The organism is Nitratireductor arenosus, assembly GCF_009742725.1.
Classification (GTDB): Bacteria; Pseudomonadota; Alphaproteobacteria; order Rhizobiales; family Rhizobiaceae; genus Mangrovimarina; species Mangrovimarina arenosa.
Window position 1 is genome coordinate 508,439 of the sequence record NZ_WPHG01000003.1, and the last position, 112,161, is coordinate 620,599.

Sequence of the window (112,161 nt, forward strand, 5' to 3'; positions counted from 1 at the left end):
TGTTCGACGGTCCCGAGGACTACCACGCCCGCATCGAGGACCCGGCGCTCGGCGTCGACGAGCGCTCGATCCTGTTCATGCGCGGCACCGGCCCGGTCGGCTATCCGGGCGCGGCCGAAGTGGTCAACATGCAGCCGCCGGCCGCGCTTTTGAAAAGGGGCATTCACGCCCTACCCTGCGTCGGCGACGGCCGCCAGTCGGGAACGTCGGGCAGCCCCTCGATCCTCAACGCCTCGCCGGAGGCGGCGGCAGGCGGCGGACTGGCCCTTTTGCGCGACGGCGATCGCGTGCGCATCGATCTCGGCAAAGCGACCGCCGACATCTTGATTTCCGATGACGAGTTGCAGCGCCGGCGCACCGAACTGGTCGAGCAGGGCGGTTATGCGTTTCCCGATCACCAGACGCCGTGGCAGGAAATCCAGCGCGCGATGGTCGATCAGCTTTCCGAAGGCATGGTGCTGAAACCGGCGGTGCGCTATCGCCGGATCGCCCAAGAGATGGGCGTTCCGCGCGACAATCACTGAGCGAAGCGCCAGGCGCCGACCCGCGAAACCGGCGCCGGGCCTGCGGGCCGATCGTGCCGGGGCGGAGATCAGGCGGCGGCGCGTCGTCCGGCCGCAACGGCCAGTTCGCGGATGCCCGGCTCGATATTTTGCAGCGCGATCGAGGAAATCCCCAGCCGGATGAAGCGGGTCGGCGCATTGATGCCGTCGAAGAAGCGGGCGCCGGGCTCGATCAGGACGCTGCGCGCGGCGGCGATCTCGGCGAGCTTGTCGGAATCGATGTCCGCAGGCCCCTGCAGCCAGATCGATGTGCCGCCGGCCGAATCCGTCACCCGCCAGTCGGGCAGGTGACAGGCGATCGCCTGCGTGAGCCGTTCGCGGCGCTCGGCGAAGGCGCTCGACAGGCGCCGCACCAGCGCGTCGTGATGGCCGAGCGACAAAAACAGCGCCACGGCGCGCTGGTTGTTCGCCGGCGGGTGGCGCAGCATGAAGCGCCGCAATGCGCGCAGTTCGGCGATCAGTTCGGCCGAGGCGACGATGTAGCCGAGCCGCAGCCCGGGCGCGAGCGTCTTCGACATCGAGCCGACATGGACGACGCGTCCGGTCCGGTCGAGGCTTTTCAGCGCCTGCTGCGGCGCCTCGTCGATCAACTGGCTGTCATAGCCGTCCTCGATGATGATTTGGTCGTATTTGACCGCGCGCGCCAGAAGCTCCTCGCGCCGTCCGGCGCTGAGCGGCACCATGGTCGGACAATGGTGGCTCGGCGTGACGAACACGTAGCCGCAATCGGCGGGGATGCGCTCGGTGACGATGCCGTTGCCGTCGACGGGCACAGGCACGGTTTCGGCACCCGAAAGCCGGAAGATCGAGCGCGCGTCGGGATAGCCCGGCTCCTCCATCGCCACGCGCGTGCCCTTGCCCATCAGAAGCTGGGCCAACATGTAAAGCGCGTTTTGCGCGCCCAGCGTCACGATGATCTCGTCGGGATTGGCGAAGATGCCGCGGCGCGGCAAAAGGCGCGCCTGGATCTGCTCGATCAGCAGTGGGTCGTCCTGATCGACCATGTCGGCCGCCCAGTCGCGGATTTCCAGCACGGCCAGCGCCATGCGGTTGCACTCGCGCCATTCGGCGGTCGGAAACAGCGCCGGATCGAACTGGCCGTAGACGAACGGATAGGACGACTTGATCCAGTTCTCCATCTTCATCGGCGCCGGCATTTCGCTCGCCGGAATCTTGCGGCGTTTTTTCCAGTCGATGCCGCTGCCCGACGGCGTGCTCTTGGGCACCTGCCGCGAGGGCGTGGTCAGCACTTCCGGGTTGACGAAATGGCCGCGCCGCTCGCGCGCGATCAAAAAACCCTGGTCGACGAGCTGTTGGAAGGCGAGCACGACCGTTCCGCGCGCGACGCCGAGCTTTTCGGCCAGGATGCGGCACGACGGCAGCGGCATCGATGGCGAGATCTGCCGGTCGAGGATCGCGGCCACGATCGCCTGGCGGATTTGAGCCTGCAGCGTCTGCCCGGAATCGGGCGAGATGGTGAACAGTCCGGACCAGATCGCGGAATCGTTTCTCGTAGCCATGGCGCAACACCCTCCACCTAGACCATTAAACGGGTGTTTAGTGCGCTTCAAGACTGGTCCAACCACCTGTGCCAGGCTTTTTTGTCACCGATGCAATTCCGCAACGAAAGGTTTGGCGGCAAACGGCCTTGCAACGGACGCGGGTGAAATCGGCCTGGCCGCTTCTTTTCGCCGATGAAATACTCTAAGTGCGGACTGGAAAGGACGAAACCGTGGATCGCAACGCCTTCGACCGCGCGCTTGCCGCGCTGCGTGCCTCGCGCGAGGGGCCCGTTCCCTTCGACATAGCCGCCGCGTTTCGCTCCGATCCGGCCCGCTTCGAGGCGTTTTCGCTGCGCCTCGACGATCTCCTCATCGATTGGTCCAAGACCGCCGTCGACCACGCTGTCATGGGCCGGCTCGCCGAACTCGCCCGCGCGGCCGGGGTCGAAGAGCGGCGCGCGGCGATGTTTGCCGGCGAGGCGATCAACACCACCGAGGGCCGGGCCGTACTGCATGTCGCCCTGCGCGCGCCGGCGGGGGCCGGCTTTCACGCCGAGGGCGAGGCCGTAATGGCCGGGGTGCACGATGTCCTCGACCGCATGGCCGCGTTTTGCGATTCGGTCAGGCAGGGCACGCTGGTCGGCGCCACAGGCCGGCCATTCACCGACATCGTCAATATCGGCATTGGCGGCTCCGATCTCGGGCCGGCCATGGCCACGCAGGCGCTGGCGCCGTTTCACGACGGTCCGCGTTGCCATTTCGTCTCCAATGTCGACGGCGCCCATATCGCCGACACGCTGAACGGGCTGGAGCCCGCGACCACGCTGGTCATCGTCGCCTCGAAGACCTTCACCACCGTCGAGACGATGACCAACGCCGCGACGGCGCGGACCTGGATCGAACGCGCGCTCGGCCGCGAGGCTGTCGGCGCGCATTTCGCCGCCGTCTCCACGGCGCTCGACAAGGTGGCTGCGTTCGGTATCGGCGGTGAGCGGGTGTTCGGCTTCTGGGACTGGGTCGGCGGCCGCTACTCGTTATGGTCGGCCATCGGCCTGCCGATCATGCTGGCGATCGGCCCGGCCCGCTTCCGCGAGTTTCTGGCCGGCGCGCATACTATGGACGAGCATTTTCGGGCCGCGCCGCTTTTGGAGAACCTGCCGGTCGTGCTCGGCCTGATCGGCTTCTGGCACCGGGTCGTGTGCCGCTATCCGGCACGCGCGATCATCCCCTACGACCAGCGCCTGGCGCGCCTGCCCGCCTATCTGCAACAGCTCGACATGGAATCGAACGGCAAGTCCGTTCTGGTCGACGGCGCGCCGGCCGCCACCGCCACCGGGCCGCTGGTGTGGGGGGAGCCCGGCACCAACGGCCAGCATGCCTTCTTCCAGCTTCTGCACCAGGGCACCGATGTGATCCCGGTCGAGTTCATCGCCGCCGCGCGCGGCCACGAGCCGGAGCTGGAAACCCACCACGCCCTGCTGCTGGCAAACTGCCTAGCCCAGTCCGAGGCGCTGATGAAGGGGCGCACGCTTGAAGAGGCGCGCGCCCAGCTGCGGGCCCGCGACCTAGCTGACGCCGCCGTCGAGGCGCTGGCGCCGCACCGCGTCTTCGCCGGCAACCGCCCCTCGATCACCATCCTCCACAAATCGCTCGATCCCTATGCGCTTGGCCGGCTGATCGCGCTCTACGAGCATCGGGTTTTCGTCGAAGCACAGCTTTTCGGCATCAACGCCTTCGACCAGTGGGGTGTCGAGCTCGGCAAGGAACTGGCGACCGCGCTGCTGCCCGTCGTCCAGGGAAAACGCGGCGCCGACGACAAGGACGCATCCACCGCCGGACTGGTGCGCTATCTGCGCACAAGCGCGCGGACCTGACGGGATGGCGATCCGGGGCATCCTGTTCGACAAGGACGGCACCCTGGTCGACTTCCACGCGACCTGGTCGGCAGTCGCCGAGGCGCTGGCCCACGAGGCCGCCGGGGGGGATCGCGTCCGCGCCGCGACACTGCTTGCTGCGGTCGGCTATGATGCTGAGGCTGGGGTTTTTCAGGCCGATTCGGTACTGGCCGCTGGCACCAATGCCGACGTGGTGGCGCTCTGGTATCCGGCGCTCGCGGCGCAGGCACGCCAGCAGATGATCGTCCGTTTCGACCGGCTGACAGCGAGCCAGGGCGCGGCCGCCGCCGTCGCAGTGCCGGGCTGCGCCCAGGCGATCGAGGCCTTGCACGCGGCCGGATTCCGGCTCGGCGTGGCGACCAACGATTCCACCGGCGGGGCGGAACGGACCCTGGTGAGCCTCGGTATCGCCCAAATGTTCGACGCCGCTTACGGTTACGACGCCGTCGCAGCGCCGAAGCCGGCGCCGGACACGGTCTACGCGTTCTGCGACCTGACCGGGCTGAAACCGTCCGAGATCGCGATGGTCGGTGACAACCGCCACGATCTCGACATGGCGCGCGCGGCCGGCGCGGGCCTCGCCATCGGGGTCTTGTCGGGGACCGGCACGCGCCAATCCCTGGCCGGCGCCGACGTCATCCTGGACTCCATCGCCGCTCTGCCGGACTGGCTGGCGCGGCGCTGAGAGCCCCGCCACCAGATGAAGACGTGCACCGGTTCCGTGCGTTCGCTTGCGCGGCGCGTCAGTTCCGCAACTCTCGTCGCAGGATCTTGCCGACATTGGTTTTCGGCAATTCGTCGCGGAACTCGATCTGCTTCGGCCGCTTGTATCCGGTAAGCTTGTCCTTACAGTAATCGTAGATGTCCTGCTCGCTCAGCGCGGGGTCCTTCTTGACGATGAAGAGCTTCGGCACCTCGCCGGATTTCTCGTCCGGTACGCCGACCGCGGCGACTTCCAGAACGCCGGGATGGCCCGCCACCACCTCTTCGATCTCGTTGGGATAGACGTTGAAGCCGGATACAAGGATCATGTCCTTCTTGCGGTCGACGATCTTGACGAAACCGTTCTCGTCCATGAAGCCCATGTCGCCGGACTTGAAGAAGCCGTCGGCGGTGAAGACATTGGCGGTCTCGTCGGGACGGTTCCAGTAGCCGGCCATCACCTGAGGACCGCGAATGCAGATCTCGCCGACTTCGCCGAGCGAAAGATCCTTGCCATCCTCGTCGCGGATGGCGATTTCGGTCGACGGGATCGGCAGGCCGATCGTGCCGGTGAACGTGTCGCTGTCGAAGCGGTTCGCGGTCGCCACCGGCGCGGTCTCCGACAGGCCGTAACCTTCGGCAATCACGATGCCGGTTAGCTTCTGCCAACGCTCGGCGACGCCGCGCTGCACGGCCATGCCGCCGCCGAACGTCAAAAGCAGCGGCTTGAAGTCGATCTTATGGAACTCCTCATTGTTCAACAGCGCGTTGAACAGCGTGTTGAGGCCGGGAAAGACGTTGATGGAGTATTTGGCGAATTCCTTGACCAGCGCGGGGATGTCGCGCGGATTGGGAATCAGGATGTTTTCGGCACCTTGCTGCATGCCCATAACCGCGTTCACCGTCAGCGCGTAGATGTGATAGAGCGGCAGCGCGCACAGATAGACCGCGCGGTCCGGGCGCGGCTTTTTCGCATAGGCGCTTTCGATCCAGATCGCGTTCTGCGCCACATTGGCGAGGATGTTGCTGTGCAGTAGCGTCGCGCCCTTGGACACGCCGGTCGTGCCACCGGTATATTGCAGGAAGGCGACGTCGTCGGGGGCCAGTTCGACCGGCTTCAGCCCGGCCGTCGCGCCGGCGGCGAGTGCGTCGTTGAAGGGAATGTGGCCGGGCAGAGACCAGGCCGGAACCATCTTCTTCACGTGCCGCACAACCAGGTTGACGATCAGCCCCTTGAACCCGAGCAGGTCGCCCATCGTCGCCACCACCACATGCTTGACCTTGGTGCGCGCGATCACCGCCTGAAGCGTGGCGGCGAAATTTTCCAGGATCACGATCGCCTCGGCGCCGGAATCGTTGAGCTGATGTTCCAGTTCGCGCGGCGTATAGAGCGGGTTGACGTTGACCACCGTGAAGCCGGCGCGCAGCGTGCCCATCATGGCGAGCGGATATTGCAGCACGTTCGGCATCATGATGGCGACGCGCGCGCCTTTGGCGAGCCCCTTCGACTGGAGGAACGCGCCGAACTCGTCCGACTTCTTTCCGACCTCGGCATAGGTCAGCGATTTGCCCATGCAGGTGAAGGCCGGCCTGTCGGCATATGTCTTGCAGGCGTCGGAAAGCAGCGCGCCGATCGAGGTGGCGGGCAGGGGGCCGATTTCGGCCGGCATGCCTTCCGGATAGGTCTTCAGCCACGGGCGCTCGGCGGTAGCGGGCTTGTTTGCGTTGGTCTTGTTCACTGTCACCTCCCTTGCGCCGTTGAGCGCATTTCGACACCGGCGCGTCTGCGTCGCGTAGTGTCGGCCACGCGCGCCTTCGATGCAATCGCCGGCTTGTCTTCCTGTTCGTATCTAGGCCTAACTCGCCAATCCGCACAATATTTACGTAAACGTAAAAGTAATCAAGCGGTCGCGCCGGTCCGCCGCCTTTGCCGCGCGCCTACTGGCCGTAGCCGTCATGGCCTTTCAGGAAGTCGATCTCGTCGTTCGTACTGGTCCGGCCGAGCGCGCGGTTGCGGTGCGGGAAGCGCCCGAAGCGGGCCACGATGTCGCGATGCTCGATAGCGAATTTGAGACTGTTTTCGTTGCCCAGGTCGCGGAACATCTTCACCGAAAGCTCTTGGTCGGCGAGTACTTCCGAATGCATCAGCGGCATGTAGAGAAACTGCTTTTCGGCCGGTGTCATGGCATTGTCGTAGCCGCGCTCGATCGCGCCGTGCGCGATCAAAAGGGCGACGGGATCGCCGGCGAACGCGTTCGGGGTACGGCGATGGATGTTGCGCGTGAACTGGTCGAGCACGATGGTTGCGGCCAGTGCCGTGCGTGCATCGCCGAGAAAATTCTCCGGCGGCGATGCCAGGGCGGCCTCGCAGGTCTCGGCGAATCGCGTCTTGATCCGTTCGTCGACCTGCGGGTCGCCGGAATACCACTCCTTGGGGTCGAGTTCCTCGAACCAGAACCGAAGGACGGCGTCGGCGTCGAAACTATGCGGTGTGGCGTTCATGGACCCTCCGATCCTCCAGTTAGGCGACACGCGATAAAATTGCAAAGCGATGAGTGCACGAACGTCAGCCGCGAGGAAAAATCTTTCCCGCGTTTTACGAGGTCGGGGATGAAACTTCTCCTAGCGTGACGTTGGGAGGTGTTTCCATGCTGAAAAATCGGTGCTTATATGCCGGCTTCACGGACCGGACAAAACGGTCCCGTATAGGGAATGGGAGTAGATTCACATGAAACGGTATAGCTTCGCGGCCGCCCTTCTGGCTGCGACGATGTTCGGTGGCGTGGCCAACGCCAAGACGCTGGTCTATTGCTCCGAGGGATCGCCCGAAGGGTTCGATCCCGCGCCGTACACGGCGGGCACGACCTTTGATGCCTCGGCCAAGCCGATCTACAGCCAGTTGGTCGAATTCGACCGTGGCACGACGAAAGTCATTCCGGGGCTCGCCGAAAGCTGGGACGTTTCCGACGATGGCCTTGAATACACCTTCAAACTACGCCCCGGCGTGAAATTTCACACGACCGATTTTTTCACGCCGACACGCGACTTCAACGCCGACGACGTGCTTTTTACCTTCGAGCGCCAGCTTAAGAAGGATCATCCCTGGAACGAGTACACCGCCGGTATTTCCTGGGAATATTTCAATGCCATGTCGATGCCCGATCTCATCAAGGAGATGGTCAAGGTCGACGACATGACGGTGAAATTCGTCCTGACGCGGCCCGAGGCACCGATGGTGGCGAACCTGGCCATGGATTTCGCCTCGATCATGTCGAAGGAATATGCCGACAAGCTCGAAGCCGACGGCAAGAAGGACATGCTGAACCAACAGCCGGTCGGCACCGGCCCGTTCCAGTTCGTCGCCTACCAGAAGGATGCCGTGATCCGCTACAAGGCCCATCCCGACTATTGGGACGGCAAGCAGGCGATCGACGATCTGGTGTTCGCCATCACCACCGACGCCTCGGTGCGCCAGCAGAAGCTGATGGCCGGCGAGTGCCATGTCGCGGCTTATCCCAATCCGGCCGATCTGGACGCCCTGAAGGCCGCGCCCGGCCTTGAGGTCATGGAGCAGGAAGGCCTGAATGTCGGCTATCTGGCCTACAACACCCAGATGGCGCCCTTCGACAATCCCAAGGTGCGCAAGGCGCTCAACATGGCCATCAACAAGCAGGCCATTCTCGACGCCGTCTTCCAGGGCGCCGGCCAGGCCGCCAAGAACCCGATCCCGCCGACGATGTGGTCGTATAACGACGCGGTCGAGGACGATCCCTACGATCCCGAAGCCGCCAAGAAGATGCTCGAGGAAGCCGGCGTTGCCGATCTGTCGATGAAGGTATGGGCGATGCCGGTGCAGCGTCCTTACAACCCGAACGCCCGGCGCATGGCCGAGCTGATCCAGGAGGACTTCTCCAAGGTCGGCGTGACGGTGGAAATCGTCTCCTACGAGTGGGGCGAATATCTGGAGCGTTCCAAGGCCACCGACCGCGACGGCGCCGTGCTGCTCGGCTGGACCGGCGACAACGGCGACCCGGACAACTTCCTCGCCGTTCTGCTCGGCTGTGACGGCGTCGGCGGGGCGAACCGCGCGCAATGGTGCCACAAGCCGTTCGACGACATGATCCAGAAGGCCAAAATCGTCAGCGACCAGGCCGAGCGCACCAAGCTCTATGAAGACGCGCAGATGGTGTTCAAGGAGCAGGCCCCGTGGGCGACGATCGCCCATTCGGTCGTCTTCATGCCGATGTCGACCAAGGTCACCGGCTACAAGATGGACCCGCTCGGCTCGCATCGCTTCGACGGCGTCGATCTGGCCGAATAAGCGCTTCTGGCGCATATAAGGCGCCGCAATCGTCTCCCTCCCGCGCCTCTCGGGCGCGGGAGGGAATTTGCAAAGTCTGAGAGAAATGCTCCGTTTTCTCCTGTATCGGATCGGCCTGCTTGTTCCGACCTTTATCGGCGTGACCATCGCTGCCTTCGGGTTCATTCGCATCCTGCCGGGCGATCCGGTTCTGCTGATGGCCGGCGAGCGCGGCGTCAGTCCGGAACGGTATGAACAACTGATGCACCAGTTCGGCTACGACCGGCCTTTGTGGGAACAATATTTCGACTTCCTCGGCGGCATCGCGTCCGGCGATCTCGGCAATTCGCTGGTGACCAAGAAGCCGATTTTCGACGAGTTTTTCACGCTTTTTCCCGCGACCCTGGAACTGTCGATCTGCGCCATCATCTTCGCCACGCTGCTGGGCATTCCGGCCGGCGTGCTGGCGGCCACGCGGCGCGGTTCATGGCTCGACCAGACGGTGATGGGCACCGCGCTGGTCGGCTATTCGATGCCGATCTTCTGGTGGGGGCTTCTGCTGATCATTCTTTTTTCCGGCATCCTGCAGTGGACGCCGGTATCCGGCCGCATCTCGCTGCTTTATTTTTTCCCGCCCGTCACCGGCTTCATGCTGATCGACAGCCTGCTTTCGGGTCAGAAGGGCGCGTTCACCTCCGCCCTGTCGCACCTGATCTTGCCCACCATCGTGCTCGGTACGATTCCGCTCGCTGTCATCGCCCGCCAGACCCGTTCGGCCATGCTCGATGTTCTGGGCGAGGATTATGTCCGCACCGCGCACGCCAAGGGCCTGGCGCCGGCGCGCGTCATCGGCCTGCACGCGCTGCGCAACGCGCTGATCCCGGTGATCACCACGATCGGCCTGCAGGTCGGCGTCCTGCTGGGCGGCGCGATCCTCACCGAGACCATCTTTTCCTGGCCGGGCATCGGTAAGTGGATGTTGGATTCGATTTTCAGGCGCGACTATCCGGCCGTCCAGGGCGGGCTGTTGATGATCGCGGTCGTCGTCATGATCGTGAACCTCGTCGTCGATCTGCTCTACGGGCTGATCAACCCCAAGATCAGGCATTAACGTCATGGCCGACACATCCACGACCGCAGCCGCCGCCAAGCCGGTCGATCCGCGCCTCGCCGTCCTGCGCGAGTTCTGGTTCTATTTCAGCGAAAATCGCGGCGCGGTAATCGGGCTGTGGGTGTTCCTGTTCGTCGTCGCCATCGCGGTCTTCGCCGACCTGATCGCGCCCTACGGCGCGATCGACCAGTATCGCGACGCGCTTTTGAAGCCGCCTTTCTGGCAGGAGGGAGCTGACCCGCGCTTTCTTCTGGGCACCGACGCGGTCGGCCGCGATATGCTGTCGCGGCTGATTTATGGCAGCCGCTTCTCGCTGTTCGTCGGCTGCATCGTCGTTTCCGGCGCGCTTGTCGTCGGCGTCGTCGTCGGGCTGATCGCGGGTTATGCCGGCGGTCGCATTGACACGCTGATCATGCGGTTGATGGACATCATCCTGGCCTTTCCGAGCCTGCTTCTGGCGCTCGCCCTCGTGGCCGTGCTCGGCCCGAGCCTGGTCAACGCAATGATTGCCATCGCCATCGTCCAGCAGCCGCATTACGTGCGTCTTACCCGCGCGGCGGTGCTGTCGGAAAAGACCAAGGATTACGTCGTGGCCGCCCGGGTCGCCGGCGCCCGCCCGCTCAGGCTGATGTTCGTCACCATCCTGCCCAACTGCCTGTCGCCGCTGATTGTCCAGGCCGCGCTATCCTTTTCGACCGCGATCCTGGATGCCGCGGCGCTCGGCTTCCTCGGCATGGGCGCCCAGCCGCCGACGCCCGAATGGGGCACGATGCTGGCCGAGGCGCGCGAATTCATCCTGCGCGCCTGGTGGGTCGTGACCTTTCCGGGGCTGGCGATCCTGATCACCGTGCTGGCGATCAACCTGATGGGTGACGGCCTGCGCGACGCGCTCGACCCGAAGCTGAAGAGGTCGTGAGCATGCATCTTCTGGAGATCGAGAACCTGGTCGTCGAGTTCGAGACCGCCGCGGGCCCATTCCGGGCCGTCGACGGGGTGTCGCTGCATGTCGACGAGGGCGAGGTGCTGGCTATCGTCGGCGAATCCGGCTCGGGCAAATCCGTGTCGATGCTGGCGGTGATGGGGCTTCTGCCGTGGACGGCGAAGGTGACCGCCGACACGATGCGCTTTGCCGGCCGCGATCTTCTGTCCCTGTCCGCCGGCCAGCGGCGCAAGATCATCGGCAAGGACATTGCCATGATCTTCCAGGAGCCGGTCGCCAGCCTCAATCCGTGCTTTACAGTCGGATTTCAGATCGAGGAGGTTCTGCGCGTCCATATGGGCCTCGACGGCAAGGCCCGCCGCGCCCGCGCGATCGAGCTGCTGAACGATGTCGGCATTCCCGATCCCGAACAGCGTCTCGGCGCGTTTCCCCATCAAATGTCCGGCGGGCAGTGCCAGCGCGTGATGATCGCGATCGCCATCGCCTGCAATCCCAAGCTGCTGATCGCCGACGAGCCGACCACCGCCCTCGACGTGACCATCCAGAAACAGATCCTCGACCTGTTGATGAACCTGCAGGCCGAAACCGGCATGGGCATGATCATGATCACCCACAATATGGGCGTGGTCGCCGAAACCGCCGACCGCGTCGTTGTGCAGTACAAGGGGCGCAAGATGGAAGAGGCCGACGTGCTGTCGCTGTTCGAGGCGCCCAGGCACAATTACACCAAGGCGCTGCTTGCCGCCCTGCCGGACAGGGCCACCGGCGACAGGCTGCCGACGATCTCCAGCATCTTCAACGAAGACATCGACGGCGGAGCGCCGGCATGAGCGAGATCGTCCTGGAAGGCCGCAACCTGGTGCGCGATTATCATATCGGCGGCGGGCTGTTCTCGTCCGGCCGCGTCATTCACGCGGTCAAAGACGTGTCGTTCAAGGTCGAGAAGGGCAAGACGCTGGCGATCGTCGGCGAGTCCGGTTGCGGCAAGTCCACGCTGGCGCGCATCATCACCATGATCGACGCGCCCACCGCCGGCGAACTCCTGATCGACGGCGACAAGGTCGACCTCGTCAAGGACGGACTGACGCCGGAGATGCGCCGCAAGGTGCAGATCGTGTTCCAGAACCCCTACGGTTCGCTCAATCCGCGCCAGAAGATCGGCGACGTGCTCGGCGAGCCGCTGCTCGTCAACACGGCGATGCCGACGGCCGAGCGCCGCGACCGCGCCATGCAGATGCTGCTCAAGGTCGGCCTCGGCCCGGAGCACTTCAGTCGCTATCCGCACATGTTTTCCGGCGGCCAGCGCCAGCGTATCGCGATCGCGCGCGCGCTGATGCTCAACCCGCGTCTGCTGGTGCTCGACGAGCCGGTGTCGGCCCTCGACCTGTCGGTGCAGGCCCAGGTGCTGAACCTGCTTGCCGATCTGCAGGACGAGTTCGACCTGACCTATGTCTTCATCAGCCACGACCTGTCGGTGGTGCGCTATATTGCCGACGACGTGATGGTGATGTATTTCGGCGAGGCGGTCGAATATGGCGGCCGCGACCGGGTGTTTTCCGACCCGCAGCACGACTACACCAAGACGCTGTTTGCCGCGACGCCGCGCGCCGATGTGGAAAGTATCAGGGCGCGTCTCGCCCGCCGCGCGGCGTAGTCAGTCGTCAGCCGGCCTCGGCGGGCGTCCGCCGACCGCATCGGTGATGCGCGCGGCGGCATCGCGCACCAGCGCGCCGTGCCAGGCGTCCTTGTCGGGCGCCACCCGCACCGACGGTCCCGAGATCGAAATGCCGGCCACCGCCTCGCCGTAGGCGTTGAAGACGGGGGCGGCGATGCAGCGCATGCCGGCCGTGCGTTCCTCGTCGTCGACGGCCCAGCCGCGCGCGCGGATCGCGGCAATCTCGTGTCCGAGCCGGGCCGGCTCGGCGATGGTCTTGTCGGTGAAGGCGGTCAGGCCGTTGTCGCGGATAATGCGCTCGACCCTCGCGCGCGGCAGGAAGGCAAGCAGCGCCTTGCCGATGCCGGAGGCGTGCACCGGTCCGCGCGTGCCCGGCCGGAAAAAGGCGCGGATCGGCTCGTGGGTCTCGACCTGGCTGACGAAGATCACCTCGCCGCCGTCGATGATGGCGAGATTGGCGGTTTCGCCGGTCGCCGCCATCAGCTCCTGCATTACCGGCCGGCTCTGCTCGACCATGCTGGTGCGGCCCAGAAAGGTGCTGCCGATGCGAAACGCCTCCAGCCCGACGAACCAGAGCTGGGTGTCCTGCTCGAACTCCACGATGCCGTGTTTTTGCAGCGTGATCAGCACCCGGTAGACCGTCGAGGGAGCCTGTCCCATCGCCGAGGCGATTTCCGACAGCGAAAGCCCGTCGGCGTCGGCGACACGCTTGAGGATCGCAACCGCCCTGTCGAGCGACTGCACCGAGCCGCCTTGCTGCGCGCGGTTGAACGCCCGCGGCCGGCCACGCGAGCGTTTGACGCGATTGTCGTTTTCCATCGCTGTCACTCCAGTCCACTGAAAGAGCAAAAAAGTTTTCTGCTTATTGAAAAAAATAAAAGCATAGAGAAAACAGTAGGTAAAGCGGAATTTTCGTGAAAACGAAAAAGTTTTTCAGAAAAATTGCGCCCTGCCGCCCCGCAGCCTATCGTGAGGGGAGTTTGAAACAGTCATCGCCGGCGTGCCGACGCCGCGCGACAAGGCCGCGCGATGGAGGATGATTCATGTCGACCCAGAACCCGGTTTTCATACCCGGTCCCACCAATATTCCCGACCGCCTGCGGCGTGCCATCGACGTGCCGACGATCGATCATCGCTCGAGCCTGTTCGCCGAGGCGTTCAGGCCGGCCGTGGACGGCGTCAAGCGTATTTTGAAGACCCGTACCGGCGAGGTGATCATCTTTCCGGCCACCGGAACCGGCGGCTGGGAGGCCGCAATCACCAACACGCTGTCGCCGGGCGACAAGGTCCTGGCCGCGCGTCACGGCATGTTTTCCCATCGCTGGATCGATTTGTGCACGCGCCACGGGCTCGACGTCGAGGTGATCGAGGCCGACTGGGGCGAGGGCCTGCCGGCGGACCGTTTCGAGGCGGCGCTGACCGCCGACACCGGCCATCGCATCAAGGCGGTGCTGGCCACCCACAACGAGACAGCGACCGGTGTGCGCTCCGATATCGCGGCCGTGCGCAAGGCGCTCGACGCGGCGCGCCATCCCGCGCTGCTTTATGTCGACGGCGTCAGCTCGATCGCCTCGATGGATTTCCGCATGGACGAGTGGGGCGTCGACCTGGCCGTCACCGGTTCGCAGAAGGGTTTCATGCTCCCGGCCGGTCTCGCCATTATCGGGATCAGCCCCAAGGCGCAGGCGGCGATGGAAAAGGCGCGCTGCGCGCGCTGCTTCTTCGATTTCCGCGACATGCTGTCGTCCTATCAGCGTGGCGGTTATCCCTACACCCCGCCGATCAACCTGATCTTCGGCCTGGTCGAATCGGTCAAGATGTTGGAGCAGGAGGGGCTGCCGAACGTCTTCGCGCGCCACTTCCGCATCGCCGAGGGCATCCGAAAGGCGGTCGAGGCCTGGGGGCTGACCCTGTGCGCGCGTGATCCGCGGCTTTACTCCAACACCGTCAGCGCCATCGTGGTTCCGTCGGGCCTGGACGGCACAAAGGTCGTGACCCACGCCGCCGAAAAATTCGGCGTCGCCTTCGGCGTCGGCCTCGGCGAGGTCGCCGGCAAGGTCTTCCGCATCGGCCATCTCGGCTCGATGACCGATGTCATGGCGTTGTCGGGCATCGCGACCGCGGAGATGGTCATGGCCGATCTCGACTTTCCCGTCCCGCTCGGCTCCGGCGTGCGCGCCGCCCAGGACTATTACCGAGCCACCAACGGCGTCGCGCATCGCGTCACCAGCAAGGCGGCCTGACAATGGATACGGCGACGAGCATGTATATCCCCACCTACAATGACGTCTGCGCCGCGCATGAGCGTATTGCGCCTTATATCCACCGCACGCCGGTGCTCACCAGCTCCTATCTGAACGGGCTGTCTGGCGCCGAGCTGTTCTTCAAGTGCGAGAACTTCCAGAAAGCCGGCGCCTTCAAGGTGCGCGGCGCCTGCAACGCGGTCTTCGGCCTGTCCGAGGCAGACGCCAGGCGCGGCGTGGCCACCCATTCCTCCGGCAACCACGCTTTGTCGCTCACCTACGCGGCCGGTCGACGCGGCATCAAGGCGACCGTCGTCATGCCGGAGACCGCCCCGAAAGCGAAGATGGACGCCGTGTGCGGTTATGGCGGCGAAGTGATCACCTGCGCGCCGAGCACGGAAGCGCGCGAGCGCACGCTGGAGGCGCTGGTCGAACGCACCGGGGCGGAATTCGTCCACCCCTATAACGACCACCGCGTTATCGCCGGGCAGGGCACCTGCGCGCGCGAACTGCTCGACGAGGCGGGCGAGCTCGATGCCGTGGTCGCGCCGATCGGCGGCGGCGGCATGATCTCCGGCACCTGTCTGACGCTCGCCAGCCTCGCGCCGACGACCAAAATTTTCGCCGCCGAACCCAAGAACGCCGACGATGCGTTCCGCTCCTTCAAGGCCGGCCGCATCATCGAGGACGACGCTCCGCAGACCGTCGCCGACGGGCTCAAAGTGTCACTGCGAGAGCGCACCTTCCACTTCGTGTCGACCTATGTCTCCGACATCCTGCTGGTCAGCGAGGAGGAGATCGTCGCCGCCATGCGCCTGGTCTGGCAGCGCATGAAGATCGTCATCGAGCCGTCGAGTGCGGTTGCGGTGGCGGCCGTCCTGAAAAATCCCGGCCTGTTCGCCGGCCGGCGCGTCGGCGTCATCCTGACCGGCGGCAATGTCGATCTCGACAAGCTGCCCTGGATCGCGCGCGCCTGACCCTGCTTTTTTGTTTTCGAGGAGACTTTGATGACCATTAATATTCCCGCGTCGGTCGGCATGCCGGTCGAGGAGGTCGACACGCCGTGCCTGCTGGTCGATCTCGACGCCTTCGACCGCAACATCGACACCATGGCCGGTTTCATGAAGAAGCACGGTCTGCGCCACCGCGCCCACGCCAAGACGCATAAATCCTCCGACATCGCCATCATCCAGGTCGAGCGCGGCGGAGCCGTCGGCGTGTGCTGCCAGAAGGTGAGCGAGGCCGAGGCGCTGGTCTCGGCCGGCGTGCGCGACGTGCTGGTGTCGAACCAGGTCGTGACGCCGAAGAAGATCGAGCGGCTGGCCGCCCTGGCGACCAGGGCGCGGGTGCTGGTCTGCGTCGACGATCTCGGCAATGTCGACGATCTGTCGGCGGCGGCGCAAAAATACGGCGTCACCATCGAATGCCTGGTCGAGATGGATGTCGGCGCCGGCCGCTGCGGTGTTCGCCCGGGCGCCGATGCCGTCGCGCTTGCCAGGAAGATCGACGCCGCGCCGGGGCTCAAATTCGCCGGCCTGCAGGCTTATCAGGGCAAGGCCCAGCATGTGCACGATTTCGAGGATCGCAGGGGGCTGATCGACAAGGCGGTCGGCATGGTGCGCGACACGGTCGAACTGCTCAAGGCCGAGGGGCTCACCTGCGATATCATCGCGGGTGCGGGCACCGGCAGCTATTATTTCGAGGGTGACAGCGGCGTCTACAACGAGCTGCAATGCGGCTCCTACATCTTCATGGACGCCGATTACCAGCGCGTGAAGGACGACAAGGGCGGCTTCATCGGCGAGTTCGACAACGCTTTGTTCATCTACACGACCGTGATGTCGAAGACCAAGACCGACCGCGCCATCTGCGACGCCGGCCTGAAGGCGCAGAGCGTCGACAGCGGCCTGCCGGTGATCTTCGGCCGCGACGACGTCACCTATATCGGCGCCTCCGATGAACACGGGGTGATCTCCGATCCCGACAACAAGCTCCGCCTTGGCGACAAGCTGAAGCTCGTTCCCGGACATTGCGATCCCACCGTCAATGTCCACGACTGGTATGTCGGCATTCGCAACGGCCGCGTGGAAGCGCTTTGGCCGGTCACGGCGCGCGGCATGTGCCTGTAGCCGCCGCGATGAGCATCGCGAATGCCTTCGCCCGGCGCGCGCAAGGGGACGCGCGCCGGGCGGATTTTTCCCTGGACAGGAGAGTGGACCCGCCCATGATCGTCATTCCCGAGCACCTGGTCGAAAAACTGTTCACGGCCGAGGCCGCGTTCGAGGCGGTGGAAGCCGTGTTCGCCGCCATGAGCCGGCGCGAGGCGGTCAATTTTCCCGTCGTGCGCGACATGATCGGCCATGCCGACGCCGTCTACGGCATCAAGTCGGGCTTCGACCGGGCCGGTCTCGCGCTCGGCCTCAAGGCGGGCGGCTATTGGCCCGGCAATGCGCAAAAGGGCCTCACCAACCACCAGTCGGCGGTGTTGTTGTTCGATGCCGACACCGGCCGGCCGACAGCGATCGTGTCGGGCAATCACCTGACGGCGATGCGCACCGCCGCCGCCAGCGCGATCTCGATCCGCCATCTGGCGCGCCCCGACGCGCGGGTGCTCGGCATGGTCGGCGCCGGCCACCAGGCCGGTTTCCAGATGCGCGCCGCGCTCGCCCAGCGCGATTTCGAAAGAATCGTCGCCTGGAACCTGCATCCCGAAATGCTCGATCGGCTCGCCGGGGTGGCCGCGGAAGAAGGCGTGCCGTTCGAGGCCGTCGAACTCGACCGCCTCGGGGCGGAGGCCGACGTCATCGTTACCATTACGTCCAGCTTTGCGCCGATCCTGAAGCGCTGCCATGTGCGGCCGGGCACGCATATCGCGGCAATGGGTACCGACACCAAGGGCAAGCAGGAGCTCGATCCGGCGCTGGTCGCCGCCGCGCGCGTGTTCACCGACGAGGTCGCGCAGTCGGCCTCGATCGGCGAATGCCAGCATGCGGTCGCCGCCGGCCTGATCTCGCGCGAGGATATCGGCGAGATCGGCGCGGTCGTTACCGGCACGCGCCCGGGCCGCCAGTCCGCTGACGACATCACGCTGTTCGACGGCACCGGCGTCGCGCTGCAGGATCTCGCCGGCGCGGCCAGGGTGGTCGAGCTTGCCCGTGGTGCAGGGCCGTTGGTGACGGTCGATCTCTAGCCGGGAGTCTTTCCTGTCATGAGGGGCGGCTACCGGCCTTCCTTCAGGAATTGCTCGACCTTTGCGGAATCGAGTTCGGCGCAGGCGGCGATCCGCCGCGCCAGTTCGGCCGCTGCCGGACGCGGCTCGCCAACCGGGCGGTCCATCCAGTAGGAAACCGGGTTCAACACGGTGCGCGCATCGATCTGGGCGATGCGCCCGCTCGTGATCACGGGTCCGGCGAGCGGTGGCCGGGCGAGCGCGATGCCGAGCCCGTAGGCGGCGGCGGCGAGTACCAGATTGTAGTCCTCGAAGCGGCGGTCGTGGGCGCGCGGCCGGTAGTCGATACCGTGCATCGCCAGCCAGGCGCGCCAGCCGGATGCATCGGAATCGTGGATCAACGGATATTGCAGCAGCCGTTCCGGGTCGCCCGACCCGAGTTCAGCGGCGATGTCGGGCCGAGCGATCGGAAAGATACGCTCCTCGAACAGCTTGACTGACACGCGACCGGGAATGCCGCCGCGGCCACAGCGCACCGACAGGTCGATGCCTTCGTCCTCCAGATCGGTCTGGCGGATGTCGACCTCGAGCAGGATGCGCAGCGGCGGCGGCCCGCTCTCCAGTTCTTTCAACCGCGGGATCAGCCACAGGCTAGAAAGCGACGGGATCGAGGCAAGCCGCACCACCATCGCGCCGCGCGGTTCCGTCCAGCGGTCGGTGTTGTCGGCGATCAGCGCGAAGGCTTCCGACGTACGCAGGAAAAGCCGCTGGCCCTCCAGCGTCAGTTCGACGCCGCGCGCGCCACGTTCGAACACCTTCAGCCCAAGCCAGTCCTCCAGCTTGGCGATCTGGCGGCTGATCGCGCCATGGGTGATGTTGAGCGCTTCCGCTGCTCCGGAGAAGCTGCCAGTGCGCGCCGCAGCCTCGAAGGCGCGCAGGGTATCGAGCGGTGGGAGGTCTCGCGAGCTGTGACCCATGCTCACAGCTGACCCTCGATCCTTTCGTTTGTCAACGAGCTCGTTCAATCCTTTATTGGCTCCAACGCCTCGACGCGACGGAGACAAAGCCATGACAACCGCAATCGACTTTTCACAGGATCGGACTCGACTGGATATGGGCGCGCTGATCGCCGTCGGCGTGACCATCATCGGCTGGGCCTCGGCCTTTCCGGCGATCCGCGCCGGCCTGCAGGGCTTCGGGCCGGCCGAACTCGGTGCGCTCCGCTTCGCCATCGCCGCGGTTCCGGCCGCGCTCTATCTGCTGATCATGCGCCCGCCCGCGCCGGCGCGCGGCGAGGGCTGGCGTTTCGCCTATGGCGGCATCGTGTTTGTCGGCCTCTATACGCTGTTTTTGAACGTCGGCGAAATGACCGTGTCGGCCGGCGCGGCGAGTTTCATCATCAATGTCAGCCCGATCATCACCGCCGCCTTCGCCGTCTTCGTGCTCGGCGAGCGGTTTCCGATCGTGGCCTGGATTGGCACAGCCGTCTCCTTTGCCGGCATCGGCTTGATCGCATTCGGTGAGGGCGAGGGCCTGCGGCTTGATACCGGCGCGCTGCTGATCCTCGGCGCGGCCTTTGCCGCGGCCACGACCACGATCGTGCAGAAGCCGCTTTTTTCGACCCATCGCCCGCTCACTGTCGCCGCCTGGAACATGGTGATCGGCGCCCTGGTGCTCGCGCCCTTCCTGCCAAACGCCATCGGCCAAGCCGGCGACGCCACGACGCAAAGCCTGGCCGCGGCGGTCTATCTCGGGCTGGTGCCGAGCCTGGTCGCCTATGCGAGTTGGGCGGTCGCATTGTCGCGCCTGCCGGCCGCGCGCGCCTCGAACTATCTCTACACGGTGCCGGCGGTGGCCACCGTCATGGGGTATGTATGGCTGGGAGAACTGCCGTCCGCGGCCGGTATGGCCGGTGGATTGCTGGCGCTGGGCGGCGTCGTCCTGGTCAATCTGAGCCGGCGCTGATCGGCCTTGGCGCCGTCCCGCGGGTTTCGGTCCCAAGCCTGCAGCCCGGCATAGTTGCCGGGCGAGCCGCCGCAACGACCCTTAAAGGACCGGTTGAAACTGGAAATGTCGTCGAAGCCGGAGCGCAGCGCCACGTCGGTGACGGTCATCGGCCGGGCGGCGGTGCGGGAATGACAGGGCGTGCGGCCGCCATCGCCAGCCGCTTTTCGCGCAGAAGCTGAATGAAACCGGTGCCGCGGCCGAGAAAATTGCGCTGCGATTGCCGTTCGGAAATGCCGATCGCGCGCGTCAGTCAGGACAACGACAGGTCGGGCCACGCCAGGTTGCGCACCATCGCCGACACCGCGAGCTCGAAGCAGTTTTCCCGCGATGACAGGCGGCGACATCCATCTTGATGGCATCCGCAAGAACCTCGCGCTCTTTCGGATTTCGTGATTCACTTTGCCTGTCGTGATGTGGAGGCAGGGCGGTGGAGCAGCGGTCTCGTTTTGGTCTGTCCGAGCACCTGGAGCGTTTGAGCAAGACCGGCGATCCGCTGGAGACGTTTGAAGCGACGGTGGATTTCGAGTATTTCCGTAGCTGGCTGGTTGAGGGGCTCGGCTATGGCCACGGTTCCAAAGGCGGTCGGCCGCCGTTCGACCCGGTGTCGATGTTCAAGGCGCTGATTCTGCAGACGCAGCACAATCTCAGTGACGCGCACATGGAGTTCATGATCAGCGACCAGCTCTCCTGGATGCGGTTCCTCGGTTTCGATCTCGGCGCGCCGACGCCCGACGAGAACACGATCCGGCACTTTCGCAACAGGCCTCAAGCACAAAATATCCGACAGTCTCGCGAACCCCAAAATACGAGTGCGTCTACCTCAACGCCTGGGAGACAGGATCGGAGACGAAGGCGGCCATCCGGAAATGGATGACCTTTTACAACGACGAGCGCCCTCACGCAGCCCTGGGCGGCAAGCCACCGGCGTTGGTCTATTGGCAGAGAAATGATTTCAACCAACCCGATCAGCAGGTGCAACGAGTAGCTTAAATATCGCCAGATCCTGTCCAACGATCGGGGAATAGCTCAGTTTCCCATCAGCGCCTGTGTCACCCGATGATCTGTGGCGGCGCGACACGCGTTTCCTGACCGTGCAAATGCTTCAGGAAGGCGACGGTGTAGTCGAGCATGCGCGAGAACAGCTCGGCGCCGCGCTCCTTCGAGGCGCCGGTAGAATTGCCCCATCCCGAGGTCGGCGAAACCTCCTCGAGCTGCAGGAACATATCCACCTCGCTCCCGCCGAAAACACCGCTGTTGGGCGTGCTAACCGGCAGGCCGAGCACGGTCCCCTTGGCCGGATCGCTCGGGCCGCCATCCGAGACGGAGCCTGGGTGCAGGTGCATCATCAGCGACGCGCTGGGCTCCGAGCCGTGTCCGAACTCTTCCGGGCGGAACAGATCGCCGCCGAGGTCGCGGGCGATCCGGGCGGGGTTGATCGAGGTAATGAGCCGCCCGGTCCGGCGACGAAAGTTGCGCCCGGCGATCTCTGCCGGTGCCTGGTTCGGTCCATGATAAGTAATCAGCAGGATCTTGCCGAAGCCGGACCGCTCTAACCCATCGAGAATGCCCTCGATCTGCTGCGCCAGGAATGCCGGCGAAACGCTGATCGTACCGGGGAAAGCGTCGATAGCTTCCGACACGCCGTAGAAGACGGGCGGCAGCCAGACGTCGTTGGTCCGTTCCGCCGCCTCCCTGGCCAGCGCCTCCGAGACCAGCGCGTCGTAGCCGAGCGGCAATTGTGGGCCATTCGCCTCGACCGTGCCGATCGGCACGATGGCCACGGCGTCGTTGGCGGCGAAGTCCCTGGCTTGGCGCCAGTTCATGAGCGGCAGGTAGTTGCCCATATTCTATCCTCCGGATGTGGGAAAAAGTCGCGCGAAAAACCAAGGTCGGGCGATTGCGGTTTGATCGGCGACGTCAAAAGCACGTAGTTCTACCGGCTTGTACGGCTTTTCTGCCCCGGCCCATGTTGAAGCCCTTGCCCGATAGTCACATCGCGCCGCGGGCTTCTCCTTGCCGGAACGAAAATTCCATTCCATCAAATCGCTTCCATTTAAAGATGAACGGCTCTAGCCGGGGCGGCCGCGCGAACGCGGGTCGTGGATGTCGCGCAGCCAGTTGCCGATCGCGTTGATCGAGATGATCGTCAGCGACACGATGACGCCCGGCATGACCACCAGCCACCATTTGCCAAGCTGCAGGTAGCGCTGGCCTTCCGATATCATCGCGCCCAGCGTCGGCGCTGGCGGTGGCACGCCAAGGCCGAGATAACCGAGCGCGGCCTCGGCGATCATCACATGCGCGAATTCGAGCGTGGTGATGACCCAGATCGAGCCGGCTATGTTGGGCAGCACATGGTAGAGCAGGATACGGGCATTTGAGCAGCCGGTCGCGCGCGCAGCCATGACTAGATCGGTCTCGCGCAGCGACAGCACCTGCGCACGCGCCACGCGCGCGTAGATGACCCAGACGATGAGCGAGAGCACGCAGATCGTGGTGCCGACTCCCGGCCGCAGCACCGCCGCCAGCGTCAGCACGAGCAGCACGCCCGGCACGGCGAGCTGGATGTCGACTATACGCATCAGGAGATTGTCGACCCGCCCGCCGAGATAACCGCTGGCCAGCCCGATCGCCGTCCCCACGAGCCCGCCGACCAAGACGGCGGAAAAGGTGATGACGAAGGAGGTACGCATGCCGCTGACCAGTCGCGCGAGCAGGTCGCGGCCGAGCTGGTCGGTGCCAAGCAAGTAAGTTCCGGCGCTGCCGGTAGCAAATGGGGGTCGTAAAACCGCCAGCAGGTCCTGCGCCGTCGGATCGCGCGTCAACAGCGGTCCGAGCGCGGCGACCAGCACGACGAGGGCTACCGCCGCGAATGCTGCGCGGACCGAAGGCGGGGATTTCGCGAGCGCGCGGCGCAGCCTAGCCGATTGCTCGGTCGCGGGTGCTTCTGCGCGGGGGTCGGACACGCTTATCATCGTTGTCCTCACTTCAGCCGGATGCGCGGATCGACCAGCGCGTAGACGATGTCGACAACAAGGTTGATCGTTACCACCGCTGCCGCTACGAAAATGATGATTGTCTGGGCAAGCGGGAAGTCGCTGGCCAATAGCGTGTCGCGCGCGAAGCTCCCGAGTCCCGGCCAGCTGAAGATCGATTCCACCACGATCGTGCCGCCGATCATGGCAATTATCTGCAGCGCGATCACGGTCAGCACAGGCAGCAGCGCGTTGCGCGCCATGTGGCGCAGGACGATCACCGGTTTCGACAAGCCCTTAGACTCGGCGGTCAGCACGTAGTCCTGTTCGATCGTCTCCAGCATGCTCGCCCGCAATACGCGGGATACCAGCGCCAGCGGGTAGAGCGCCAGCGTCAGCGCCGGCAGGATGATCGACGACGATGACGCGCCGCCGGAGACGGGCAGCCATCCCAGCAGCACAGCAAAGAACAGGATGAGCAGAGGGCCGACGACGAAGTGCGGCACCGATTGGGCGAGGCCCGTCGCGGCGGAGAAGACCCGGTCGAACCAGCCGCCCCTGAACAAGGCCGCCAAAATGCCGATCGGCAAGCCGAGGACGACCACGATGGCGATCGCCGTGCCACCCAGAATCAGCGTATATGGCAACCTCTCCATCACCATGTCGATTGACGGCTGGCCGTAGCGGATCGATACCCCGAAATCGCCATGCGCAACGGACCAGATGAACTCGCCGTAGCGCACGATGATTGGTCGGTCGTAGCCGAGTTCCACCTTCAGAGCGGCGATTTCCTCCTGCGAGGCGCCGGTGCCCTGCAGCACGGCCGTGACGGGATCACCCGTAAGGTTGAGGACAAAGAAGGTCGCGGATGCGACGACGAACAGGACGACGAAGGCAGCGGCAATGCGGAGGGCAATGAAGCGGATCATGCGGCCGTTCCCTGCGCAAGCGAACGCCAGCGGTGACAGGCAACGGAGTGACTTGCCTCGACCTCATCGAGCGTCGGCGTTACGGAGCGGCACCGCGCCTCGGCGTGGGCGCATCGCATTTGGTAGTAACATCCGTCGGGCTGCAGCAGCGGAAGCTCCAAGGCCTCGGCCGGGGCGATATCGAGCGTTCGCGCCCGGCGTTGGATCGCGCTGGCCGGGTCACGCACTGCCGAAAGCAGCGTTCGCGTGTAGGGATGCCGGGCGGCCGGAGCGATGTCTTCACTCGGCAGGATTTCAGCTACGCGACCGAAATACATGATCATGACGCGGTGGGCGAGGTGACGTACGATTGCCAAATCATGCGAGATGAAGATGTAGGTCAGGCCGAACCGCTCCTGTAACTCCGAAAGCAGGTTGACGACCTGCGCCTGCACGGACACGTCGAGACTGGCGGTCGGCTCGTCGCAAACGACGAGTTCCGGCTTGACCACCAAGGCGCGGGCGATCGCGATGCGCTGGAGCTGACCGCCCGAGAACTCGTGTGGATAGCGTGTTCCGGCCGAGCTTGGCAGAGCTACCGCTTCCAGCATCTCGTCGACGAGCCGGTCTGCCTCCCGGCCCGAAGCAATGCCGTGCACGGCGAGCGGCTCGCGCAGAGTCTTGCCTACCGACCAGCGCGGGTCGAGGCTGGAGCGCGGATCCTGGAAGATCATCTGCATCTGGTGGCGCATCCGGCGCAACTCGCGTCCGCCAAGGCGCGTCAACTCGCGCCCTTTGAAGAGCACCGACCCACCGGCCGGCCGTAGTAGCTGCAGCACCGCGCGAACCAGGGTGCTCTTGCCGCAGCCTGACTCCCCGATGACGCCGAGCGTCTCACCGCGCATCAGCTCGAACGAGACCCCGTCCACCGCGCGGAAGGCTCGCCGTCCGCCACCGAACTCGACGCTGAGATCGCTGACGCTGACCAGCGGGGATGCATCCGTCATTGACCGACCGGCCTGGGACCGCGATTGGTAGCGCGTAATACCGCCCGATATCATGTCGCCAGGCCCCGCGCAGCGGCGTCAGGCCTCCAGTCTTCGGTCGCCAGCCAGCAGCGCGACGCCCGGCCGTCGCCGATGTCGGCCAGCGGCGGCGCCTCTGCATCGCAGCCCGTCACCGCGAAGCGGCAGCGGGGATGGAACGAGCAACCCGCAGCTTCCGCCGATCCGGCGGAGACGTTGCCGGGGATCGCCTGCAGCCGCGCGAGTTTTGCCCCGTCAACACTTGGCACCGAATTGAGCAGACCGGATGTGTAAGGATGGGCGGGATCGAGCAGCAGCGCCGTCGCTTGGCCCTGCTCGACGATGCGGCCCGCATACATCACCGCAACGCGGTCGGCCACGCTTGCCACAGCCGCCATATCGTGGCTGATGAACAATATCGCCATCGACAGTTTTTCCTGCAGCGCCGCCAGCAGGTCGAGGATTTGCGTCTGCACCGTTACGTCTAGCGCGGTGGTGGGTTCGTCGGCGATCAGTAGCTTCGGGTCGCAGCTGACGGCCATCGCGATCATTGCCCGCTGCCGCATACCGCCGGAGAGCTGGTGGGGATAATCGTGGACGCGGTCGACTGGTCGGCCAATTCCGACGAGATGAAGAAGCTCGACGGCGCGCGCCGTCGCCGCGCGGCCGCGCAGGCCGGTGTGAGTCTCTAGGGCCTCGGTGATCTGCCGACCAATGGTAAGCACCGGGTTTAGCGCCGACATCGGGTTCTGGAAGATCATGGCGACGGAGCCACCGCGCAAACGCCGGATCTCTCGATCGTCCATAGCGCGCACGTCGCGGCCGAGCAGCCGGATTTCCCCATCGACAGCCGCGTTCGATGGCAAAAGCCGCATCACGGCGCGGCCGAGCGTGGACTTGCCACAGCCCGATTCGCCCACCAGACCGAGCGTCTCGCCCCGGCGAATCGACAGCGACACGTGGGCGAGCACAGTACTGGTCCCGCCGTGGACGAACCCGACGGAGAGATCCTCCAGCGCGAGCACTTCGTCCCGGTCGATGCCGTACGGCTGTTTCACGGATACTTCGCCTTGCCTACGTCCGCGACCGTCTCGATGAAGGACTGTCCCGCCTGGCCGATCAGGCTCTGCACCGAGCCCATCAACATGCGCGAGCCGAGCCGGACAGCGCGCTCGATCGACGCCCGGTCCCCGACCGCCTCGTTGAGAACCTTGCCGTGCCGCTGTGCCACGTCGGCCGCCTTGTGAAGGCGTGACTGCACGGCTTCGTGGCCGAGGTCGCCCGGCACGCCGGCGGAGATCGACAGGTCCATCTTGCCGAGGCAGAACACGTCCAGGCCCTCGACCTGGCCGGTCGCCTCAAGGTCGCCGTCGTAGGCCTCGATATCTTCCAACAGCGCCATTGCCACAGGATGCGTCTCGACCGCGCCGAAATAATCGCGCGGGCTTTGGGTGATGCCGAAATTGGCGGCGCGCGAGCCGGCTGAGGCCCCGCGGACGCCGAGCGGCGCGAAGCGGAGCGCGGCGACGAGGGCCCGCGCATCGGCCGCGTCGCGCACGTGCGGTCCGATCACACCGTCCACTCCGCTATCGGCATAGGCCAGGATCGTCTCCGCGCTGATGTCGGGCACGCGCACGATCGAGGCGATGCCGGCGGCGTCGGCCGCGCGCACGAGGTTGTAGCATGTCTCGACGCTGATCCCGACATGTTCAGCGTCGATGAGAATCCAATCGAAACCGACCCATGCCGTGAACTCCACCAGATCGGCGGACGGGAAGTCCATGAAGGCTCCCACCGTGATATGCTTCTCGGCCAGCACTTTGCGCAACTTGTTCTCGCGCATCGGAAATTTACTTCTTAGGTTCACGATATTGCCATCCATGCATTCTGCATTGACCCGCGTCGGAACTTGTCGAAAGCCTTCGGCGCGGCGCGTTGTGTCGTGTCCGCGCACGGTACAGGCGACGGTTCATCCTGTGCAGGATAGCGGCGATCGCCAACGTTCCGTCATATATAAACGGTATAGCTCCCATTGCTGGACGCGTTGGCCCTGCGAACCTTAGTACCGCAGGAAGCCGCTGCCTGCGGCGATCGAGCGGGCGATTTCGTCCTTGAAAGCGTTAATTACGATATTGCGGACGGCGCTCTCTGCCTTTGAGAAGGTGCGCCGCTCCCGGTAGATCAGCCGGAGCTCGGTCGACACCACCGGGTTGACGATCCGCCGGGCAACGAACCGGCCCTCCTGCATTTTCAGCCGCGCCGCCATATAGGGTAGGATCGTGTAGCCGAAGGAGCGCTCCACGAGCTCGTTGACGAGCGGCTGCGATCGCACCTGCAGCGGTACATGGAGTGAGACGGCGTTGCGCAATGCCGCGTCGTGCAGCAGCCTGCGCAAGCTGTTCTCCTTGCCTGGCAGGATAAGCGGGTACTTCACCATTTCGTCGAATGAGATGTCGCTCGTATTGTTTCCCATCATGCCGGGCGCGCCGACGAACAGGAAGTCCTCGCGAAGCAGGCGCTCGCCGCCCATGTCGCGCGGAATCGAATCGACGTAGGCGCAGGCCATGTCGAGCCGTCCGTCCTCAATCCATTCGACGAGAAAGGAAGAGAACTCCTCCACGATCGTTAGTGATATTTCCGGATATTGCGCCGTGCAACGCTCGATCAACTCTATCGGAACGGAATGCACGATGGGTGGCAGGCCGAGTGAAACGTGGCCGCGTGGCGGGCCCTTATAGTCGTTGATCTTGTTCTTGATCGCGTCCGCATTGGCTAACAGCGTCTTGGCTTGCTCAAACAGCAGTGCGCCAACGTCGGTGGGCTCGACTCCGCGCGAATGGCGTGTAAGCAGCGGCGCGCCGAACTCCACTTCCAGCTTCTTGATCTGGACGCCGAGCGCGGGTTGCGCAACACGCAGGACCGTCGCTGCGCGCGTTAGGCTGCCTAGTTCCACGACCCTCACGAAATATCCAAGCTGCCTGAGATCCATCCTACCTGCCCCGCGCCGAACCAAACGATGCTCGCCACGGCAACTGGCAGCCGGGGCGCATCTCGAAGATAGCAGCGAAATGGCGTAGAGACGCAACGCCGAAACGGGGCGCATTGATTCGCTGTCCGCTCCTTCCGCCTTCATAGAGGACAGTTGTGCAGGAACTCGCCGCGCTTTCCCTGTTTGAGCTCGCCTTTCGCGTCGTCGCCACGGCGGCGGTCGTGATTGCCGTCACCTGGGCGGTCAATCGCTTCGGCCCGCTCGTCGGCGGATCGCTGTCCGGCCTGCCGGTGGTAATCGGTCCTGGCTTCTATTTCCTCTCGCTGCACGCAACGCCCGCCTTCGTCGGCAATGCGGCGGCCCATTCGCTCTGGTCACTCTGCGGCACGCAGGTCTTCATCCTCACATACATGATCAGTGCTCGAAGATTCGGTGTAATGCCGTCATTGACTTGCGCCAGCATCGCGTGGACGACCGTAGCGGTCTCAGTCAGCCGTTTGCCGCCGGCGCCGGTGGCCGGCTTTCTGGTGTTCTGCCTCGTGACTGCGGTCGCTATCCACATCGGCTCGCGCCTTACCATTGGTACCGCGCCGGCCAGGCCGTCGCTCGGCTGGTCCGCCTTGCTGCTGCGCGGTGGGGTCGCGGGCCTGCTGGTCGCGGTGGTCACGACAGCGTCGAGCCGAATCGGGCCGGAATTCTCGGGAATTTTCCTCGCCTTTCCGATCGGCTTTGGCGTGCTTGCCGTCACGCTTCACGAGAAACTCGGCGCCGCCAACGCCATTGGCACGCTCAATGCGGCGCTCAAGGGAGCATCGGGTTTGGCGGTGTTCTCGGCTGGTTTCGCGCTTTTGCTGCCTGCCTTTAGCTATGGCTGGAGCCTGGCGCTCGCCACAGCGATTTCATGCTCGCTGACAACTGCGCTCGTGATGGTCTCGCGCCTGCAACGCGGCCGCTAATGTTACCCAGCACCGGATGCAGACTGTTTTTGATATAACTGCCAGCTTGAATTCATATGAAGGAAATCGGATCGACCTCCGTATCATCACCTCGGACAAGCGAATTTCAGACAAAAGCCGTCTGAGCTGAGACCCACAGACAGCTACGCTCGTAACTTCGCCGGGGAGGTTGAATCTATGCGCAGAAAATCATTTCTCTTAGCTCTAGCCGTAACGGTATCCGCTTCTTTCTTGTCGGTAGCAATCTCGACCGACGATGTACTTGCCCAAGATGATCGAACACTGAACGTCGTTCAAGCGGCGGTCGTCAATATGCTCGAGCCTGACTTCGAGTCAGTGCGTCCGTCGCTGCGCATCAGCTCGGAGATCGTCGAGTCGATCACTAAATATGTGTGGGACGGTAAGGACTACAAGTTGCAGCCGAGCCTCGCCGAAAAGTGGGAGCAGGTCGACGAGCACACTTGGCGCTTCCACCTGCGTGCGGGCGTGAAGTTCACCAATGGCGAGCCACTGACGGCGGAAGCCGTGCGGTTCACCAAAGACGTTTACATGGAGAACAAACGTTCCGGCCCGCCGCTCGTCGGCGACTTGGAGATCAAGGTCGTGGACGACCTTACCTTCGATGTCGTCACCAAGGTGCCCAATCTGCCGACCGTGCCGGCGCAGCTCTCCTTCCTCTACGTCTACCCGCCTGCATATTTCACGCAGGTCAAGACGCAGGGTTTCGGCAACGCGCCGATCGGTACCGGCCCCTACGTGCTGGATAGCTGGCAGAAGGGGGTCGCGATCACCCTGAAAGCCAATCCGGACTACTGGGGCGACAAGCCGAAAGTTCAAAAAATCGTCTACCGCAGCATCCCCGACGACGTGACGCGCGTGGCCGAACTGCAGGCCGGCAGCGCCGACGTCGTGGCCGACCTGTCGCCTTCGCTCACCCCGCTCGTCGAGGCGCTGCCCGACGCGGAGGTGAAGCGTATCCCCAGCCAGCGGCGCGTCTTCTTCTTCGTCAGCGCGAAGCACAAGCCGACCGACGACGTCAGGGTACGGCAGGCCATCGCGCATGCAATCGACCGAGGCGCCATCGTGGACTCACTGCTCGGTCAAGACGCTGTGCCGCTAAAGGGCATCTACCTGCCTGGCGAGATCGGCTACGAAGCTTCCTTCGAAGGCATTCCCCACGATCCCGAGAAGGCTAAGGCGCTGCTCGCCGAGGCCGGCTTCGCCGACGGCATTACTATAGACCTGCACTTCACGCAGGACGGCACCGTGATGGAGCCCTATGTTGCGCAGGCGGTGCAGGCCCAACTTGCCGCCGTCGGCATCACCGCCAATCTGGACGGCGCGGCCCAGAGCATCATGGCGCAGAAATATGGCGCCGGCGACTCGGCCGGCATGAATCTGCAGAATTATGCGCCGATGTATGCAGATTCCAGCTTCCTGGTGTCGCGCGCCTACTTCTCGTCGATGGCACGCTACGGCGGGTACCTGAGTATCGGCGACACGCAGCTCGACGAACTCGGCGTCGCCGCGAACCTGACCACCGACGAGGCTTTCCGGCAGAAAACCTATGCCGAGATCGAGAAGCACGTTATCGTCGACAAGGCCTATTGGGTACCTCTCTACCAGCTTGTCGACAGCTACGGCGTGTCCAGGAAGATCGACTGGAACCCACGCCCCGACCAAAATTTCGATTTCGGCACAGCGAAGGTTCGGTGAACGGCATGAGTATCGGTTTCAGGGTCTACGAGAACATCGAGCGAGCGCCTGCCGCTCTGGTGAACAGGCTCGGCGAATGCGACACCGCCGACATCGCCGACGTCACCCGCCAGGCGGCGACGATGCGGGGTCTCCACCGCATCGGCAATATGCCGGGCCGCGTCGCCGGTACGGCCGTCACCGTCTCGCTGCCGCTCGGGGGTGTGAACATGCTGAAGATGGCAATGGCGCAGCTTCGCGAGGGCGACGTGCTTGTCGTCTCGACCCGCGGCAGTTCTGACTTCGCCATGTTCGGCGGGCTGCTCGCCCAAGGCATGAACAAGCGCGGCGTCGTGGCGATGGTGGTCGACGGCTACGTTCGCGACGCCGATGAGATCGCCCAGTCGGGTTTCCCCATATTCGCACGTGGGGTGGTGCCGAACGCCTGCCTGGCGGATGCGCCGGGTGAGGTGAACGTACCGATCGCCTGCGGTGGAGTGGTGGTGTTCCCCGGCAGCATCGTCGTTGCCGACACCAATGGCGTCGCCTGCGTGCAGGCGGCCGATGCGGCCTGCGTTGCCGGCAGGGTGACCGAGTTGCACGGCAAACATGTCGAATGGGGTCCTCTCCTGACCAAGGGCGAGTTCCCCGGCATGGACAGCGCGAGGAAGGCGGTCACCGACCAGGGCTGCGCCTTTATCGGTTAGCCTGCGAATTGGGACGGGTCGCAAGAGGGCTTCCACAGCTTTGACCCGTCCGAGCCGGCCCGTCCTCCCGGGCCGGCTCCCGCGACCCGCGCGGGTTCGACTGCCGGCATGCACCGGCGTCGCCAACTCATCGACATGGAGTTCTCGACATGGACATCGAGCAGATCCTTGCCAGCGGATCCGTGGGCGAGCTGACACGAGCCTACCGTCAGAAGCACTTGTCGGCACGCGAGGCGGTTGAATGGTATCTTGCGCGCATCGCGACGAGAAACGGTGGCGAAGATGGCCTCAATGCGGTTCGCGAGCTCGCACCGCGTGCGCTCGAAGAGGCAGACGCGGTTGACCGGCGTATTGCGTCGGGCAACACGGATGGTCTGCTTCTACTCGGCGTGCCGGTTCTGCTGAAGGATAACGTGACGACCGCCGACGGCATGGCTGCCACCATAGGCGCCAGGGCGCTGGCGGACTTCGTGCCGCGCCGCGAGGCCACGGTCGTCGCCCGGCTGAAGCATGCCGGTGCTGTCGTGCTCGGCAAGACCAACATGACCGAGTTCGCCGACTATACGTCCGAGGTCATGCCGTCCGAGTTCAGCGGCGCCGGCGGCGTCGTGCGCAACCCGCGCGGCCCCCGTTTTGGCCGCGGCCAAGGGTCGAGCATCGGCTCAGCCGCGTCGGTGGCAGCCGCTTTCGCGCCCGTCGCCATTGGCGGCGAATCGCAGAATTCCATCCAGACGCCGGCCTCCGTCGCTGGAATCGTCGGCTACAAGCCGACCGTCGGGCTCGTCAGCCGCGCCGGCGTCGCGCCACTGGTGCCGAGCCAGGACACAATTGGTCCGTTCGCCCGTACGGTGGAGGACGCCATCCTCGTCGCCGCCATGATGTCGGGACCGGACGCGCGCGACAGCGTCACCTTTATACGCGGCCTGCCCGCGCTGGAGATGCCCGACGCGGCCGACCTGCGCCATGTCACGATCGGCGTTCCGCGCGTCGCCATGGCCGACACGATCGGGGACGCCCCGATGCAGCGCCTGTTCGAAGAAGTGCTGCGTACTCTGGCGAAGACGGGCGCCCGCATCGTCGATCCCTGCGACATTCCAAGCGCGCGCGAGCTGGCCTCCATGCGCTCGTCGGTCTTTCGCACCGAATTCAAGCTGGCGATCGGCGAATTCCTGCGCGAACATGGCGATCCCTGCGGCATGGCCTCGCTCGCCGACATCATCGCCTGGAATGAGGCGCATCCGGACGCGATCCCTTATGGGCAGTCGCTGCTGCTCGCCGCCGAGGCAACCGCCGGCCTCGAGGATCCCGTCTACCGCGCCGACAGGCTGACTGACATTCGGCTGACGACGACTGAAGGGATCGACGCCGCGCTTGCCGCGGCAGGCGCCGACGTGCTGGTCGCGCCGATGGGCGTGGCGGCCAAACTGACGGGCAAGGCCGGCGCCCCAGCCCTGTCCCTGCAGGTTGCTGCGCTCGCCGATGGCTCCCGCTTCGGCATTACGCTTTACACGAGTGTCGGACAGGATAAGCGGCTGCTTTCAATCGGGCGCTCGGTCGAACGCGTTTTCGATGTAAGCTTCGAAGCATCCGGACACCCACAATTACCCCTTGATCTAGGCCGTATGAGAACGTGAACGCCGCGATCGAACACATCATTCGCTATGATTTTTCGTGGAACAAGGACCTCGTTTGAGGGGTAATTTTCATCCAAAAGGGTCCCCTGAGACACCGGGCTGATCCTCCCACATCCCGACGATATCGTGCTCGACGACGACTACGGTTTCCACTTCATTGGCCCGTTGTGTCCGGCGTCAGCACTGATGGAACCAAAGCGGCTTAACTGCGAACGCAGGAACTTCCGGTCGCATCGATGCCAGCCGCGCGACAACGGCAAGTCCCGCTGCAGACACACGCCGCGCAAAGCGTGAACGAGTTCATGGAGATACTGCGCCGAACCGGCAAGATGCTCATCGGTTGGCTGGAGCGGCTGGGCTGCTTGGCCCATCGACCGTCATCGGGCAGGCCGTCTTCCTGGACCACCGTTTATGGCTGCATTGGTCGTCCATGGATGATCTTACCAGGCTCGAGCACAGCAAGGCCCCGTAGCGCATTGCCCGACGGCTTTTTTCCCGGCGCGGCATTACCTTGCAGAATACCGGGAGAGTGGCGTCAACGTTACGTTCGGAACGGACATATTTCCGCACAGTTTCCTGGAAGAGATGCGTACCGCGTCAATCCTGGCGCGAGGTAGCGGCCAGGGGTGCGAGCGCGGCGCCCGCGCGCAATTTGTTCGACGCCGCGACCACCAGCGGCGCGCGAGCCCTCGGGTGGGATGACATTAAGGCCGACTTTGCCCCGGTGGACCTGGCTGAACCATTGATGCAGCCGTTGAGTGATCACTGGCGCTCGCTGCTCTTCTCGGCGGCCGACCGGGCGATTAGAGACGTGTTCATCGACGGCCGGCAGGTCGTCAAGGATCGCCGAGTGCTGACGCTGGACCATCTGGGCGCGCTCGATCGCATCTTCGCGGGGCAGGCCAGAAGGGAAGACAGCGTCTCCGCCAAGGATCGCGCATCTCGAACGTCTCTCCAGATCTCCCCATTGTCGTTGCCAATTCGGTGAGCCATCCGCTGGAACCGAGCGGCAGGCCCTGGAACGTCAGCTTGTGAGGACACCCATTATGGACATGCTGTGCGGTTCCCCCGAATTCATGGACTGAATAGCCTCACCGCCTCAAGCTTGTACTTGCGGCTGAATTACCGCCTCAGCCCTCACAAATTCCGGATTCGTCAACAACACCTTATCTCTGTGTCCACGAAACCGGCAGCAAGCCAGAAGGCGTGATTAACTTGCAACGTGGGGTCGATCCCCGCGGTGCGAGGGAGCCTCTGACAGTTAACTATCTGACTTTATTCAATTGTCAAAGAGCCGGATCGTCGTCATCCGCAGTTTTTCCAGTCGCGGACAGGGCGCGCCGAACCAGAAGCACGCCTTCATGCTCGACCACCGTCTTCGGCGGCTCGCCGAGGGTCCGCAGCCCCATCGCTCCGGCTGCTGCCGTATCGGCAAAGCACATGACCAGCGAGCCTCGCGCGAGTTGGCTATGCCAGTCTTGAAGCACGGACCATAACCGGTCCCGGACGCCCGCGCTCATCCGCGGGTGGGCGTATACACCGGAGGCCAGTTCCAGCATCGCGGAACCAAGAAATCCGCGATAACGCGCTTCCACGTTCCTGGTGACGACGACGCACAGCGGCACTTCAAGGTTCTCCTGCGTCCGATTTCTCACCGGCTGTCTCACTCGCGTTAGGGATGTCAGCGCCGCCGCACGCGCGGAGCGGACTGATCGCGGATCGCCCTTCTGAAGCCGGGTCGTGCGGCCTACCCGCCTGAACAGGGTTTGGATGGGTTTGCCGGGTTTGCGGCCACCGCGCGTGCCCGGCAAACCCGCATAACCCGTCAAAACCAATAAGCCCGGCGGGCACGGCACCCGCCGGGCTTTTGCAGGCCCTCAGAACCGTCTCAGACGTCCGAGGAGCGTGGTTTGGCAATGGCGGCGGCTTTTGGGGAGGGGCAGGGGCAAAACGGCCATGTCCGACCGCGCAGTGGCCAGCGCTTCCGCGCCGTCGTGGGTGTAGATTCGCAGTCCTCCGTTCTCATCGGCGAAGACGGTATAGGCAAGGTTCCCGGTCTCTGTGTCGGCGGCTCGTTTGCCGGCTAGACGATAGCGCATGGCCAGTGCCACGAACCCGAGCAGAAAGGCGGGTGGCACGACCAACCATGCGAATTTCAACCAGTCCGAGAGCGACTGGTATGTGTCGAAGAAATCCTGCCAGAAGTTGTAGTGGTCCACGGTTGATCATCCCCGCTAACTCAGCAGAACTCTAATAACCCATAATGGGATAATCCGAAACTAGGATTACCAGTCACGCTCCCAAAGGCGGGAGCCATGACCCGAAGTCTTCACACGCCCGAGTACGCTGCATTCGTTCGCATCCTCGTCGAGGCGCGAAAGAATTGCGGACTCACACAGCAGGACTTGGCGGAGAGGCTCGGCAAGCCGCAGTCATATGTCGCGAAAGTCGAAGGCGGTGAGCGGCGGCTGGATGTAGTGGAGTTTGCAGCACTTGCGCGTGCACTCGATGTCGATCCGTCGGCCTTATTTGGTCGAGCCATGGAAGCCATCGCAGACGCCCAATAGGGCCGACTCCACATTAGCAGCGAATCGTACGATGTTCATGATACGTTCCGAGTTGTGGAGACGAGCCAATGACCAAAGACAGAGATCGCATGGTGTATCGCCGCAATGACGGAAACTGGGCGAACAAGCGGAATGACGCGGACCGAGCGTCCAGCGTCCACCGAACGCAACGTGAGGCGGAAGACGCCGCGCGTGACATGCTCAAGAATCAAGGTGGCGGTGAACTGACGACCAAAGGCGTCGATGGAAGAATTCGTAGCAAAGACACCATCGCGCCGGGTAACGACCCTAATCCACCGCGCGATACGGAGCACTGACAAATATGACAGTGACTCGTAGCGATTTGATGCCGTGGATTTTGAGCGCGCTGAACGACCTCGGAGGTGACGCGAAGATTGTCCAGATCGCCAGCCATATATGAGATTATCACGAGAAAGACCTGCGGTCATCCGGTGATCTGTTCTTCACATGGCAGTACGACATGCGCTGGGCGGCGATGAAACTCAGGCAGGTAGGCAAACTGGCCGCCCCAGAGGCTACCGAACGGGGCCGCTGGGCTCTCAAGGAATAGAGGAAGGGAACTTTCTCAGAACGTGGGGTGGTGCCGCTTGCGTGACTCGAACACGCGACCCCATCATTACGAATGATGTGCTCTACCAACTGAGCTAAAGCGGCCCGTGCCGGCACCTGGTGGAGCCGACGGTTCAGTGTGCGGGTGATATCGGCAATGAAGGCCGATTTCAAGCGTTCTGTGGCGACAAATCCGATCTGGGCCATGGTGCGCGCGCCATGGGGTGTTGCCGGTGGCGGGCCGACGTCGCGCGCCGTTGCCGCCCGTGGACCCATGCGACCAAATTCCGATGGCGCGCACCGGAAAAACAAGGCTGTGCCAATGGACTCTCGATGCCGCTGCGTTAATCTCCGCATCAGCCTGTCTGCATTTCAGATCGCGCGGATTTCAAAACGAAGCGCATTGGAGGAGGATCGATGTCTGACGTTTCGATGAGTGTGAACGGTCGCGAGGTGTCCGCGACGGTCGAGGGCCGAACGCTGCTGGTCCATTTCCTGCGCGAGCATCTCGGCCTGACGGGCACGCATGTCGGCTGCGATACCTCGCAGTGCGGCGCCTGCGTGGTCCATGTCGACGGCAAGGCCGTCAAGAGCTGCTCGATGCTGGCCGCCCAGGCGGCCGGCAGCCGGATCACCACGATCGAGGGGCTGGCCGAAGGCAACGATCTGCACCCGGTACAGGCGGCTTTCCGCGAGCATCACGGGCTCCAGTGCGGGTTCTGCACGCCCGGCATGATCATGGCCGCGACCGACATGATCGCCCGCCACGGCCCCGGCAATCTCGACGAGGCCACGGTGCGCGCCGAACTCGAGGGCAATATCTGCCGGTGCACCGGCTACCACAATATCGTCAAGGCGATCCTGGCCGCGTCGAAGACGATGGCCAAGGGCAAGGGCAAGGCGAAGAAGGCGGCATGAGCCGTGGCCGCTTGGCTGGTACGTGGCGGCCACGCCGTAGGCGGGTCGCAGTCTCGGGCGGATGCGCCCCGGCCGTGCCGGCAAGCGGGATCAACGCGGTGTGAGCCCCAGATTTCCGGGAGGATGTGAAGATGGGTGTTGAAGGTATCGGCGCGCGGGTGGCGCGCAAGGAAGACAAGAGATTCATCACCGGCGGCGGCCGTTATGTCGACGACATGGTGGTGCCGGGCATGAAGCATGCCGCGTTCGTGCGCTCGCCGCACGCGCATGCCGACATCAAGAAGATCGACGTCAAGGCCGCCAAGAAGATGCCGGGCGTGATCGACGTGCTGGTCGGCAAGGAACTCAAGACCGACGGCATCGGCAATCTGATCTGCGGCTGGATGGTCCATTCCAAGGACGGCTCGCCGATGAACATGGGCGCCTGGTCGCCGCTTGCCGTCGACCGCGTGCGTTACGTCGGCGACGCGGTGGCGATCGTCGTTGCCGAAACCAAGGGCCAGGCGCGCGACGCCGCCGAGGCCGTCGAGGTCACCTACAAGGAAAAGAAGGCGGTCACCGACGCCGTTTCGGCGCTGAAAAAGGGCGCGCCGCAGCTGCACCCCGAGGCGCCCGGCAATCTGATCTACGACTGGGAGATCGGCGAGGCCGAGGCGACCGACAAGGCGATCGCCACCGCCGCCCATGTCACCACCATGCAGATCGTCAACAACCGGCTGGTGCCGAACGCGATGGAGCCGCGCGCCGCGCTCGGCCATTACGACAAGGCGGAGGATCATTACACCTGCTGGACGACGTCTCAGAACCCGCATGTCGCCCGGCTGGTGATGAGCGCCTTCTACAATGTCGCGCCGGAAAACAAGCTCCGGGTGATCGCGCCCGACGTCGGCGGCGGTTTCGGCTCCAAGATCTTCATCTATCCCGAGGAGATCGTGTGCCTGTGGGCATCCAAGCGCACCGGCGTGCCGGTCAAATGGGTGGCCGACCGCACGGAGAGCTTCCTGACCGACGCGCATGGCCGCGACCATGTCACCGAGGTCAAGCTCGCCTTCGACGCCAACAACAAGATGACGGCGATGAAGGTCGACACGATCGCCAATTTCGGCGCCTATATGTCGTTGTTTTCGTCCTCGGTGCCGACCTATCTCTACGCCACCTTGCTGTCGGGCCAGTACAATATCCCGGCTATCCACTGCAACGTGCGGGCCGTCTACACCAACACCGCGCCGGTCGACGCCTATCGCGGCGCCGGCCGTCCCGAGGCGACCTACGTGGTGGAGCGCGTCGTCGAAACGGCGGCGCGCGAACTGGGTATCAGCCCGCCCGAATTGCGGCGCAAGAATTTCATCACCGAGTTCCCCCACCAGACCCCGGTGATCATGAATTACGACGCCGGCGACTACGCCACCTCGCTCGACGCGGCGATGAAGGCGGCCGACTATGCCGGCTTCGAAAAGCGCCGTGACAAGGCGAAGAAGGCGGGCAAGCTGCGTGGCATCGGCATGAGCTGCTACATCGAGGCCTGCGGCATCGCGCCGTCGGCCGCGGTCGGTTCGCTCGGCGCTGGCGTTGGATTGTGGGAATCGGCCGAGGTGCGCGTCAACGGCGTCGGCACCATCGAGGTGCTGACCGGTTCGCACTCGCACGGCCAGGGCCACGAGACGACGTTCTCCCAGCTTGTTTCCGATCGTTTCGGCGTGCCGCTCGATTCCGTCTCGATCGTGCATGGCGACACCGACAAGGTGCAGATGGGCATGGGCACCTACGGCTCGCGCTCCGGCGCGGTCGGCATGTCGGCGATCGTCAAGGCGCTCGACAAGGTCGAGGCCAAAGCCAAGAAGATCGCCGCCCATCTGATGGAGGCCGACGAGGGTGACATCGTCATCGAAAACGGCGAACTGAAAGTGGCCGGAACCGACAAGACGGTACCCTGGTTCCAGATGGCGCTCGCCGCCTATACGGCCCACAACCTGCCCGAGGGCATGGAGCCGGGCCTCAAGGAGGGCGCTTTCTACGATCCGGCCAACTTCACCTTCCCGGCCGGCTGCTACATCTGCGAGGTCGAGGTCGATCCGGAGACCGGTGACACCGATATCGTGCAGTTCGTGGCGGCCGACGATTTCGGCAACATCATCAACCCGATGATCGTCGAAGGCCAGGTCCATGGCGGGATTGCGCAAGGCGTCGGCCAGGCGTTGCTGGAAGGATGTCACTACGACGATACCGGCCAGCTCATCACCGCCAGCTACATGGACTATTGCATGCCGCGGGCCGACGATCTGCCCTCGTTCCAGATCTCGACCTCGAACACGCCGTGCCCGTCCAACCCGCTCGGCATCAAGGGCTGCGGCGAAGCCGGTGCGATCGGATCGCCGCCGGCCGTCATCAACGCCATCACCGACGCGATCGGCAACAACGATCTGACCATGCCGGCGACGGCGCAGAAAGTGTGGTCGATGCTGAACGCGGCCAAACATTGAGGACGAAACCCGTGCGGAGATGCCTGCAAGCCAGGCCAAGCCAGGGAGCGGCAAAGACCCGTCGGGCGCTGCCCGCGTCTCCGCAAAGGGCCGGCGCGCAGGCGCGCACAAGGTCCGCAAGCGAAAGGAATTCCAGATGTATTCGGTAAACTATCACCGTGCCTCGTCCGTGGCCGATGCGGTCAAGCTTCTGAAAAAGGCCGAGGACGGACAGGTCGTCTCGGGCGGCATGACGCTGATCCCGGCGATGAAGACCAGGCTTGCCGCCCCGTCCGATCTCGTTGATCTGCGCCATGTCGACGAGCTCAGGGGCATCAAGGTTTCCGGCAAGACCGTCACCATCGGGGCGGCGACCACCCATGCCGACGTTGCCGCCAGCGACAAGCTCGCCAAGGTCTGCCCGGCGATCTGTCATCTCGCCGCCCATATCGGCGATCCGCATGTGCGCCACATGGGCACGATCGGCGGGTCGCTCGCCAACAACGATCCCGCCGCCGACTACCCGGCGGCGATGCTGGCGCTCGACGCCACCATCGTCACCAACAAGCGCGAGATCGCGGCCGCGAAATTCTTCAAGGGCCTGTTCGAGACCACGCTCAAGGATGGCGAGATCGTCACCGCGGTTGTTTTCACCGCGCCCCCCAAATGCGGCTACGCCAAATTTCCCAACCCGGCCTCGCGCTACGCCATGACCGGCGTGTTCGTCGCCAAGGGCAAGGACGGCGTGCGCGCCGCGGTCACCGGCGCCGGCGATGACGGCGTGTTCCGCTCCAAGGAAATCGAGGCGGCGCTGGCCAAGAAGTTCGATGCCGCGGCGCTCGAGGGGGTCGCTGTGCCGTCGCGCGACCTGATGAGCGACATTCACGCCTCGGCCGAATACCGCGCCAATCTCGTCGTGGTGATGGCCAAGCGCGCGGTCGCCGCCGCCAACGCCTGAACGGGCATCGCGACGGGGGGATCACCCATATCGATACCCCCGCCGCGTGCGGGGGTATTTTTTGCCCGTTCGCCGCGGGGTAACGGATTGGCAGGCATGAATAGCGGCCGCCGGTGGACAGGGTTCCGCAAAACTGCGTAATTCGGCCGATCGCCCGATTTCCGATCAGCAAACCGGAGCAAACCCATGTTTCGCCTCTGCCGGCAGCTTGCCGTTACCCTTATTGCCGTCTCGGCTGCCGGACTTGCTGCCACTCCGGCCACGGCCGATCCGCTTCTCGAGGAGACGGTTTCGTTCGCCGCCGAGATATTCTTTCTCGACGTCGACGTGCCCGGCGTGGTCGTCGCTGCCGTCAAGGATGGCGAGACGACGGTGGTCGGGCTGGGCGAAACCCGCAAGGGCAACGGTGTTGCGCCGACCGGCGACACGGTCTTGCGCATCGGCTCCATCACCAAGACCTTCACAGGCGCGATGCTTGCCCATGCGGTCGCCGCGGGCGAAGCCGGCTTCACCGATCCGGTCGCGCCGCTTCTGCCCGGTGCGCTCGGCGCGGCGGCGGCCAAGCGCGCACCGATCGGACTGATCGACCTCGCCACCCATGCCGGCGGCCTGCCGCGCGAGGTGCCGCGCAAGCCCGGCCCGGACAGCGATCCGTTTTCCACGATCACCGACGACGCCTTCGCGACCTGGCTCGACGGCAACGAATTGCTGTTCCGGCCGGGCAGTGCGGTGCTCTACTCCAATTTCGGCTTCGACCTTTTGTCGGCGGCGCTGGCCACGGCAGGCAAAAAACCCTATCCGCAACTGCTCGCCGAGCGCGTCACCGACCCGCTCGACATGGCCGACACGCGCTTCGAGCTCGCAGGCGACATGGCCGACCGGCTGATGAGCGGTCATGGCTTCGACGGCGCACCGCTGCCCGATGTGCCTTCGGGCGACGTGATCACCGGCTCGGGCGGCCTGCGCAGCACGGCCAACGACATGCTGCGCTGGCTGCAATGGCATCTCGACGACGCCGCCGACGGGCCGGCCCGCGAGGTGCGGTTCCTCGACCACGGCGTCTATGTTCAACGCGACGGCCTGGAAACCGTTGTCGGAATGGACGAATCCGGTCGCATGGACGGCATGGGGCTGGCCTGGGTGGCGATGAACGCGACCACAGATCGCCCGTTTGTGCTGCAAAAGGCCGGCGCGCTGCAGGGGCAGATGTCCTACCTCGCCTTTGCGCCGGACAAGGGTGTCGGTATCTTCATGAGTATGAACAAGTTCGATTTTTCCGCTGCCTATGCGATGGCCGACTTCGGCAACCAGCTCCTGGTCGAGCTGGCCGGCCATTGAAGCGGGCGTCCGCGCTCGGACGCCCGGCGAGGCGGGCAGGGGCGCTGGCCGCGCCGCTTGCCGGCGTTGGCCCATTTTGCCGGACAGGTCGCGTGTCTAACCTCAAACGATGACCAACGACCGCCCCCTTCTCGGCATCGCGCTGATGACCGGCTTCTGCGCGCTGGCGCCGCTGGGCGATTCGATCGCCAAGATCCTCGGCGACACGGTTCCGCTCGTCCAACTCCTGCTCGTGCGCTTCGCCTTCCAGGGCGTGCTGTTGCTGCCCTGGGTCGGCTGGCGGACGATCGGGTTGGCGCTGTCGCGCCGCTTCCTGTGGCTGACCGGGCTGCGCACGCTGTTCCACATGATCGGCATCGGCGCGATGTTCGCCTCGCTGCGCTATTTGCCGCTGGCCGACGCGGTGGCGATCGCCTTCGTCATGCCTTTCATAATGCTGCTGCTCGGCAAGCTGGTGCTTAAGGAAGAGGTGGGGCCGCGCCGGCTCGCCGCCTGCGCCGTCGGCTTCGCGGGTACGCTTCTGGTCATCCAGCCCAGTTTTCAGAATGTCGGCTGGCCGGCCTTGCTGCCGCTTGTCGTCGCCGTCGCGTTTTCCTTCTTCATGCTGGTGACCCGCCAACTCGCCCGCGAAAGCGACCCGATCGCGCTGCAGGCGGTCAGCGGCCTGATGGCGAGCGTCGTGCTGGTGGTCGCGGTCGGTATCGGCTGGCGGTTCGCGGTTCCTCACCTGACGGTGATCGCTCCCGATGCGACCGAGATCGCGCTTTTGGCCACGATCGGCGTTTTGGGCACGTTCGCCCACCTGCTGATGACCTGGTCGCTGCGTTTCGCGCCCGCCTCGACGCTGGCGCCGATGCAATATCTCGAAATCCCGTTTGCCACGGTCATCGGCTGGGCGATCTTCCGCGACCTGCCAAACGGGCTCGCCGCGCTGGGGATCGCGATCACCATCGCCGCCGGGCTCTACATCGTGGTGCGGGAGCGCAGCCTGGCGCGCGCGCAAAAAACCGTGGCGCCGGCGGCGGCGGAATAGAAGGGCTGGGCTCGGGAGACTGCTCTACGCCTCCAGCGCGTCGACCAGCCGCTCGGCGCCGTCGCGGAACGGATCGACAGTCGGCAGCCCCATCCGGCTTTCGATCGCCGACAGGCATTCGGCTGCCTCTTCCGGGCTCAAGGCGGCGGTGTTAACCGAAATTCCGGTCACGCGGACCTCGGGATTGACGATCCGGGCAACCGCCAGGGAAAGGTCGCGCAACTCTTCCAGCGACGGCAGCCCGTAATGCGGCAAGCCGCGCATATGGGTGCGGGTCGGTTCGTGGCACAGCACCAGCGCGTCGGGCTGGCCGCCGTGGATCAGCGCCATCGTCACGCCGGAAAAGGACGGGTGAAACAGGCTGCCCTGGCCTTCGATCAGGTCCCAATGGTCGCCGTCATTGTCCGGGGTCAGCCATTCGACCGCGCCGGCCATGAAGTCGGCCACCACCGCGTCAAGCGGGATGCCGGAGCCGGTGATCAGGATGCCGGTCTGACCGGTGGCGCGAAACGTCGCTTTCATCGCCCGTTCGCGCATGGTCTTTTCCATGGCAAGTGCTGTGTACATCTTGCCGACCGAACAATCCGTGCCGACCGCCAGGCAACGCTTGCCGGCGCGCTTCTTGCCGTCGGCGATCGGATAGGTGTCCTGCGGTACGCGCACGTCGAAGAGCCGGGTGCCGGCGTCGCGCGCGGCCGCCACGAGCTCGGCGATGTCGCCGAGCTGATTGTGCAGGCCCGAGGCGACGTCCATGCCGGCGCGACAGGCCTCGATCAGGCTGGCGCGCCAGTTCTGGGCGATGACCCCGCCGCGATTGGCCGCGCCGACGATCATCGTTTGCGCGCCGGCCGCGCGGGCCTCGGCGATGCTCATCTCAGGCAGGCCGAGATCGGCCTTGCAGCCGTGAAGCCGGTGCTGAGCGAGGGCGAATTCGGGCCGCCAGTCCTTGACGCCTTGGGCCACCTTGGCCGCGAGCGGGTCCGGCGCGTCGCCGAGAAAAAGCAAATAGGGTGTCTTGAGCATGGGCGTCGGTCGCAACGTTTTTGGAAATCAGTGCCGGGACGGCCCGCGATAGAGGCGCAAGCCGGTCAATAATGTCAAGCGGCGCGTTTTATCCGCCGCTGATCGCGGTGAGGATATGCACCCGGGCGCCCGGCTCGAGCGCTGCTTCGAGCGTACGGCGCTCGCCGTTTACGAACACGTTCATGTGCCGGCGTATCGCCGGCCGCGTGTCGCAGATCCGGTCGCGCATGCCCGGCCAGCGCCGGTCGAGCGCGTCGATCAGGCCGCGCACGCTGTCGGCCTCTACCTCCACGCGTCGCGGCGCGCCCGGAAACAGATCGGCCAGAACGCCGGCCAGCGTCACCTCCACTGGCTTTGATCCCATCATCGACAAAGTCCCTTCAGGCAGGCGAGGCGGATGAACCGGTTTCGACCCTAATTGTCGAGTACCATCGTTTCCACCGACAGGATCGCCGGCAGATGTTGGGCGATCGGCTGCCAGCTATCGCCTTCGTCGGCGCTGGCAAACAGCGCCCCGCCGCTGGTGCCGAAATAGACCCCGGCCGGATCGAGGCGGTCGCTCGCCATCGCCTGTCGTAGGACGCCGAAATAGGCGTTTTCCTGCGGCAGTCCCCGGCGCAGATCCTGCCAGTTTTCGCCGCCGTCGCGGGTGCGCCAGACCGCGGCCTTGGCGTCGGGCACGTAGCGGCCGGTCGAATCGCCGTTGAGCGGCAACAAAAACAGCGTGTCGGGTTGTCGGGGATGCGCGGCGGCGGGAAAACCGAACGAGGAGGGCAGGCCGTCTTCGATACTGTGCCAGTTTCGCCCGCCATCGTCGCTGCGATACATGCCGCAATGGTTCTGCTGGTAGAGCCTGTCCGGCTTGCCGGGCGCCATCACCAGGCAGTGCACGCATTGACCGAATTCGGGATAGTTCTGTCCCTCGGGCAGGAAATCGGCGCGCGTGCCGAGGTTGCGCGGCTCCCAGTTTTCGCCGCCATTGGCGCTGTAAAACACGCCGGCGGCCGAAATGCCGACCCAGATGCGTTTGTCGTCGGTCGGGTCGAGCACCAGCGAGTGCAGGATGAGGCCGGCGCCGCCCGGGTTCCACTCCGGCCGGGTCGGATGTTTTTGCAGCCCGTCCAGATGGCGCCAGCTTGCGCCGTCGTCTTCGCTCTTGAACAGCCCGGCCGGCTGCACCCCGGCATAAAGCCCGTCCGGCGCCAGCGCCAGGCTCCAGCCGGCCGCCACCGGCTCCTTGCCCTCTTCATAGGCAAGCCCGTCGCTGGAATGGGTCCAGCTTGCGCCGAGGTCCCGCGATTTCCAGACCGCCGGACCGAACCACTCATTGCCGCCAGTGCCGTAGATCGTGCCGGTCGCCGGATCGCCGATGACATGGTTCATCGGCCACGTCTCGCAATACGGGCCGCGCAACATCCAGCCCTGGCGGGTTTTGTCGCTTTCGGCGATGAAGACACCCTTTTTGGTTCCGATCAGGACAAGTACCGTTGCGGACATTGCGTTCCTCCTCGTGCCGCCGTCGCCCAGCGGCGCTGGACAATTCGTTGATATCAACATAATAGATTGGCCATGTCAAAACCCGAACTGCTGACCTTTGCCACGACGCTTGAAGTTCGCGATGCCTGCCTGTGTCTGCACGTCCAGCGGGCGGCGCGCGCGCTGGCGCGCCATTTCGACGAGGTGCTGCGTCCATACGGCCTGTCGAACGGTCAGTTCTCCCTGCTGATGGCGCTGAACCGGCCCGAGCCGCCGCGCATCAAGGATGTCGCGGCTACGCTCGCCATGGACCGCACCACACTGACCGCCGCGCTCAAGCCCCTGGAAAGGCGCGGCCTGGCCTCGTCCGCTGTCGACCCGGCCGACCGGCGCAACCGCGTCCTTCGTCTAACCGAGAGCGGTCGCGCCACGCTGGCCGCGGCCGTGCCGGCCTGGCGCGCCAGCCATGCCGAGATCGAACGCAGGGTTCCGCGCGGCGACGCCGACGGCTTGCGCGGTGCCCTCGCGGCGTTGTCGTGGGCAGACTCAGATCCCGCGACTGGATCGGGCTCGGCCTCAGCCGCGTAGCCGTTCCCGCCAGGCGATGACGATCGCGCCTGTTATGATCAGCGCCGAGCCGGCCAGGCTGTAGATGCCGGGCTTTTCGCCGAAAACGATGAAATCATAGAGGCCGGCGAAGACGAGCGTGGTGTAAAACAGCGGCACAACGAAGCTGGCGTCACCGCGCCTCAGCACCTCGAGGAAAAGCGCCTGGGCGGCGACCATCGCGACGCCGATCGCGGCAAGCAGCGCCCACTGCACCATGCTCGGCTGTTGCCACACAAAACTCGCCGCCGTGACCGACAGGGCGGCGCCGAGGAAATTGCCGATCGCCAGGATGCGCAGCGTCGGTTCGCCGTTGGTCAGCTTTTTCACCAACACGACCTCGAGCCCGATAAAGAACGCCGCGCTCAGCGCGATCAGCGCCGCCGGCCGGAAGGCGTCGCTGCCTGGATTGGTCAGCACGAGCGCGCCAACGAGCGCGATTGCCGCCGCCCCCCAACGCCAGCGGCCGACGGTCTCGCCGAGGAGCGGGATCGCCAGCACCATCGCCACGATCGGGTTAAGGAAGCTGATCGCCGTTGCGTCGGCAAGCCGCATCACCGCCGACGCGGCGAACAGACAGGTGACGCCCGTCCACCCGGCCGCCACCCGCGCCAGATGGTTGCCCCATGCGGTATCGGCAAAGCTCGGGCGATGCCATACAAGCACCGGCGCTAGGGCGAGGAAGGCAAAGAAATAGCGCCCGGCCGAAACCTGAAGCGGGTGGATCGACGGGCCGTCGACCGCACGGCCGAGCATCTTGGCAAACAGCGTCGTGCTGGCGACCAGCGCGCAGGCGAGCGCCATCATGCCGACGGCGACGGCGACGTCTCCCGCGCGCCGCGATCGGTTCACGCGGCCAGTCGGGTCTTGGCGACCTGGTATTCGTCTGCGAGACGGTCGACGAGTTCGGCCGCGCCGACGATTTCGTCGACGGCGCCGATGCCCTGGCCGCAGCCCCAGATCTGCTTCCAGGCCTTGGTTTCGCGGCTGTCGAAATTCATCTGCGACGGATCGGAGACCGGCAGGTTGGCCGGGTCGAGCCCCTGGGCCTCGATCGAGCCCTTGAGGTAGTTGCCGTGCACGCCGGTGAACAGGTTCGAGTAGACGATGTCGGCCGCCTTGGAGTCCACGATCATCTGCTTGTAGCCCTCGACAGCCCGCGCCTCGTGCGTGGCGATGAAGGGGGAGCCGATATAGGCCATGTCGGCACCCATCGCCTCGGCTGCCAGGATCGCGCCGCCATTGGCGATTGCTCCCGACAAAAGCAGCGGCCCGTCGAACCATTGCCGGATTTCCTGGATCAGCGCGAAGGGCGACAGCGTGCCGGCGTGGCCGCCGGCACCCGCCGCCACGGCGATCAGCCCGTCGGCGCCCTTTTCGATCGCCTTGCGCGCATGCCGGTCATGGATGATGTCGTGCAGCACGATGCCGCCATAGGAGTGCACGGCCTGGTTGACCTCCTCTACCGCGCCGAGCGAGGTGATGACGATCGGCACCTTGTGTTCGACACAGGCGCGCAAATCGTGATCGAGGCGCGAATTGGACTTGTGCACGATCTGGTTGACCGCGAACGGGGCTGCCGGACGATCGGGATTCTTGGCGTCGTGGTCGGCAAGCGCCTCGGTGATCTCGGCCAGCCAGTCGTGAAGCTGGGCCTCGGGACGCGCGTTGAGGGCGGGAAAGGCGCCGACGATGCCGGCCTTGCATTGCGCCAGCACGAGCGGCGGGTGCGAAATGATGAACAGTGGCGACCCGACCACCGGAATCCTGAGATTTTTTTTCAAAATATCCGGCAGCGCCATGCGCACCTCCCGCCTCGGCTTGATTGACGTTTCCGTAAACGTCGCTTTTCTAGCAGATGCCGTCGGACAGGCAACCGGGAATCTCGTCCGGTCCCGCTGCGGGGGAGTGGCGGCCGGCGCGGGGCATCTTGGGGGCGGACTGTTGCCGAACGGGCATCATCCCCGGAATTGTCGCCCTTGCCATGCCCGTGCGGGCTCGGTCTTGTTGATCGAAGGCGATGCTGCCGCTAACGGTTACAAAAGGCGCAATGGGAATGGTGCATTGAACCCGATTGAAAAGGCGATCAGGAACGCCCTCGACAAGGGCGATGCCGGCGACCGCGCTTTTCGCGAAAAGGTCTACCGATCAGTTCACGCGGCGCTCGAAAGAACGCTGCAGGCAAATCCCGACGTCACGCCGGACATTCTGCGCCAGCGCCGCCAGACGCTGAAGACGGCGATCAGCGCCATCGAAACCGAATTCATCCCGGCTGTCGCGACGCCGGTCCGCGAGGCGAGCGAAGACCCGGCCGGCGCTGCTGTGGCCGCGCCGACGGTGGATGTCGGCCCGCGGGAACCGAACGCCGGCGACGCGCCGAGCGTTGAACTTGGCGGGCAACGAGAAGATGCGCCGGCGATACCTTCGGTGGAGATGGAAACGCCGCAGCGTGCCGTGCCGGCCGATCCGCCGCCTGCCGCGCCGCAGCAACGCGTCCGCTCGCCTGAACGGCGCGAGCCCGCTTTCACAAACGACGGTGTGGAACTGGCCGACACAAATCGCGACGACGGCGGCGATTTGCGCGCCGATACTCGGGTCAAACCGCGTCGCCGGCGCGGACGCCTGTTTGCCGGGTTGTTTCTGGCCGCGACGGTGGTGGCGGCGGTCGGCATCGGCGTGTGGTGGGTGGCCGACCGGGGCCTGCTTCTGTCGATCGAGGAGCGCGACACCTCCGTACCCAACCCGCCCAAGACGCTCGAGGAAGAGGAATTCGAACCCGCCGACCCGCCGCGACTTGGCAGCGAGCCGAGCGAAGAGCAGAACTGGATCACGATCTTCTCGCCGGACAATCCCGGTGCGGTGGTCACGCCGGCCGGCTCGAGCGCGGAGGTCGTGGACGCCGATGGCGAGCCGGCATTGCGTATTCGCGGCGAGGGCGCTGACACGCCGATCCTGTTCGATGTCGGCCAGGGCGTGTTGCAGCAGATTGCCGGCCGGCGGGCGCTGTTCGACATTGTCGCGCGGGCCGAGGAGGGCCAGGAAACCCAGGTCTCTGTCACCTGCAATTTCGGCGAGCTAGGCGATTGCGGCCGCAACCGCTACAGCGTCGTCCCGACGCGGTCGGATTATCTGTTCGATCTCGCCATGCCGGACGCAGCACCAGGGGCCGCTGGCACGATCGCTATCGTGCCCGACGTCGACGCCGGCGCCAAGGCGATCGACATTTTCGAGATCCGCGTGTCGATTTCGCAGTAACCGTTCTAACGGTCGAGCAGCGCCTGCAGATTTTCGAGCCTGTCGGCTTCGGCGGCCGGCTTGTCCCAGCGCAGGCGCGAAATGCGAGGAAAGCGCATAGCGAGACCCGAACGATGCCGCTTCGAGCGGTTGAGGCCCTCGAAGGCGATTTCCAGCACCAGCCCGTGTCCGGGCTCGGCGCGCACCGCCCTGACCGGGCCGTAGCGCTCGACCGTGTTGTCGCGCACGAACTTGTCGATCTGCATCAATTCCTCGTCGGTGAAGCCGAAATAGGCCTTACCGACCGGCACGAGCTCGGGCGCCTCCGGCGTGCCGGTCCAGACGCCGAATGTATAGTCCGAATAATAGCTCGACCGCTTGCCGTGTCCGCGCTGGGCGTACATCAGCACCGTGTCGACGGTGAAGGGATCGCGCTTCCACTTGAACCAGGGACCTTTCGGCCGGCCGGCGACATAGGCCGCGTCCCAGCGCTTGAGCATGACGCCTTCGATCACCGGGTGCGGCGGCGCGCGCCGCAGGTCGTCAAGCGCGCTCCAATTGTCGAACCGGACCAGAGGCGACAGGTCGAATTTCGGCGAGGCGAGCCCACCGACAAAACTTTCGAGCCTTTTGCGCCGTTCGCGAAAGGGCTTGTCGCGCAGCGACTCGCCCTCGATCCGCAACAAATCGTAGCAGCGGATGAAGGCCGGATGAGTCTCCATCGTGCGGGCCGAAACCGTCTTGCGGTTGAGCCGCTGCTGCAGGTCGGAAAAGCTGCCGGTCTCGCCGTCGGGTCGGCCGACCAGCAACTCGCCGTCGAGCGTGGCCTCGAAGTCGAGATGATCGATTATGTCGGGAAAGGCGGCGGAGATGTCGTCCCCGGTGCGTGAATAGAGCCGGGCACGGCCCTGTTCCGACGCCGCCTGCACGCGGATGCCGTCCCATTTCCATTCGGCCGCGTAGTCGCCCGGCTCAAGCGTCTCCAGGTCGCGCGCGCCGACGGGATTGGCGAGCATCACGGGCTTGAACAGTGCCGGCGCGGTTGCCGGCGGTCGCTCCGCGCGCCCTTCGAGCCAAGCGAACAGGCCGAGATAAGGCGGCGCCAGCCCGTGCCACAATTCCTCGATCTCGGCGATGTCGACGCCGCCCATCGCGGCAAGCGCCTGTTTTGCGCTGCGCGCCGACACGCCGATCCTGAGGCCGCCGGTGGCGAGCTTGATCAGCGCGAACCGGGCCGAGGCGTCGAGCCGGTCGAGCAGGCCGGCGAAGACGGTCGCACCGCGCACGCGTCCGGCCGCCATCAACGCCTCGACCGCCTCGTTAAGCCGGGGCGACGCGCCGTCGGGCGGCTCGTCCGGCGCCGGCCACACCAGCGAGACGGTTTCGGCGAGATCGCCGACATAATCGTAGGAATAGGCAAACAGCACCGGGTCCATGCGTTCGCCGATAAGGCCGCGCAGCATGGCCGGCTTGACGCCGGGAATGTCGAGATCGCCTGTCAGTGCCGCCAGCGCCAGGCCGCGGTCGGGATCGGGCGTCGTTGAGAAATAATCGACCAGCAGCCTGAGCTTGGCGTTGCGCGACGGCGTCAGCACGAGCCGGTCGAGCAGTTCGGCGAAGCGGTCCATCAGTCGCCCTCGTCTTCGTAACCGACAAGGTGGAGCGGCCGGGCCTTGATGCCGTTGAGTTCGCACCAGCGCACCAGCGCTTCCTCGCGGCCATGCGTGACCCACACCTCGCTAGCGCCGGTCTCGCCGATCGTGTCGATCAATTCGTCCCAGTCGGCATGGTCCGACAAAATCAGAGGCAACTCGACGCCGCGCTGTTTTGCGCGCTGGCGAATCCGCATCCAGCCGGACGCGAAGGCCGATACGGGGTCGGGAAAGCGCCGCGCCCAGCGCTCGGCGAAGGCGGCCGGCGGGCCGATCACGATCTTGCCGGCGAAACGGCCGGGGTCGCCGTCGTCGACGGTCGCCGGCGCGAGCGGACCGAGCGCGATGCCGCGGCTTTCGTAATAGGCGCACAGTTTTTCCAGCGCGCCGTGGATGTGGATGGGGCCGTCATGACCGGCGGCGCGCAAAAGGGCAATCACGCGCTGCGCCTTGCCGAGCGAATAGGCACCGACCAGATGGGCGCGTTCGGGGAATTGAGCCACCGATTTGATCAGGCGAACGATCTCGCCCCGGTCGTCGGGATGGCGGAAGACCGGCAGGGCGAAAGTGGCTTCGGTAATGAAGACGTCGCAGGCGACCGGCTCGAAGGCCCGGCAGGTCGGGTCGCGCCGGCGCTTGTAGTCGCCGGAGGCAACGATGCGCAGCCCGTTCTTTTCGACCGCGATCTGGGCCGAGCCCAGCACATGGCCGGCGGGATGAAACGAGACCCGTACCCCGCCGAGCGTCGTCGTCTCGCCCAGCCTGGCGGCCTGGGTGCTGGCGGCGAAGTTGGCACCGTAGCGCAGCGCCATGATGTCGAGCGTCTCTTGCGTGGCCAGAACGGCCTGATGGCCGGCGCGTGCGTGGTCGGCATGGCCGTGCGTGATCAGCGCGCGTGCGACCGGCCGCACCGGGTCGATGAAAAAATCCCCGGCCGGGCAATAAAGCCCCTCAGGGCGCGGATGAAGCAGGTCCGAGGCGCGCATGCGGGCAAGATAGCGCGTTGCCGGCCCGGTGGAAGCCCGTGGAAAAATCCTCTTGCCAAAGCTGGAAGGCCGATGGATAAGCCTCGCCCGCTTTGGCGGTTATGGAAAACCGAATGGCCGTATCCCGTTTCTCTTCCGGAGACCGCGTCGCCGACCGGCGCGCGGACTATGCCTCGATGCTGTGGGATATGGGCGACCGGGCCGCCGCCATCGATCTGATGGCCGACGCGCTGGCGCTAGCGCCCGGCTGGGCGCCGGGCTGGTTTCGGCTTGGCGAGATGCGCGAGGAGACGGGCGAGCTTTCCGGCGCGACCGAGGCCTGGACCGAGGCGCTGCGGCTCGAGCCTTGCGACCGCATGGGCGCCAGCCTCAAGCTTGGCCTGATCGGGGCAGCGCAGGGGATCGAGGCTGCGCCGGCCGCCTTCGTGGAAACGCTGTTCGACCAATATGCGGACCGTTTCGACGTTTCACTGGTGGAAAAGCTTGGCTACCGGGTGCCCGACCTGATCGCCGACGCCCTCGCCGGTCTCGGCGCGAGCGCTTTCGCGCATGTCGTCGATCTGGGCTGCGGCACCGGCCTGATGGGCGAGAGGTTGCGTGGCTGCGCCAGCTTCCTGGAAGGCAACGACATTTCCCGGGCCATGCTGCGCAAGGCCGAAGCAAAACGGTTCTACGATCGTCTCGACCGCGTCGATCTTTCCGTCATGGCGCCCGGGGCGCGGCGGGCGGACCTTGTCGTCGCCGCTGACGTGCTGATCTATCTCGGCGCGTTGGAGCGGATCGTGTCGGTGGTCGCGGACATGCTGAAGCCGGACGGGCTGTTTGCCTTTTCGGTCGAGCTCCATGATGGCCCGGAGCCGATGGTGTTGCGGCCATCGCGGCGTTTCGCGCATGCCCCGCATCATGTCCGAGCCCTGTTGACGCGCAGCGGTTTCGACCTCCTCTCCATCGAGGAGACGGAGTTGCGGCGCGATCGCGGCGAAGCCGTCGCCGGCCTGATCCTCGTCGCGCGCCGTATTGCCTCCGCCGACGCCATGGAACAGCTCGACGATCCCCACGCCGCCGTGCTCGGTCGCTCGTTGGTGCGATAGCGGCTTGGCGGCCAATTCGTTCTGGTTTAGTTCTGGCGTGTGAGCGAACAAATCGGCCTTTTCGACGGCGACATCGCCGCGCGCCTGCCCGAACCCTTCCTGCGCTGGTTCGCCGAGCGCGGCTGGGCGCCGCGCCCGCACCAGATCGAGCTTCTGGCCCGCGCCCGGGGCGGGGCCTCGGTGCTCTTGATCGCGCCCACCGGCGCGGGCAAGACGCTGGCCGGCTTCCTGCCGAGCCTGACCGGGCTCGCAGCCCGTGCGCCCCGCAAGCCCGGCGCTGCTTTTCGCGGCGTGCACACGCTCTACATCTCGCCGCTCAAGGCGCTCGCCGTCGACATCGAGCGCAATCTGGGCAAGCCGGTCGCCGAGATGGGTCTGCCGATCGCCATCGAGACGCGCACCGGCGACACGCCCACCCACAAGCGGCAGCGCCAGAAACACGTCCCGCCCGACATCCTGCTGACGACGCCCGAGCAATTGGCGCTGTTGATCGCATCCGCGGATGCCGAACGGTTTTTTGCCGGACTGCGTTATGTCGTGTTCGACGAACTGCATTCGCTGGTCGTCTCCAAGCGCGGCCATCTCTTGTCGCTCGGACTGGCGCGGCTGCGCCGGCTTGCTCCGGACCTGCAGACCATCGGCCTGTCGGCGACGGTGGCCGACCCCGACGCGCTCGGGCGCTGGCTGGTGCCGCAGCAGCCGCCCGGCCGCATGGCCGATCGCATCGCGGTCGAGGGCGGGGCCAAGCCGGAGATCACCATTCTCGCCTCCGACGAGCGCGTGCCCTGGGCCGGCCACTCGGCGCGCTACGCCGTTCCGGACCTCTACCAGGCGATCCGCGGCCACAACACAACGCTGTTGTTCGTCAACACGCGCAGCCAGGCCGAGATCCTGTTTCAGGAATTGTGGCGCGTGAACGAGGATGGCCTGCCGATTGCGCTGCATCACGGCTCGCTCGATGTCGGCCAGCGTCGCAAGGTGGAAAAGGCGATGGCAGACAACGCCCTGCGCGCGATCGTCGCCACCTCCACCCTCGATCTCGGCATTGACTGGGGCGATGTCGACCTGGTCGTGCATGTCGGCGCACCCAAGGGCGCCAGCCGGCTCGCCCAGCGCATCGGTCGCTCCAACCATCGCATGGACGAGCCGAGCCGCGCCATACTCGTTCCGGCCAACCGCTTCGAGGTGATGGAATGCCGCGCCGCGCTGGAGGCCAATTATCTCGGCGCTCAGGATACGCCCCCCTTGCTCGACGGCACGCTCGACGTTCTTGCCCAGCACGTTCTGGGCGCGGCCTGCGCGACGCCGTTTTCGGCCGACGCGCTGTTTGACGAGATCCGCACCGCCGCTCCCTATGCCGCGCTCGACCGCGCCACGTTCGACAAGGTGGTCGATTTCGTCGCCACCGGCGGCTACGCACTCAGGAGTTACGAGCGCTATGCACGCATCCGCCGGACCAAGGACGGATTGTGGCGCATCAGCCATCCGCGCGTCGCCCAGCAATATCGGCTGAATGTCGGAACGATCATCGAGGCGCCGATGCTCAATGTGCGTTATGTGCGCGCCGGTCGCGGCACGGCCTCGCGCGGCGGACCGGTTCTGGGCAAGGTCGAGGAATATTTCCTGGAGACCCTGAGCCCCGGCGACACGTTCATGTTTTCCGGCAAGGTGCTGCGTTTCGAAGGTATCCGCGAGAACGAGGCCTATGTGTCCAACGCCGCCGGCAACGACGCGATGGTTCCCTCCTATGCCGGCGGCAAGTTTCCGCTGTCGAGCTATCTCGCCGACCAGGTGCGCGGCATCGTCGCCGATCCGGCGCGTTGGCAGGCCCTGCCGTCGCAGGTCGCCGACTGGTTGCGCCTGCAGCGCGACAAATCGGTGCTGCCGAAACGCAGCGACCTCCTGGTAGAAACCTTCCCGCGCGGCGACCGTCATTACATGATCGTCTATCCGTTCGAGGGACGGCTCGCGCACCAGACGCTCGGCATGTTGTTGACGCGCCGGCTCGAGCGCGCCCGTGCCCAGCCGCTCGGCTTCGTCGCCAGCGAGTACGCGCTGGCGATCTGGGGGCTGCGCGACATGGGCGGCATGATCGGATCGGGACGCCTGCCACTGGCGAACCTGTTCGACGAGGACATGCTGGGCGACGATCTCGAAGCCTGGCTGGCCGAAAGCTGGCTTTTGAAGCGCACCTTCCGCGCCTGCGCGGTGATTGCCGGGCTGATCGAGAAGCGCTATCCCGGCCAGGAGAAGTCCGGCCGCCAGGTGACCGTATCGGCGGATCTGATCTACGACGTCCTGCGCGCCCACGAGCCCGACCATATCCTGCTGCGCGCGACCCGCGCCGATGCCGCCGCCGGGCTGCTCGACATTCACCGGCTTGGCGAAATGCTGTCGCGGATCCGCGGGCGAATCGTGCATAAGCATCTGGATCGCGTTTCGCCGCTCGCAGTGCCCGTCATGCTGGAGATCGGGCGCGAGCCGGTGGCGGGGGAGGCCAGCGACGTGTTGTTGTCGGAGGCCGCCGGCGATCTGATCGAGGACGCGATGGGACCGACATGAACTTGGCAGCCAGGCCACAGGACGCGACGCTGCTCGCCGACCTCAACGGCGAGGCGGCGTTGCTCGACCATCGCGGGGCACTGTTCTTGCCCGACCACCGCCTGCTGGTGGTCTCGGACCTGCATCTCGAAAAGGGCTCGGCCCTGGCCCGCCGCGGCGCGTTGTTGCCGCCCTACGATTCCGCCGCCACCTTGTCGCGACTGGCCACGGTCGTCGAAGAGTACCGGCCCGAGATCGTCGTCAGCCTGGGCGACAGTTTTCATGACGGCTGGGGCGCCGAGCGCATGCCCGACCCGTTTCGCGCGCAATTGCTGGCGCTGATCGACGGCCGCGACTGGTTCTGGATCGCGGGCAATCACGATCCCGAGCCGCCGGCCGGCCTGCCCGGATCGACGGTGCGCGAAGTCGCCGTCGGGCAGCTGGTCTTTCGCCACGAGCCGACCCGCGGCGACGCGGCCGGCGAGGTCGCCGGCCATCTCCACCCCGGTGCGCGGATCGTGCGGCGCGGGCGTTCGGTGCGACGGCGCTGTTTCGCCACCGACGGGAGGCGGCTGGTAATGCCGGCCTTCGGCGCCTTCACCGGCATGCTGAACCTGCGCGAGCGCGTGCTGTGGGATCTGTTCGAGCCCGCGCGCCTGCGCGCCCACATGCTTGGGACCGATCGGGTCTATCCGATCGCAGGCGCCGTGCTGCGCCCAGGCTAGGACGAGGACGGCTCTACGCGGTCGCGAGCAAGGCGACCACCATCGCGCCGACGATCAGGATCGTCGCGACAAGCCGGGCGCGGGCGAACCAGGCGGGCGCCCGGCTTTCATGCGCGGCAAACGCGTCCCAGGCGCCTTGCGCGGCGAAGGCGACGGCAAACAGCGCGAAGGCATAGGGCGTGGGGACGAAAAAAAGCGCCAAGCCGATAAACAGCGCCAGGACGCCGGCCGGCAGGTCATACGGCCCGGTCTTTTCCCCATGCGCGCTTGCCGCCTGCACCGCGATCCCCCAACGTGAGCCGCCGGCAAAGCACAGCATCAGCGCCGCGTAGGTTTTCAGAAGATCGATGGTCGTGCCGCGCCAGGGATGATCGTCGGCGATCCCCGCAAGCCAGAGGGCAAGCGCGACGAACGGCGCCAGGGCGAGCGCGGACAGCAAACGGAAGCTGCGGGGCGGTGGCACGGGCTGGTCGTCTGGATCGGACATCGGGTGCTCCGGCCTCTTGTCGGGGGAACGTCAGTCGCGCCGGAAGACAATACGCCCAAGCCAGCCGGTGAACACCGCCAGAACGGCAGCGAAAATCCCGTAAAACAGGCTGTATTCATGGGCGAAACGGAACACGCTTTGCTCGAAACCGGCTTTCAAGATGACGAGCTGGGCGGAGTTTTCCTTGATGAAGATGCCGTTGCGGAACAGGAAGGCGCGCGCCTTGTGGGTGCCCACCGGCACGTTGGGGGCGAGCGTCAACGTGGCGCGGAAAAGGCTTTGCGTCAGGAACTGCACGCCGCCGATGCGTTCCGAATAGAGGCCCGTCGTCTTCTTGAGTTGCCTGAGCGCGGCCTCGAACTCCTTGATGGTGGCCGTGTCGACGTCCCTGTCGAGCGGTTCGATGTAGATGTTGTCGGCGCCGAGCGCGAGTTGGCGGTAATTGATCGGATCGGTGATGTCTTGCGGAACCCGAGTCGTGGCGACGGAATAGGAGACCGGCACATTCACGAATATCTCGGACTGGGTGTTCATCCAGACGCCGAGGATGCGCTGCTTGCGTCGGACCATAACCGGACGGGCCGGTCCTTCCAGCACGACGATGACATCGTAGCGCCCCTGCCTGTTGATCAGCGGATCGGCATTGTCGAGCGCGCCGAAGATCGTCAGATCGGCACCGGAAAAGTCCGAAGTGATCGAAATTCTGTCCGTCGACAGGCCGATTTGGATACTTTCAGCATTCGTCGGCGGTGCCGGTGCCGCGCGCGGCACCGGCCCTTGCGCGCGCGCGGATGCGATCGCCAGCAATAGCAAAAGCACGGTGGCGGCGGAAAGGGTCGAGCACCGCATCATTGTCACGACGCCCCCAGTGCCGACAGCGAGTAGAGGTTGGGCGGGCGCACGAACAGGTCGTAGGCCAACCGGAGCGCGACGGCGAGCACCAGAGAAGCAAGCAGGGCGCGCAACTGCTCGCCGCGCAGCTTCTGTCCGGCCTTGGCGCCGTATTGCGCGCCGGCGACGCCGCCGACCATCAACGCCATGGCCAAAATGATGTCGACCGTCTGGTTGGTGGTGGCGTGGACGATGGTCGTATAGGCCGAGACGACAACGATCTGAAACAGCGACGTGCCGATGACGACATTGGTCGGCACTTTCAAGAGGTAGATCATTGCCGGCACCATGATGAAGCCGCCGCCCACGCCCATGATGGAGGCCAGAAAGCCGATCGCCGCGCCGAGCACCAGCACTGGAATGATGCTGACGAACAGCTTCGAGGCGCGAAAGCGCATTTTGAGCGGCAGACGGTGGATCCAGTTGTGCTGACCGGGTCTTTTCAGGTTCGGGTTGATGCCGCGCCGCGCATTGCGGATGGCGTGGACGCTTTCCACGAACATCATGCCGCCGACCGTACCGAGCAGGACGACATAGAGCAGCGACACGAAGAGGTCGAGCTGTCCCATCTGTCGCAACAGCGAAAAGACGTAAATGCCGAGCGTCGAGCCGACGATGCCGCCCGCAAGCAGCACCGTTCCGAGCTTCATATCCAGCGTCCCGCGCTTGAAATGCGCCAGGGCGCCGGAAAACGAAGAGGCCACGACCTGATTGGCGCCGGTGGCAACCGCGATCGCGGGGGGGATATTGTAGAAGATCAGAAGCGGCGTGATCAGGAAGCCGCCGCCGACGCCGAACAGCCCGGACAGAAAGCCCACCGCCGCGCCCATCGCCAGGAGCACGAAAACGTTGACTGACATTTCAGCGATGGGAAGATAGATGCCCACGCGAAGAACTCGACCGATCTGCCTGAGACAAGAGCCTGATTTGGCTCTTACATTATCGTAGGAAGCTTAAGGTGTTCTTGCGCCGACATTGAGGCCATGTCAAACGCCGCACCACGCCCGAACCGGCAAATCGAGCCGTCGGGGAGGACGGCACGACCGCGGGCCTGTCCATTTCGCCGAAAAACGGCCTGAGGGCGGGAAGGCTCAGTCCCGATCGAGCAGCGAGCGCACCAGCGCTTCGTTGATCTGTCCGGTCGGCTCCATTCCCTGTTCGGCCTGGTAGGCGGCGATCGCGGTTTGCGTCTTGGCGCCCATGATCCCGTCGGCCGGGCCGGCATTGAAGCCGCGCTTGTTCAGGATGTCCTGGACCGCGCGGATCGCCTGCTTGACGTCGACCGCGGCGGTGACCGTTTCGCTCTCGCGCCAGGATTCGGGAATGTCGACCGCATTGGCGTCCTCGACGACCGGCTTCGGCTTCCACAGTTCAGTGGCCGCGCGTGCCTTGGCAAGTTGCTCCGGCCGCAATGCTTTGGCGACTTCGTCGCGTTTGGTCGCCGCATCCTTGTCGCCGGCCTCCGCGACGAGCGCGAACCATTTGTAGGATTCTTCCAGGCTCTGCGGCACGCCGAGGCCCTTGGCGGCCAGGATGCCGAGATTGAACTGGCTGTCCTTGACGCCGAGTTCGGCCGCTTTGATGAACCAGCGCGCCGCCGAATCGTTGTCGCGCGGTCCGTCGCCGCCCATGGCGAACAGCACAGCTAGGTTGTGCATGGCGCTGGCGTTGCCCTGATCGGCCGCCAACTGGTACCAGGTCTTGGCCTTGGCGAGGTCGCGCTCCACGCCGACGCCTTTTTCGTAAAGATTGCCGATCCGGTATTGGGCCGGTGCCAGCCCCAACTCGGCCGAACGCTCGTACCACTGCGCCGCCTTGGCCATGTCGGCCTCGGTGTCGCGGCCCTGCTGGTAACGGTTGCCGATCTCGAACATGGCGCGCGGGTCCCCCTCCTGCGCGGCTTCGCGCAGCGGCAGCGGTCCCGCTTCGTCCGGCACGGGCGCGAGCCGCGTGGCCGCTGCATCGGCCGGCTGCAAGACGGGCTCGGCGGCGACGTCGGCTTCGACCGGCATTGCCTGTTCGGGCTCCAAAATGCCGGTGTCCGGCACGAGCGCGGCCATGTCCTGGTCCGGCCCGGTTTGTGTGGCTACAACCTCGTCGGCCTCCTCCGTCATGTCGGCCGGCTCGCCGATCACGCGCACCGGCTCGGTCTGCGTCTCGTCCGCCGCCACCTCGTCGGCGTCGAGGAGAGGGGCGTGCGCCACCAGGGGCTGTTGGAGGGACGCGTCGGTGTCGCCGCCGGCGATCTCCTCCGACCCGCCGATGAATGCCTTGCCGAGTTGCAGGCCGGCCAGTGCCATCATGATCGCCGCGGCCGCCATCAGGATCGGCTTGCGCTTGGCGCGCAGGAACTCGCCGGCGCTGAGCTTGCGCGATTTCTTGCCCTTGTCCGAGCCGCGCTTGAAGGAATCGGCCTCGGCCGCAGCCGCCTGGGCGGCGCGCCGGGCGGCGGCGATGAAATCGGCTTTGGCCGCGCCGGGGTCGTTGCTGGACGCGGCCTGGGCCCGTTCGGTTCTGACGCGTTTCATGATCGCGTTCAGATTGGGGGCGCCCGAACCGGGTTCGAGCGGACGATCGACGGCCTCGGGATCGAGAGGTCCGTCGATCTCCGGCGCCGCGGAAAGGCTCGGCTCGGGCTTGTCCCTGTGCGGCAGGCTATTCTTGTCGTTGCCCTTTTTGCCGGCCAGCGCGCGCGCCAGCCCGCCCAGCATCGACGCCTTGGCCGGTTCGGGCGCCGCCTTTTCGTCGGCGACCGCGCTGACGGCCGCCTTTGCGGCGGCGGCAGCGGCTTCGGCCGGCGAGCGGCTGCCGGCGGGGATTTCGGGATCGAAATCGCCTGACAGGGCGGGCTCGGGCAGCCTCGGTTCCAGGGCCGGCCCGACGTCCTCGGGCGCGATCGACGGGGCGCTTGCGACCGGAATTTTGGCTTTGACGGTCGGCTGGCTTTGCCTGGTTTCCAGGGTGCCGAGCCGGTCGACGACTTTGAGAAGTGTGTCGTGGATCGCCTCGAAGGTACGCGAATTGCGTTCGTCGGATTTGCGCATCAGCCCTTCGAGCGCCTTCAGATCGCCGGCAAGCAGGGTCGCGTCCTCGTCGGCTATGCCCGCCGCATTGAGCGAGCGAACAGCGTTGTCGGCCGCTTCGCGCGCCGCCGCGACGATCATGTCGCGCTGTTCGCTCAAGGAGCGCTCGATGTCGTCCAGGCGCGGCGACAATATGTCGAGATCGTCGCCCGCCTTCGCCGGCCGGGCCAGATGCGCGGTCAGGTCGGAAACCTGGCTTTCCAGACTGCGAATGAGGTCGGAATCGATATCCGAGGTTCGCTGGCTCGACAGGTCGAGGCGTTCGGAGATTTCCGTGAGCCGGCGTTCCAGATCGGCGGCCAGTTGCGGCTGCACCGACGCCCGCGTGTCGATGCGGTCGGTCAGGTCGGCGAATTTCTCGTCCAGCGCGCGCAGCAGTTCGGGATCGGTGGTCGGCGCCGTCGCGGATCGCTCGGCGATGCGCGCGTGCAACTCCTCGAGCCGCCGGTCGAGCTCCTTGAACAGCGATTTGCTTTCGGCTTGCGAATGACCCTGTCGCTCGTCGATGAACGTCGCCATTTCCGACAGCCGCCGTTCCAGGCCGTCGACGATCTCCTCGCTACCGGCATGGCCCGCACCGGCATCCAGCTTGGCCGCGATGCTGGCGACCTGGGCGGTCAGGTGTTCGATCGCCCGTTCGGGCATCGCGACGCGTCCGGCGATGTCCTCCACACGTCGCGATAGCGTTTCCATGCGCTGAAGCAACTGGTCTCCCGGCGCCTCGCTGGCCACATCCTCAAGCAGTTCGGCGAGCGCCGATATCCGCGCCTCGATCCGATCCAGCGGCGCGAAGTCGAAGGGCTGGGTCGTCGCCGACGCCGCGATCGCGCGCGAGATTTCGTCGAGCCGGTCCTCGAGCTTGTCGATCAGGCTGGTATCGGGGTGCGTTTTTTGGGCGGCGAAATGTTCCAGAGCCGCGGCGAGCGAGCGCACTTTTTCTTCCAGCGAGCGCAGCGACAGGGAATCGGGAAGGTTGCCCACTGCGGCGGTGATCTGTTCGAGCCGGTCGGACAGGACGCGGATTTCGGGATCGGACGCGCCGCCGGATGCGCGTTCCTGCAGTTTCTCCCACCTCTGGTCGAGCGAGCGGACCGTGTCCTCGCGCGCCAGTTCCGAAAGCGATTCGCGAACCTGTTCCAGTTCCAGCCGCAGCAGGCCGATGCCGCGGTCGTCGCTGCGCTCGGCAACCGACTGGATCGTTTCGGACAGGCGTTCCAGTTCCGCGTGCAGCGCCTGGCTGTCGGCCAGCGGGCCGCGCTGCGCGGCGACGCCGTCGATCTTGTGACGCAGCGCGGCGAATTCCTGGTTCAGGTCACTGGCGATCTGCTGATGCAGTTCCCGACGCAGCGTCTTGAGGTCGCCGGCGGCGACCCGACGAGCGTCGTCGTTGCGGCCATCCTCGTCGAACCGTGTCCGCGACCGTTCCCACGGGTAGGGCCTGTAGCGTTCCCCTTCTCCCGCCAGGCGCTCGCGATGGGGCTCTTGCCCGGTGTAGGTACGTTCCAGCGACGTCCCGGCGGCCAGGCGCCGGTCCCGGCGCGAGCGTATGCCTTCGGACTGCGGGCCACGGTCGGCCACGCCGTCACGTGGCTTGCCGAACCGGCTCTCGAGGTCGTCGAGCGTTTGGTTGAGGTCCTCGATCGACGTACGAGGCCGCCTTTGGCGCCCGACATTGAGTGACTCGAGATAGGAACGATTGCTGCTCATCAAGACGTCCGTTCGAGTTCGGCGTCACGGGCGGGTGCCCGTGCCATAACAGGGTTGGCACCAGGGGTCGGACACAAAGGCTGGCCGCTCGCGGGCCGGCTTGGCGGGCACTGTGCCTTCAACCCCGGTGCGCATCGCCGTGAAGAACGCGAAACAGAATAGCCACGGAAAATCGACAGCCGAACAATTCCCCACACGTGGTAAACAAGGCGTTAACCAACCTTACCAAAGTGCTGAGCCCGGGCCGGATTTGCCGGGGATGCGGCCTTGTCGGTCGAGGATTGAAACAGTTTGTTGTCAAACTTGAATTGAATTTCCCCGCCGAAACATTAGGTGCGCTGCACAAACGGGTCGTCGGTGTCGTGATTCGCGACGGTGCGACCGAACCAGCGACAGAACTGACCGGAATGATCGGCGAGCGATGCGTTTCGCTCCGTCAGCCGGTCGAGATCTTTTGGAACCTTTAAATGATGAAGACTGTCTCGGCCATCGAAGCGATGGCCAACGCCTCCGAGGCGTTCGCCGAAACCCACGATAGCTATGCGCGCATCGGCGATCTCGCCAAAACCCATGGGGTGTCGTTGCGCGCACTCCGCTTCTACGAGGATAAGGGGCTGCTGAGCCCGCGCCGGGACGGCAGCGCGCGGCTTTACTCGCGACGCGAAAGCGCGCGGCTGAAACTGATCCTGCTCGGTCGACAGGTCGGCTTCTCGCTGCGCGAGATCAAGCAGATGCTCGATCTCTACGATCCGTCGGGCAACAATGTGAAGCAACTCAGAGTCACGTTGGAAAAGTCGCAAAAACAGCTCGCGCGTCTTCAAAAGCAGCGCGCGGCGATCACCGAGGCGATCGAACAGCTCGAAACCGCAGCCAATGTGGTGCGCGACAGGCTTTCGGAACGGACGGTGTCGGCCGCGGCGTCCTGACGGGCCAGCCAGGCAAAGTACATTTCGACGCAGTGCAAAAAATTGACGTTTACGCAAACGTCAAAGTTTGCTAGGGCTTGACTTCGAAATCGGTGCCGCGCGCCGGCCTGTCGGCGCGCGGTCAGCTTTTGCCGGAGGAAATCATGCCGACCTATCGCGCGCCCGTCGAAGACACGCTGTTCGTTTTGAAGGATGTGCTCGGTTACGAGCGCTATTCCAACCTTCCCGGATTTTCGGACGCCACGCCGGACGTTCTCGAGGCGATTCTCGCCGAGGGCGCCAAGCTGGCCGAAAACGTCATGCATCCGCTCAACCGTGTCGGCGACGAGCAGGGTTGCGTGCGCGCCGAGGACGGCTCGGTCAAGACCCCCGACGGGTTCAAGGACGCCTACGACCAGTATCGCGAGGGCGGCTGGATGGGGCTGGCCACGCCGGCCGACTATGGCGGCCAGGGCTTACCTTATACGGTGCATTCGGCGGTTGGCGAATATATGTCGTCAGCCAACATGGCGCTGATGATGTATCCTGGCCTCACTCAGGGCGCGATCGCCGCGATCCTGGTCCACGGTTCCGACGAGCAGAAGCAGACCTATGTGCCGAAGATGGTCGAGGGCCTGTGGACCGGGACCATGAACCTGACCGAGCCGCATTGCGGCACGGATCTGGGCCTGCTGCGCACCAAGGCCGTTCCCAACGATGACGGCTCCTACAAGATTTCCGGCCAGAAGATCTTCATCTCGGCCGGCGAGCACGACATGGCCGAAAACATCATCCATCTGGTGTTGGCCCGCATCGAGGGCGCGCCGGAAGGGGTCAAGGGCATTTCGCTGTTCATCGTTCCAAAGTTCAGGCTCGATGCCGATGGCAATGCCGGGGAGCGCAACGCCGTAACCTGCGGCTCCATCGAGGAAAAGATGGGCATTCACGGCAACTCGACCTGCGTGATGAATTACGACGAGGCCACCGGTCACCTGATCGGCGAGGAGAATGGCGGCCTCAAGGCGATGTTCGTGATGATGAACGAGGCGCGCCTCGGCGTCGGCATGCAGGGCCTGTCGGTTTCCGAGATCGCCTATCAGAACGCGGCTGCCTATGCCCGCGAGCGCATCCAGGGCCGCGCGCTGTCCGGGGCCAAGGCCAAGGACAAGAAAGCCGATCCGATCATCGTCCATCCCGACATCCGCCGCAATCTGATGACGATGAGGGCGATCAACGAGGCCGGCCGCGCGCTGGTGTTGTGGACGGCGCTGAAGTCGGACGTGGCGCACCGTTCGGGCGACGACAAGGAGCGCCAGGCGGCCGACGACCACATGGGCCTGATGACGCCGGTCATCAAGGGCGTGCTCACCGACAAGGGCTTCGAGCACGCCGTCATGGCCCAGCAGGTTTTCGGCGGCCACGGCTATATCGAGGAGCACGGCATGAGCCAGTTCGTGCGTGACGCCCGCATCGCCATGATCTACGAGGGCGCTAACGGCATTCAGGCCCTCGACCTGGTCGGCCGCAAGCTGCCGCAGAACGGCGGCCGCGCGGTCCAGGCCTTCTTCAAGGAGGTCGGCGATTTCTGCGAGGAAAACCGTTCCGACGAGCAGATGGCACCGCTGACCAAGGCGCTGAAAAAGGGCTTGAACGACCTGCAGGCGGCAACCATGTGGCTGATGCAGAACGCCATGCAGAAGCCCGACAATGCGGGCGCGGCCTCAAACGACTACATGCATCTCTTCGGGCTGGTCGCACTCGGCTACATGTGGGGGCTGATGGCCAAGTCCGCGCAGGACAAGCTGGCCGCGGGCGCGGAAGGCGCGACGGCGTTCTGCGAGAACAAGCTGGTGACGGCGCGCTATTTCATGGAGCGGGTCATGCCTGAATCGGCTGCCCATCTCGCGCGCATTTCGGCCGGCGCCGATTCCATGATGGCGCTCGACGCGGAGGCTTTCTGACGACCGGCGGCGACCTGCTCTGTTCAGGTTTGAACGAATTTGCTATAGGCAATAACGAAAGAGGAGTCGTCCATGGCCACCGATCCGGCAACCGTCCTCGCTCTCCCGAAACCCGCCTGGGCGGACGAGGAGGTCACCATGCTCTACGACATGGCGACCAAGTTCCTTGAGGCCGAAATCGCGCCGCATTACGACGCTTTCGAAAAGGCCGAGGTCTTCGATCGTGCAAGCTGGGAAAAGGCCGGTGCCAACGGTCTTCTTTGCGCCTCCATGCCGGAAGAACACGGCGGGGCGGGCGGCACCTACGCGCATGAAAGCGCGATTATCGAGGCGATCAGCCATGTCGGCGTCGACGGGTTCGGCATCGCGCTGCACAATTCGATCGTCGCCCCCTATATCGCCCATTACGGCTCGGAAGAGCAGAAGCAGAAATGGCTGCCGAAAATGGCGAGCGGCGAACTGATAGGCGCCATCGCCATGACAGAGCCGGGCGCCGGCTCCGACCTGCAGGGCGTCAAGACGCGCGCCGAAAAGGACGGCAACCACTATCGCATCAACGGCTCGAAAACCTTCATCACCAACGGCCAGCTTGCCAATCTGATCATCGTCGTCGCCAAGACGGATCCCGAAAAGGGCGCCAAGGGCACGTCGCTGATCGTGGTCGAGACCGACGAGGTCGAGGGTTTCGAGCGCGGCCGCAACCTCGACAAGATCGGCTTGAAGTCGAACGACACCTCGGAACTGTTCTTCAACGACATGCGCGTGCCGACGGCGAACCTGCTCGGCCACGAGGAAGGCCAGGGCTTTGTCCAGCTCATGCAGCAATTGCCGCAGGAGCGCCTGCAGATCGGCGGCACAGCGATCGCCATGGCCGAGCGCGCGCTGGCGCTGACCATCGACTACGTCAAGGAACGCGGCGCGTTCGGCCGCAAGGTGATTGACTTCCAGAACACGCAGTTCAAGCTGGCCGAGTTGAAGACCGAGGTTACGATCGGCCGCGTCTTCTACAATGATTGTGTCGCTCGCCATGTCGATGGCGGGCTCGATCCGGTGACGGCGTCGATGGCCAAATACTGGCTCTCCGACCTGCAGGGCAAGGTCGTGGACGAATGTCTGCAGCTTCATGGCGGCTACGGCTACATGAACGAATACCCGATCGCGCGCATGTATCGCGACGCGCGCGTGCAGCGTATCTATGGCGGCACCAACGAGATCATGAAGCTTTTGATCGGCAGGAGCCTTTGAAGATGGGCGCGGCGATCGTACCGGGCTTTTCCGCCGACCAGGCGCCGGCCACCGCCCGCTGGCTGGGCATGGATGTGGTGTCCTGGGACCGCGAGGCGGCGACCCTCAGGGTCTCGTTCGATCCGCCGCGTGACGTGATCAATTTCGGCGGCGTAATCCAGGGCGGTTTCCTGGTCGCCATGATGGACGACGCGATGGGTTTCAACGCCTTCATCAGCATGGACATGAAGAATGCCCAGGCCTCGATCGACATCCACACCCATTTTTTCCGTCCCGTCGCCTATGGCCGCACCGAGGTCGAGGCGCGTATCGTCAGGGCCGGTCGCAATGTGGCGTTCGTCGAGGCGGAGTTGTTCGACAAGGACGGAATTCTGGCGGCGCGCGCGGTTTCCAGCACCAAGTTGACGCCGATCGGCGGCGGAAAGTCCCAACCGGAGGCGGCATCGGCATGAGCGACTTCACCCTGCATTGCTTCGCCGAGAGCGGTAACGCCTACAAGGCCGCGCTGATGCTTGAACTGTGCGGCGCCGACTGGCAGGCCAAGGGCATCGGCTTTTTCAAGGGCGAGACCCGCGGCGCGGATTACCGAGCGCTCAACGTCATGGGCGAGGCGCCGGTTCTCGTCCATCATCGCGCCGAGGGCGATTTCACTCTGTCCCAGTCGGGCGCGATCCTGATCTACCTGGCACGTCATTTCCAGAAATTCGGCCACGAGACCGAGGCCGAGGAGTTCGAGATTCTGCGCTGGGTGCTGTTCGACAACCACAAGCTGACCAGCTACACCGCGACCGAGCGCTTCATGCGCCATTTCCGCGGCAAGGCCGGCGACCCGACCGCCGAATTCATCTATGCGCGCGCCAAGGATGCCTGGAACGTCCTGGAAACCCATCTGCGCGGTCGCGACTGGGTCGCCGCCGACCGGCCGACGATCGCCGATCTGTCGCTGTGCGGCTATCTCTACTGGCCCGAGCAGATCGGCGCGGACTGGAGCGACTATCCCGCCATCGACCGCTGGCTGCAGAGATTGAAGGAACTCCCAGGCTGGCAGGCGCCCGAGGCGCTGATGCCGTCCGGGCAATGAGCTGAACCAAAGACGCGACCCCTGCGCGGCCGCCTTCGGGCGCGCGCCAGAAAAAGGAGACATCCAATGGCTGATGCATTTGTCTACGACGCCGTGAGGACGCCGCGCGGCCGCGGCAAGAAGGACGGGTCCCTGCACGAAGTGCCGGCGGTGCGCCTGGCCGCCCGCACGCTGGAGGCGGTGCGCGACCGCAATGGGCTCGACACGTCCAAGGTGGACGACATCATTTTCGGCTGCGTCGATCCCGTCGGCGAGGCCGGCTCGGTGATCCCGCGCGCGGCCGCCTTCGAGGCCCGTTACGCGACCGAGGCGCCGGGCATGCAGATCTCGCGGTTTTGCGCGTCCGGTCTCGACGCGATCAATTTCGGCGCCGCCAAGATCGCCGGCGGTTCGGACGAGATCGTGATCGCCGGCGGCGTGGAATCGATGAGCCGCGTCGGCATGGGCATGTCTGGCGGCGCCTGGTTCATGGACCCGTCGGTGGGCCTGCCGTCCTATTTCATGCCGCAGGGCGTGTCGGCCGACCTGATCGCCACCAAATACGGTTTTTCGCGCGACGACGTCGACGCCTATGCGGTCGAGAGCCAGAAGCGCGCCGACGCCGCCTGGAAGGACGGCCGCTTCAAGGATTCCGTGATCCCAATCAAGGACCAGAACGGACTGACCATTCTCGACCATGACGAGCACATGCGGCCGGGCACCGACATGCAGTCGCTGGCTTCGCTCAATCCCTCCTTCGTCATGCCGGGCGAAATGGGCGGCTTCGACGCGGTCGCCGTGCAGCGTTATCCCGAGATCGAGGGCGTCAACCACGTTCACCACGCCGGCAATTCGTCGGGCATCGTCGACGGTTCGGCCGCCGTTTTGCTCGGCTCCAAGAAGGCCGGCAAGACCATGGGTCTGACGCCGCGCGCCAGGATCAGGGCCTTCACCAATATCGGCTCGGAACCGGCGATCATGCTGACCGGCCCGGTCGACGTCACCGAGAAGCTTCTGAAGAAGGCGAAGATGACGATCGACGACATCGATCTGTTCGAACTCAACGAGGCCTTTGCCTCGGTCGTGCTGCGCTACATGCAGGCCTTCGAAATCCCGCACGACAAGATCAACGTCAATGGCGGGGCGATTGCCATGGGCCATCCTCTGGGTGCGACCGGCGCGATGATCTTCGGCACGGTGCTCGACGAGCTGGAGCGGCGCGATCTCAACACGGCGCTCGTTACCCTGTGCATCGGCGCCGGCATGGGCACGGCGACCATCATCGAGCGGGTGTGAGCTGAACCATGGCGGCTCCTGGAAAAGAGGCGGCGCTAATCCTCATCGACGTGCAGAAGGCATTTGTCGAGATGGAGGCGGCGGGGCACCGGCGCAACAATCCGCAGGCGGTGGCCAATATGGCGCGCCTGCTGGACGCCTTCAGGAACCAGGGGCTCGCCGTTTTCCATATCCGTCATGCGTCGACAGAGCCTGGATCCCTGTTGCGCCCCGAGCGCAGCGGGTTCGAGGCGATCGGCGAAACCCGCGAAAGGCCTGGCGAGGCGGTTCTGGTGAAGCACGTCAATTCGGCTTTCATCGGCACCGATCTCGAGCAGCAACTGCGCGATGGCAGGCACGAAACGGTGATCCTCGCCGGCATCACGACCAATCACTGTGTCGAGACGACAACGCGCATGGCGGGTAATCTTGGCTTTGACGCGCGTCTCGTGGACGACGCCTGCTACACTTTCGACCGGGTCGGCCGTTCCGGCGAAGTCGAAAGTGCCGAGGCAATCCACGCCATGACCCTTTCCAATCTCGATGGCGAATTCGCCACGATCGAAACGACCGAAACGGTGCTGGCGGCGCTTCGCCACAGCGCGGCGGCTTGAGGAGCAATCAGATGACCTACAAGAACTTCACCGTGGAGACCGACAGCGACGGCATCGCGCTCGTCACCTGGGATATGCCGGACCGCTCGATGAACGTCTTCACCGAGGAGGTGATGGACGAACTCGACCGCATCACCGACCAGATCGTCGCCGACGAGGCGGTCAAGGGCGTGGTGATCACGTCCGGCAAGGAAGCCTTCTCAGGCGGCGCAGACCTGACCATGCTGCAAAAGATGCTCAAGGTCTTCAAAGAGGCGGAGGTTCGCGACCACGAGGCGGCGATCAAGATGCTGTTTGAGGGCGCGGGCCGCATGAGCTGGCTGTTCCGCAAGATCGAGACCTGCGGCAAGCCCTGGGTCTCGGCGATCAACGGCACCTGCATGGGCGGGGCGTTCGAATTGTCGCTCGCCTGCCACGGTCGGGTCGCCGCCGATGGCGACAAGGTCAAGATGGGCCTGCCCGAGGTCAAGGTCGGGCTCTTCCCCGGCGCCGGCGGCACCCAGCGCGTGCCGCGCCTGACCGACGGGCAGCAGGCTTTGCAGATGCTGACCACGGGCGCTGCCCTGTCGCCGAAAAAGGCCAAGGGCATGAACCTGATCCACGAGATCGCCGAGCCTGCCAAGCTGGTCGACGCCGCCAAGGCGATGATCAGGAACGGGCTCAAGCCGGTCCAGCCTTGGGACGAGAAGGGCTTCAAGCTGCCGGGCGGGCCGGTCTATTCGGCCGCGGGCGCCAATCTGTGGCCGCCGGCGATCGCCATCCTACGTCGCGAGACCTACAACAATTATCCGGCCGCCGCGGCGATCCTGAAATGCGTCTACGAGGGGCTTTTGGTGCCCTTCGAGACCGGGCTGACCATCGAGCAGCGCTATTTCACCGAAATCCTGCAGACCACCGAGGCGGCGATGATGATCCGCTCGCTGTTCGTGTCGCTGCAGGAACTCAACAAGGGCGCGCGCCGCCCCGAGGGCGTGGCCCCGACCAAGTTTACCAAGATCGGCGTGATCGGCGCCGGCTTCATGGGCGCCGGCATTGCCTATGTCACCGCCAAGGCTGGCATCCCGGTCGTGCTTCTCGACCGCGACATGCCGGCGGCCGAAAAGGGCAGGGACCATTCCGCCGGCCTGATGGACGGGTTGATCAAGAAGGGCCGCGCCACGGCCGAGGACAAGGAAAAGCTCCTGTCGCTGATCACCCCGGCCGACGATTACGGCCAGCTTGACGGCTGCGAGCTGGTGATCGAGGCCGTGTTCGAGGATTCCGACATCAAAAAGGGCGTCACCGAGAAATCGGAAGCCGTGCTTGCCGCCTCGGCGACCTTCGCCTCCAACACTTCGACGATCCCGATCACCGGCCTGGCCAAGAACTCCAAGCGGCCGAAGAACTTCATCGGCATCCATTTCTTCTCGCCGGTCGACCGCATGATGCTGGTCGAGATCATTCTGGGCAAGAAGACCGGCGACAAGGCGCTGGCGGTGGCGATCGACTATGTGCGCGCGATCAGAAAGACGCCGATCGTGGTCAACGACACGCGCGGCTTCTACGTCAATCGCTGCGTGCTGCGCTACATGTCGGAAGCCTATCAGATGCTGATCGAGGGCGTGCCGGCGCCGATGATCGAAAACGCCGCCAAGATGGCCGGCATGCCGGTCGGCCCGCTGGCGCTGACCGACGAGACCGCGATCGATCTGGCCCAGAAGATCATGAAACAGACGATCCGCGATCTCGGCGAAAAGGCTGTCGACCAGGAGCAGTTCGCGCTGATCAACACCATGGTCGACACCCATGGCCGCCACGGCCGCAAGAACGGCAAGGGCTTTTACGACTATCCGGCCAAGCCGGCGAAAAAGCATCTGTGGCCGGGCCTGAAGGATCTTTATCCGCAAAAGGCGCCCGAGGAGATCGACGTCGAGGTGCTCAAGCAGCGCTTCCTCGTCACCATTGCGCTCGAAGCCGCGCGGGTGATGGGCGAGAACATCGTCACCGATCCGCGCGAGGCCGATGTCGGCTCGATCCTGGCCTTCGGCTTCGCGCCCTATACCGGCGGGGCGCTGTCTTATATCGACGGCATGGGCTCGGCCGCGTTCGTCAAGCTCGCCAAGCAGCTTCAGAAGAAATACGGCCCGCAGTTCAAGCCGCCGAAAGTGCTGGTCGACATGGCCGCCAAGGACGAGAGCTTCTACCAGCGCTTCGACCCTTACGCGGATCGCCGGCAAAAAGCGGCCTGACGACGGCGGCCCTTTCCGCGCGCAGGCGCGGAAAGGGCAGGCAAAGCAAAAGGAAGGACCGACGCGCCGCCGGTCCTTCTTGCGCCCCTTCGGGGCCCTTCTTCCCGCCGATGGGGAGGAGGAAAGGAGCATTCCATGTATGAGTGGGGACGATTGCTGCGGGTCGCGGTGACCTCCAAATCGCGCGGCGCGTACCGGCTCGGCGAGGAAAGCGGGCTCTCCTTCCGCTGCCTGCCGTCCGACATCGATTCCAATATCCATTTGAACAATGCCCGCTACATGATGCTGGCCGATCTCGGCCGTATCGATTTGTTCCTGCGCGCAGGGCTTCTGGGTCTGGCGCGCCGCAACAAATGGGCGCCGATGATGGGCGGCGTGCAGTCGGTCTATGTGCGAGAGATCAAGCTGTGGCGGCGTTTCGACGTTCTGTCCTCGATCGAGACTTGGGAGGGCACCCAGGTGATCGGCCGCCACCGCTTCGTGCTCGAAAACGGCGAGACGGCGGCGCTGATCATGACGACGGCGGGCGTCTACGACGTCCCCAACCGGCGCTTCCTGGCGATCGACGAGGTCGTTGAAGCGCTCGGCGCACGGGTGACGCCGCGTGCGCCCAATGCCGCGGAAGCCGAATTCATGGGCTCGCACGGACGCCTGCGGACGCTGGCCAAATCACTGCGCTGAGCCACCATTGACGGCGGTGCGGCGCCGGCCAGAGCCCTCGCGAATGTGATCGCGGCGGGCTTTCCCGGCCCGCGCGCGACCACTACTGTGCCGGGTCAGGCAACAGCCCGGAGAGCCGCCACCCATGTCCGCCGTCATCGACTATTATTTCACCGCCGTGTCGCCCTATGTCTATCTCGGCCACCAGGCCATGGTCGACCTGGTCAAGAAACATGGCGCCTCCATCCACTACAAGCCGGTTCTGCTTCCCGGCCTGTGGGAGGTCTCGGGCTCGGTCCCGCTGGGCCAGCGCTCGCCCACCCGCCAGCGCTACCGCCTGCTCGAACTGCAGCGCGCGGCATTCCGGCGCGACCTGCCGATCAATCTGAAGCCGAAATTCTTTCCAGCCGATCCGGCACTCGCCGACCATGTGGTGATCGCGCTGCTTCAGCGTCAGGCCGACCCGACCGGCTTCATGGGGCGCGTCTTTGCCGGTGTCTGGGCGAACGATGAAAACGTCGCCGACGCCGACACGCTCGCGCGCTATCTGGAGGCCGAAGGCCATGACGTCGCCGATGTGCTGCACGCCGCCCAGGGCGAGACGGTTGCGGCCGAGCGCGCGCAAAATACGGCCGATGCCGTCGCCGCCGACGCGATCGGCGTGCCCGCCTATGTACTTAACGGCGAGGTGTTCTGGGGCCAGGACCGGATCGAGGACATGGCGCTGGCGCTGGAGACGGGGCGGGCGCCGTTCTCGGCCGGGTAGCCGGCGCGGCATTGGCACTGGACACGGGCGGCGCAGGCCATTAAAACCCGACAAAAGGTATTTTTTCCTGTGTTTCCGCGAGGAGTGCATCATGCTCTCGCATGAACGCGTGTGGGCTGCGATCGACGCGCTGGCCGAGCGCCATTCGCTGTCGGTCTCCGGCCTGGCCAAGCGGGCCGGGCTGGATTCGACCGCCTTCAACAAGTCCAAGCGCAGTTCCGCCGATGGCCGTCCGCGCTGGCCGTCGACCGAATCGCTCGCCAAGATCATGCAGGCGACCGGCGCAACGCTGGACGAATTCGTGGCTCTGGTCGGCCGTGGAATGGTCGACGCGCGCGACGCGCTGCCGGTGCAGCGCTCGACCGTGCCGCTGCTCGGTTTCGCCCAGGCCGGCGCCGGCGGGTTCTTCGACGATGCCGGTTTCCCGGCCGGACAGGGTTGGGAACTGGTCGATATCCCGGCCGGCGCGCGCGAAGGCGCCTATGCGCTCGGCGTCCAGGGCGATTCCATGCTGCCGCTTTATCGTGACGGCGACGTGCTGATCGTCGAGCCGGGAGCGAGCGTCAGGCGCGGCGACCGCGTCGTGGTCAAGACCGTTGCCGGCGAGGTGATGGCCAAGGTGCTGGCCCGCCAGACGACGCGGCTGATCGAACTGCGCTCCCTCAACCCGGACCATGAAGACCGCACGCTGGCGGTGGGCGAGATCGAATGGATCGCCCGGATCGTGTGGGCGAGCCAGTAGCTGGCCGATGCGGATCCTCTATCTCGCGTCCCTGCTGGGCCTGCTGCTGGGGCCCACGCCGGCCGCCTTCGCCCAGTCGGACACATCCCCCATGGGTGCCGCGCGCACGATCGCGCCCGACATCGTCGCGCCGCCGGCGATCGATCCCGAAGAGATCGAGCGCGTCGCGCCGCGCGCGCCGCTGAGCGAGATCGGTCCGGCCCGCCCGCCGGGCCCGCTGGCCGGGGAGACCGACTGGACGCTGGTACGCCCGCTGGTCACGGCTGCCGGCCGGCTTGAGGTTGGGGGCGTGACGGTGGTGCTCGCCGGCATCGACATCATCGAGCCCGAGCGTCGCTGTCGGGGCCGGGACGGCGGCCGATGGCCCTGCGGCATGCGCGCCCGCACCGCGTTGCGCGGTTTCCTGCGCGGCCGCACGGTCGCCTGCGATCCGGCCGGCGACGGGGGCGGCGCCGTGCGCCGGGCCTCTTGCCGGCTCGGCGCACGCGATCTCGGCGCATGGCTGGTCGAAAACGGCTGGGCGATGGCGGCCGGAAACGGCCCCTACGCCGACGCGCAACGCCGGGCGATCGACAACAAGCGCGGCATCTTCGCCGATGAAGGCGTCGACCCGGCGCCGTCCGCGGACGCGCCGCCGGTCTCGATCCTGCCGGCGGACGAAGCCGCCTCAGGCCTCGGCGGCTGAGGCCAGGGTGCGCGCGATCATCGCGCGGGTTTCCTCGATGCCGTAAAGCGCCACGAACGAGCCGAAGCGCGGACCGCGCTCCTGGCCGATCAGCACCTGGTAGATCATCTGGAAGAACGCACCCGATACGCCGGGCCCGCCGCTCGGGCTTTTCTTGGCGTGGTCCTGGTAGCGCTCGATGCCGCGCGCCACGTCCAACAGCGCGTTCTGGATCGTTGCGCTGTCGGCGTCCGGCGGCAGCGTGGCGAGCTTGTCGGCCATGCCGGCCAGCGCCGCGCGCTCGACCGCGTCCGGCGCGCGGAACTTTTTCGCCGGTTTCACGAAATCGTCGAAATAGCGGATCGCGTAGCCGACCAGCCGGTCGAGTTCGGGATGGGTGTCGGGTGTCACGCCGGGCGCGTAGCGGGAGATGTAGCCCCACAGCACGGCCTTGTCGTGCGCGTTGGAGGCGCTGACCAGGTTGAGCAGCATGGCGAACGGCACCGGCAGGTCGATCGCCGGCGGCGCGCCGCTATGAATATGCCAGACCGGGTTCGACAGCCGCGCCGCCCAGTCCTGGCGCGGATAGGCCGACAGGAACTGGTAATATTCGTCAACGGCGCGCGGAATGACGTCGAAATAAAGTCGCTTGGCCGTCCTCGGCTTCTGGAACATGTAGAGTGCCAGGCTCTCCGTCGGCGCGTAGGTCAGCCATTCGTCGATGGTCAGGCCGTTGCCTTTCGACTTGGAGATCTTCTCGCCGTTCTCGTCGAGGAACAGTTCGTAGACGAAATGCTCGGGCGGTCGCCCGTCGAGTGCTGAACAGATGCGGTCATAGACCGGCATATTGGGGCCGTGGTCCTTGCCGAACATCTCGAAATCGACGCCGAGCGCGGCCCAGCGCGCGCCGAAATCCGGCTTCCACTGCAACTTGACCTGGCCGCCGGTGACGCCGTGCGTCACCTCCTCGCCGTCCTCGTCGAGATAGGTGACCGTGCCGGCCGCCGCGTCGACGGCTTTCATCGGTACGTAGAGCACGCGACCGGTCTTGCGCGAAATCGGCAGGAAGGGCGAATAGGTGGCGCGGCGCTCCTCGCCCAAAGTCGGCAGCATGATGTCCATGATCGCCTGGTAGCGTTCGGCCACGCGCTGCAGCACCGCGTCGAAGCGGCCGGATTTGTAATAGTCGGTCGCGCTGGCGAAATCGTAGTCGAAGCCGAACGTGTCGAGGAACCGGCGCAGCATGGCGTTGTTGTGATGGCCGAAGCTCTGATGGTCGCCGCCGAACGGGTTGGGCACCACGGTTAGCGGCTTGTGCAGATGCGGTTCGAGCGCCTTGGGGTCGGGCACGTTGTCGGGGATTTTGCGCATGCCGTCCATGTCGTCGGAAAAGCACAGCAATCTGGTCTTCACCTTGCCCTCGGTCAGGACGCGGAAGGCATGGCGCACCATGGTCGTGCGCGCGACCTCGCCGAACGTGCCGATATGCGGCAGGCCGGAAGGGCCGTAGCCGGTCTCAAACAGCACCGTGTCGGGAAAACCGGTTTTTTCGTAGCGCGCGATGACTTTGCGGGCTTCCTCGAAGGGCCAGGCTTTGCTTTTTTCAGCTACCGCGAGGATTTCGGGGGCAAGATCGATCGCGGTCGCGGCTGTGTCTGACATGTCTTTCTTCCGTTCGAGGCTTCCCGTCTAGAGCCGTTCATCTCGAAATGGAAGCAGTTTGATGGAATGGACTTTTTGCTCCGGCAAGGAGAAGTCCGCGGTGCGATATTCATGTCGGGCAAGGGCTTCGACACAGCCGACGCGAAAAATCCGCCCTGGCCGGGAGTGCTGAAGGCTTTGATTGACGGCATCAAGGCCCCGCCGCATTTCGACGCCATCCACGCATATGGTCTGCCAAACAGGTGAGGCGAGGCTGCGGCCGGAGTGACTGGCGCGGGTCAGCCGGTTAGCGCCGACACCCCGTCCCACAAAAGCTTCAGCGCGACCACGAAAACGGTCGCGTAGGCGAGCGGATAGAAGATTTCCGCGCGCATGCGCTTCACGACATAGGCGCCGGCCAGCGTCGCCAGAGGCGCGAACGGCAGCAGAGCCAGCGACGTGCCGAGATTGACGGCGTCGAACTGCCCGAGCGCGAAATAGGGGATGAGCTTGACCGCGTTGACGACCGAGAAATAGATGACGCTGGTTCCGGTATAAAGCTTCGGGTCGAAGCGCAGCGGCAGCGTATAGACCTGGTAGGGTGGACCGCCGGCATGGGCGACGAAGCTGGTGAAGCCGCTCACCGTGCCCCAAAACATGCCGACGGGCACGTTGTGCGTGCTCGCCTGGCCCGATCCGGCCACCGTTGAATAGAGCCAGCGCGCGACGAACAGCAGGGTGACCACACCCAACACCAGCCTGACCATGTCGCCGGTCACCAGCGTTGCCGTCAGCCAGCCAATGCCGATACCGAAAAGCGCGCCCGGCAACACGATGGCCAGCGTAGGCCGGTCGTAATATCCACGCCATGACCATAGCGAGACCATGTCCATCAGCACCAGGATCGGCAGCAGGATCGCCGCCGCCTGCACCGGCGAAATCACCAGCGCCATCAGCGGCACGCCGAGGAAGCCCATGGCGCCCCCGAGCCCGCCCTTGGCCAGGCCGACGAGAAGGACCGCGGGGATCGCGACGAGATAGAAGGACGGATCGGTGATCAGGGAGAGCATCAAAACCCGCGGCGATTGCAGGCGCAGCAATAACCGCTACGGGTCGCGATGGCGAGCGGCAATCGGGTATCCGGCATGCTCGGGCCATGCGGCGGGTGCTGGTCATTCAACGCGCGCTCGGCTATGCCCCATTCCCACCAAGATCGCACGCCATGAGCGGGCCGGAGAGCATGGATATGACCGAAAAGCCGCCCAACCGTTGCCGCCTTGTGCTGATCGCGCCGCAATCGCGCGATCTCGACACGCTGGCTGCGCAGCTCGAACGTGCCTGTGCGGGCGGTGATGTGGCCTCCCTCATCCTGCCTCAGTTCGACATGCTGGAGGCCGAATTCCAGGATCTGGCCGAGCGGATCGTGCCGACCGCTCAGGCGCGCGGCGTCGCGGTGGTGATCGCCGGCGCGCCGCGCATAGCCGCGCGCGCCAAGGCCGACGGCATTCATGTCGACACCGGCCATGCCGATCTCGCCGACGCTGTCAGCCGCTATCAGCCGGCGATGATGGTCGGGGCCGGCGGCGGGCGCGATCGCGACCGCGCGCTGGAACTCGGCGAATTGCGGCCGGATTACCTGTTTTTCGGCCGCTTCGGCTACGATTCCAAACCCGATCCGCATCCGCGCAACCTGGCGCTCGGCCGCTGGTGGTCGGAGATGATCGAGATCCCGTGCCTCGTGCTCGCCGGCAGCCGCATCGGCTCGGTCGTCGAGGTGGCGCGCACAGGCGCGGAATTCGTCGCGGCGAGCACGGCGGTATTTGCCGAAGACGCCGATCCGGCGGCGGCCGTTGCCGAAATCAACCGCCTGCTCGATGACACCGCTTCCGGCCACGGGACGACCCGATGACACGCAGGCATCCGCTCGCCACGTTGCTTTTCGCCACGCTGACGCTCGCCGGATTTCCGGCAGCCGGCGCCGATGGCGACCGCGCGGGTGGTGCCGAAAAAGCACCCGTGGACCTACAGCGCTTCGGTGACAAACAGTCCGATCCCGCTTTCGGCGCCTACCAGCGCGGCCTTTACATCACCGCCTACAACCTCGCCCTGCCGCGTGCCGAGGACGGCGATCCCGCCGCCCAGGCGCTGGTCGCGGAAATCCTGGCGCGTGGGCTCGGCCTGCCGCGCGACCCGGCCGCGGCGGCCCGATGGTACGGCGAGGCAGCCAAGGCCGGCATTGCCGAGGCGCAGTTCCAATACGCGCTCGTGCTGTCCGACGGCAAATATGCCGGGCCCGACCCCGACCGCGCCTTCGAGCTGATGAAGGCCGCGGCCGACGCCGGCAATCGGCTCGCGATGTTCAACTTCGCCCAGATGCTGATCAACCGCGAAGGCGGCGAGGCGGGCCTCGCAAAAGCGGTCTCCTATTACGAAAAGGCCGCGGAGGCCGGTCTTCCCGATGCCCAATACGCCATGGCCCAGCTCTACGCCAACGGCGTCGGCGGACGTCCGCGCGACGAGGCGCGGGCCCGCGAATACCTGGTCCTCGCCGCACGCCAGAATTATGACACCGCGCAACTCGACCTCGCTACCTGGCTCGTAGAGGGCCGCGGCGGCAAGCGCGATTACGAGGCCGGCTTCGGCTGGATGAAGCGCGCGGCCGAAAGCGGCAATGTCGCGGCCCGCAACCGGCTGGCCAAGCTTTATGTCCACGGTCTGGGCACCGATCCGGACGCGATCGAGGCCGCCGCCTGGTACATCACCGCGCGCCGCGCCGGACTGCGCGACCGCGATATGGACGATTTTCTCCAGGGCCTCACCGCCGAGGAACAGAAAAAGGCGATCGTGCGGGCCAACCGCCTGCGCTGAGCCGGTTCCCGTACCGCTCTCGTCTTGCCTCCCCGGCGGAATTGTGTTCTTGGAAGCCGCGAAAAGGTGCCTGGCGCGCCGCAAGGTATTTTCTGGATTTGAACGCATGAAGATCAACGGCAACGAAATCCGTCCCGGCAACGTGATCGAACACAATGGCGGGCTGTGGGTGGCGGTGAAGACCAACGCGGTCAAGCCCGGCAAGGGCGGCGCCTACAATCAGGTCGAGCTGAAGAACCTGATCGACGGCACCAAACTCAACGAACGTTTTCGCTCGGCCGAGACGGTCGAACGGGTCCGGCTCGAGCAGAAGGATTTCACCTATCTCTACGAGCAGGACGAATCGCTGGTGTTCATGGACGCAGAAACCTATGAGCAGCTCGAATTGCAGAAGGATTTCGTCGGCGACCGCTCGTCGTTCCTGCAGGACGGCATGACCGTGACGGTCGAGCTTTACCAGGAAAAGCCGATCGGGGTGTCGCTTCCCGATCAGGTGACGCTGACGATCGCGGAGGCTGACCCGGTGGTCAAGGGCCAGACCGCGGCGTCCTCCTACAAGCCCGCCGTGCTCGAAAACGGCGTCCGCGTCATGGTCCCGCCCTTCATCGCGTCGGGCGAGCGCATCGTGGTCGACACCAACGAGATCACCTATATCCGCCGCGCCGACTGACGGCGTCCGCGAAGAAAGTCCGGTCCAATGGCGCGTTCCGCGATCATCAATGTCATGGTGCAGGCCGCCGTCAAGGCCGGCCGCTCACTCGCGCGCGATTTCGGCGAGGTGCAGAACCTGCAGGTCTCGCTGAAGGGACCCGGCGACTATGTCAGTCAGGCCGACCGCCGCGCCGAGGAGATCGTCCATACCGAACTCGCGCGCGCCCGGCCCGGCTATGCCTTCCTGATGGAGGAGAGCGGCGCGCTCGACGGCGACGACAATCAGCATCGCTGGATCGTCGATCCGCTCGACGGCACCACTAATTTCCTGCACGGTATCCCTTTGTTCGCGGTCTCGATCGCGCTCGAACGCCAGGGCCAGCTCGTCGCCGGCCTGGTCTACAACCCGGCCATGGACGAGCTCTACACGGCCGAACGCGGCGGCGGCGCCTTCATGAACGACCGCCGGCTGCGCGTTGCCGGCCGTTCGAAACTCACAGATTGCGTGATCGGCACCGGCATCCCGCATCTCGGCCGGGGTCATCACGGCAACGCGCTGATCGAGCTGCGCAATGTCATGGGTGAAAGCTCCGGCATCCGGCGCATGGGCGCGGCCGCGCTTGACCTTGCCTATGTGGCGGCCGGGCGGCTTGACGGTTTTTGGGAACACGGCCTGTCGCCGTGGGACATGGCGGCCGGCGCGCTCATGATCCGCGAGGCCGGCGGTTTCGTCACCGATTTCGACGGCGGCGCGGATTTCCTCGATACCGGCTCGATCGTGGCCGGCAACGAGACGATCCACCGCATCCTGTCCAAGCAGCTTAAGAAAACGCTGCCCGCCCGCTGAGCGGCCGGCCCGGTCCAGACCCGCCGGCGGGCCAGGAAATATTTCCCTGTCCGGGGCGACTGCTCTACAGTTTCGTCACATCCGCCCGGTAGTGTAACGGTATGGACGATATGCGGATCAGCGACGAGAACGAACTCCCCTTTCGCGGACGATTTCATCACACCCCGGCCGAACGCTGGGCCGACGGCATCGTGCACGCTGTCGGCATCGTGTTGGCGATCGCGGCGGGCTCGACCCTGCTCGCCCTGTCGGCATTCAATACCGCTCCGGCCGAATATGTCGCGGTGATCTTCTACGTGGCCTCGCTGCTGACGGTGTTTTCGATCTCGTGCGCCTATAATTTATGGCCGGTATCGCCGGCGAAATGGATTCTGCGCCGCTTCGACCACGCCGCCATCTTCCTTTTGATCGCCGGCACATACACGCCCTTTCTGGCACAGCTTGCGACCGGCACGGCGACGACGATGCTTGTCGTGGTATGGACGGCGGCCGCACTGGGGATTTCGGTGAAGCTTTTTCTGCCCGGTCGCTACGACCGCGTCGCGGTCGCCTTTTACCTGGCGATCGGCTGGAGCGGCATCGTCGTGGTCGGCGAGATCGTCGATGTGCTGCCGCATTCCACTCTTTGGCTGATCGTCGCCGGCGGCATGGCCTATTCGTCCGGTGTCCTGTTTTTCGCGTGGCACAAACTGCGTTTCCAGTCCGCGGTCTGGCACGGTTTCGTGGTCTCGGGTGCGGGACTCCACCTCGCTGCCATGCTGGACCTGATGGTGATCAGCCGCTCCTGACCCTTCGCGTCGCGCGGCGTGGCAACTTTCAATTTCGTCACAATTCCGCTTAGGATCGCGCACACGGTTTGGGCGGGATCGGATTCGAGGCTTGGCAATGGCATGGTTACGAAATCTTGCGGAAGACGGGTTGGCGGGGCAGGCCGACTATGATCCGCACAAATTGTCGAGTCCGCAGATTTTTCTGCTCTCCATGCTCATTTTCCTGGCGATTGCCGGCTTCGTCGCCGCGATCCTCTATCGTCAGATATCCTCGGCTTTCGCGACCAATCCGGGCCTGAACGGCCTGATCCTGGGCGTTCTCGTCGTCGGAATCCTGCTCGTGTTCAGCCATGTCGTGCGGCTTTTTCGCGAGATACGCTGGGTGAACTCGTTCCGGCTTGGCACGGAGACCGGCAATCCGGTCCTGCTCGCGCCGATGAAGGTAATGCTGAGCCGTTCCTCGGCGACGGCGCTGACCACCTTGTCGATGCGCTCGATCCTCGATTCGATCGCCACCCGGCTCGACGAGAGTCGCGACATTTCCCGCTATCTGATCGGCCTGCTGGTCTTCCTCGGGCTACTCGGCACATTTTGGGGCCTGTTGCAGACGATCGGCGCCATCGGCAACACCATCCAGTCGCTCGACCCCGCCTCGGGCGATACCAACGACGTGCTCGACGCGCTGAAATCGGGCCTGGCCGCGCCGCTGGCCGGCATGGGCACGGCGTTTTCCTCCTCGCTGTTCGGCCTGGCCGGCTCGCTGGTGCTCGGCTTTCTCGATCTGCAGGCCGGTCGCGCCCAAAACCGGTTCTATACCGAACTCGAAAACTGGCTGTCCTCGGTCACCGATCTCGATTCCGACACGCCGGTTGTCGCCGAGACCGCCAATACCGGTTCGGCCGAGGAAATCCGCATGGTCGCCGAGCGCCTGCGGTCGCTTCAGGAGGCGGGCGGGTCGAGCCAGCGCGTCGCGACCTCGATGGCGAACCTGGCCGAGGGCATATCCGGCCTGGTCAAGAATATGCGCAACGAGCAGCAATTGATGCGCGACTGGGTCGAGGCGCAGTCGGAGGAGCAAAAGGCGACACGCGCCGCGCTCGAGAAGATCGCCGCGGCGCTCGACCCTGACAAACAGGGAGCCGATTGAGATGGCGCTGGCGCGCGGCCGGCAGCGCAATCGCGGCGTCGACTACTGGCCGGGCTTCGTCGACGCCCTGTCGACGCTGCTGCTCGCCATCATGTTCCTGCTGTCGGTCTTCGTGCTGGCGCAATTCCTGCTCAGCCGCGAAATCACCGGCAAGGACGCGGTCTTGAACCGCCTCAATTCGCAGATCAACGAACTGACCCAGCTTCTCGCCCTGGAACGCTCCAACAATCAGGATTCGGAAGACCAACTCGCCAATTTGCGTGCCTCGCTCGAGGCCACCCAGGCCGAACGCTCGCGGCTGGAGGAGCTGTTGTCCGCCGGCGCCGGCGCCGATCAGGCCGCCGGGGAACGCATCGGCGCGCTGTCTGGCGCGCTCGACCAGGAACGCCGCATCTCGCAGCGCGCGTTGTCGCAGGTCGAGTTGCTCAACCAGCAGATATCGGCTCTGCGCAAGCAGATCGCCGCGCTCGAGGACGCGCTCGAGGTTTCCGAGAAGCGCGACCGCGAATCCAACGTCAAGATCGCCGATCTGGGGCGGCGCCTTAACGTCGCGCTGGCGCAACGCGTGCAGGAACTCAACCGCTACCGCTCCGATTTCTTCGGCCGGCTGCGCGAGATCCTGTCCGACCGCGAAAATATCCGCATCGTCGGCGATCGTTTCGTGTTCCAGTCGGAGGTTCTGTTTCCGTCGGGGGCAGAGGTGATCAACGAGGCCGGGCGCGTGGAGATGAAAAAACTCGCCGACGCCATCCTCGATCTGCAACGGGAAATCCCGCCGGAGATCAACTGGGTGCTGCGCGTCGACGGCCATACCGACAATGTGCCGCTGTCGGGCACCGGGCGGTATCGCGACAATTGGGAACTTTCCTCGGCGCGCGCGACCTCGGTGGTGAAGTTCCTGATCGAAAACGGTGTCCCGGCCAACCGTCTGGTCGCCGCCGGCTTCGGCGAATTCCAGCCGCTCGAGGAAGGCGACACGCCGGACGTGCGTGCCCGCAACCGGCGTATCGAACTCAAACTGACCGAGCGTTAGTGCCCTACCAGCCGGCGACAAGCGCCAACAGCGCCAATGCGCCCGGGATCGCCTGCACGAACAGGATCTTGCGCGACACGGTCGCCGCGCCGGCCAGGCCCGCGATCACCACGCAGCCAAGAAAAAACGCCTTGATGGCGAACCCGTCGCCTCCCAGCCACAGTCCCCAGGCGAGGCCGGCGGCCAAAAAGCCGTTGTAGAGGCCCTGGTTCATTGCCAGCGCCTTGGACTGGGCGGAAAATTCGGCCGTCGTGCCGAATACCTTGCGGCCGGCGGGCGTGTCCCACACGACCATCTCGAGATAGAGGAAATAGAGGTGAAGCAAGGCCACAAGGCCGGTCAGCGCGGTTGCAATCATCGTCGGCGGTCCGTTGTTGGCGAAAGGTCCGCACCAAGCCTAGGCCGATTGGCTGCGAATGGAAGCGCTACAGCAAGGGCGGCAGCGGCATGATTGTAAGGCGGCGCAAATCGCCTACGATGATGTCAAGGAACGGCGCGGCGGGAAGGGAAGGCAGCGATATGGCGACGGATGCGGATGCGATTATCGTCGGCGGCGGATTGGCCGGGCTGGTGGCCGCGGCGGAGATCGCCGATGCCGGCAAGCGCGTCATCGTCCTCGACCAAGAGGGCGAGACCTCGCTCGGCGGTCAGGCCTTCTGGTCGCTCGGCGGCCTGTTTTTCGTCGACAGTCCCGAACAACGCCGGCTGCGCATCAAAGACAGCCGCGACCTTGCCATGCACGATTGGCTCGGCTCGGCGCAGTTCGACCGGCCGCACGATCACTGGCCGCGACGGTGGGCGCAGGCCTATGTTGATTTCGCCGCCGGCGAAATGCGGTCGTGGCTGCACGCCATGGGCATGCGCTGGTTTCCCGTCGTCGGCTGGGCCGAGCGTGGCGGCGGCTTTGCCGACGGCCACGGCAATTCCGTGCCACGTTTCCACATCACCTGGGGAACCGGGCCCGGCGTGCTCGAACCGTTCGTGCGCCGCGTGCGTGCACATGCCGCCGAAGGCCGGATCGTACTGAAATTCCGCCACCGGGTCAGCCGCCTGGTCAGAACCGATGGCAGGGTCACCGGTGCGGCCGGCGAAATCCTCGAACCCTCAAGCGTCGAACGCGGCGAGCGGTCGGGCCGGGCCGCCGTCGGCGAGTTCGAGCTCGCCGCAGGCGCCGTCGTGGTGGCGAGCGGCGGCATCGGCGGCGATTTCGACCTGGTGCGCAAGAACTGGCCGGTGGAGCGGCTTGGACTGCCACCGGTCACCATGGTCGCAGGCGTGCCGCATCATGTCGATGGCCGCATGATCGCGATCACCAGGGATGCCGGTGGCGCCGTTATCAATGCCGACCGGATGTGGCACTATACGGAGGGGGTGAAGAACTGGTCGCCGATCTGGCCGAACCATGGCATCCGCATCCTGCCCGGCCCGTCCTCGTTGTGGCTCGACGCCACCGGTAACCGCCTGCCCGCGCCCTGCCTGCCGGGCTTCGACACGCTCGCGACCCTGAGGCACATCCTTTCGACCGGGCACGACTATTCCTGGTTCATCCTGACCCAGAAGATCATCAAGAAGGAATTCGCGCTCTCCGGCTCCGAACAGAATCCCGACTTCACCGCCAAGAGCTGGCGCGCGGTGCTGAAAAGCCGGCGCGGGGCCGGGGCGCCGCCGCCTGTCGAGGCCTTCAAGGAAAAGGGCGAGGATTTCATCGTGCGCGACACGCTCGCCGAGCTGGTCGAGGCGATGAATGCGCTCACCGATGAAAAACTGCTCGATCATGACCGCATCAAGGCCCAGATCGAGGCCCGCGACTGCCAGATCGACAACCCGTTCTCCAAGGATGCCCAAATCACCGCCATCCGTGGCGCCCGCGCCTATCTCGGCGACAAGCTGATCCGCACCGCCGCGCCGCACAAGATGCTCGATCCGAAGAACGGCCCGCTGATCGCCGTGCGCCTGCACGTGCTGACCCGCAAATCGCTCGGCGGGCTGCATACCGATCTCGAAAGCCGCGTGCTCGACAGTGCCGGCAACCCGGTTCCAGGCCTGTACGCGGCCGGCGAGGTCGCCGGTTTCGGCGGCGGCGGATATCACGGCTACAACGCGCTCGAAGGCACTTTTCTCGGCGGCTGCATCTTTTCCGGCCGCGCGGCCGGGCGCCACATCGCCGCTTCCTGACCCTGTTTCGGAAACCTAACGCGCATGACCATCAACGCCTCTTCCACGGTCGAGCAAATCGCCGCCCACGTCACTGCGGCTGTCCGCGCCGGCCAGCTCGCGCCCGGTCAGCGGCTGACCGAAGCTGAGTTTTCCGCCCGTCTCGGCGTATCGCGTTCCTCCGTGCGCGAGGCCTTCAGCCGGCTGACCGCGGACGGGCTGCTTGCGCTTGCCCCGCATCGCGGCGTCACCGTTCGCCGGCTGACCCGTGGCGAGGTCGACAACCTGTTCGCGGTGCGCGGCGCGCTCGAGGCGCTGGCCGTGCGCTTGGCAACGCCGGCTCTCAGCGCAGCGCCGGCGCGGCTTGCAGCCTTGCGCCGCGACATGGACGCGGCCGCCGAGGCCAACGACATGAACGGTTTTTCCGACCTCAATGCGCGGTTTCACGCGCTTTTCACCGAAACCGCCGGCAACGACCTGCTCGGCGACACGCTCGCAAGGCTGTCGAACTCGATCTACTGGCTGCAGTTCAGGGTGATGGTCGACCGAAGCGCCGTCTTCCGGACCAACCGCGAACATGTCCGCATTGCCGATGCGGTTCTGGCCGGTGACGCGGCCGGCGCGCAAGCGGCGATGCTTGCCCATGTCGAGACCGCACGCCGGCTGATCCAATCGCTGGACGATGATCATTTCGCGCCCTGATACGCCCGGGATGATCTGGCTTGACGCCGCGATAATTGTCTGACAATATCGTCAGACAATTATCGCAAGGTGGAGTGGATCGTGGAAAAAACCCAGACCAGGGAATATCAGCCCGTCCCCTTGCCGGACTATCGCGAGTTGGCCGTCGAGGAGATGCGCGCCCGCGCCAAGGCCTTTTATGACGAGATCCGCACCCGCCACACCGTGCGCGATTTCTCCCCGCGCCCCGTACCACGCGACATCATCGAAACCTGCATCCGCGCCGCCGGTACCGCGCCCAACGGCGCCAACCACCAGCCCTGGCATTTCGCCGTGATCGGCGATCCCGCGCTCAAGAAGCGCATCCGCGAAGCCGCGGAAGTCGAGGAGCAGGCCTTTTACGCCGGCCGGGGCGGCGCGGAATGGCTGGCGGCCCTCGCTCCGCTTGGCACGGATGCCGAAAAACCCTTCCTGGAGGAGGCGCCGTGGCTGATCTGCATTTTCGGCGAGCGGCGTAGCCGCTCGGCCGACGGCGTCAGGCGCAAGAACTATTATGTGCCGGAATCGGTCTCGATCGCGACCGGGTTTCTGATCGCGGCCCTGCACCGTGCCGGGCTGGCGACACTGACCCATACGCCCAACCCGATGAGTTTCCTCAACGAATTGTGCGGCCGCGACCCGCACGACAAACCCTATATCCTGATGGTCGTGGGCTTTCCGAAGGACGACGCGACGATCCCCGCCCATGCCATGGACAAAAAGCCGATCGAGGAGATCGCAACCTTTCTGTGATCCGCAACGTCACTCCGCCGCGCGGCGCAACGCCCCCGCGCCCGTCTCGAATTGCAGCCGGGCAAGCCTGGCATAGACGCCATCCAGCGCAACCAGGCTGGCATGCGTGCCTTCCTCCACGATCCGGCCCTCGTCGATCACCAGGATGCGGTCGGCCTTGAGAACAGTCGCCAGCCGGTGCGCGATGACGATCGTGGTGCGGCCTTCCATCAGCCGCTCCAGCGCCTCCTGCACCAGTGTCTCGCTTTCGGCGTCAAGCGCCGACGTCGCCTCGTCGAGAAGCAGGATCGGCGCGTCACGCAGGATGGCGCGCGCGATCGCCACGCGCTGCCGCTGCCCGCCCGACAAGGTCACGCCGCGCTCGCCGACCGGCGTGTCGTAGCCTTTTTCGAGCTTGCCGATGAACTCGTCCGCATGGGCGTCGCGCGCCGCAGCCAGAATATCCGGCTCGGATGCGCCGGGACGGCCGAAGGCAATGTTGTCGCGCACGGAGGCGGCGAAGATCGTCAGATCCTGCGGCACCAGCGCGATGTGGCGGCGCGCGGTGCGCGCATCGGTTCGGGCAAGATCCACACCGTCGATCAGCACGGCCCCTTGCTGCGGGTCGTAGAACCGCAGGAGCAACGAGATGATCGTGCTTTTGCCGGCGCCCGACGGCCCGACAATCGCTACCGTCTCGCCCGGGCTGACTTCGAAGGACAGGCCGTGCAGCGCCGACTGTTCCGGCCGCGATGGATAGGCGAAGGCGACTGTGTCGAACGTCACCTGGCCGCGGATCGGTTCGGGCAGGGCAAGCGGCGAGGCCGGCGTGCGGATGCTCGATTCTTCGACCAGCAATTCGGTAAGCCGCTCGGCCGCGCCGGCCGCCTGGCTGAGCTCGCCCCAGACCTCCGAAAGCGCGCCGAGCGCGCCGGCCGCGAACACCGAATAAAGCAGGAACTGGCCGAGCGTGCCCGGCGATATCGTGCCTTCGAGCACGTCGCGCGAGCCCATCCACAACACCGCCACCACCGACGAAAACACCATGAAGATGGCAAAGAAGGTCAGGAAGGAACGTGCGAAGATCGAGGATTGGGCGGCGCGGAAGGCGTTTTCGACCGCAGCCGCGAATTTGCGTGCCACATGGTTCTCATTGGTGAACGCCTGCAGCGTGCGCACCGCGCCGATCTGTTCGCTGGCGAAGGCGGTCGCCTCGGCGAGCATGTCCTGAGCGGCGCGGGACTTGCGCCGCACGGCGCGGCCGAAGGCGACGATCGGCACCACGATCACCGGGATCGCGCCGATCACCAACAGCGACAGCTTCGGGCTGGTCACCACCATCATGCCGAGTGCGCCGACCCCCAGAATGGTGTTGCGCAGCGCAAGCGACGCCGTCGCGCCTACGGCGGACTTGATCTGCGTTGTGTCGGCCGTCAGCCTGGATACGATTTCGCCCGACTGCACCGTGTCGAAAAAGCCCGGTGACAGCGTGGTGACATGGGTGAAGACGTCGCGGCGCAGATCGGCAACGACACGCTCGCCGAGCGAGATGACGAAATAATATCGGCACGCGGAGGCGAGCGCGAGCACCGCCGCGATCACGATCAGCATGGTGAAATAATTCGCGATGAAGACGGAATCGGCACCGGAAAAACCATGATCGACCATGCGGCGCACGGCCAGCGGCAGGGTCAGCGTCGTTGCCGCGGCCAACACCAGGAAGACGACGGCGCCGGCGACGAGCCGGGGATAGCGCTTCAGATAGGGAAACAGCGTCGCCAGCGGCCGGAGCGAACGCCTGCGCTTTTCGGTCTCGTCCGGCGATTGTGCCATTCGCGCTTCTCCTGACGGCGGCGTCCCGCGGCCCGGCGGTACGGTCTTGTGATTCCGGGGCGGCTGATGTATAGGCCGCGCAGGATTTGGCGAAGCCGTAGCCGTGAATGGCCGCGGCTTCAAGTTTTACAGACCAGGCGCATCGCCGCAGGCGGCCGGCACCAGCGCCGTTGAAGACCAGGACGAGATCGATGAAAGCGAAAATCCACCCCGACTACCACACCATCAAGGTCGTGATGACCGATGGCACCGAATACATGACCCGTTCGACCTGGGGCAAAGAGGGCGACACGCTCAACCTCGACATCGACCCCAACACCCATCCGGCCTGGACCGGTGGCCAGCAGCATCTCATGGACCGCGGCGGACGCCTGTCGAAGTTCAAGAAGCGCTACGAGGGCCTCGGCCTCTAAGACGAACCAACGTCATGTGGCTTCGAAAAACCCCGCTTCGGCGGGGTTTTCTTTTGGCGTTCCGTCGGTGACGGCCGATCTCGTTATCGCGCGGCGCGGCGACTGTCGCCAAGCCTGGAGGCGCTCAGCGCGACCGGTCGGCATGGCCCAGATCGCGCTCCGGCCAGACTGCGTCGCGCACGCGCCGCTCAGTATCTTCGCCTCTGGAAAGCCGCTGTCGCGCACCTGATCCCAGATCGTCCCGCCGTTGAGCGTGATCGCGAAAATGCCGCCGGTGCCCGGCACCAGCGTCACTTCGCCCAGGTTGGCCCCGAAGGTCGGCAGCAATTCCTGCGCCATCCAGGGCGCACGCAAGAGCCATGGCTCTTGCGTGCAATGAACGGTGCCGACGGTGCGCTTGCGGCTCTAGGCAGCGCTCAATTTAGCCAACGTTTCGTCGTCGACCTCGAAATTGGCGTAGACGTTCTGCACGTCGTCGTCGTCCTCGAGCACGCCGATCAGCTTCATCAGCGACTGCGCCCGTTCCTCGTCCACCGGCACGCCGTTTTGCGGTTTCCAGATCGTCTTGACCGATTCGGGCTCGCCCAGCGCCGCCTCGAGCGCCTTGGAAACGTCGCCGATATCCTCGAACGCGCACAATATGGTGTGACCGTGCTCGTCGGACTGGATGTCCTCCGCGCCCGCCTCGATCGCGGCCTCCATTACCGTGTCTGGGTCACCCGCCGCGGCCGGATAGACGATCTCGCCGACCCGGTCCCACATGAAGGCGACCGAACCGGTCTCGCCGAGCGAGCCGCCTGCCTTGGTGAAGGCGGCGCGCACATTGGAGGCGGAACGGTTGCGGTTGTCGGTCAGCGCCTCGACGATCACCGCCACCCCGCCGGGACCGTAGCCCTCGTAGCGGACTTCCTCGTAACTTTCCGAATCGCCGCCCGCCGCCTTGTTGACAGCACGCTGGATGTTGTCCTTGGGCATGGACTGGGCCTTGGCGTTCTGGATCGCCAGCCTCAGCCGCGGGTTCATGTCCGGATCGGGCATGCCCTGTTTGGCCGCGACCGTGATCTCACGCGCGAGCTTGGAAAACATCTTGGAGCGGGCGGCGTCCTGCCGCCCCTTGCGGTGCATGATGTTCTTGAACTGTGAATGGCCGGCCATGGCACCTCTTGTCGTCAAATCATGGGGATTTGGCGCGCTTTATAAATATTTCGCCGCACGAGGTCCAGAAGCGCGACGTCGAACGCTCGCGAAATCGTGACTACGCGACCGAGCGCGGCCATGCGCTAATAAGCGTCGAACGCGGACGGAAAGGAGCCTGGCATGAGCCTTCTTCTGCGCTTGATCGCGACCGTGCTGGTCATCGCGGCGGCTACGCTCGGCGCCGCCGCGCAGGATCGCGCGCCCGTTTCCTCGCGGTGCCTGGCCGTGGCCGAAGCCCTGCCCAGGGTGATATTCACCAGTGTCACGCCCGCCGGCTCGACGGTATCGGCCGAAGACGTGACCATCACCTATGCCGGCCATTCCACCTACATCATCGAGACGCCCGGCGGCGTACGCATCGCAACCGATTTCTCCGGCGCATACGGCCGTGACCCGCTGCCCCGTGTCGCGACCATGAACAAAGCGCACCGGACCCATTTCACTCCTTCGCCCGACCCCGGGATCGAATATGTCCTGCCCGGCTGGAACCCCGACGGGGACGGCCCGGCCCGGCATGCGCTGGTTGTCGACGACGTCTATATCCGCAACGTGCCGACCGACATCCGCCGGTTCGGCACGATGGAACGGGACGGCAACTCGATCTTCATCTTCGAGGTCGCCGATTTGTGCATCGGCCATCTCGGCCATCTCCACCACGATCTGACAGACGCCCATTATGCCGCCATCGGCCGGCTCGACATCGTCATGGTGCCGGTCGATGGCGGCATGACGCAATCGCTCGTCAATATGAGCGAAATCGCCAGGCGGCTTTATTCTTCGATCGTGCTGCCCATGCACCGCCATTCCACGCCGATCGGCGAATTCCTGTCGATGATGGGTGAGAATTTCGCCGTCGATTTTTCCAGCGAGCGCGGCTTCACCGTCTCTCTGGCCAGCCTGCCGCGACGGCCGACCATCCTGGTCCTGGACGGGGTGTGATGAACGTCCTGATTGCGCTTTGTCTGGCGCTCATGCTTGCGAGCGGCCCGGCCGTCACGCAAGATCAGGGCGATGTGCCGGCCTTGCGCGCACGCCTGTTCGCCGAACTCAAGGCCGCGCCCTCGCAAGCCAGGGGCCGGGCCGTCGAGGACGCCATCTGGCGCATGTGGATGGCGCAGGCGCCGAATGAGGCGATCCGCAGCGACGTCGCCGATGCCATGGCCGCGCGCGAGCGCCATGAGTTAGGCCGAGCGCTCGACCTGCTCGACGGCGTCGTCGTTGCCGCGCCCGATTACGCGGAGGGCTGGAACCAGCGCGCCTTCATTCACTTCCTCAAGGGCAATCCCGACGAAGCGCTGGCTGACATCGACCGCGCGCTCGCGCTCGAGCCGAAACATTTCGGCGCCCTGTCAGGCAAAGCGATCGTCTTGATGAGCCAGGGCCGCATGAAACTCGCTCAACAGGCCCTGCGCCGGGCAGTCGACATCCACCCCTGGCTGAAGGAGCGTTCATTGCTCCTACCGGAAGACGCCGACACGCCACCGCCTCCGGCCGGCGACGACATCTGACCCGGCCGGATCTAGGAACGACCGACCTCCAGCCGAGGATAAGCGGCCTTATACGCCGCTCCGCTCATCAATAGCGGAGGCCGCCTTTTGCCGCTGGCGTTTGCGCCGCGCCAGCATATTGAGCGCCTCGACCAACGCCGAAAAGCCCATGGCGGCATAGATGTAGCCTTTCGGCACGTGGAAGCCGAAGCCGTCGGCGATCAGCGTCGTACCGATCATCAGCAGGAAGCCGAGCGCCAGCATGACGATGGTCGGATTCTTGGCGATGAAGCGCGACAGCGGCTCGGCGGCGATCAGCATCACCGTCACCGCGCAGATGACGGCGATATACATGATCGCGATCTCGTCGGTCATGCCGACGGCGGTGATGATCGAATCGATCGAGAAAACCAGGTCGAGCAGCAGGATCTGGAAGATCGCCGCACCGATACCCAGTGTCACGGCCCGGCCGACGATTTCGTCCTTGGGGTCTTCGGGATCGACGGAATGGTGAATTTCCTTGGTCGCTTTCCAGACCAGGAACAGGCCGCCTGCGATCAGGATCAGGTCGCGCCAGGAAAAGCCGTGATCGAAGGCGGTGAAGACCGGCGTCGTGAGTTGGACGATGAAGGAGATCGTGGCCAACAGCACCAGCCGCAGCACCAAAGCGGCGCCGATGCCGATCCGACGCGCGTTTTTCTGCTGCTCGACGGGCAGCTTGTTGGTCAGGATCGAGATGAAGATCAGATTGTCGATGCCGAGAACGACTTCAAGCACGATCAGTGTTGCAAGCGCGATCCACGCGGTCGGGTCGTTGAGCCAGACAAAGTGCGGCGCCAGAAAATCCATCAGTGCCATACGAGCGTCCCTTGGCGGTTCGGTTGAAAATTGTCGGCGTGGCGGTCGGAATCAAATAACGTGGCGCCGCGCGGCGTCAACCTTCGTTCCAAAAGGCGGGGACCGTCTCCTCCAGGCGCGGTCCGAGCCTGAGCGGTGCGACTTTTTCGGCGAGACCGGTGCGGTCGGAGATCTCGACGCCCAGCCCGCAGACCGTCGCCGGCCCGGCCGCGGCCTCGAACCGCCCCTTGGGAACCTTGTACAAAAACCGGTTGAGCGGCTCTTCCTTGTCCATGCCGAGCGAGGAATCGTAATCGCCGCACATGCCCGCATCCGACATGAACGCAGTGCCGCCATTGAGGATCTGGTGGTCCGCGGTCGGATGGTGGGTGTGGGTGCCCACGACGAGGCTCGCCCGCCCGTCGACGAAATGGGCGAAACACATCTTTTCGCTGGTCGCCTCGGCGTGGAAATCGATGACGACGGCGTCCGCCTGTTCGCCCAGCGGACAGGCGGCGAGCTCGCGCTCGGCCGCCTGGAACGGATCGTCGAGTTCGGGATGCATGAAAACCCGGCCCATAATGTTGGCGACCATTACCCGCGCACCATTTTTGGCGACGAAGACGCCGGAACCGCGCCCCGGCGTGCCGCCGGGAAAATTGGCGGGACGCAGGAACCGTTCCTCGCGTGGCGCGAACTCCAGCGCCTCGCGCTGGTCCCACACATGATTGCCGGTGGTCACGACATCGGCGCCGGCCTCTAGCGTCGTCCTGAAGATGTCTTCGGTGATGCCGAAACCGCCGGCGGCGTTTTCGCCGTTGACGATCACGAAATCGAGCCGGAAATCGGAAATCAGGCCGGGCAGGCGTTGCCACACCGCCGTGCGCCCGGTCCGCCCCACCATGTCGCCGAGAAAAAGAAGCCTCATTAGGCCGGATACCTGCTTACGTCGCGCGATGCCGGCGAAGGGTCACGACCCGATCACCGGCGATGAACCTTCATCTAGAGACGTTCACCGTTGAATGGAAGCAGTTTGGCGGAATGGATTTTTCGGTCCGGCTAGAAGAAATCCGCCGCGCGATATGGATATCGGACAAGGATTTCGACACGGTTGGAGCGGAAAAGCCGTCCGCGCCGGAAAGGCGGCAGGGTCTTGTTTCCGCTCATCCAACTGCGATCGCCCGGCCTTGGTCTTTCGTGTCCGCGAGCAGCGTCAATAGTGGGACACATTTTTCCTTGCGGTGCAGCATGCGGCTTCCTACCTTGCACCGGACCTTGCCGGACGGAGTTTTGCGGTGATCAAGCCAGAAAGCGTGCAGGAAGCCCTGATCCACATCATGGTTGTGGTATCGGCCTCCGACAGCAACATGACCGACCGCGAACTGGCCAAGATGGGCAGTGTCGTGCGCACCATGCCGGTCTTCGCCAGCTTCGATCCGGACGCTTTGCTGGACGTGGCCAAGAAGAGCCAGGCGGTTCTGCAACAGGAGGGCGCGCTCAACGCCATCCTCGCCTCGATCGTGGAGGTGGTGCCGGTGCGCCTGCACGACACCGCCTATGCAATCGCCGTCGAGATCGCCGCGGCCGATCTGCATGTGCGGCCCGAGGAACTTCGCATCCTGCAATTGCTGCGCGCCCAGCTTGGCGTCGACACGCTGACGGCGGCGGCGATCGAACGGGCGGCGGTCGTGCGCCATCGCACCGTCTGATCGCACGCAAGAGCGCGCTCACCGCGTGTTGATTGGCGTTTGCCATTGCGCGGTGGCACTGACGGCCTGAGCGATCGAAAGCCGGTGGTGGAAATATGCAGGAGTTCGAGATATCCGAGGCGGCCGCGCGCCTGACCGCCTTTCTTGCCATATTCGGCGCCATGGCCGCGTTCGAATTGTGGTCGCCCCGGCTCGAACGGGCCGAGATGGTGGGCGCGTTCAAGGCGCGGCGCTGGTTCACCAATCTATCGATGGTGCTGATCTCGTCGATCCTGCTGCGGTTGATCTTTCCGGCGGCCGCCGTCGGAGCGGCCGTGTGGGCGGAAAGCCGCGGCTGGGGTGTGTTGCGCCGTTTCGACCTCGATCCGCGCCTTGCCGGGCTTGTCGGCTTCGTCCTGCTCGACTTCGCCGTCTGGCTGGAGCATGTCGCCAGCCACAAGATACCGCTATTGTGGCGCATCCACAGGATGCATCATGCCGATACCGGCTTCGACGTGACCACCGGCCTGCGCTTCCACCCGCTGGAAATCCTGCTTTCCATGGTCTGGAAGGCCGCTGTCGTGGTCGCGCTCGGACCGCCGGTGCTTGCGGTTCTGGTGTTCGAGATCGTGCTCAACGGAACCTCGATGTTCAACCATTCCAACGCCAGGCTGCCGCTTGCCATCGATCGGCTTTTGCGCCGCGTGCTGGTCACGCCCGATATGCACCGGGTCCACCATTCCTCGGTCCGCGCCGAGACCGACTCCAATTACGGTTTCAACTTTCCGTTCTGGGACCGGCTGTTTCGCACCTATCGCGACCAGCCGCGCCTCGGTCACGACGAAATGGAAATCGGGCTGCCGGATTTTCGCGGCGACGCGCCGTCCCGCCTCGTATGGGCGCTGTCGCTGCCGTTCCGCGCGATGCGGTTTGCCGGCGCCAACCCGCCGGAGCCGGCCAAAGAGGAACGGTTGGAAACTACCGGGCCTAAAAGAAGCTGACCGGGAAATAGCGCAGATAAAGTTCCGCGAAGGTGCCGTTGGCGTTGATCTCGTGCAGCGCATAGTCAAAGGCGGCAGCGAGTTCGGGCATGCCGCGCCGTGTCGCGATCGCCATGCCGGGGCCGAGATAGGCCGGTAGCAGGTAGGGACCGCCGACGAAGCGGCAGCACGTTTGCGATTCGGAGCCGGAAAGCCAGAAGGACAGTGCCATGCCGTCGGCGAACGCCGCATCGGTTTTGCCTTGGCGCACATCGTCCAGCATCCAGTCGGAGCGCGAATAGATCACCGGGCGCAGATCGGGAAACAGCTCGCGCAGTATCTTTTCATGGACACTCCCGCCGCGCACGCCGACGCGCTTGGCAGCCAGCGTTTCGTGCAGGGGTTCGGCGACGGTTTTGTCCTTCGCCGCCACAAAACGGGCCGGCAGTCGCAGATAAGGCCGCGAGAACGCGTAGCGCCGGCGGCTCTCGGTGGTCACCGCCAGGCCGGCCAGAATCGCCTCGCCCTGGCCGGCCTCCAGGGCGCTGGACAGTTCATCCCAGGGCAGCGCCTGGATCTGGCATAGCTCCTCGAGCGACAATTCCGCGCAGATCGCGCGGGCGAGATCGACGTGAAAGCCGCTGAGACGCCCGTTGCGGTCGAGAAAATTGAAGGGCGGAAAATCGATCGTAGTCAGGAAACGCAGGCGCGGGAGCTCGCCGATTTCCGGCTTCGACAGTCTTTCGCGCGTATCCCAGAGATTGGGAATGACGGGCTCGGCGATCGCCGGGTTCGCCGCCAGAGCCAGATAGAGGAACAAGGTGCACAGGGCTCTCAGCATGCGTAAATTCCCAACCGCCAGGTGCCATGGCTAGCACGTGAAAGCGTAGTTTTCACCCTCCCGTGTCGTGGCCCAACCGTTTGTCGGTTTTGCAACCATCGGTTAATAGATCGAAAATTCGCACACGTTATAGTGCGTTGCGATTCCAATCCGGCCATTTGGGGTCAAGAATGGGGCAGTTCGACGATACACTGCAATTTATCGAAGAGTTGGATCGGGCTGAAACGCCGGAAACAGTGTGCCGGCAGCTGCTCGAGCTGACGCGCGGTTTCGGCCTGACCGCGATCATGGCCGGCACCGTGCCGCGCCCGGGAACGCCCAAGGGCAAGCAGAAAAGCCATGTCATGCTGTGCGATTGGCCGCAGGACTGGCTTGAGCGCTACGTTGCGCGCAATTATGTCGACCAGGATCCGGTCGTCACCTATATCAAACGCTCCCCGACAATGGTGAATTGGCGCAGCGCCACCAGCGAACTGCAAGCCGGCAAGACTGCCCGTCAGGTCATGGGCGATGCCGGAGAGTTCAAACTCAAGGACGGGTTCGCCTTTCCGCTGATCACCATCGAGGGCACGATCGTCATGGTTTCCCTCGGCGGCGAGGCCGTCGATATCTCCCCTGAAGGGGTGGGGGTTGTGTCCCTGGCTTCCACCTATGCGATCGGGCGCGCCATGCAATTGCAAAACGCCCAGGCGATATTCGATCAGCGGCCCGATCTGACCCCACGCGAAACCGAGTGCCTGAAATGGGCCGCGGAGGGAAAGTCGGAGTGGGAGATTTCCCAGATTCTCGGAATTTCCGAACATACGTCCGAAAAGCATTTGCTCAATGCCAAGCGGAAATTGGGCGCGGCCAACCGCGTGCACGCCGTCGCCGAAGCCATCCGCCACGGTTACATTTCCTGACCGCGCGATCGCGTAGGGCATTACGTGATCACGTAATGTTCGCTCCCTCGACTCGTCGTAAGTTTTTCTCTCCATCCACAGGAGGGAAACATGATCTACGCACTGACGACGAACGAGTTGGCCGCCCGGCCCGATCTGTGGGACGAGGTTCGCCGGCTAAGACACAAGATCTTTGTCGAGGAGATGGGTTGGGACGATCTTCGCAGTCCCGACAGCCGCGAGAGTGACCAGTTCGACCACGATGAAGCGGTCCATCATCTGTGCATGCGCAATGGCCGGCTCGCCGGGTACCAGCGCATGCTGCCGACCACGCGCCCGCATCTGCTGACCGACGTTCTGTCCGACCTTTGCGAGGGCGAGGGGCCGAAGGGCTCCAACGTCTTCGAACTGACCCGCTACGCCGTCGCCCACGCGCATCGGGACGGCCGGCGCGGCGTGTCCACAGTCGGCAGCGAGCTGATCGCCGGCTTCGTCGAATGGGGGCTGGAACGCGGCGTCGACCAGGTCATCATCGAGTTCGAGCCGATGTGGGTGCTGCGCGCTCTGCAACTCAGCTTTCTGGCGCGCCCGCTCGGCTATCAACGGACCTATGGCCGCCAGCAGGTTGTCGCGACATTGCTGACCTTCAACGAACAGACGCTCGACGTGGTTCGAGGCCGCCGCAGTCATCACGCGCCGGTTCTGAGCCGCGGCATGCCGGAGGACGAGGTCTTTCGGCGCGCGTCCTGACATCAGATGGGACGCCGCGAACCGGCAACGGTCGCGCGGCCATGGACGATGGGAGATAAATCATGGACGACAAACATGTCATCGAATTCGGCAATCACACCCTCGCGCTGACGCTGTCGGGCGCGGACGGCCGCCCCGTGCTCGATCATCGGGCCTATCTGAGGTTGGCGCAGGCTCTGCGCGACGCGGCGGCGCGCGACGACGTCCGCGTGGTGGTCCTGCGCGGCCTTTCGGGGTGCTTTTGCCTCGGCGGGGATCTTTCGGAATTCCTCGACGCGGACAAGCATCAATCCCTGATCGGGGCGGTAACCGACATGTTTCGCATGCTGGCGACCTTTCCCAAGCCCATACTGGCCTGCGTCGACGGCGACGCGGTCGGCGTGGGGTGCACGGTGCTTTTCCATTGCGATCTAGTCTTTGCCTCGGCCCAGAGCACGTTTCGGGTGCCGTTCGTCGATTTCGGCCTTGTGCCCGACGCGGCGACCAGCATTCTCGCGCCTGAAAAACTGGGATATGCCAACGCCTTCCGCTTCTTCTGCCTCGGCGAAACGCTGGACGCCAAAAAGGCCCATGCGCTCGGCTTGGTGACCGACCTGCTGGAAGCGGAAAAACCGGAGGCTGCCGCTGCCCGGGTCGCCTGGCAACTGGCGAAGAAGCCGGCTCGGGCGCTTGCGCAGACGCGGGGTCTGCTGAAGGGCGACACCGCCCAGCTCTGCGCGCGCATCGACCGGGAGGTCTCGCTGTTTCACGACGCCTTACAGGATGAAGCGACGCTGCGCAGGCTCAAGCGGATTGCGCGCATGGCCGCCTGACGCCGGCCGCAAACCGGGCGTGCCGGGTCGAGGGGACAACGGAGTCGAGCACGTCCTTGCGAGGGAGGGGAGAGTGCAGCAGCACCTTGAAAGGGGCCGGCGCGTGCTGCCCGCCGTGCCGGAAGGGTTGAAGACACCGCGCGCGCGGCTGGCGTGGCGGCCGCCGTGGCACGAAGCCGCGCGGCTGCTCGCCGGCATGGCGGCGTTGAACGGCTGGAGCGGATTGCTGCGTCGGCTTCGGATAACCGAGGACGACGCGCTGCGGCTTGCCGCGCGCGCCAACGCCAACGGAACCGAATTGCTTGACGAATTATACGTCGCCGGCGTGTTGCCCGAAGACGCGCTCTATCGCACGTTGGCGGCCGAGATCGGCCTCCGATTCGAGCCCGCCGTGCAACCCCGGACGCTGATCCTGCGCGACGCCGAATTGCGCATGCTGCTTGCCCGGCCTCGCGGGCAGCTTCACGTGCGAACCGACGCAGGCGGCCTGTCACGGGTGCTGCTGTCGTCGACGACCCTCAATCCTGGCCAGGCACATCGTCGCTTTGCCGATCGTGCTGAGCTTGTCAGCCGCCTGCGGCTGGTCGCGCCGGGCACCTTGCGTGCCGCGCTGCTGCATCTGGCGCGCCGGCTTTTGCTGGGCGAGGCGCTGCGCGGCCTGTTCGCAAGCCGGCCGGAATTTTCCGCCCGCCAGGGCGCGACTTCCTGGCAGGGGCTGATGCTTGGCCTGCTGCTGGTCGGCGCGCCGGTGGCCTATGCTTTGGCACCGCGGGCCACGACATGGTCCGCTTTCGCGGTCATCACCACCGTCTTTCTCATGTGCGTCGGGCTTCGGCTGGCGGCGTTAAGGGAGGCGGGGCCCGCCAATCCGCGGCTACCTGCACTAGCGAACGCGCGCTCTCTGCCGGTCTACACCATCCTGGTCGCCTTGCATTCGGAAGCCGAGGTCATCGACGATCTCTTCCGGGCGCTCGCCCGGATCGTCTGGCCGCGCAGCAAGCTGGAGATCAAGTTCGTCTGCGAGGCCGATGATGCGCTCACACTTGCAGCCATCGCTCGCCAACGGCTGAGACCGTGGATGGAGATCATCCAGGTCCCGCCCTGCGAGCCGCGCACCAAGCCGAAAGCGCTGGCCTACGCGCTGCCGGCGGTCGGCGGCGAGTTTGTCGCGCTCTACGACGCCGAGGACCGTCCGCATCCCATGCAATTGCTCGAAGCCTGGCATCGCTTCCACGAGGGCGACGACCGTCTGGCCTGCGTCCAGGCACCCCTCGTGGTGGCCAATGCCGCAGCGGGTGCGCTCCCGCGCATGTTCCGGATGGAGTATGCGCTGCATTTCAACGCGATTCTGCCGTGGCTTTCGCGGCGCGGGCTTTGCTTCCCGCTCGGCGGCACGTCCAACCATTTTCGCAGGCGCGCTTTGGTCGGGATCGGCAGCTGGGATCCCTACAATGTCACCGAGGACGCGGACCTTGGAACCCGCTTTGCCCGGTTCGGCTATCGCTGCGAGACGATCGCCTGTCCGACTTTGGAAGATGCTCCCGACGAGGTCAGGGTATGGCTTTGCCAGCGCACGCGCTGGTTCAAGGGCTGGATACAGACCTGGTTCGTTCACATGCGCAGGCCGGCGCGGCTTTATCGCGAACTCGGGCCGGGTTCCTTCATCGCCGTGCAGGTCATGTTCGCTGGCATGATCGCCTCGGCGCTCGCGCATCCCGTCCTGCTGGCGAGCGTCGTGCATCTCGGCACGAAGTTGACCCTGACCGGAGCGCTCGATCGTGGGGACGCGGCCCTGCTGACGCTCGCACTCATCAACATGGCGCTCGGATACGGGTCTTTCCTGGTTCTGGGTTTCCGTAGCCTCGACAAACCCGACCGTCGCGGCTTTTGGAAGAACGCCGCGCTAACGCCAGCCTATTGGCTGCTGATGTCGATTGCCGCGTTGCGCGCCTGCTGGCAGATTTGCTGGTGGCCGCATTATTGGGAAAAGACGCCGCACAAGCGTCATGCCGTACCCGATGCGCCGGCACGCAGCCCGCATACCCGCTTCCGTCGCCCATCGAGACCTTCACGGCCGGCCGCCTCGCGTGTCAGCTGCCGATGATGGCGGGTCCGGCACAGACGATCCTGTCGTCCTGTTCGCCGATCAGGCCGTCGTCGCGCCCGTCATAAGGCAGGGACGACAGGATGTGGCGGATCGCCGCCAGCCTTGCGCGCCGCTTGTCGTTGGTCTTCAGCACGGTCCAGGGCGCGTGCGCGGTGTGCGTCCGTTTCATCATCGTGTCACGGCGCCGCGTATAGTCGTCCCACAGGCCCATGCCGGCAATGTCGATCGGGGAGAACTTCCAGATCTTCAACGGGTCGTGGCGCCGGTCGTGAAACCGCTTGAGCTGCATCTCCTGGCCGATATTCAGCCAGAATTTGAAGAAATGAATGCCTTCATTGACGACCATGCGTTCAAAAGAGGGCGTTTCGCCGAGAAATTTCTCGGTTTGCGCAGGTGTGCAGAAACCCATCACCGGTTCCACGACCGCACGGTTGTACCAGGATCGGTCGAATGTGACGAACTCGCCCGCGGTCGGAAAGTGTTCGACATAGCGCTGATAGTACCACTGGCCGCGCTCGACCTCCGTTGGTTTCGGCAGCGCCACATTGCGCGCGACACGCGGGTTCATGTACTGGCGAATGACGAATATGGTGCCGCCCTTGCCCGCCGCGTCCCGCCCTTCGAAAAGCGACATGACGCGATGGCCGCTGGCCTGCAGCCAATATTGCAGCTTGACCAGCTCGATCTGCAGCCGTTCGAGTCGGTCCTCGTAGGCCTTCTTGTCCATCTTGTCGGCATAGGGATAGCCGCCGGAGGCCATGTCGTTGTCCTTGATCCAGTCCGGCAGCTTGGGATCGTTGATGTCGAACACGCGTTCCTTGCCGTCGATGGTAAGCTTGATTGGCTCCGCGTTCAGCTCCGGATGCGCGAGGTCGGCCTTGGACATTGATTTTTCTCCGAATTACGGTCGCGGCTATGCTATTGGGCGCCCCGGCAGGCGTCCAGTGCAGCGGTCCGGTTCCCAGCGTCCCGTGCACTGGTCGCAAAAAGATGGGGCGTGGTAGGCTCGATGGCGTTTGATGGTCCGACACCTGGATGGGCACGGCGCGGCGCGGCCAGTCTGGCGCGGGCGAAATGGCTCGTTGCGACCGCTTTGGCGGCCATCGCCGGCCTGGCCTGGCTCGGGGGTCTCGACTGGCCGGTCATCGGGCTTGCGATGGGCGCGGTCCTGGTCGCGGCAGCGGTCGGGCCCGGCGAGCGCGAAGCGGAGCGGGTTTCCGGCGGCGCGGCGGCGCCGGCCTCGACCGGGCTTCGGGCTTATCCGGCCGAATATATCGCCGCAGCCATCCCCGATCCGATGGCGATGATCGACCAGGCAGGCGCGATCGTCTACGTCAACGATGCCGCCCGCGCCGCGTTCGGCGACTTCCGCGCCGGCACGCTGATCCAATTGCGGTTCCGCACGCCCGAATTCCAGACCTTTCTGAGCGGGCTTCGTGACGGCGCTGCCGAACCGCATGTCACCGACTATGCCGAGCGCGTTCCCATCGAGCGCTGGTTCCGCATCGTCGGACGGCCGATCGGCCATGGCACCAATCTTTTCGTCCTGGTTTTCAAGGACCAGAGCGAGACCCGGCGGATCGACCGGATGCGCTCCGATTTCATCGCCAATGCCAGCCACGAGTTGCGCACTCCGCTCGCCTCCGTCGCCGGGTTCATCGAGACCCTGCGCGGTCCTGCCCGCAACGACGCCAAAGCCCGCGATCATTTCCTCCAGATCATGCAGGACCAGACTGCGCGCATGGCCCGGCTGATCGACGATCTGCTGTCGCTGTCGCGTCTGGAGATGAAGACCTATGCCGCGCCGTCGAAGGCGGTCGATCTGCACCAGGTGATCGACCGCGTCGTCAACGCGATGAGCCAACTGGCCGCCGAGGTGGGCGTGACGATCGTCAAGCAGATACCGACCGCGCCGGTCGAAATTCTCGGTCAGCCGGACGAGTTGATCCAAGTGTTCGAGAATCTGGTGGAAAACGCCTGCAAATATGGCCAGTCCGGCGGCAAAGTGTTGGTTTTGCTGGATGCGGGCAAGGGCGAAGCCGCCGCCGGCCCCAGCGTCACGGTCAGGGATTTCGGCCCCGGCATTCCCGAAGAGCATATCCCGCGATTGACCGAGCGGTTCTACCGGATCGACGCCGAAACCAGCCGGGCACAGAAGGGAACGGGGCTGGGCCTGGCCATCGTCAAGCATATCCTGACCCGCTACGACGCACGCCTGACGATACGCTCGTGGCCGGGCGAGGGGGCCGCCTTCACGGTTCAGTTCCCGGCGCGCTAAGCCGTTTGGCGTGTTCTTTTTTAGGTCACGCGCATGGAGTACAGAAGACCGAGCTTGCGCCTTGGAGTGGCCCGCGATGACGTCAGACCACATCATGAACGCCTACGACCAGGAGCTGAAATTCTTGGCCAACAGGATCGCCTTCATGGGCGGCCATGCCGAACGCATGGTGGATCAGGCCATCCAGGCCCTGGTGGCCGCCAATGTCGATCTGGCACGCAAGGTCGTTGCTGACGACATGGCGCTGGACGAGGCCCAGCGCGACGTCGATGACAAAGCCGTCATCATCATTGCCCGGCGCCAGCCCATGGCCGACGATCTGCGCGAAATCATCGGTGCGATCAGAATTTCCTCCGACCTTGAGCGTGTCGGCGATCTTGGCAAGAACATCGCCAAACGCGTCGTGTCGCTGAGCGACGCCGCACAGCCGATCCAACTCTTTCGCGGGCTCGAGGCGCTGGCGCAGCTTGCGCTCACCCAGTTGAAGGAAGTCCTCGACGCCTACGCCACGCGATCGGTCGCCCGTATCGGCCAGGTGCGCGACCGCGACGACGACATCGACGCCATGTACACCTCGCTGTTTCGCGAACTGCTCACCTATATGATGGAGGATCCGCGCAACATCGCCTCATGCACCCATCTGCTGTTCTGCGCCAAGAATATCGAGCGGATCGGCGATCACGCGACCAACATCGCCGAAACCGTCTACCATATCGTGACCGGCGATCTGATGCCGGCCGAGCGTCCCAAGGAAGACAAGAGCCACAAGGTCGTCATCTAAAGGGGAAAGGCTCCGCAGGCGAAATAGCGCCGTCGCTTGCAAGTCGCATCCGTTGCTCCGATTGAAACGCCGACAGCCCCGCAAGGCGCGGGGCTCGTATACGAGTGGTCTGGCGACTGTCGTTGTGGCGCTCGCTCAGCGCTGGCGCCGGCGCTCGGAGGCCGGCTGGAAGGCCAGGCGGGCATGGTAGGTGCAGTAGGGGCCGCTTTCAGCCGATTCATTGCCGCAGAAATGGAAATCCTCATGTAGCGGATCCCCGTTTGGCCATTTGCAGGTCCGCTCCGTCAGATCGGCCAGCGACAGGCGGCGCGAGATCGGCACCACCACATTCTCGGACGGCCGCAGCGCCGGACGCGGGGCGGCGTCGGCATCAAGAGCGGTGTTGAGCGCGTTGGCGCCCACTGTCTGTGGCAGGATGCGTCCGCCGGAGGTGCGTGGCACCGGCTTGCCGGTGGCGCCGGAATGCGCGGTCTTCTTCGGCCGGCTCGGCGCGGCGGACGCGCGGCCGCGGCTGGAAAGCTTCAGGCGATGAACCTTGCCGATCACGGCGTTGCGGCTCACGCCGCCCAACTGGGCCGCGATTTGGCTCGCGCTCAAGCCTTCCGCCCATAGCTTCTTGAGCAGCTCGACCCTTTCATCCGTCCAGTTCATCCGCATATGCTCCTGGTGCATTCGGGTGGCGGAATCGGAATCGCTCCCCGTCCTGGCAAGCGCCAGGAGGACACGAGATGTACCCGGTGAGATTGTCCGCCGCACGAAATATAGTTTTTTCTTGCGCTCAAACTACAATAGGGGCCGACTCCGTGACAAGAGTCGCGCCGGTTCGCTGAATCCTATTTTTCGGTTTTCCCCAACTTGCCATCGCCGGGCCCCGCCGGACGTGGGTCCGGCTTCCGCCTTCGACATGGCCGCGACATTGACTTTGGCGACAAAAAAACCGATATGCTGACGACGCGGCCGCCCGGAGGGCGGCTTTTTGATTTGGTGGCCGCAGCCGGTATTTGCAAGGCCTTGCGGCCGATCCGAAACGCGGAACGGAGCGTGCGCTCATGAGTGGTTCAGCGCTGTACGAAACTTTTGCACGGGCCCCGCTCGCCTTCGAACGTGGCGAAGGCAGCTGGCTGATCACGGCGGATGGCGAGCGCTTCCTCGACTTCGCCGCCGGCATCGCGGTCAATTCGCTCGGTCACTCGCATCCGCACCTGGTCGCCGCCCTTGGCGAGCAGGCCGGCAAGCTGTGGCACGTCTCCAATCTCTACGAGATCCCCGGCCAGAGCCGGCTTGGCGAACGACTGGTGAAAAACACCTTCGCCGACAAGGTGTTTTTCACCAATTCCGGCGCCGAAGCCCTAGAATGCGCGATCAAGACGGCGCGGCGTTATCATTATGTCGCCGGCCGGCCGGAGCGCAATCGCATCATCACCGTGGAAGGCGCCTTTCACGGCCGCACGCTGGCCACGATCGCGGCCGGCGGCCAGAAAAAATATCTGGAAGGTTTCGGTCCGAATGTCGAAGGTTTCGACCAGGTGCCTTTCGGCGACCTCAAGGCCCTGAAAAACGCGATCACGCCGGCCACGGCCGCCATCCTCGTCGAGCCGGTCCAGGGCGAGGGCGGTATTCGCGCCGTTCCCAACGACATGCTGAAGGCGATCCGCGGACTGTGCGACGAGCACGGCATCCTGCTCATTCTGGACGAGGTCCAATGCGGCGTCGGGCGTACCGGACGCCTTTTCGCCCATGAATGGGCCGGCATCGAGCCCGACATCATGGCGATCGCCAAGGGCATCGGCGGCGGGTTTCCGCTCGGCGCATGCCTGGCAACGGACGACGCCGCAACGGGCATGACGACCGGCGTCCACGGCACCACGTTCGGCGGTAATCCGCTGGCGATGGCGGTCGGCAACGCCGTTCTCGACGTCGTTCTGGAGGATGGCTTCCTGGATGAGGTCAACCGCAAATCGCTGCTCCTGCGTCAGGGACTGGCCGAAATCGTCGATGCCTTTCCGGCGGTGTTTGAGGAATTCCGCGGCGCCGGGCTCATTCTGGGGTTGAAGTGCCGCCAGCCCAATGCCGCCGTCACGCTCGCCTTTCGCGATGAAAACTTGCTGACGGTTCCCGGCGGCGACAATGTCGTCAGGCTTCTGCCGCCGCTGACGGTGTCGGACGAGGAAATCCGCGCGGCGCTCGGCCATATGCGCGACGCCGCCGAAAAACTGGTCAAGGTGGCCGTCGATGCCTGAGGTCACGGCCCGCTGCCAGGCCGATGCGCGGCCGCGCCATTTCACCGATCTGTCGGCGCTGCCGCCGGCGACCCTGCGCGTCATTCTCGAGGACGCGAAGTCGCGTAAGGCGGTGCTGAAGTCGGGCGCCCGCGAGCGGCCGTTGGAGGGCAAGGTCATGGCGATGATCTTCGACAAGCCCTCGACCAGGACGCGGGTGTCGTTCGATGTCGGCATGCGCCAGCTCGGCGGCGAAACGATCATGCTGACAGGAACCGAGATGCAGCTCGGCCGCAGCGAGACGATCGCCGATACGGCCAAGGTGCTGTCGCGCTATGTCGACCTGATCATGATCCGCACGACCTCGCACGAGCGCCTGCTGGAAATGTCGGCCAATGCGAGCGTGCCGGTCGTCAACGGTTTGACCGACGAGACCCATCCCTGCCAGATCATGGCTGACGTTCTGACTTTCGAGGAGCATCGCGGCCCGGTCAAGGATCGGCTGTTTGCCTGGACCGGCGACGGCAACAATGTGCTTCATTCGCTGGTCGAGGCGGCCGCCCGCTTCCAGTTCGCACTCAACATCGCCGTCCCCGAAGGTTCGGAACCGGAGCCGGCCTATGTCGCCTGGGCCCGCGGTGAGGGCGCCAGGATCACGTTCCACGACAAGGCCGAGGACGCCGTACGCGACGCCGATTGCGTCATGACCGACACTTGGGTGTCGATGGGCCAGGAACATCGCGCCCGCGGACACAATGTCTTCGTGCCCTACCAGGTCAACGAAGCGCTGATGAAACACGCCAAGCCCGACGCGTTGTTTATGCATTGCTTGCCCGCTCATCGCGGCGAGGAAGTGACCGACGCCGTCATCGACGGGCCGAACTCGGTCGTGTTCGACGAGGCGGAAAACCGGCTGCACGCGCAAAAGGCAGTACTCGCCTGGTGTCTGGCGGGGACGGGCGCCGGTGACTGAACAGCTGAAGCTCGGTGATTTCGGCCATGCCGGTGACGACGTCATCGTGCCGTTTCAGGTCGAGGCGCTGGACGTGCGCGGCCGGGCGGTTCAGTTGGGGCCCGCCCTCGACGCCATGCTCGACAGGCACGACTATCCCGAGCCCGTGGCCCGGCTGCTGGCCGAGTGTCTAGTGCTGACCGCGCTCTTGGGCAGTTCGCTCAAATTCGACGGCAAGCTCATCCTGCAGACCCAGTCCGACGGACCGGTCGACATGCTGGTTGCCGATTTCGCCGCGCGCGGCTCGATGCGCGCCTATGCCCGTTTCGACGAGGCCAGGCTCGCCCGCGCGCAGAAGGAGGGACACACCACACCCGAGCAATTGCTGGGTACCGGCGTGCTGGCCATGACGATCGACCAGGGCACGCACATGCAGCGTTATCAGGGCGTCGTCCAGCTTGACGGCACCTCGCTGGAGGAGGTCGCGCGCACCTATTTCCGGCAGTCGGAGCAGATCCCTACCGAGGTGCGGTTGTCGGTGGCGCGCCAGCTTTTGCCGGAAGCCGGCGGCGGCAAGTCCTCGTGGCGCGCTGGCGGCATGCTGGCGCAGTTCCTGCCCGACGCGCCCGATCGCATGCGCTTGCCCGACCTGCCGGGCGGCGACGGCGAAACCGCCGCCGCCGAACCCGTGCATCTCGACGACGCCTGGGCCGAACTGCTCGCCCTGTTTTCCACCATTGAACCGGACGAATTGCTGGATCCCACGATCGGGACCGAACGGCTGCTCTATCGTCTGTTCCATGAGCACGGTGTCGTGGTATTTCCCGGGCAGACGGTGGCCGACGACTGTTCGTGTTCGCGCGAGAAGATCAGCGCCATTCTCGACGGTTTTTCCGGCGAGGAAATCGCCGAAAGTGTCGAAGACGGCGAAATCCGCGTCAATTGCGAGTTCTGCTCCAAGGAATACCGATTCGATCCGGCCGAATTCGACGGGGCTGGTGGCGACTGACGGCAGGGGCGTTCACGCTCGTTCAATTCAACGTGCGGCCGTCGTCGGGCAGATCGAGCGAAAAGGCTGGAATGTCGATCTCGAACATGTCGCCGGCCGCGTCGCGCATCGTATAGCGGCCGGCCATGATGCCCGAGGGCGTCGTAAGCGGGCAGCCCGACGTATACTGGAAGCTGTCGCCGGGACCGAGTTCCGGCTGTTCGCCGACGACGCCGGCGCCACGGACCTCCTCGACCCGTCCTTCTCCGTCGGTGATGTGCCAGTAGCGCGACAGAAGCTGTACTTGCGCGTCCGAATTGTTGGCGATGGTGACGCGATAGGCCCAGACATAGCGCGATTGTGACGGGTCGGAGCGCTCGTCGAGATAGAAAGGCTCCACGCGCACCTCTATGTTTCGCGTTGTCGCCTGATACATCATTGAGGCTCCCGAACGTTCATGCACAGAATCCTTGCCGAGCCGGCCCCATGGGTCAAGCCGCGATCGACACACATGCGCCGCGGCGCCTTTTTTCGATCCATGCCGGAAACCGCCCATGCGGCCGGGCGGAGTTTCGGTCGTGCTTGACGGCTGGATCAAGCCGCGTCTCGACCCGGTGCTGGACGAACTTGCCAGGAAACTGGCCGCGACCGGCGTCGGCGCCGACACTGTCACCGTCGTGGCCTGCGCGATCGGGCTGGCGGCGACCGGCGCGATCGCCTTCGGTTATCTCTGGTCCGGGCTGGCGCTGTTGCTGATCAGCCGTCTGGGCGACGGTCTGGACGGGGCCGTGGCGCGGCTCGACGGCAAAACCGATTATGGCGGCTTCCTCGATATCGTGCTCGACTTCGTCTTCTATGGAGCGATCCCGCTGGGCTTCGTGCTGCTCGATCCAGCGGCCAATGCGGTCGCCGGCGCGGTGCTGATTTTCACCTTCTACGTCAACGGCGCGAGTTTTCTGGCGTTCGCCATCATGGCCGAGCGGCGCGGGCTGTCGAGCGACGTGCGCGGCGAAAAATCGATCTTCTTCACCACCGGGCTTGCGGAGGCGACCGAGACGATCCTGCTGTTTACCCTGTTTTGCCTCCTGCCCGGCGGCTTTGCCGCTCTGGCCTATGCCTTCGCCGCGCTGACAGCCTATACGGCGGTCTCGCGCATCGTGCTGGCCAGGCGCAGTTTCTGAACATCGCAGCCTTTGATGGGCGTCACGCCGTGAAAGGCCCGAAAGATCAGGCCGCTTGGGCCAGGGCCCGGTCGAGATCGTCGATCAGGTCGTCGGCGTCTTCGAGCCCGACCGAAAGCCTGACCGTGCCCGGATTGATGCCGAGTTCCAGTCGCGCCGCCTCGGCGAGGTTCTTGTGCGTGGTCGTCGCCGGATGGGTGATCAGGCTCTTGGCGTCGCCGAGATTGTTTGAGATGCGGATCAGATCCAGCCGGTTCTGGAAGGAAAAGGCCGCGCCCTTGCCGCCCTTGACGTCGAAGCAGATCAGGGTCGAGCCGCCCGTCATCTGCCGCGCGATGATCTCGGCCTGCGGGTGGTCGTTGCGGCCCGGATAGACGACGCGTTCGATCGCCGGATGGCAGGCGAGATGACCCGCGATCCGGGCAGCACTTTCCGTCTGCTGGCGTACCCGCAACGGCAGCGTCTCCAGCCCCTTGAGCAGCGTCCAGGCGTTAAACGGCGACAGGCTCGGCCCGGTGTGGCGGAAATAGTCGTGCAACTTTTCGTCGATCCAGGCCTTGTCCGAAAGCACGACGCCGCCCAGACACCGGCCCTGGCCGTCAATATGCTTGGTCGCCGAATAGACGACCACATGCGCGCCGAGCGCGAGCGGCTTTTGCTGCAGCGGCGTGGCGAACACGTTGTCGACAACCAGCAGCGCGCCGCTCTCATTGGCGATCTCGGCGACGGCGGCGATGTCGATCACCTCGAGCGTCGGATTGGTCGGGCTTTCGAGAAAAAACAGCTTGGTGTTGGCGCGCACCGCGCGCTTCCATGCGTCGATGTCGGTTCCGTCGACCAGCGTGGTCTCGATGCCGTATTTCGGCATCAAGGTTTCCACGATCCACCGGCACGAGCCGAACAAGGCGCGCGCGGCCACGACGTGGTCGCCGGCGCAGAGCGAGCACAGCAGCGCCGCCGCCACTGCCGCCATGCCGGAGGCCGTTGCCCTGGCCTCTTCGGCCCCCTCCAACTCGCACATGCGCCGTTCGAACATGTCGACCGTCGGGTTGGCATAACGCGAATAGATGAAGCCGGGCGCCTCGCCCTTGAAGCGCGCTTCGGCCGCCTCGGCGCTGTCGTAGACGAAACCCTGCGTCAAATAGAGCGCCTCGGAGGTTTCGCCGAAGGCGGAACGCTGCGTTCCGCCGTGGACCAGCGCGGTCGCGGGTTTCCAGTTGCGCTTCGTTTCGCTTGTCATGGCTCTGCCTCGAACACAAAAAAACCGGTCGCGGAAAGTCGCGAACCGGCTTGCGTTCGGCCCTTTAGCGACTTGTTTAACGTGGCTGCAAGCCGACCGGCCAAATCACCACGGGATAAGTTTCCAATAAACGGCTGCCGGCCTTGCGTCAACAACTTGCTCCGCTAATGCTCGCCGCGCCCGAAACATGATTGTCGATTGGCCCGGGAGCCGCCGACCTTGCGCAAGACTGGCATTCTGCCCGATCACGAAATCTCGGCCCTGTTCGAGGCCGGTGCGCTGGCCGCACCGGTGCCGCTCGATGCCGACCAGGTCCAGCCGGCGAGCCTCGATCTGCGTCTGGGCGAGAAAGCCTATCGCGTGCGCGCGAGCTTTCTGCCCGGCCCGCGTCATCGCGTCATGGACAAGCTCGACCGGCTGAAACTGCACGAGGTCGACCTGACGGACGGCGCGGTCCTGGAGACGGGCTGCGTCTACATCGTGCCGCTTCTGGAGGGGCTGGAACTGGGCGAGGGCGTTTCGGCGGCCGCCAACCCGAAAAGCTCGACCGGCCGGCTCGACATCTTCACCCGCGTCATGGCCGATTTCGGACCCGAATTCGACAAAATCCCCGCCGGCTACAAGGGCCCGCTCTATCTCGAGGTCAGCCCGCGCACCTTTCCGATCGTCGTGCGCACCGGCTCGCGCCTGTCGCAGATCCGCTTCCGGCGCGGCCGGGCGGCACTCGACGAGGACGCGCTGCTGGCCCTGCATGACGCCGAGACGCTGGTCGCCTCCGACACGCCCAACATTACCGGCGGCGGCATCGCGCTGTCGATCGATCTCGAGGGGGCCGGTGGCGATGGCGGACTGATCGGCTACCGGGCCAAGCATCACACCGCGCTGATCGATGTCGACCAGCGCGCCGCCCACGATGTCGCCGATTTCTGGGAACCGCTCGACATTCGCGACCGGCGCGAACTGATCCTCGATCCCGACGAGTTCTACATTCTGGTCTCGCGCGAGGCCGTCCATGTTCCGCCTGGCTACGCCGCCGAGATGACGCCGTTCGATCCGCTGGTCGGCGAGTTCCGCGTCCACTATGCGGGCTTTTTCGATCCCGGTTTCGGTCACTCGGCCGCTGGCGGCACCGGCAGCCGCGCCGTTCTGGAAGTGCGCAGCCACGAGGTGCCGTTCATCCTCGAGCACGGCCAGGTCGTCGGCCGGCTGGTCTACGAGCACATGGCCTCCGCGCCCGGCGCGCTCTACGGCGCCGATCTCGGCTCGAACTATCAGGCCCAGGGGCTGAAACTGTCGAAGCACTTTCGCTGAGCCGGCGCGGCCCGCGGGCCCGCGCTCAGTCCGGCAGGAGCTCTGCCAGCAGCCGGATCTGGTTGCCGCCCATCACCCGTGCGATATCGTGTTCGCCTAGGCCTTCGGCGAGCAAAGCTTCGGTCAGGAGCGGCAGGCCGGTCGTGTCGAACGGCACGTCGACGGCGCCGTCATAGTCGGAACCGAGGCCGACATGCTCGGCCCCGATCAGATCGATCACGTATTTCTGCGCCCGGGCGATTGCGGCCGGATCGGTGCCGCACACCGCCGTGTCCCAATAGCCGATGCCGACCAGCCCGCCATTGGCGGCGATGGCGCGCAATTGCCCGTCGCTGAGATTGCGGTTGTTGTCGCAGGTTCC

Annotated in this window: 109 protein-coding genes, 1 tRNA gene, 2 pseudogenes and 1 riboswitch (2 of these 113 only partly in view); of the genes and pseudogenes, 72 read left to right on the forward strand and 40 right to left on the reverse strand. The window is 65.0% G+C overall.

What is annotated here, in order from left to right:
* On the forward strand, positions 1-524 hold the final stretch of the coding sequence (locus tag GN330_RS14410) for an IlvD/Edd family dehydratase (RefSeq protein WP_156713377.1). 1,294 nt of this gene lie to the left of the window's left edge; 524 of the gene's 1,818 nt are visible here — the last part of the coding sequence; its start codon lies beyond the left edge, outside the window; the stop codon is at positions 522-524.
* 68 nt (positions 525-592) lie between these two features.
* Here GN330_RS14410 and pdxR read toward each other — a convergent pair whose 3' ends face one another.
* Positions 593-2,083 (reverse strand): MocR-like pyridoxine biosynthesis transcription factor PdxR, encoded by a 1,491-nt coding sequence (gene pdxR / locus GN330_RS14415; protein ID WP_156713378.1) that lies wholly within the window; start codon positions 2,081-2,083, stop codon positions 593-595.
* A 212-nt stretch (positions 2,084-2,295) separates the two neighbouring features.
* Between pdxR and pgi the strand changes: the two genes are divergently transcribed.
* Positions 2,296-3,939, forward strand: coding sequence for a glucose-6-phosphate isomerase (gene pgi, locus GN330_RS14420; RefSeq protein ID WP_343040684.1), 1,644 nt, complete (start codon positions 2,296-2,298; stop codon positions 3,937-3,939).
* A gap of 4 nt (positions 3,940-3,943) precedes the next feature.
* Positions 3,944-4,645 carry an HAD family hydrolase gene (locus tag GN330_RS14425; RefSeq protein ID WP_156713379.1) on the forward strand — a complete coding sequence of 234 codons (702 nt, stop codon included), beginning with the start codon at positions 3,944-3,946 and terminating at the stop codon, positions 4,643-4,645.
* 58 nt (positions 4,646-4,703) lie between these two features.
* Here GN330_RS14425 and GN330_RS14430 read toward each other — a convergent pair whose 3' ends face one another.
* Both GN330_RS14430 and GN330_RS14435 read right to left on the reverse strand, forming a co-directional pair.
* Entirely contained in the window at positions 4,704-6,407 is a 1,704-nt protein-coding gene (locus GN330_RS14430; RefSeq protein ID WP_425487168.1) for a long-chain-fatty-acid--CoA ligase, read from the reverse strand.
* Positions 6,408-6,600: 193 nt separating this feature from the next.
* Positions 6,601-7,164, reverse strand: a complete 564-nt coding sequence (locus tag GN330_RS14435; protein ID WP_156713380.1) for a DUF924 family protein — start codon at positions 7,162-7,164, stop codon at positions 6,601-6,603.
* 226 nt (positions 7,165-7,390) lie between these two features.
* Here GN330_RS14435 and GN330_RS14440 point away from each other — a divergent pair, with 226 nt between their 5' ends.
* The 5 genes from GN330_RS14440 (at position 7,391) to GN330_RS14460 (ending at position 12,667) form a co-directional block, all read left to right on the forward strand.
* Positions 7,391-8,983, forward strand: a complete 1,593-nt coding sequence (locus tag GN330_RS14440) for an ABC transporter substrate-binding protein (protein ID WP_156713381.1) — start codon at positions 7,391-7,393, stop codon at positions 8,981-8,983.
* Between the two features lie 85 nt (positions 8,984-9,068).
* A complete protein-coding gene (locus GN330_RS14445; RefSeq protein ID WP_156713382.1) occupies positions 9,069-10,073 on the forward strand; it encodes an ABC transporter permease subunit in 1,005 nt (334 codons plus the stop codon).
* Positions 10,074-10,077: 4 nt separating this feature from the next.
* On the forward strand, positions 10,078-10,989 hold the full coding sequence (locus tag GN330_RS14450) for an ABC transporter permease subunit (RefSeq protein ID WP_156713383.1): 912 nt from the start codon (positions 10,078-10,080) through the stop codon (positions 10,987-10,989).
* A 2-nt stretch (positions 10,990-10,991) separates the two neighbouring features.
* Positions 10,992-11,843, forward strand: a complete 852-nt coding sequence (locus tag GN330_RS14455) for an ABC transporter ATP-binding protein (protein WP_156713770.1) — start codon at positions 10,992-10,994, stop codon at positions 11,841-11,843.
* Entirely contained in the window at positions 11,840-12,667 is an 828-nt protein-coding gene (locus GN330_RS14460; protein ID WP_156713384.1) for an ABC transporter ATP-binding protein, read from the forward strand. Before GN330_RS14455 ends, GN330_RS14460 begins: the two co-directional genes overlap by 4 nt.
* Here the strand turns inward: GN330_RS14460 and bhcR are convergent, their stop codons facing one another.
* Positions 12,668-13,507: an HTH-type transcriptional regulator BhcR gene (bhcR, locus tag GN330_RS14465; RefSeq protein WP_156713385.1), complete on the reverse strand. Its 840-nt coding sequence runs from the start codon at positions 13,505-13,507 to the stop codon at positions 12,668-12,670.
* 224 nt (positions 13,508-13,731) lie between these two features.
* Here bhcR and bhcA point away from each other — a divergent pair, with 224 nt between their 5' ends.
* The 4 genes from bhcA to bhcD all read left to right on the forward strand — a co-directional run bounded on the left by bhcA (position 13,732) and on the right by bhcD (position 18,121).
* Positions 13,732-14,931 (forward strand): L-aspartate--glyoxylate aminotransferase BhcA, encoded by a 1,200-nt coding sequence (bhcA, locus tag GN330_RS14470; RefSeq protein WP_156713386.1) that lies wholly within the window; start codon positions 13,732-13,734, stop codon positions 14,929-14,931.
* Positions 14,932-14,951: 20 nt separating this feature from the next.
* Complete coding sequence (bhcB, locus tag GN330_RS14475; RefSeq protein ID WP_156713387.1) at positions 14,952-15,908, forward strand: beta-hydroxyaspartate dehydratase BhcB; 957 nt, start codon at positions 14,952-14,954, stop codon at positions 15,906-15,908.
* Between the two features lie 30 nt (positions 15,909-15,938).
* Positions 15,939-17,060 (forward strand): DSD1 family PLP-dependent enzyme, encoded by a 1,122-nt coding sequence (locus GN330_RS14480; RefSeq protein WP_156713388.1) that lies wholly within the window; start codon positions 15,939-15,941, stop codon positions 17,058-17,060.
* Positions 17,061-17,155: 95 nt separating this feature from the next.
* Positions 17,156-18,121: an iminosuccinate reductase BhcD gene (bhcD, locus tag GN330_RS14485; RefSeq protein WP_156713771.1), complete on the forward strand. Its 966-nt coding sequence runs from the start codon at positions 17,156-17,158 to the stop codon at positions 18,119-18,121.
* 29 nt (positions 18,122-18,150) lie between these two features.
* Here the strand turns inward: bhcD and GN330_RS14490 are convergent, their stop codons facing one another.
* Positions 18,151-19,077 (reverse strand): LysR family transcriptional regulator, encoded by a 927-nt coding sequence (locus GN330_RS14490; protein ID WP_156713389.1) that lies wholly within the window; start codon positions 19,075-19,077, stop codon positions 18,151-18,153.
* A gap of 91 nt (positions 19,078-19,168) precedes the next feature.
* Between GN330_RS14490 and GN330_RS14495 the strand changes: the two genes are divergently transcribed.
* The 3 genes and pseudogenes from GN330_RS14495 (at position 19,169) to GN330_RS24225 (ending at position 21,097) form a co-directional block, all read left to right on the forward strand.
* Positions 19,169-20,065 carry a DMT family transporter gene (locus GN330_RS14495; RefSeq protein WP_156713390.1) on the forward strand — a complete coding sequence of 299 codons (897 nt, stop codon included), beginning with the start codon at positions 19,169-19,171 and terminating at the stop codon, positions 20,063-20,065.
* 469 nt (positions 20,066-20,534) lie between these two features.
* Positions 20,535-20,858: pseudogene (locus GN330_RS24220) on the forward strand (transposase); the annotation flags it as partial.
* Entirely contained in the window at positions 20,795-21,097 is a 303-nt protein-coding gene (locus GN330_RS24225) for an integrase core domain-containing protein (RefSeq protein ID WP_156713772.1), read from the forward strand. The pseudogene GN330_RS24220 and the gene GN330_RS24225, both read left to right, overlap by 64 nt.
* Before the next feature lie 59 nt (positions 21,098-21,156).
* Here the strand turns inward: GN330_RS24225 and GN330_RS14510 are convergent, their stop codons facing one another.
* The 7 genes from GN330_RS14510 to GN330_RS14540 all read right to left on the reverse strand — a co-directional run bounded on the left by GN330_RS14510 (position 21,157) and on the right by GN330_RS14540 (position 28,004).
* Positions 21,157-21,951 carry a creatininase family protein gene (locus GN330_RS14510; RefSeq protein WP_156713391.1) on the reverse strand — a complete coding sequence of 265 codons (795 nt, stop codon included), beginning with the start codon at positions 21,949-21,951 and terminating at the stop codon, positions 21,157-21,159.
* A gap of 225 nt (positions 21,952-22,176) precedes the next feature.
* Entirely contained in the window at positions 22,177-23,073 is an 897-nt protein-coding gene (locus GN330_RS23820; RefSeq protein WP_197435174.1) for an ABC transporter permease subunit, read from the reverse strand.
* A 17-nt stretch (positions 23,074-23,090) separates the two neighbouring features.
* Entirely contained in the window at positions 23,091-24,011 is a 921-nt protein-coding gene (locus GN330_RS14520; protein ID WP_156713393.1) for an ABC transporter permease, read from the reverse strand.
* A complete protein-coding gene (locus tag GN330_RS14525; protein ID WP_156713394.1) occupies positions 24,008-24,997 on the reverse strand; it encodes an ABC transporter ATP-binding protein in 990 nt (329 codons plus the stop codon). Before GN330_RS14525 ends, GN330_RS14520 begins: the two co-directional genes overlap by 4 nt.
* A 50-nt stretch (positions 24,998-25,047) precedes the next feature.
* Positions 25,048-26,073, reverse strand: a complete 1,026-nt coding sequence (locus GN330_RS14530; RefSeq protein WP_343040691.1) for an ABC transporter ATP-binding protein — start codon at positions 26,071-26,073, stop codon at positions 25,048-25,050.
* Positions 26,070-26,858 carry an HpcH/HpaI aldolase family protein gene (locus GN330_RS14535; protein ID WP_197435175.1) on the reverse strand — a complete coding sequence of 263 codons (789 nt, stop codon included), beginning with the start codon at positions 26,856-26,858 and terminating at the stop codon, positions 26,070-26,072. The genes GN330_RS14530 and GN330_RS14535 overlap by 4 nt, the downstream gene beginning before the upstream one ends.
* Positions 26,859-27,074: 216 nt before the next feature.
* Complete coding sequence (locus GN330_RS14540) at positions 27,075-28,004, reverse strand: LysR family transcriptional regulator (RefSeq protein WP_197435176.1); 930 nt, start codon at positions 28,002-28,004, stop codon at positions 27,075-27,077.
* A gap of 155 nt (positions 28,005-28,159) precedes the next feature.
* On the opposite strand from GN330_RS14540, the gene GN330_RS14545 reads away from it, so the two are divergent.
* The 5 genes from GN330_RS14545 (at position 28,160) to GN330_RS14565 (ending at position 33,984) form a co-directional block, all read left to right on the forward strand.
* Entirely contained in the window at positions 28,160-28,960 is an 801-nt protein-coding gene (locus GN330_RS14545) for a hypothetical protein (RefSeq protein ID WP_156713397.1), read from the forward strand.
* Between the two features lie 177 nt (positions 28,961-29,137).
* Complete coding sequence (locus tag GN330_RS14550; RefSeq protein WP_156713398.1) at positions 29,138-30,676, forward strand: ABC transporter substrate-binding protein; 1,539 nt, start codon at positions 29,138-29,140, stop codon at positions 30,674-30,676.
* Between the two features lie 5 nt (positions 30,677-30,681).
* A complete protein-coding gene (locus GN330_RS14555) occupies positions 30,682-31,362 on the forward strand; it encodes an RraA family protein (protein ID WP_156713399.1) in 681 nt (226 codons plus the stop codon).
* Positions 31,363-31,511: 149 nt separating this feature from the next.
* A complete protein-coding gene (locus tag GN330_RS14560) occupies positions 31,512-32,996 on the forward strand; it encodes an amidase family protein (RefSeq protein WP_156713400.1) in 1,485 nt (494 codons plus the stop codon).
* 652 nt (positions 32,997-33,648) lie between these two features.
* Positions 33,649-33,984, forward strand: a complete 336-nt coding sequence (locus GN330_RS14565) for an amidohydrolase family protein (RefSeq protein WP_156713401.1) — start codon at positions 33,649-33,651, stop codon at positions 33,982-33,984.
* Positions 33,985-34,282: 298 nt separating this feature from the next.
* Here the strand turns inward: GN330_RS14565 and cas2e are convergent, their stop codons facing one another.
* Together cas2e and GN330_RS14575 are read right to left on the reverse strand one after the other, a co-directional pair.
* Complete coding sequence (cas2e, locus tag GN330_RS23990) at positions 34,283-34,651, reverse strand: type I-E CRISPR-associated endoribonuclease Cas2e (RefSeq protein ID WP_197435177.1); 369 nt, start codon at positions 34,649-34,651, stop codon at positions 34,283-34,285.
* 222 nt (positions 34,652-34,873) lie between these two features.
* Positions 34,874-35,215: a hypothetical protein gene (locus tag GN330_RS14575; protein ID WP_156713402.1), complete on the reverse strand. Its 342-nt coding sequence runs from the start codon at positions 35,213-35,215 to the stop codon at positions 34,874-34,876.
* 96 nt (positions 35,216-35,311) lie between these two features.
* Between GN330_RS14575 and GN330_RS14580 the strand changes: the two genes are divergently transcribed.
* Together GN330_RS14580 and GN330_RS14585 are read left to right on the forward strand one after the other, a co-directional pair.
* On the forward strand, positions 35,312-35,563 hold the full coding sequence (locus tag GN330_RS14580; protein WP_156713403.1) for a helix-turn-helix domain-containing protein: 252 nt from the start codon (positions 35,312-35,314) through the stop codon (positions 35,561-35,563).
* 68 nt (positions 35,564-35,631) lie between these two features.
* Positions 35,632-35,880 (forward strand): DUF2188 domain-containing protein, encoded by a 249-nt coding sequence (locus GN330_RS14585; protein ID WP_156713404.1) that lies wholly within the window; start codon positions 35,632-35,634, stop codon positions 35,878-35,880.
* A gap of 282 nt (positions 35,881-36,162) precedes the next feature.
* On the opposite strand, the gene GN330_RS14590 is transcribed toward GN330_RS14585, so the two are convergent.
* A tRNA-Thr gene (locus GN330_RS14590) sits at positions 36,163-36,238 on the reverse strand.
* Between the two features lie 312 nt (positions 36,239-36,550).
* Between GN330_RS14590 and GN330_RS14595 the strand changes: the two genes are divergently transcribed.
* From GN330_RS14595 to GN330_RS14615, 5 genes are all read left to right on the forward strand, one after another.
* Complete coding sequence (locus GN330_RS14595; RefSeq protein WP_156713405.1) at positions 36,551-37,051, forward strand: (2Fe-2S)-binding protein; 501 nt, start codon at positions 36,551-36,553, stop codon at positions 37,049-37,051.
* Positions 37,052-37,182: 131 nt separating this feature from the next.
* Complete coding sequence (locus GN330_RS14600) at positions 37,183-39,531, forward strand: xanthine dehydrogenase family protein molybdopterin-binding subunit (RefSeq protein ID WP_156713406.1); 2,349 nt, start codon at positions 37,183-37,185, stop codon at positions 39,529-39,531.
* A gap of 136 nt (positions 39,532-39,667) precedes the next feature.
* On the forward strand, positions 39,668-40,468 hold the full coding sequence (locus GN330_RS14605; RefSeq protein ID WP_156713407.1) for an FAD binding domain-containing protein: 801 nt from the start codon (positions 39,668-39,670) through the stop codon (positions 40,466-40,468).
* A gap of 186 nt (positions 40,469-40,654) precedes the next feature.
* Positions 40,655-41,806: a D-alanyl-D-alanine-carboxypeptidase/endopeptidase AmpH gene (gene ampH, locus GN330_RS14610; protein ID WP_156713408.1), complete on the forward strand. Its 1,152-nt coding sequence runs from the start codon at positions 40,655-40,657 to the stop codon at positions 41,804-41,806.
* 109 nt (positions 41,807-41,915) lie between these two features.
* Positions 41,916-42,839 carry a DMT family transporter gene (locus GN330_RS14615; protein ID WP_156713409.1) on the forward strand — a complete coding sequence of 308 codons (924 nt, stop codon included), beginning with the start codon at positions 41,916-41,918 and terminating at the stop codon, positions 42,837-42,839.
* 24 nt (positions 42,840-42,863) lie between these two features.
* On the opposite strand, the gene dgcN is transcribed toward GN330_RS14615, so the two are convergent.
* The 3 genes from dgcN to GN330_RS14630 form a co-directional block, all read right to left on the reverse strand.
* Positions 42,864-43,862, reverse strand: coding sequence for an N-acetyltransferase DgcN (dgcN, locus tag GN330_RS14620; protein ID WP_156713410.1), 999 nt, complete (start codon positions 43,860-43,862; stop codon positions 42,864-42,866).
* Between the two features lie 88 nt (positions 43,863-43,950).
* The gene (locus GN330_RS14625; protein ID WP_156713411.1) at positions 43,951-44,229 is read right to left on the reverse strand and encodes a MoaD/ThiS family protein; all 279 of its coding nucleotides are present in this window, start codon (positions 44,227-44,229) and stop codon (positions 43,951-43,953) included.
* A gap of 47 nt (positions 44,230-44,276) precedes the next feature.
* Positions 44,277-45,359 (reverse strand): WD40/YVTN/BNR-like repeat-containing protein, encoded by a 1,083-nt coding sequence (locus GN330_RS14630; protein ID WP_156713412.1) that lies wholly within the window; start codon positions 45,357-45,359, stop codon positions 44,277-44,279.
* A gap of 72 nt (positions 45,360-45,431) precedes the next feature.
* Between GN330_RS14630 and GN330_RS14635 the strand changes: the two genes are divergently transcribed.
* A complete protein-coding gene (locus tag GN330_RS14635) occupies positions 45,432-45,926 on the forward strand; it encodes a MarR family winged helix-turn-helix transcriptional regulator (protein ID WP_156713413.1) in 495 nt (164 codons plus the stop codon).
* Here GN330_RS14635 and GN330_RS14640 read toward each other — a convergent pair.
* Positions 45,915-46,796, reverse strand: coding sequence for an EamA family transporter (locus GN330_RS14640; protein WP_197435178.1), 882 nt, complete (start codon positions 46,794-46,796; stop codon positions 45,915-45,917). The genes GN330_RS14635 and GN330_RS14640 overlap by 12 nt on opposite strands.
* A complete protein-coding gene (locus GN330_RS14645) occupies positions 46,793-47,746 on the reverse strand; it encodes an NAD(P)H-dependent flavin oxidoreductase (protein WP_156713414.1) in 954 nt (317 codons plus the stop codon). Before GN330_RS14645 ends, GN330_RS14640 begins: the two co-directional genes overlap by 4 nt.
* Positions 47,747-48,008: 262 nt before the next feature.
* Here GN330_RS14645 and GN330_RS14650 point away from each other — a divergent pair, with 262 nt between their 5' ends.
* Positions 48,009-49,199, forward strand: coding sequence for a hypothetical protein (locus tag GN330_RS14650; protein WP_156713415.1), 1,191 nt, complete (start codon positions 48,009-48,011; stop codon positions 49,197-49,199).
* A gap of 5 nt (positions 49,200-49,204) precedes the next feature.
* On the opposite strand, the gene GN330_RS14655 is transcribed toward GN330_RS14650, so the two are convergent.
* Complete coding sequence (locus tag GN330_RS14655; RefSeq protein WP_156713416.1) at positions 49,205-50,806, reverse strand: cisplatin damage response ATP-dependent DNA ligase; 1,602 nt, start codon at positions 50,804-50,806, stop codon at positions 49,205-49,207.
* Positions 50,806-51,816 (reverse strand): ligase-associated DNA damage response exonuclease, encoded by a 1,011-nt coding sequence (locus GN330_RS14660; RefSeq protein WP_156713417.1) that lies wholly within the window; start codon positions 51,814-51,816, stop codon positions 50,806-50,808. The genes GN330_RS14655 and GN330_RS14660 overlap by 1 nt, the downstream gene beginning before the upstream one ends.
* A 113-nt stretch (positions 51,817-51,929) precedes the next feature.
* Here GN330_RS14660 and GN330_RS14665 point away from each other — a divergent pair, with 113 nt between their 5' ends.
* From GN330_RS14665 to pdeM, 3 genes are read left to right on the forward strand one after another with little or no spacing between them, the layout of a single operon-like run.
* A complete protein-coding gene (locus tag GN330_RS14665) occupies positions 51,930-52,907 on the forward strand; it encodes a class I SAM-dependent DNA methyltransferase (protein ID WP_156713418.1) in 978 nt (325 codons plus the stop codon).
* A gap of 39 nt (positions 52,908-52,946) precedes the next feature.
* The gene (locus tag GN330_RS14670; RefSeq protein WP_343040695.1) at positions 52,947-55,469 is read left to right on the forward strand and encodes a ligase-associated DNA damage response DEXH box helicase; all 2,523 of its coding nucleotides are present in this window, start codon (positions 52,947-52,949) and stop codon (positions 55,467-55,469) included.
* The gene (gene pdeM, locus GN330_RS14675) at positions 55,466-56,173 is read left to right on the forward strand and encodes a ligase-associated DNA damage response endonuclease PdeM (RefSeq protein WP_156713419.1); all 708 of its coding nucleotides are present in this window, start codon (positions 55,466-55,468) and stop codon (positions 56,171-56,173) included. Before GN330_RS14670 ends, pdeM begins: the two co-directional genes overlap by 4 nt.
* 13 nt (positions 56,174-56,186) lie before the next feature.
* On the opposite strand, the gene GN330_RS14680 is transcribed toward pdeM, so the two are convergent.
* From GN330_RS14680 to GN330_RS14695, 4 genes are all read right to left on the reverse strand, one after another.
* Entirely contained in the window at positions 56,187-56,660 is a 474-nt protein-coding gene (locus GN330_RS14680; protein WP_156713420.1) for a DUF3429 domain-containing protein, read from the reverse strand.
* A gap of 30 nt (positions 56,661-56,690) precedes the next feature.
* On the reverse strand, positions 56,691-57,512 hold the full coding sequence (locus tag GN330_RS14685) for a TIGR02186 family protein (RefSeq protein WP_156713421.1): 822 nt from the start codon (positions 57,510-57,512) through the stop codon (positions 56,691-56,693).
* Positions 57,513-57,514: 2 nt separating this feature from the next.
* Positions 57,515-58,438 carry a sulfite exporter TauE/SafE family protein gene (locus GN330_RS14690; protein WP_343040697.1) on the reverse strand — a complete coding sequence of 308 codons (924 nt, stop codon included), beginning with the start codon at positions 58,436-58,438 and terminating at the stop codon, positions 57,515-57,517.
* A 204-nt stretch (positions 58,439-58,642) separates the two neighbouring features.
* Positions 58,643-62,341 (reverse strand): SEL1-like repeat protein, encoded by a 3,699-nt coding sequence (locus tag GN330_RS14695; protein ID WP_156713422.1) that lies wholly within the window; start codon positions 62,339-62,341, stop codon positions 58,643-58,645.
* A gap of 197 nt (positions 62,342-62,538) precedes the next feature.
* Here GN330_RS14695 and GN330_RS14700 point away from each other — a divergent pair, with 197 nt between their 5' ends.
* From GN330_RS14700 to GN330_RS14760, 13 genes are all read left to right on the forward strand, one after another.
* On the forward strand, positions 62,539-62,808 hold the full coding sequence (locus GN330_RS14700; protein WP_156713423.1) for a hypothetical protein: 270 nt from the start codon (positions 62,539-62,541) through the stop codon (positions 62,806-62,808).
* 3 nt (positions 62,809-62,811) lie between these two features.
* On the forward strand, positions 62,812-63,267 hold the full coding sequence (locus GN330_RS14705) for a MerR family transcriptional regulator (RefSeq protein WP_156713778.1): 456 nt from the start codon (positions 62,812-62,814) through the stop codon (positions 63,265-63,267).
* Positions 63,268-63,410: 143 nt separating this feature from the next.
* Positions 63,411-65,207, forward strand: a complete 1,797-nt coding sequence (locus GN330_RS14710; RefSeq protein WP_156713424.1) for an acyl-CoA dehydrogenase C-terminal domain-containing protein — start codon at positions 63,411-63,413, stop codon at positions 65,205-65,207.
* 72 nt (positions 65,208-65,279) lie between these two features.
* The gene (locus GN330_RS14715) at positions 65,280-66,452 is read left to right on the forward strand and encodes an acyl-CoA dehydrogenase family protein (RefSeq protein ID WP_156713425.1); all 1,173 of its coding nucleotides are present in this window, start codon (positions 65,280-65,282) and stop codon (positions 66,450-66,452) included.
* Between the two features lie 2 nt (positions 66,453-66,454).
* Positions 66,455-66,904 (forward strand): PaaI family thioesterase, encoded by a 450-nt coding sequence (locus GN330_RS14720; protein ID WP_156713426.1) that lies wholly within the window; start codon positions 66,455-66,457, stop codon positions 66,902-66,904.
* Positions 66,901-67,533 carry a glutathione S-transferase family protein gene (locus tag GN330_RS14725; protein WP_156713427.1) on the forward strand — a complete coding sequence of 211 codons (633 nt, stop codon included), beginning with the start codon at positions 66,901-66,903 and terminating at the stop codon, positions 67,531-67,533. The genes GN330_RS14720 and GN330_RS14725 overlap by 4 nt, the downstream gene beginning before the upstream one ends.
* A 66-nt stretch (positions 67,534-67,599) precedes the next feature.
* Complete coding sequence (locus GN330_RS14730) at positions 67,600-68,808, forward strand: acetyl-CoA C-acetyltransferase (protein ID WP_156713428.1); 1,209 nt, start codon at positions 67,600-67,602, stop codon at positions 68,806-68,808.
* An 8-nt stretch (positions 68,809-68,816) separates the two neighbouring features.
* Positions 68,817-69,401 carry a cysteine hydrolase family protein gene (locus tag GN330_RS14735; protein WP_156713429.1) on the forward strand — a complete coding sequence of 195 codons (585 nt, stop codon included), beginning with the start codon at positions 68,817-68,819 and terminating at the stop codon, positions 69,399-69,401.
* A gap of 11 nt (positions 69,402-69,412) precedes the next feature.
* Entirely contained in the window at positions 69,413-71,629 is a 2,217-nt protein-coding gene (locus GN330_RS14740; RefSeq protein WP_156713430.1) for an FAD-dependent oxidoreductase, read from the forward strand.
* A gap of 135 nt (positions 71,630-71,764) precedes the next feature.
* Positions 71,765-72,310 (forward strand): thioesterase family protein, encoded by a 546-nt coding sequence (locus GN330_RS14745; protein ID WP_156713431.1) that lies wholly within the window; start codon positions 71,765-71,767, stop codon positions 72,308-72,310.
* Positions 72,311-72,434: 124 nt separating this feature from the next.
* Entirely contained in the window at positions 72,435-73,055 is a 621-nt protein-coding gene (locus GN330_RS14750; protein ID WP_156713432.1) for a 2-hydroxychromene-2-carboxylate isomerase, read from the forward strand.
* A 91-nt stretch (positions 73,056-73,146) separates the two neighbouring features.
* Positions 73,147-73,797 carry a S24 family peptidase gene (locus tag GN330_RS14755; protein WP_156713433.1) on the forward strand — a complete coding sequence of 217 codons (651 nt, stop codon included), beginning with the start codon at positions 73,147-73,149 and terminating at the stop codon, positions 73,795-73,797.
* 7 nt (positions 73,798-73,804) lie between these two features.
* On the forward strand, positions 73,805-74,482 hold the full coding sequence (locus GN330_RS14760; protein WP_156713434.1) for a thermonuclease family protein: 678 nt from the start codon (positions 73,805-73,807) through the stop codon (positions 74,480-74,482).
* Here the strand turns inward: GN330_RS14760 and GN330_RS14765 are convergent.
* On the reverse strand, positions 74,465-76,123 hold the full coding sequence (locus GN330_RS14765; RefSeq protein WP_156713435.1) for a lysine--tRNA ligase: 1,659 nt from the start codon (positions 76,121-76,123) through the stop codon (positions 74,465-74,467). The genes GN330_RS14760 and GN330_RS14765 overlap by 18 nt on opposite strands.
* Positions 76,124-76,234: 111 nt before the next feature.
* On the opposite strand from GN330_RS14765, the gene GN330_RS23995 reads away from it, so the two are divergent.
* Positions 76,235-76,369, forward strand: a complete 135-nt coding sequence (locus GN330_RS23995) for a hypothetical protein (protein ID WP_281349417.1) — start codon at positions 76,235-76,237, stop codon at positions 76,367-76,369.
* A gap of 32 nt (positions 76,370-76,401) precedes the next feature.
* On the opposite strand, the gene GN330_RS14770 is transcribed toward GN330_RS23995, so the two are convergent.
* Positions 76,402-77,172: a sulfite exporter TauE/SafE family protein gene (locus tag GN330_RS14770; protein ID WP_156713436.1), complete on the reverse strand. Its 771-nt coding sequence runs from the start codon at positions 77,170-77,172 to the stop codon at positions 76,402-76,404.
* Positions 77,173-77,348: 176 nt separating this feature from the next.
* On the opposite strand from GN330_RS14770, the gene GN330_RS14775 reads away from it, so the two are divergent.
* The 7 genes from GN330_RS14775 to GN330_RS14805 all read left to right on the forward strand — a co-directional run bounded on the left by GN330_RS14775 (position 77,349) and on the right by GN330_RS14805 (position 83,418).
* Positions 77,349-78,011, forward strand: a complete 663-nt coding sequence (locus tag GN330_RS14775; protein WP_156713437.1) for a thiamine phosphate synthase — start codon at positions 77,349-77,351, stop codon at positions 78,009-78,011.
* On the forward strand, positions 78,008-78,970 hold the full coding sequence (locus GN330_RS14780) for a tetratricopeptide repeat protein (protein WP_156713438.1): 963 nt from the start codon (positions 78,008-78,010) through the stop codon (positions 78,968-78,970). Before GN330_RS14775 ends, GN330_RS14780 begins: the two co-directional genes overlap by 4 nt.
* Positions 78,971-79,076: 106 nt before the next feature.
* The gene (gene efp / locus GN330_RS14785; protein WP_156713439.1) at positions 79,077-79,640 is read left to right on the forward strand and encodes an elongation factor P; all 564 of its coding nucleotides are present in this window, start codon (positions 79,077-79,079) and stop codon (positions 79,638-79,640) included.
* Between the two features lie 27 nt (positions 79,641-79,667).
* Complete coding sequence (locus GN330_RS14790) at positions 79,668-80,468, forward strand: inositol monophosphatase family protein (RefSeq protein WP_156713440.1); 801 nt, start codon at positions 79,668-79,670, stop codon at positions 80,466-80,468.
* 101 nt (positions 80,469-80,569) lie between these two features.
* Positions 80,570-81,256 (forward strand): PAQR family membrane homeostasis protein TrhA, encoded by a 687-nt coding sequence (gene trhA, locus GN330_RS14795; protein ID WP_156713441.1) that lies wholly within the window; start codon positions 80,570-80,572, stop codon positions 81,254-81,256.
* Between the two features lie 97 nt (positions 81,257-81,353).
* A complete protein-coding gene (locus GN330_RS14800) occupies positions 81,354-82,385 on the forward strand; it encodes a MotA/TolQ/ExbB proton channel family protein (protein ID WP_156713442.1) in 1,032 nt (343 codons plus the stop codon).
* A gap of 1 nt (position 82,386) precedes the next feature.
* Complete coding sequence (locus GN330_RS14805) at positions 82,387-83,418, forward strand: peptidoglycan -binding protein (protein ID WP_156713443.1); 1,032 nt, start codon at positions 82,387-82,389, stop codon at positions 83,416-83,418.
* A gap of 4 nt (positions 83,419-83,422) precedes the next feature.
* Here the strand turns inward: GN330_RS14805 and GN330_RS14810 are convergent, their stop codons facing one another.
* The gene (locus tag GN330_RS14810) at positions 83,423-83,776 is read right to left on the reverse strand and encodes a DUF1304 domain-containing protein (protein WP_156713444.1); all 354 of its coding nucleotides are present in this window, start codon (positions 83,774-83,776) and stop codon (positions 83,423-83,425) included.
* Between the two features lie 161 nt (positions 83,777-83,937).
* Here GN330_RS14810 and GN330_RS14815 point away from each other — a divergent pair, with 161 nt between their 5' ends.
* From GN330_RS14815 to GN330_RS14825, 3 genes are all read left to right on the forward strand, one after another.
* A complete protein-coding gene (locus GN330_RS14815) occupies positions 83,938-85,593 on the forward strand; it encodes an FAD-binding dehydrogenase (protein ID WP_156713445.1) in 1,656 nt (551 codons plus the stop codon).
* A 24-nt stretch (positions 85,594-85,617) separates the two neighbouring features.
* Positions 85,618-86,274, forward strand: coding sequence for a GntR family transcriptional regulator (locus GN330_RS14820; RefSeq protein ID WP_156713446.1), 657 nt, complete (start codon positions 85,618-85,620; stop codon positions 86,272-86,274).
* Between the two features lie 153 nt (positions 86,275-86,427).
* Complete coding sequence (locus GN330_RS14825; RefSeq protein WP_156713779.1) at positions 86,428-87,045, forward strand: nitroreductase family protein; 618 nt, start codon at positions 86,428-86,430, stop codon at positions 87,043-87,045.
* A gap of 9 nt (positions 87,046-87,054) precedes the next feature.
* Here GN330_RS14825 and GN330_RS14830 read toward each other — a convergent pair whose 3' ends face one another.
* Positions 87,055-88,857: an ABC transporter transmembrane domain-containing protein gene (locus GN330_RS14830; RefSeq protein WP_156713447.1), complete on the reverse strand. Its 1,803-nt coding sequence runs from the start codon at positions 88,855-88,857 to the stop codon at positions 87,055-87,057.
* A 191-nt stretch (positions 88,858-89,048) separates the two neighbouring features.
* On the opposite strand from GN330_RS14830, the gene rpmE reads away from it, so the two are divergent.
* The gene (gene rpmE, locus GN330_RS14835) at positions 89,049-89,270 is read left to right on the forward strand and encodes a 50S ribosomal protein L31 (RefSeq protein ID WP_156713448.1); all 222 of its coding nucleotides are present in this window, start codon (positions 89,049-89,051) and stop codon (positions 89,268-89,270) included.
* Positions 89,271-89,394: 124 nt separating this feature from the next.
* Here the strand turns inward: rpmE and GN330_RS14840 are convergent.
* Both GN330_RS14840 and GN330_RS14845 read right to left on the reverse strand, forming a co-directional pair.
* A pseudogene (locus GN330_RS14840) lies at positions 89,395-89,624 on the reverse strand (Rdx family protein).
* Positions 89,625-89,675: 51 nt separating this feature from the next.
* Entirely contained in the window at positions 89,676-90,425 is a 750-nt protein-coding gene (locus GN330_RS14845; RefSeq protein ID WP_156713449.1) for a YebC/PmpR family DNA-binding transcriptional regulator, read from the reverse strand.
* 162 nt (positions 90,426-90,587) lie between these two features.
* On the opposite strand from GN330_RS14845, the gene GN330_RS14850 reads away from it, so the two are divergent.
* Positions 90,588-91,406, forward strand: a complete 819-nt coding sequence (locus GN330_RS14850) for an MBL fold metallo-hydrolase (protein WP_156713450.1) — start codon at positions 90,588-90,590, stop codon at positions 91,404-91,406.
* On the forward strand, positions 91,406-91,975 hold the full coding sequence (locus GN330_RS14855) for a tetratricopeptide repeat protein (protein WP_156713451.1): 570 nt from the start codon (positions 91,406-91,408) through the stop codon (positions 91,973-91,975). The genes GN330_RS14850 and GN330_RS14855 overlap by 1 nt, the downstream gene beginning before the upstream one ends.
* Positions 91,976-92,023: 48 nt before the next feature.
* Here GN330_RS14855 and GN330_RS14860 read toward each other — a convergent pair whose 3' ends face one another.
* A complete protein-coding gene (locus tag GN330_RS14860; protein WP_156713452.1) occupies positions 92,024-92,812 on the reverse strand; it encodes a TerC family protein in 789 nt (262 codons plus the stop codon).
* 76 nt (positions 92,813-92,888) lie between these two features.
* Positions 92,889-93,719 carry a TIGR00282 family metallophosphoesterase gene (locus tag GN330_RS14865; protein WP_156713453.1) on the reverse strand — a complete coding sequence of 277 codons (831 nt, stop codon included), beginning with the start codon at positions 93,717-93,719 and terminating at the stop codon, positions 92,889-92,891.
* 367 nt (positions 93,720-94,086) lie between these two features.
* On the opposite strand from GN330_RS14865, the gene GN330_RS14870 reads away from it, so the two are divergent.
* The gene (locus tag GN330_RS14870; protein WP_425487169.1) at positions 94,087-94,500 is read left to right on the forward strand and encodes a tellurite resistance TerB family protein; all 414 of its coding nucleotides are present in this window, start codon (positions 94,087-94,089) and stop codon (positions 94,498-94,500) included.
* A gap of 95 nt (positions 94,501-94,595) precedes the next feature.
* Entirely contained in the window at positions 94,596-95,480 is an 885-nt protein-coding gene (locus tag GN330_RS14875; RefSeq protein WP_156713454.1) for a sterol desaturase family protein, read from the forward strand.
* Here GN330_RS14875 and GN330_RS14880 read toward each other — a convergent pair.
* On the reverse strand, positions 95,467-96,300 hold the full coding sequence (locus tag GN330_RS14880) for an ABC transporter substrate-binding protein (RefSeq protein WP_156713455.1): 834 nt from the start codon (positions 96,298-96,300) through the stop codon (positions 95,467-95,469). The genes GN330_RS14875 and GN330_RS14880 overlap by 14 nt on opposite strands.
* Before the next feature lie 170 nt (positions 96,301-96,470).
* Between GN330_RS14880 and GN330_RS14885 the strand changes: the two genes are divergently transcribed.
* From GN330_RS14885 to GN330_RS14900, 4 genes are all read left to right on the forward strand, one after another.
* Positions 96,471-97,202 carry a helix-turn-helix transcriptional regulator gene (locus tag GN330_RS14885; RefSeq protein WP_156713456.1) on the forward strand — a complete coding sequence of 244 codons (732 nt, stop codon included), beginning with the start codon at positions 96,471-96,473 and terminating at the stop codon, positions 97,200-97,202.
* Between the two features lie 90 nt (positions 97,203-97,292).
* Complete coding sequence (locus GN330_RS14890; RefSeq protein WP_156713457.1) at positions 97,293-97,931, forward strand: acyl-homoserine-lactone synthase; 639 nt, start codon at positions 97,293-97,295, stop codon at positions 97,929-97,931.
* A gap of 62 nt (positions 97,932-97,993) precedes the next feature.
* Positions 97,994-98,743 carry an enoyl-CoA hydratase-related protein gene (locus tag GN330_RS14895; RefSeq protein ID WP_156713458.1) on the forward strand — a complete coding sequence of 250 codons (750 nt, stop codon included), beginning with the start codon at positions 97,994-97,996 and terminating at the stop codon, positions 98,741-98,743.
* Between the two features lie 73 nt (positions 98,744-98,816).
* Complete coding sequence (locus tag GN330_RS14900) at positions 98,817-100,847, forward strand: glycosyltransferase family 2 protein (RefSeq protein WP_343040701.1); 2,031 nt, start codon at positions 98,817-98,819, stop codon at positions 100,845-100,847.
* Here the strand turns inward: GN330_RS14900 and ppk2 are convergent.
* Positions 100,834-101,736, reverse strand: coding sequence for a polyphosphate kinase 2 (gene ppk2, locus GN330_RS14905; RefSeq protein ID WP_156713459.1), 903 nt, complete (start codon positions 101,734-101,736; stop codon positions 100,834-100,836). The two genes, GN330_RS14900 and ppk2, sit on opposite strands and share 14 nt — an antisense overlap.
* 123 nt (positions 101,737-101,859) lie before the next feature.
* Between ppk2 and GN330_RS14910 the strand changes: the two genes are divergently transcribed.
* Both GN330_RS14910 and phoU read left to right on the forward strand, forming a co-directional pair.
* The gene (locus tag GN330_RS14910; protein WP_156713460.1) at positions 101,860-103,128 is read left to right on the forward strand and encodes an ATP-binding protein; all 1,269 of its coding nucleotides are present in this window, start codon (positions 101,860-101,862) and stop codon (positions 103,126-103,128) included.
* Positions 103,129-103,204: 76 nt separating this feature from the next.
* Positions 103,205-103,909, forward strand: a complete 705-nt coding sequence (phoU, locus tag GN330_RS14915; protein WP_156713461.1) for a phosphate signaling complex protein PhoU — start codon at positions 103,205-103,207, stop codon at positions 103,907-103,909.
* A 135-nt stretch (positions 103,910-104,044) separates the two neighbouring features.
* On the opposite strand, the gene GN330_RS14920 is transcribed toward phoU, so the two are convergent.
* Positions 104,045-104,560 carry a GcrA family cell cycle regulator gene (locus tag GN330_RS14920; RefSeq protein WP_156713462.1) on the reverse strand — a complete coding sequence of 172 codons (516 nt, stop codon included), beginning with the start codon at positions 104,558-104,560 and terminating at the stop codon, positions 104,045-104,047.
* 398 nt (positions 104,561-104,958) lie between these two features.
* On the opposite strand from GN330_RS14920, the gene GN330_RS14925 reads away from it, so the two are divergent.
* From GN330_RS14925 to GN330_RS14935, 3 genes are read left to right on the forward strand one after another with little or no spacing between them, the layout of a single operon-like run.
* Positions 104,959-106,149: an aspartate aminotransferase family protein gene (locus GN330_RS14925; protein WP_156713463.1), complete on the forward strand. Its 1,191-nt coding sequence runs from the start codon at positions 104,959-104,961 to the stop codon at positions 106,147-106,149.
* Positions 106,142-107,101 carry an ornithine carbamoyltransferase gene (gene argF / locus GN330_RS14930; RefSeq protein WP_156713464.1) on the forward strand — a complete coding sequence of 320 codons (960 nt, stop codon included), beginning with the start codon at positions 106,142-106,144 and terminating at the stop codon, positions 107,099-107,101. The genes GN330_RS14925 and argF overlap by 8 nt, the downstream gene beginning before the upstream one ends.
* Entirely contained in the window at positions 107,094-108,089 is a 996-nt protein-coding gene (locus GN330_RS14935; RefSeq protein ID WP_343040702.1) for an Hsp33 family molecular chaperone, read from the forward strand. Before argF ends, GN330_RS14935 begins: the two co-directional genes overlap by 8 nt.
* A 22-nt stretch (positions 108,090-108,111) precedes the next feature.
* On the opposite strand, the gene apaG is transcribed toward GN330_RS14935, so the two are convergent.
* The gene (apaG, locus tag GN330_RS14940) at positions 108,112-108,504 is read right to left on the reverse strand and encodes a Co2+/Mg2+ efflux protein ApaG (protein ID WP_156713465.1); all 393 of its coding nucleotides are present in this window, start codon (positions 108,502-108,504) and stop codon (positions 108,112-108,114) included.
* 142 nt (positions 108,505-108,646) lie between these two features.
* On the opposite strand from apaG, the gene GN330_RS14945 reads away from it, so the two are divergent.
* Positions 108,647-109,249 (forward strand): CDP-alcohol phosphatidyltransferase family protein, encoded by a 603-nt coding sequence (locus tag GN330_RS14945; protein WP_343040781.1) that lies wholly within the window; start codon positions 108,647-108,649, stop codon positions 109,247-109,249.
* A 46-nt stretch (positions 109,250-109,295) separates the two neighbouring features.
* Here GN330_RS14945 and GN330_RS14950 read toward each other — a convergent pair whose 3' ends face one another.
* Positions 109,296-110,489: an O-succinylhomoserine sulfhydrylase gene (locus GN330_RS14950; protein ID WP_156713467.1), complete on the reverse strand. Its 1,194-nt coding sequence runs from the start codon at positions 110,487-110,489 to the stop codon at positions 109,296-109,298.
* Between the two features lie 44 nt (positions 110,490-110,533).
* A riboswitch (SAM riboswitch) is annotated at positions 110,534-110,611 on the reverse strand.
* Positions 110,612-110,687: 76 nt separating this feature from the next.
* Between GN330_RS14950 and GN330_RS14955 the strand changes: the two genes are divergently transcribed.
* Entirely contained in the window at positions 110,688-111,800 is a 1,113-nt protein-coding gene (locus GN330_RS14955) for a 2'-deoxycytidine 5'-triphosphate deaminase (RefSeq protein ID WP_425487170.1), read from the forward strand.
* A 25-nt stretch (positions 111,801-111,825) separates the two neighbouring features.
* Here the strand turns inward: GN330_RS14955 and GN330_RS14960 are convergent, their stop codons facing one another.
* A protein-coding gene (locus GN330_RS14960) for a dipeptidase (RefSeq protein WP_156713469.1) crosses the window boundary here: on the reverse strand, positions 111,826-112,161 show its 3' end. It continues 840 nt past the right edge of the window; only the last 336 of its 1,176 coding nucleotides appear in the window; the start codon falls outside the window, past its right edge; its stop codon occupies positions 111,826-111,828.

Excerpts from the sequence above, each read along its gene's own strand:
- pdxR (WP_156713378.1), bottom strand. The coding sequence starts at position 2,083 with ATGGCTACGAGAAACGATTCCGCGATCTGGTCCGGACTGTTCACCATC.
- GN330_RS14425 (WP_156713379.1), top strand. The coding sequence starts at position 3,944 with ATGGCGATCCGGGGCATCCTGTTCGACAAGGACGGCACCCTGGTCGAC.
- GN330_RS14435 (WP_156713380.1), bottom strand. The coding sequence starts at position 7,164 with ATGAACGCCACACCGCATAGTTTCGACGCCGACGCCGTCCTTCGGTTC.
- GN330_RS14440 (WP_156713381.1), top strand. The coding sequence starts at position 7,391 with ATGAAACGGTATAGCTTCGCGGCCGCCCTTCTGGCTGCGACGATGTTC.
- GN330_RS14445 (WP_156713382.1), top strand. The coding sequence starts at position 9,069 with ATGCTCCGTTTTCTCCTGTATCGGATCGGCCTGCTTGTTCCGACCTTT.
- GN330_RS14450 (WP_156713383.1), top strand. The coding sequence starts at position 10,078 with ATGGCCGACACATCCACGACCGCAGCCGCCGCCAAGCCGGTCGATCCG.
- GN330_RS14455 (WP_156713770.1), top strand. The coding sequence starts at position 10,992 with ATGCATCTTCTGGAGATCGAGAACCTGGTCGTCGAGTTCGAGACCGCC.
- GN330_RS14460 (WP_156713384.1), top strand. The coding sequence starts at position 11,840 with ATGAGCGAGATCGTCCTGGAAGGCCGCAACCTGGTGCGCGATTATCAT.
- bhcR (WP_156713385.1), bottom strand. The coding sequence starts at position 13,507 with ATGGAAAACGACAATCGCGTCAAACGCTCGCGTGGCCGGCCGCGGGCG.
- bhcA (WP_156713386.1), top strand. The coding sequence starts at position 13,732 with ATGTCGACCCAGAACCCGGTTTTCATACCCGGTCCCACCAATATTCCC.
- bhcB (WP_156713387.1), top strand. The coding sequence starts at position 14,952 with ATGTATATCCCCACCTACAATGACGTCTGCGCCGCGCATGAGCGTATT.
- GN330_RS14480 (WP_156713388.1), top strand. The coding sequence starts at position 15,939 with ATGACCATTAATATTCCCGCGTCGGTCGGCATGCCGGTCGAGGAGGTC.
- bhcD (WP_156713771.1), top strand. The coding sequence starts at position 17,156 with ATGATCGTCATTCCCGAGCACCTGGTCGAAAAACTGTTCACGGCCGAG.
- GN330_RS14490 (WP_156713389.1), bottom strand. The coding sequence starts at position 19,077 with ATGGGTCACAGCTCGCGAGACCTCCCACCGCTCGATACCCTGCGCGCC.
- GN330_RS14495 (WP_156713390.1), top strand. The coding sequence starts at position 19,169 with ATGACAACCGCAATCGACTTTTCACAGGATCGGACTCGACTGGATATG.
- GN330_RS14510 (WP_156713391.1), bottom strand. The coding sequence starts at position 21,951 with ATGGGCAACTACCTGCCGCTCATGAACTGGCGCCAAGCCAGGGACTTC.
- GN330_RS14520 (WP_156713393.1), bottom strand. The coding sequence starts at position 24,011 with ATGATCCGCTTCATTGCCCTCCGCATTGCCGCTGCCTTCGTCGTCCTG.
- GN330_RS14525 (WP_156713394.1), bottom strand. The coding sequence starts at position 24,997 with ATGACGGATGCATCCCCGCTGGTCAGCGTCAGCGATCTCAGCGTCGAG.
- GN330_RS14535 (WP_197435175.1), bottom strand. The coding sequence starts at position 26,858 with ATGCGCGAGAACAAGTTGCGCAAAGTGCTGGCCGAGAAGCATATCACG.
- GN330_RS14540 (WP_197435176.1), bottom strand. The coding sequence starts at position 28,004 with ATGGATCTCAGGCAGCTTGGATATTTCGTGAGGGTCGTGGAACTAGGC.
- GN330_RS14550 (WP_156713398.1), top strand. The coding sequence starts at position 29,138 with ATGCGCAGAAAATCATTTCTCTTAGCTCTAGCCGTAACGGTATCCGCT.
- GN330_RS14555 (WP_156713399.1), top strand. The coding sequence starts at position 30,682 with ATGAGTATCGGTTTCAGGGTCTACGAGAACATCGAGCGAGCGCCTGCC.
- GN330_RS14560 (WP_156713400.1), top strand. The coding sequence starts at position 31,512 with ATGGACATCGAGCAGATCCTTGCCAGCGGATCCGTGGGCGAGCTGACA.
- GN330_RS14580 (WP_156713403.1), top strand. The coding sequence starts at position 35,312 with ATGACCCGAAGTCTTCACACGCCCGAGTACGCTGCATTCGTTCGCATC.
- GN330_RS14585 (WP_156713404.1), top strand. The coding sequence starts at position 35,632 with ATGACCAAAGACAGAGATCGCATGGTGTATCGCCGCAATGACGGAAAC.
- GN330_RS14595 (WP_156713405.1), top strand. The coding sequence starts at position 36,551 with ATGTCTGACGTTTCGATGAGTGTGAACGGTCGCGAGGTGTCCGCGACG.
- GN330_RS14600 (WP_156713406.1), top strand. The coding sequence starts at position 37,183 with ATGGGTGTTGAAGGTATCGGCGCGCGGGTGGCGCGCAAGGAAGACAAG.
- GN330_RS14605 (WP_156713407.1), top strand. The coding sequence starts at position 39,668 with ATGTATTCGGTAAACTATCACCGTGCCTCGTCCGTGGCCGATGCGGTC.
- ampH (WP_156713408.1), top strand. The coding sequence starts at position 40,655 with ATGTTTCGCCTCTGCCGGCAGCTTGCCGTTACCCTTATTGCCGTCTCG.
- GN330_RS14615 (WP_156713409.1), top strand. The coding sequence starts at position 41,916 with ATGACCAACGACCGCCCCCTTCTCGGCATCGCGCTGATGACCGGCTTC.
- dgcN (WP_156713410.1), bottom strand. The coding sequence starts at position 43,862 with ATGCTCAAGACACCCTATTTGCTTTTTCTCGGCGACGCGCCGGACCCG.
- GN330_RS14625 (WP_156713411.1), bottom strand. The coding sequence starts at position 44,229 with ATGATGGGATCAAAGCCAGTGGAGGTGACGCTGGCCGGCGTTCTGGCC.
- GN330_RS14630 (WP_156713412.1), bottom strand. The coding sequence starts at position 45,359 with ATGTCCGCAACGGTACTTGTCCTGATCGGAACCAAAAAGGGTGTCTTC.
- GN330_RS14635 (WP_156713413.1), top strand. The coding sequence starts at position 45,432 with ATGTCAAAACCCGAACTGCTGACCTTTGCCACGACGCTTGAAGTTCGC.
- GN330_RS14645 (WP_156713414.1), bottom strand. The coding sequence starts at position 47,746 with ATGGCGCTGCCGGATATTTTGAAAAAAAATCTCAGGATTCCGGTGGTC.
- GN330_RS14655 (WP_156713416.1), bottom strand. The coding sequence starts at position 50,806 with ATGGACCGCTTCGCCGAACTGCTCGACCGGCTCGTGCTGACGCCGTCG.
- GN330_RS14660 (WP_156713417.1), bottom strand. The coding sequence starts at position 51,816 with ATGCGCGCCTCGGACCTGCTTCATCCGCGCCCTGAGGGGCTTTATTGC.
- GN330_RS14665 (WP_156713418.1), top strand. The coding sequence starts at position 51,930 with ATGGCCGTATCCCGTTTCTCTTCCGGAGACCGCGTCGCCGACCGGCGC.
- pdeM (WP_156713419.1), top strand. The coding sequence starts at position 55,466 with ATGAACTTGGCAGCCAGGCCACAGGACGCGACGCTGCTCGCCGACCTC.
- GN330_RS14680 (WP_156713420.1), bottom strand. The coding sequence starts at position 56,660 with ATGTCCGATCCAGACGACCAGCCCGTGCCACCGCCCCGCAGCTTCCGT.
- GN330_RS14685 (WP_156713421.1), bottom strand. The coding sequence starts at position 57,512 with ATGATGCGGTGCTCGACCCTTTCCGCCGCCACCGTGCTTTTGCTATTG.
- GN330_RS14695 (WP_156713422.1), bottom strand. The coding sequence starts at position 62,341 with ATGAGCAGCAATCGTTCCTATCTCGAGTCACTCAATGTCGGGCGCCAA.
- GN330_RS14705 (WP_156713778.1), top strand. The coding sequence starts at position 62,812 with ATGAAGACTGTCTCGGCCATCGAAGCGATGGCCAACGCCTCCGAGGCG.
- GN330_RS14710 (WP_156713424.1), top strand. The coding sequence starts at position 63,411 with ATGCCGACCTATCGCGCGCCCGTCGAAGACACGCTGTTCGTTTTGAAG.
- GN330_RS14715 (WP_156713425.1), top strand. The coding sequence starts at position 65,280 with ATGGCCACCGATCCGGCAACCGTCCTCGCTCTCCCGAAACCCGCCTGG.
- GN330_RS14720 (WP_156713426.1), top strand. The coding sequence starts at position 66,455 with ATGGGCGCGGCGATCGTACCGGGCTTTTCCGCCGACCAGGCGCCGGCC.
- GN330_RS14725 (WP_156713427.1), top strand. The coding sequence starts at position 66,901 with ATGAGCGACTTCACCCTGCATTGCTTCGCCGAGAGCGGTAACGCCTAC.
- GN330_RS14730 (WP_156713428.1), top strand. The coding sequence starts at position 67,600 with ATGGCTGATGCATTTGTCTACGACGCCGTGAGGACGCCGCGCGGCCGC.
- GN330_RS14735 (WP_156713429.1), top strand. The coding sequence starts at position 68,817 with ATGGCGGCTCCTGGAAAAGAGGCGGCGCTAATCCTCATCGACGTGCAG.
- GN330_RS14740 (WP_156713430.1), top strand. The coding sequence starts at position 69,413 with ATGACCTACAAGAACTTCACCGTGGAGACCGACAGCGACGGCATCGCG.
- GN330_RS14745 (WP_156713431.1), top strand. The coding sequence starts at position 71,765 with ATGTATGAGTGGGGACGATTGCTGCGGGTCGCGGTGACCTCCAAATCG.
- GN330_RS14750 (WP_156713432.1), top strand. The coding sequence starts at position 72,435 with ATGTCCGCCGTCATCGACTATTATTTCACCGCCGTGTCGCCCTATGTC.
- GN330_RS14755 (WP_156713433.1), top strand. The coding sequence starts at position 73,147 with ATGCTCTCGCATGAACGCGTGTGGGCTGCGATCGACGCGCTGGCCGAG.
- GN330_RS14760 (WP_156713434.1), top strand. The coding sequence starts at position 73,805 with ATGCGGATCCTCTATCTCGCGTCCCTGCTGGGCCTGCTGCTGGGGCCC.
- GN330_RS14765 (WP_156713435.1), bottom strand. The coding sequence starts at position 76,123 with ATGTCAGACACAGCCGCGACCGCGATCGATCTTGCCCCCGAAATCCTC.
- GN330_RS23995 (WP_281349417.1), top strand. The coding sequence starts at position 76,235 with ATGTCGGGCAAGGGCTTCGACACAGCCGACGCGAAAAATCCGCCCTGG.
- GN330_RS14770 (WP_156713436.1), bottom strand. The coding sequence starts at position 77,172 with ATGCTCTCCCTGATCACCGATCCGTCCTTCTATCTCGTCGCGATCCCC.
- GN330_RS14775 (WP_156713437.1), top strand. The coding sequence starts at position 77,349 with ATGACCGAAAAGCCGCCCAACCGTTGCCGCCTTGTGCTGATCGCGCCG.
- GN330_RS14780 (WP_156713438.1), top strand. The coding sequence starts at position 78,008 with ATGACACGCAGGCATCCGCTCGCCACGTTGCTTTTCGCCACGCTGACG.
- efp (WP_156713439.1), top strand. The coding sequence starts at position 79,077 with ATGAAGATCAACGGCAACGAAATCCGTCCCGGCAACGTGATCGAACAC.
- GN330_RS14790 (WP_156713440.1), top strand. The coding sequence starts at position 79,668 with ATGGCGCGTTCCGCGATCATCAATGTCATGGTGCAGGCCGCCGTCAAG.
- trhA (WP_156713441.1), top strand. The coding sequence starts at position 80,570 with ATGGACGATATGCGGATCAGCGACGAGAACGAACTCCCCTTTCGCGGA.
- GN330_RS14800 (WP_156713442.1), top strand. The coding sequence starts at position 81,354 with ATGGCATGGTTACGAAATCTTGCGGAAGACGGGTTGGCGGGGCAGGCC.
- GN330_RS14805 (WP_156713443.1), top strand. The coding sequence starts at position 82,387 with ATGGCGCTGGCGCGCGGCCGGCAGCGCAATCGCGGCGTCGACTACTGG.
- GN330_RS14810 (WP_156713444.1), bottom strand. The coding sequence starts at position 83,776 with ATGATTGCAACCGCGCTGACCGGCCTTGTGGCCTTGCTTCACCTCTAT.
- GN330_RS14815 (WP_156713445.1), top strand. The coding sequence starts at position 83,938 with ATGGCGACGGATGCGGATGCGATTATCGTCGGCGGCGGATTGGCCGGG.
- GN330_RS14820 (WP_156713446.1), top strand. The coding sequence starts at position 85,618 with ATGACCATCAACGCCTCTTCCACGGTCGAGCAAATCGCCGCCCACGTC.
- GN330_RS14825 (WP_156713779.1), top strand. The coding sequence starts at position 86,428 with ATGCGCGCCCGCGCCAAGGCCTTTTATGACGAGATCCGCACCCGCCAC.
- GN330_RS14830 (WP_156713447.1), bottom strand. The coding sequence starts at position 88,857 with ATGGCACAATCGCCGGACGAGACCGAAAAGCGCAGGCGTTCGCTCCGG.
- rpmE (WP_156713448.1), top strand. The coding sequence starts at position 89,049 with ATGAAAGCGAAAATCCACCCCGACTACCACACCATCAAGGTCGTGATG.
- GN330_RS14845 (WP_156713449.1), bottom strand. The coding sequence starts at position 90,425 with ATGGCCGGCCATTCACAGTTCAAGAACATCATGCACCGCAAGGGGCGG.
- GN330_RS14850 (WP_156713450.1), top strand. The coding sequence starts at position 90,588 with ATGAGCCTTCTTCTGCGCTTGATCGCGACCGTGCTGGTCATCGCGGCG.
- GN330_RS14855 (WP_156713451.1), top strand. The coding sequence starts at position 91,406 with ATGAACGTCCTGATTGCGCTTTGTCTGGCGCTCATGCTTGCGAGCGGC.
- GN330_RS14860 (WP_156713452.1), bottom strand. The coding sequence starts at position 92,812 with ATGGCACTGATGGATTTTCTGGCGCCGCACTTTGTCTGGCTCAACGAC.
- GN330_RS14865 (WP_156713453.1), bottom strand. The coding sequence starts at position 93,719 with ATGAGGCTTCTTTTTCTCGGCGACATGGTGGGGCGGACCGGGCGCACG.
- GN330_RS14875 (WP_156713454.1), top strand. The coding sequence starts at position 94,596 with ATGCAGGAGTTCGAGATATCCGAGGCGGCCGCGCGCCTGACCGCCTTT.
- GN330_RS14880 (WP_156713455.1), bottom strand. The coding sequence starts at position 96,300 with ATGCTGAGAGCCCTGTGCACCTTGTTCCTCTATCTGGCTCTGGCGGCG.
- GN330_RS14885 (WP_156713456.1), top strand. The coding sequence starts at position 96,471 with ATGGGGCAGTTCGACGATACACTGCAATTTATCGAAGAGTTGGATCGG.
- GN330_RS14890 (WP_156713457.1), top strand. The coding sequence starts at position 97,293 with ATGATCTACGCACTGACGACGAACGAGTTGGCCGCCCGGCCCGATCTG.
- GN330_RS14895 (WP_156713458.1), top strand. The coding sequence starts at position 97,994 with ATGGACGACAAACATGTCATCGAATTCGGCAATCACACCCTCGCGCTG.
- ppk2 (WP_156713459.1), bottom strand. The coding sequence starts at position 101,736 with ATGTCCAAGGCCGACCTCGCGCATCCGGAGCTGAACGCGGAGCCAATC.
- GN330_RS14910 (WP_156713460.1), top strand. The coding sequence starts at position 101,860 with ATGGCGTTTGATGGTCCGACACCTGGATGGGCACGGCGCGGCGCGGCC.
- phoU (WP_156713461.1), top strand. The coding sequence starts at position 103,205 with ATGACGTCAGACCACATCATGAACGCCTACGACCAGGAGCTGAAATTC.
- GN330_RS14920 (WP_156713462.1), bottom strand. The coding sequence starts at position 104,560 with ATGAACTGGACGGATGAAAGGGTCGAGCTGCTCAAGAAGCTATGGGCG.
- GN330_RS14925 (WP_156713463.1), top strand. The coding sequence starts at position 104,959 with ATGAGTGGTTCAGCGCTGTACGAAACTTTTGCACGGGCCCCGCTCGCC.
- argF (WP_156713464.1), top strand. The coding sequence starts at position 106,142 with ATGCCTGAGGTCACGGCCCGCTGCCAGGCCGATGCGCGGCCGCGCCAT.
- apaG (WP_156713465.1), bottom strand. The coding sequence starts at position 108,504 with ATGTATCAGGCGACAACGCGAAACATAGAGGTGCGCGTGGAGCCTTTC.
- GN330_RS14950 (WP_156713467.1), bottom strand. The coding sequence starts at position 110,489 with ATGACAAGCGAAACGAAGCGCAACTGGAAACCCGCGACCGCGCTGGTC.